We start from the raw sequence: 115,343 nt of genomic DNA, 5'->3' as shown, positions 1-115,343 counted from the left end.
CTCCAGAGGAAGGTGGATTGTTTTAGCACCTTTATAAATCATTTTTAATTTATATTTCATTTTTAATAACATCCTTATTCATTATGATTTTCTGTAGGTCTATTATTAACAACTGAAAGGATTTTGATTATGATCGAAGTATATATTGATGGGGCTAGTGCTGGCAATCCTGGATTAAGCGGTGCCGGTATTTTTATAAAAAGCCATCATAATACAGATAATTATTCTATCCCTCTAGGTATGATGAGTAATCATGAAGCGGAATTTTCAGCTTTAGTAAAGAGTCTTGAAATATGCCTAGAATCTAAATTTCAAATCGTTTCTGTAAGATCCGATTCCTCACTTGTAGTGGAAGCGATCGAAAAAAGATTTGTCAAAAATGATATTTATCGACCATTTTTAGATCAAGCACTAATGTTAATTTCGAATTTTGACCTGTTCTTTATTAAATGGATCTCGTCAAAAGAAAATAAGCAGGCTGATCAGCTTGCTAGAAGAGCTATTCGTTTAAATAACTCCAGATCCCAATGATTAAAAGACCCTCACCAGAAGCTTTAGAATTATAGAAAAAGCTTAGGAAGGGTCTTTTACTACCGATTGTTCATCTAGATTTTACATTAAATAGCTGATAGTGCTATTGAACGCCATATTCTGTACTATAAGAAAAACTCTAATGATTGAAGTTTTACTTTATCCTTTAGCCCCTAAAAAGCCTAATTGTTCCGCAAGCTCATACGCCCGTTTTCTTGTCTGAACATCGTGGGTTTTCATTGTTTCTAATAAGGATAGATAAAAACTCGCATCAAAGGATTTTTGAAATTTTAAAGTTAATTCGATACAAACTGTAACAATGTGATCAGAAGATTTTGTGAATTGTTTCCCAAAGTAAATAAATGAAATAGCATCCTCTCCGAACTTGAACCCTTTCTCTTCAAGTTGCAGAAGATAATTCCCCAAATTATATGTCTCTCTTTCAGTCAATTATACTTACCCCTTTTTAACCGCAATAACTGGCCGGGCCCTTATTTACGAATACGAACCAAAAATGATCTAAAAAAAGGTCTAATTATCAGTTAAGGTACTATGTTGTGACTTAAATCGCCTTGTCCTGTAGCAGGTATCCCACTATTATATTCTCGAATTCCTACATCATTATAGTAGTTTCATTTTAGGCATTTATACTAAGTGTATCAGCTTCGCCTAATTTAACTGTTTGAATTAGTAAATTCCGTACACTTTTCAACTCATAACGGTCGATTACCAACATAGCTTCGGTTAATTCAACCTTCCAAACTGAATCATTTAATAAAAAAGTGAGCGGTACTTCACAATGTATTGCCGCTAGTTTTCTAGACAAATGTAGGAAATCAAGATCATTTTCAATTTTCTTTTTTACAGATGGAGCCAATTTGTGCAGATTATCTAATATTTCTTCTATGGAATGGTGCTCTTTTATTAATTTTAATGCTGTTTTTTCTCCAATGCCTTTAACGCCTGGATAGCCATCGCTTGGATCTCCCATTAAAGCTTTAACATCGATAAATTCCTTTGGAAGAATCTCGAACTCATCTTTAAACTCGTCTTTAGAATATTGCTTATAATTTCCTATTCCCTTTTGCATAATTAAAACATCGACATGATCATCTACTATTTGTAACAAATCACGGTCACCAGTAAGAACTGTTACTTTAAACTTTGGATTGGAATATTGTTTACAAATAGTACCGATACAGTCATCAGCCTCATAGCCCTTTATTCCGATATTTGGAATTCCTAACTCCGTAGTCACTTGCTGAGCAAGATCAAACTGTGGAATCATTTCCACTGGAGGAGCTTCTCTATTAGCTTTATACCCAGAAAAGAGATCATTTCTAAAAGTGACACTGCCCATATCCCAACAAACAGCGAGATGAGTAGGTTCAATCGTCCCGGCTGCGGTTAGCAAATGTTTCAGATACCCTTGTACGGCATTTGTTGGAATGCCGCTCGAATTAACCATAAAGTTTTTTCGAATAGCTGTGGCGTAAAAGGCACGAAACAATAAAGCCATCCCATCGACCAATAATAAATGTTGTTTCAAATAATTCCACCTCAATATAAATTAATAACTAAATTATAGCACATAAAGAAACAGAGCCGGTGATTGCTCTGTTTCCAATTTTTCTTAAAATGTACGAAGAATAGATTGAAGCTGAATCCATTCGGGTAATTTATGATCATCTGATAAGGATGAAATCCAGGCATCATATTGTTCTTCCAAGTCTTTTTCAATCTGATCTTTCATTCTTTCGAATTCTGTCTCTAACATCTCTTGATAGTATTTACTCACCTTTGAATGTTCTGCCATTAAGTATTCGTCTACTAATGGAGAGAGTAAATTTCTGTATGCTTCTTCCATCTTCTTCTTTTCGTCTAGTTCAAAAAATGCTCGTGGATTTCTAAAATATTTAAATTGGTTTTCAAATGGTTTCCGATTTATTTTTTCAAAAGCTTTAGAAATAGTTGGTACTTGAAAAGAAGAATTTTCAAAATGCGAAAACTTGATTTCCGCCTTCATTCTTTGCATGTCTTTTTCTATTTGTGAATGATAGCTAATTAACTGTTTTCTACTATATTTTTCTAACCTAAGTGATGTGGCTCTCAATTCTTGTCCCAAGTCATAGCTTAGTGCATCTATTAATTCTGTTAGACAAGCTTTTAACTGTTCCCGATGATTCCCTTTTAAAACAGCTGGATTAAAGGATTCCTTAAAAAAATCTGAGAAGCGATAAAATACACGTTGTTTAACATAAAATGTTAGTTCCTCTGCCTCCTGGACTAGCTGTTTCACTAATAGATCTGGGACTATTTTAGAAAGTGATTTTATTACAATATCTTTCGATTCTACCAAAATTCCTCTACGATTAGCCCTGAGTTCCTTATCACCACTTGCCGATTCAATCAACTGCTCTAACATTAAGAGAGCTCGATCATATTCTGCTTCGACAGCTTGAATTGTAAGCTTTGAGAGATCAAATCTCAGGAATTGTTGGAATTCATTATGGAATTGCCCAATTTTTGAACTATCTTGTTGATTTTTTGTTAAGGCAAGTTTACTAGATAAACCAAACAATTTTGGTTTTGTAATCCCGTTTTTACCGAGTTCTTCCTCTACATAATCAAGTACTTCCGTTATTTCATTTTCAGAACTGGCTAAATCGATTGCATTTACTATAAAAAACATTTTATCCAACTCAAATGTGTCTTTCACACGCCCTAACTGAATGAGAAATTCTCTATCCGCTCGAGAAAATGCATGATTATAGTAAGTGACAAAAATAATTGCATCCGCATTTTTAATGTAATCAAATGCCACCCCTGTGTGACGAGCGTTAATGGAATCCGCGCCTGGAGTATCAACTAGGGTAATTCCTTGTCTTGTTAAGGAGCAGTCATAATAAAGATCAATGGACTCCACAAAACAAGATTGCACTTCATCTCCAACATATTGTTTAAAGCCTTCTAAAGTAGTATTTATCGACTGTCCTACCAACGTTTTAAGGTTCGGATACCCCTTTGAAAAAGCGTTTAAAAACGATAATTGAACCTTTTCTCTCTCTTTCCCCTTCTCGCTTGTCAAAAGACTAGGGATTTGTCGGAAGCCATCCTCCAGTGATAAACATTTTCGATCGAAAGCGAGTAAAGCATTATTTAGATCAGACAGCATTTCTTTTTCGCCTTTAAAATGAATAACTGCAGATCCGTGTGGGTTTACTTCAGAAATTGGACATATTCGATTAATTGCAGCTGTTGTCGGATTAGGTGAAACGGGTAAGACGCCTTGCCCTAGCAAGGCATTAGCAAACGATGATTTGCCTGCACTAAATGCACCGAATAAAGCAATTGTATAATGGCGATTTTTTAATCGAGCTACTTTTTCTTCCAATTGCAATGTTAAGCGCTTAAAATGTTTATCTTTTTGTAGATAAAAAATCGCCTTCTCCACTTTATCAATAACACCGTCTATTTCCGTCTCCACTCGTTTTTCAATAGATGAGTGTTGCAGAGGTTTATCTACAATTACTTTTTCTTTTTGTACTTCACATATTAAGTCACTACTGATCTCCAGTAGTTCCGATTGTTCCCATTCTAAAAGTAAGGAAGATAAAATTGCCTCTTCGCCCCCTGTTGGCAATAATAGCTCTTCCCGTCTTTTATCATATTGCTGCTGTATGCAATCAAGATTTTCCATCGCTTCCACTGCTTCAGATATTTGCAAAATTTGAGCATTGAAATCGGCTATTTCTAGCGCTATGCTTTTTTCCATTTGAGCTATTATTTGTTCTTTGAATGGCGATAATGTTGAACGAGCTATTTTTTTAATTTCTCTCGAGACATCTTCACAGTAGTTTAATACTGATTGCCCGTTTACGCCAGCCCCTCTTTTTACCGTGTCTAACAATAAATCGGCTTCAATATGAATGTCTACATTCTGCGCTTGCAGCTGCAGATTTTCGTCCATTGTGTCTAGGTCGGATAATAAAGAACTAAGCCACTGCCTAATATGCCAGTTTAATTGAGATTCTACTTGTTTTTTTACATTATCTAAAAACGCATTAAGTCGATTTTGCCTTTCTTCCTCTGTTTTTTGTTTACTGAAAAAAATCCCAACTTTAAATTCTGGTTGGATACTTTGTAGGAATAATTCTGCTAATTCTCTAGTTTCATAGGGCATTAAATAAGCATTTTTGAGAAGTCTCTCACATTCATTTTCAAAATGTCGTCCCCACTCCTCGCTTTTGTCGCAGAGATTGTTTTTGTCTATCTTTAATGACTCTTCTCGCTTAACTAAATTAAGTATTTCAGCCTCTGAATAGTCACTTAATACCTCTTTATAGGGGATTGATTCTCTCTCAACTTGTTCCTTTAACCAATGGTCATGTTCTTCACTCAACTGGTAAAAGGCGGATTCTATCGAAGGCTCTATCCATTGATTTTGATGAGAAAAAACATCTTTGATTAACATTTTTACTGTTTCCAATTCGTTTTCGATATGATCTGAATTCCTTAACGTAGTAAAAAAAATACCTGCAGGTTCAACTCCCCATGACGCAAACGATCCAGCTACAGACTCTTTAAACGCATGAAAAGATAGCTCTGATTCATTATGCTTATCAATTTGGTTAATAATTAAGTACAGTTTCACTCCATGTTCCAGCATATTTTTAGTGTACGTGAAATTCAGTTCGGATTGAACATGATTGTAATCCATAACATAAAAAACAAGATCAGCTAAATGCAAGGCAGATTCAGTAGAAAGACGATGAGCATCATCAGTAGAATCAATACCTGGTGTATCCATAATCCAGACATTTTCTGGGAGTTCCAGATCCTCACGACCGATTTCAACTTCCAAAACCTCTTCCTGTTTACATAATTCTTTAATCACGTTGAAATCATATGATGCGTTCAAAAGTAGCGGTTTTTTGGAATTTTGATAAATTTTGGCGTAATCCTGATTTGCACTTCTAATTCTTACTAGATTGGCACTTGTTGGAATCGGGCTAGTCGGCAAAATTGTATCACCAATTAATGTATTTATCATTGTAGATTTTCCTGCAGAAAAATGACCGCTAAAAGCGATAATACAGTCATTATTATATATTTTCTTTATTAATTTTTTTGATTTATTAACTCGAACATTATCCTGATGTTGTTGGAAACGCTCTAATAAAGTAAGTGCTTTGAAAAGATATTGTTCTTTTATGGAAGATAATACAACTTGATCCATTCTGCTAGTAAACTCCTCTTTTACTTATTTGCGAAAAGGTTCAAAAAAGATTGATAAAAGTTTTATTTATTTTACACTAAAATCTTTAAATAATAAATAAGACAAAAAAGTGGTCAGACACATTATAAACATTAGCGCCTGACCTTTGCCTCTAAATATTTTGTGTAATCTGTGTTTTCTTTAAGTGCTTTTTCTTCAAGAGGAATTCTTATCGAGAGAATCCATTGATTCAAAAAGAAAAATACAATTGCTGTTATATAGGCGTTAAACATAAGTGGAAGAATCAATAACTCCAAAGTAACGATTATGTAGTTAGGGTGCTTAAGGAAACGAAAGGGACCTTTCGAAACAATAGCGGCTCCTGGGAGAACTATAATTTTCGTGTTCCAATATTTCCCTAGAGTGAAAATGACCCAAATTCTGGCAATTTGAAGCAATGCAAATAAGGATAAGAGCAATGGCCAGAGTTCGCTTAAAATTCGCTCGAAGACAATAACCTCCAGCAATAGAGAAAGAAAAAATAATATATGGATGAAAACCATAATTTTATAATGGTTTTGTCCGTACTCTACTCCCCCATTACGGAGTATCCATTTTTCATTTTTCTTGGCAATCCAAAGTTCAATCATTCTTTGGATGATTATGAAGGTGAACATTATAATAAAGAGCATTTATATCCACCTTACAAGAGCCAATTCAGAGCTAAAACCTGGCCCCAATGCCACCATGATCCCATATTCTCCGGGATTTATGTTTTGACCCAGAAATTTTTCCAGAACAAAAAATATAGTGACAGATGACATATTTCCATATTCCTTAAGAATTTCGAGGGAATTAGCTGTTTTTTCTTTATCGAGTTTCCAAGCGTTTTCAAAAGCTTTTATCACCTTTTTACCACCAGGATGGGCAATAAAATGATCGATTTCACGTAGAGATAACCCATTATTATTAAGAAATTGTCCAACAACAGGTTCTAACCAATCTTGAACCAATGACGGTATTTCTTTTGAAAATATGACATATAGCCCATTATCTCTTATATCCCATCCCATAACATCAAGGGAGTCTTGCATTAAAGTAGATTGAGTAGTGACTATTGATGGCACACTTCCAGTTATGTATTCCTGATAATTGACATCATCTCCAACGACTAAAACGGTTGCAGCACCATCTGCGAATAGAGATGTACCTACTATATTACTTTTTCGGAAATCCTCTTTTTGAAAAGTTAGACTACACAACTCAACAGCTACTACAAGAACTTTTGCGTTTGGATAGGCTAGACAGTACTCGTAAGCACGTGAAAGGCCAGCGACTCCCCCACCACAGCCTAATCCCCAAATGGGAACTCTTTTTAGATGGGAAGAGAAGGGAAGTCTGTTCATAATTCGAGCATCCAGACTTGGAGTAGTAAGCCCAGTTGAATTAATTAAAAAAATGGCATCAATGTCACTATACTGTATTTCTTTCCTTATTTTTGCAGCATGTAAACAGCTTTGTATTGAAGCAATACAAAGCTTTACACCTTCCTCAAGAAAAACATTGTTTTTTTCCGAAAAAGAATGATTCTCAAGATACCATTCAATTTCTTTCGCAAAATAACGTTGCTTGATTTCACCATTAAGAAAGACTTTAAGTAAGTGATCCAGATCATTTACTACTCCTGAGAATAGCTGTTTCGCTATTTCCATTGTTTTGTCCTGAGTTACCTCGAATTGTGGAACTGCTGTTCCGACCGAAAGAATTTGTGGCATGGATTTGCTCCTCTCTGCTTCTATTTACAATTTGGGATACAGATTTTACGGAGCCAATCCATGTTTGCTTATTGTTTTAGACTTTCTAATTGTTCGAGAAAACCGGGATATGAAATAGTAATAGCTTGATTATTTTTAATCTCAGTTTTACCTTCAGCAATGCAACTAGCGATTGCGAGCATCATACCAATTCGATGATCCCCGTGACTATTAACGACCGCTCCTTTAAGAGACGATTTACCATGTATGATCATTCCGTCATCAGTCGCTTCAATGTTAGCACCCAACTGTTTGAGTTCATGAACAACAGTATCAATACGATTGGTTTCTTTTACTTTTAATTCAGCCGCGTCTTTAATAACTGTATCGCCCTCAGCTTGGGTTGCTGCTAAGGCAAGTATTGGAATTTCGTCGATTAATCTCGGTATAATATCACCAGCAATTTCTACCCCTTTCAAGGTAGAGGCTCTGACAGTAATATCTGCATATGGCTCCATAACATCGTTTTGTAGATTTTGAATGGTAATATCTGCACCCATTGCTTTTAGTATGTCCAATATTCCAGTTCTAGTAGGATTTAATCCGACATTTTTTATCGTAATTTCACTGTTAGGCACTATTGATCCAGCAACTAGAAAAAATGCCGCTGATGAAATATCTCCTGGAACATTTATAGTTGCCCCCGTAAGCTTTTGTTCTCCTGGAACCGAGATTTTCAATCCATCTACAGTAACTTTCCCGCCAAATGCTTGAATCATTCGTTCCGTATGATCTCGGGAAGATTCTGGTTCAATCACTGTCGTTTCCTTATTTGCGAAAAGACCAGCTAGTAAAATAGCGGACTTGACTTGGGCACTAGCAACAGGTGACTGATATTTGATCCCATTTAGCCCTCCACCATGAACAGCGAGTGGTGTGAATTTTCCATTTTCTCGACCTTGAATACTTGCTTTCATTTGTTTCAGTGGAATGGTTACCCTATCCATTGGTCTCTTCGCAATGGAGTCGTCTCCGATAATAACGGTATGAAAGGGTAAGCTTGCTAAAATACCTAACATTAACCGAATCGTCGTTCCGGAATTACCAACATCTAAAACTTCAGAAGGCTCTATTAAACCAGTAAGACCCTTTCCTTCTATCTCAACATAATCTCCATTACGGTCGATATTAACCCCTAGTTTTTTGAAACATTCAATTGTATTCAAGCAATCCTCGCCCGTTAATAGTCCATTGATCTTCGTTTTCCCATGGGCGATGGATCCAAGCATAATGGCACGATGAGAAATGGACTTATCCCCAGGAATTTTCATTGTTCCTTTGAGTGGAACGATATGTTTAGTTAGTTCACTCATATGTTTCACCCCTACATACTGATATATGTGTTATAGTCATTCTGTTCTAGAAATGTTCTAGCAGCTTCCATATCCATTTCTGTTTGAAAACTTAATCTTAACACCCCATACATATCTTCACGTGCCTCAATAATTCTAATATTTGTTATACTGATATTTTCTTTTGCTAATAGTGTAGTAATATCAGAAATGACTCCCGGTTTATCGAGTACATCAACAAACAAATCGTAAAAAGCAGTTATGGCTCCTTTTGCACGGACTGGTAGAGAATCACGATACTTCTTTGCACCGTAAAAATAATCAAAAATGGAATGGCTGTCGCCTTCAACAAGTAATTCTTTAACATAATTCATTTCAACAAGCCACTCATCAAGTAATGAGATAAGAATGTTCTGATTATGTCTTACAATATCGCGCCACATTTCGGGACTGCTAGAAGCAATTCGGGTAATATCTCGAAAACCGCCTGCAGCTAGAAATTGTATATGGTCATTTTCCTCCGCATAGCCTTCAACATGGCGAACTAAGCTTGCAGCAACAATATGGGGAAAATGGCTAACAACCCCAGTTACATGATCATGCTCATCAGGATTCATTATAATGAAATGGGCATTTGTACCGTGAAGCCAATTTTTTAGCTCCTCAACCTTTCCGTTTGTACCTTCGGCAGGCGTTAAAACATAAAACGCATTTTCAAATAAATGGGATTTTGCACTGCCCGGCCCACCTTTATGGGAACCGGCCATCGGATGTCCTCCGATAAAAGTAGTCACTTTTGGATCAAAAAGGAGTTCAGCCTTTTTCATGATCCTGCTTTTCGTACTCCCTACATCAGTAATAATGACATTATTTTTAAGAGGTAGTTCCGCTAATAATTCAAGGAAATCCTCAGCTCTTTCTACCGGGCAGGCAAGTATAATAAGATCTGCTTTCATAGCTTCTTCTTCAAACTTTTCCGTATAATCGTCAATTATTTTTAGTTTTTTGGCTAATCGACAATTATCTAATTTTATATCAAAAGCAACAACTGAAACATCGTGTTCTTTTTTGATCGCTAGAGCTACAGACCCACCAATTAACCCGACACCGATTAAAAACACCCTTTTTTTCTCTGTTGTCATCTCTACACAGCCTTATCCAATCTATTGTTTAATCGGAATTATTTCTTTTAATTCCTTCATTAAATTTTCATTATCTTGTTCTTTTCCAATGGTAATCCTAATGCCGTTCGGAAATGCACGGACAATCCAGCCTTTTTCGAGTAAACGTTGGAAAATTTCTTGAGTTTCAGTTCCATGTACGTTAATAAATACAAAATTTGCTTGAGATCGATAATAAGGAATATGTTGTTGATCGAAGAACTCATAGTATTTCTCCAACCCATTAGTATTCCGTATTATGCATTCTTCAATAAATTCAGGATCATCTAGTGCAGCAATTGCAGCTGTTTGAGCTAATGCTGATGTGTTAAATGGAAGACGAACGACATCCAGTAATTTGATTAGCTCTGGTGATCCAATACCGTATCCAACTCGAAAAGCTGCTAAACCATATGCTTTAGAAAAAGTCCTCATTATAAGGATATTTTCAAACTGTTCAAGCAAAGTGATTGTTTGTGGATAATCGTTTGCAGTTACATATTCATAATAGGCTTCGTCTATAACAATCAATACATCACTCGGGACTTTTTGTAAAAATGACAACAGTTCATCTTTCGCTATATAAGTACCTGTTGGATTATTGGGATTGCAGATCCAGACAACTTTTGTATTACCATCAATCGCTTCAGCCATGCCTTTTAAGTCATGACAGCCTTCGATTAACGGAATTTCTCGCACTTCCGCATTCTCAATAATCGCATGATGCCGATACTGCGAGAATGTCTCGTTTGCCATTACGGTATTAGATCCTTCTGAAAGCATTGCTCTTGCTACAATCTGAATTAACTCATCTAAGCCGCTAGAAAAGATTAGTTGTTCTTCTTTAACACCAAGATGTTCTGCCACAGCATCTTTAAGTTGAATGGCAGCACCGTCAGGATAAACGGCAAAACTAGGAGACTTTGTAATAGCCTCAAGCACACGTGGTGAACAACCATATGGATTTTCATTCGATGCTAATTTGACAATCTTATCTAAATTATAGGCTTTTTTTACCTCATCGATTGTTTTACCTGGTGTATAGGCTTTTAGAGAAAAAAGCTGTTCCTTCACATTCATTTTTCTTCCCGTCCTTTATTAGAAATTCTTAGAGTATTCCCGGTGCTTTTCAATATTTTCTTTGATGGTATCCATCCGATCGTGACCGAACTGCTCAACAATAGCGGCTGCCAATTCCCAAGCAACGACTGCTTCAGCTACGACGCTTGCTGCAGGTACTGCACAACTGTCGGAGCGCTCGATACTTGCTTTAAACGGTTCTTTCGTATCGATATCAACACTTTCAAGTGGTTTATACAAAGTCGGAATAGGTTTCATAACACCTCTTATGACAATAGGCATCCCTGTTGTCATTCCACCTTCAAATCCACCTGCATTATTTGTTCTCCTTGTATAACCATTGTCTTTATCCCAAGCAATTTCATCATGTACTTGACTTCCTGGAAGATGAGCTGCTTCAAAACCAATACCAATTTCCACACCTTTAAATGCATTGATACTCATAACAGCAGCTGCAAGTTTTGCTTCCAATTTGCGATCGTATTGAACATGACTTCCGACCCCTATCGGCATACCTTCGACGATAACTTCAACAATGCCTCCAATAGAATCTCCTTGCTTTTTAGCATCATCAATTGCTCTCATCATTTTCTCAGCAGCTTCTGGATCGAGGCAGCGTACTGGAGAATCTTCACTAATAGTTTGCAATTCTTCAATAGAATTGTACTGTATGTTTTCAGCACGGATGCCACCAATTTCCAAAACATGACCGCCGACTTTAATGCCAACTTCGGAAAGAATGGACTTGGCTACAGCTCCTGCTGCCACTCTAACTGTCGTTTCTCTTGCCGAAGATCTTTCTAAAACATTTCTAATGTCCCGATGTCCATATTTTATCGCACCATTTAAATCAGCGTGACCAGGACGAGGTCGCGTAATTTTTCTTTTTACATCTTCTTGTTCTTCTGCACTGATCGGTTCAGCACCCATAATTTTTCTCCAATGTTTAAAATCATTATTTTCAACTACTAGCGCTATAGGTGCCCCAATCGTGTAACCGTGACGAACACCACTCGTGATTAGAGCCTGGTCTTTCTCAATTTGCATTCTTCGGCCACGGCCGTATCCTTTCTGCCTTCTTCCAAGTTCAGTGTTGATTGTTTCGGCTGTTAATTCTAGCCCAGAAGGCACTCCTTCAATAATGGTTGTTAATTGTGGACCATGTGATTCACCAGCTGTTAAATATCTCAATCTCAATACCCCCATTTTTTGTTAAAAAATACAAAATCGTCCCTGCATATAGCAGGGACGATTGATTATCGCGGTACCACCCTAATTGCGGAAAAATCCGCCTCTCAGTAAGTTAACGGCTATTACCGTCCTTTTTTACTAATTTGAGAAGTCAAATGTTCAGAAAGGAAGCTCAAGGGAGTAATTCACATTCATGATTGTGCTAATTTTCACCAACCATTAGCTCTCTAACACTACAGTATCATGAAGCTACTTTGCCCCATCAAAGCATTTGTTTTATTAAATTCAATTTTTATCACATTGTTGCGAACTTGTAAAGCAAAATTTTGATATTTTCTAAAATAAAAAAATGGTAGCGCTTACTATAAAAAAAGCTAATTTTTGTCTACGTTTCCATTTGTCAATTTTCTATTTATGACATACAATTGTAATCAATCAAATAGCGAAAAATCTTTTTGTTTTTTCTATTGACAATTTTATCAATCCAGTCTATGGTATTGAGCTATCAACAAAATAAATTCATACACGCTTCACAGCGTTGAAGCAATGAAGAAAATGTGTTATTATATTTAAAGACATATAGGGAGGGTTTACATTGTCAGAACTCGAAATTTTACGTTCAAAAATCGAAAAGAAGACCCTGCAAATTTTGGAATTATTAAATGAGCGGGCGGAAATTGCGCAAGAAATTGGCAAATTAAAAGAAATGCAAGGTGTTAACCGCTTTGATCCTGTCCAAGAGAGAAAAATCCTTGACATGGTTGCTGATCATAACAAAGGACCTTTTGAAACATCCACACTTCAACATATTTTCAAGCAAATTCTTAAGGCAAGTTTAGAATTGCAAAAAGATGATAATCGAAAAGCATTGCTTGTTTCTAGGAAGAAAAAACCGGAAAATACGGTTGTCACGATCAATGATACGAAAATTGGAGATGGGACCCAGCATTTCATTATGGGACCATGTGCAGTAGAAAGCTATGATCAAGTAAAACTTGTTGCTCAGGCAATGAAAAAACAAGGATTAAACCTAATGCGTGGCGGAGCATTTAAACCACGTTCATCACCATATGATTTCCAAGGTCTTGGACTCGAAGGATTAAAAATCCTTAGACGCGTTGCTGATGAGGAAGGTTTATCGATAATTAGTGAAATATTAGATACTAGAGATGTTGAAGCTGCTTTGGATTATGTCGATGTTATCCAAATTGGTGCCCGTAATATGCAGAACTTTGAATTGTTGAAATTAGTAGGTTCTGTTCAAAAGCCAGTACTATTAAAACGTGGATTAGCAGCAACAATTGAGGAATTTATGTACGCTGCTGAATATATTATTTCACAAGGCAATAGTCAAATTATCCTTTGTGAAAGAGGAATTAGAACTTATGAGCGGGCGACGAGAAATACTTTAGATATTTCTGCTGTTCCTATTCTGAAAAAAGAAACTCACTTACCTGTAGTAGTCGATGTCACCCACTCTACTGGTAGAAAAGACTTACTTCTACCGACAGCTAAAGCAGCTTTAGCTATTGGGGCCGATGCGATTATGGCAGAAGTTCATCCTGATCCTGCTGTTGCACTCTCTGACTCTGCACAGCAAATGGATATTGAAGAATTCAACAAATTTATGGCAGAAGTAAAAGCTTTTGCAAGTGTAGTCCAAAAAGCTCCTGTAGGATGATTAAAAGCTGAAGCGCATTGTTTAATGAAGACTAAAAAACAGTCCATTTTATAGTGGACTGTTTTTTTGGTTATAACCAAATCCTATGTACTTATATAGTTACCTCATAAAACCAGCATTTCCATTTTGCGACAAAGAATGTTCTATCGCTTTATTTAAAGATTCCTCAGCTTCCCTTAGGCTTTCAACAGCCATCATTGAATACTGTTCTTCTTCCTTAAGCTTATTGTATGTTGATTGAATAGCCCTTGAAATTGTTTCAAACTCATCCAATTTTACAGCCATCGATCTCACCCCTATCTTTTTCTATACGTAAAGTATATTCAAGACACAGGGAATTTATTCTTCTTGAAGTTTTTATTAATAAACTAAAAAAGACTATTCAGAAGTTAATTTCTGAGTAGTCCGCTTGTTTTAGACTGAAAACCTACCATAACATTCTGTAAGCCATGTTCTGTTCCATCGTACTACAAATGGCTCAGGTTAAGCCTCGTACTCCGGTGGTAATCATCTATCTGCATATCTTTGCAAACATGCCTCTTTCTCCGTTCATTTTCTTCAAAAGAGTGCCCCTACCAAAATTTGGGTTTCTCGCTCACGGGGTTTACCTCGTTCCACCTCTGCTGTTTCCAGCAAAGCTTCGTCACTGTGGCACTTTAAAGGTATTCAAGCCATATCTTATACAAGACTTAGGCATTTTCCCTGCCGTCAATTCAGTATTAACCGAACTGCCCTGGCTTATCTTTTCGCCAGGCGTGATCACTACGTGCATCTCAGCACCGTGCGAGCATGGACTTTCCTCTGCTATTTAGAATAGCAGCGATTACCCGAATGTTATGGGTCATGACAAGATACAATTGTATTATTATTTTTACTGGATTGCAAGTGGGAAATATTAGTACTGCATATTTATTCGTCTAATTTGCTTCCGAAAACATGCTTTTCTAAATTAGAAAGTCGTTTTAAAATATCAAAATTCGTTGTACCAGCCGGTTGAACTGACTGACGTCTTGATTGATCTTCCACTTGTTTTTTTAATCTTGCATTTTCTTGTTGTAAGTCATCTACTATTTGTTTAATTGATTCATAATCTTTAATGATCAAATCTAGGAATTGATCCACTTCATCTTGTTTATACCCACGAAATTTTGTTTTAAATTCCTTTTCCAAAATTTCTTTAGCTGTTAAATTCAATTTGTTCACTCTAAACACCACCTTCAAATTCCACTACATTACCATTATTCTTTCAAAATACAGCCATTTTGTCAATTTCCAATAGCACTAAATTATTTGCTCGCAATCTTTACAAATATCTCATACTACTATAAAGAAAAGTGAGGTTTCTTTCATCCCCGATTTATTAATAGTTAAATGAAAACTAAGTTCGCACCATCCTATCGTAACGCCTTTGTGACCCCTATTCTATAGCTCATTTTCCTCTAACTATATTCTACGCATAGTTTTTTGGATACTTTGCATTAGGTATTAATACCCTGTTTCAAAAGATTAAAATTGTCACAAATTATTGAAGTCGTTTTTTACTGTTTTTTCTATGTATAGAAGGTGAGCAGAAATAGGCACTGACAATGTCAGTGCCTTGAGTAATATTTATCCCTTATCAGAAATTAGAAAGGAAAATTGGGTCTTGGGCCAAATCCTGGTCGTGGTCCTGGTCCAAAACCTGGTCCGAATCCTTGCCCCGGAACAGGTCCTGGTCCTGGCATAACGACCTGCTGATTGGTTACCTCGTTCACAACCGATTGCGTATGTGGGAAATAATGTTGATGTACAAAATTTTGATGATTGACCGTTGTTGTGTGAGAAGGATGAATTTCTGGGACGATAAAATTCTGTTGGGTATGATTAACACAGCATTTGGTCGGATGAACAACAGCTGGAAGTACCTTTGTGCAGTTATTAAACATAAAAAAGCTCCTTTCTTGTCATTAATCTCTTTTCATTTATAGACTATGACACTTCACCAATACATGTACTAATCATAATACCCATATTTCCTAACGATCTCATAATTATTCGAGTCACTTCACTGTCAAAAGTCGTCTAATTTCCCCATTATAATTCCTAATAAATTGAAAATTCTAATATAACAAGTCGAAAACTGCGCTTGCCCGGGAAATTTTACGTGTTTAATTTCCTAAACAAACGATATAACCTTTTTTTTGCCTGCACAGCAAAAGTGTCTCCTTGATCGCTCCTATTCGAATCTGTGTGAACAGCTAGTGCCTTTTCTGTAAAAAAAACAGCTTGACTATAATCTTTGTATTGGTGTTCCATTAACTTCGCAAGCTCAATACAGGCTTCTTTTTGAATAGTTAGTATTGGTTGTCCAGATACTTCCATCCACAAATTCTTTGCTTCATCAAATTTCTTTTCACGTTTCCGATGGAATGCAAGATAGTGTTTGGCAACAACATCCCCTTCCTTCGCAGCAGATATAAAAGAAGTGGCCGCTACTTCTTTTTCACCTAAATATTGAAACCATTTCCCAACTAACGTTTTTTCTGTTGCCGATTGTTGTGGATCCTCAGAAAGTATTTGAATAGTTAAATGAATAAATAGAGTGATCAACGATAAAATATCAACTTCATTATGTTGCAGAACTTTTAAAATGGCCTCCGGATCTTTTCGTTCGACAAAATCAAAGTAAATCATTGGCGCTAAAAAACCGGGGATGTCGTTTTCTCTCTTGATGCCCAATATTTCTGCTTCGACATTCACAAGCTTGACGGATTCTATTCTCTCTTTCCAAAGTCTTCTTGAAGCATGATAGAGATCAAAATGACCGAATGCTGGTAGTTTTGGGACATGCTCTTTAACAAGAGTATGCTGTGTTTGAACTTGTGGCCAATCAAATGCCTTTCCATTGTATGTAACAAGGGTTGTATAATCGACCGATTCTAAAAAACTTTTATAAAGAGCAACTTCAAATCCTGGTTCTGGCAAGAAGTGTTGCTTAAGGACAATTTCATCATCCACCAGTTGAGCATGGCCAAGTAAAAATATCGTGTTCCCAGCGCCACCATTTAGTCCCGTTGTTTCCGTGTCGAAGAAGAATAAATTTGTTGGACTTAATCCCTTGGCCGATAAAGGATGATTACCAGAAAATGATTGCCACAGTTCTACAGCTCTCAACAAGTCACTAAACGGATAATGGCCATGTAAATGACTTAACGGGTAACGGACTTCTCTAACGAGGCAAAACTGTTCTTCAAAATAATAAGGTTTTGCCCCTGCCCTTTCCCAATCTTGTAAAAATGGAATACTTTGTGTTGCACTTAATGCTGTTTTTACGTCGGGTTTAGGCAGTTCTAGTTCTTCTTTACGAACTACATGTTTCTTCAAACGGTTTAATTTCCCTTTTATCGATATTGTCATCTCCCCCCTTCTACAACAATGTCAAGATATTGACTTCTTTTTTTCTTAGTAAACCGCATCGATAAATTCAGTTAATAAGTCAATCGTTATTTTTTTTGATTTTCCAAATTCGGTTTCAATTCCTATACATGAAGGGCAGCCGGACCTGCAAGCACAATTTTCTACAAGTGATTTAGCTTCTAATAAAACATCAATCATTTGCTGAAAGATCTTCTCGCTAATTCCAATCCCACCTGGATAACGATCATAAATAAAAATAGTAGGCTTCTCATTATGGGCTGCTTTTATTTGCGGAATAACTTGGAAATCACTCGGATCACACATCGCAAATAGCGGGATAATTGCTTTCAGTGTGTGTGATAAGCCAATTAATCCAAATTCTAAATCTTTTAGTTCCAGTTCTCTTAATTCTTGGTTAAAGGAAAACCAAGTAGCATTTGTGTGTAACTCCATTTCTGGGAGATGAATCGGCCCAGATCCAATGTTTTCATGTGTTTCAAACTTAATTTTTTTAAAGATTGTTGCCATTGCATTCACCGTTACATCCCCATAGGCTATTTCCGCACATGCTTTTTCAACCCTTTGATCCTCTTCTAATACTTTTAACTGAACTGCGAGATTGGCATCCGTGTAATAATCCACCTCTACTTCAGAGATATAGGATTTTTTCTCTTCCCAATCAAGATGTTCAACTTGGTATTGAATCCCTTGATGCAAATAAATCGCCTCATCATGTAAAAGTGTCATAGCACTAAAAATATCCATCTCGCCTATCACTTTTACGTTTGCACGATCTGTTTGATCAATAATCACAACATTTTCCTGAGAAGCTGAGCGGAGACTGATATTATGAGCTGGAAAAGAATCGTTCATCCAATACCACTTCTTACCGTTTTTATGGAGGATCCTCTCTTCTGCCAAAAATTCTAATATATCTTGAATTTCTACCTCTCCAAATAACTCATTCTCTCCAAAAGGAAGCTCATATGCTGCACATTTAATATGATCAGATAAGATAATTAAGTTGTCCGGATTCAAACGAGCTGTTTCTGGATTCTGTTCAAAAAAGTACTCGGGATGTTCTATAATATATTGATCCAAAGGAGAAGAACTAGCTACCATGATGACGAGAGATTCTTTCATTCTTCTACCTGCCCTACCCGCTTGTTGCCAAGTGCTGGCAATCGTTCCCGGATAGCCTGTCATAATACAAACTTCAAGTTGACCAATATCTACACCTAATTCCAAAGCATTTGTACTAACGACACCATAAATCGTTCCATTGCGAAGTCCTTGTTCAATCTCACGACGCTGTGATGGCAAGTAACCGCCACGATATCCTCTAATTGCTTTAGACCCAATCTTTTTGCTAATGAGTTCATGTAAATAAGTTAAAATAATTTCAACACGAACACGACTGCGGGCAAACACTATCGTTTGAATTTTATTTTTCAAAAATTCGCTTGCGAGGCGTCGAACTTCAAGTGTTGCACTTCTGCGTATATTTAACTGCTGATTAATGACTGGTGGATTATAAAAAATAAAATGTTTCTTCCCACGTGGCGCTCCATTTTGATCTATAAGAGTCATTGTCTCCCCAGTTAACGTCTCCCCTAGCTCTTTTGGATTTGCAATCGTTGCTGACGTGCAAATAAACAGAGGATCAGAACCGTAATATTGGCAAATTCTCTTTAATCTTCTTAAAACATTTGCGACATGACTCCCAAATACACCTCGATAAATATGTAATTCATCTAGAACAACGAACTTCAAATTCTCAAAAAAAGCTACCCATTTTGTATGGTGGGGTAAAATCGCTGAATGAAGCATATCGGGATTTGACATAACAATGTTGCCAGCTTTACGCACTTTTTGTCGAATATTAGCAGGAGTGTCACCATCATAAGTATAGTGATTAATTGGTAGATGGACTGCATCAATAAGTTCATTAAGTTCACTCTTTTGATCTTGAGCTAAAGCCTTAGTAGGAAATATATATAAGGCTCGGCTTGTTCTATCCTCCAAAATTGTTTGGAGAATGGGCAAGTTATAACAAAGCGTTTTTCCAGAAGCAGTTGGAGTAATAGCTGTTATACTTTCACCTGACATGACAGCATCATATGCTTGTTTCTGGTGTATATATAATTCATTAATTCCCCGAGATTTTATAGCCTTAAGCAGATCATTGTTTAAATTACTTGGGAAAGGCAAAGTTTTAGCTGATTCTTCCTCTAAAGTAAACCATGTAACAATTTGATCTTTATATAAAGGATTATTTTTTAAATTGTTCAGTATATCTTCAAAACTATTCATCCATTTCAACTAAATCACCTCTATCTCTTATTCTAGTGAATAAGTGTTCGTTTTCCTAGTATATTGATGAAGTATCACTTAAAAAAAAGAACTCTTTTAATAAAAACAACATAATATACATTGACTTGAAAAGGAGGTGTAAACATGGAGGAAAAGCGACCTCTCAATAGTAATAACAGGCAACTCGAGGATTCCTTTCGCCATTTTATGAGTACAATGGATCGGCTATTTGCTGAGCCTCCAAATAGGGGATTATTGCAAAGTATGGATGATTTCTTTACTCAGTCCAAGCCATTTGGAGGTTTTCCTGTTAACTTAAAAGAACAAGATAACGAATACATCGTTCAAGCAGAGCTTCCTGGTGTGAAAAAAGAACAAATTGCAATCGAAGTATTACCCCAATATGTCTCCATTTCTGTAAAACAAGAAGAATCAATTAGGAAAGAAGATCATCACAACTCTATTTTTCATCAAAAGGGATTATCGAGGAAAATGTCAAGAACCATTCCGCTTTCCAAACCAGTGATACACAATCGAGCAAATGCTCATTATGAAAATGGGATGCTTACGATTAAAATTCCTAAAGAAAAAGGAAGGAAAATTAATATCGATTAAACGCAAACACATAATAAAGATCATACAAACTTGATAGCTTCTATGAACTTAGATCTGTTCAACTTTATAAATTCCTATGAAAAAAAGGAATCGAAAAAAATCGATTCCTTTTAAAGTTTAAATAAGCCACCAATACCTTTAGCCATACCAGAAACCTGGTTAAAAGCATTGACTAATTGACCTGCCGTGTTAATCATTTTGTTGAAATCAAGAGAACCATCCTGTGATTTAAATGAGTTCATGACTGAACCAATAGGGGATGGCTTTGGGATATATGACATTTTTTGCTGATCTTGCTGATACGTTTTTTTGGGATAGCTTTCATACATATATCCCTCTTCTGGTTGTAGTGGATTTTGAAATAAGTAACCTGTTTTTTTCTGCTGTCCTTTTTGTGACGGAACTGAATGATATTGATACGGACTATACTCGTTATAAGGAAATGGTCCGTATGGTGAGTAAGCATTATACCCGTTCATATGTCCCATTTGGTTGAAGTAAGGAGCATATGGCTGTTGTTGAGGTGGCGGTATCTGAAATTGATATGGTTGTGATTGGATATTTCTATATGGGCGTAACATCATACAATCCCCCTGGATTATTTTCTATTACACCATATGCCCACAGAAGTAAAATGTCACAATCCATTTCTTTTTTCTAACTCCTCCATCATTCTTTGCAAAATAAAATCAATAGACTGAATATGACTGTTGAATCGTTTTAAACTTGTTTTCGGAAAAAAGGCACGAATAGAGACCATTTGAATATTTTCTGCTGTATTCCGAACTTGCATAGGATGAAGATTTTTTGGTTTTTCTGTTAAAACCCAATTGACTGCCGCTGGTTCCCATTCGTCAGCACATTCTTTTACCTTGTCCGCAAAAGGTTTAACTTCTTGAAAAAAATCACCTTCTTGACCACTATCACGACATTTTAAGAAGCTTTCATTTGCTTTTTGATTATATTCATACAAGCGAGTTGTTAATTCCATTAGTCTTACTTGATCCAAACTTCTCATCTCCAAAGAAAAAAGTAGCTTTTTATGGCTACTTTTTTCCACATCTTACTATGTTTAAATCAATTTATCAAGTTATCCTTAACGTGCTATTGCAAAGCTTTGCTGCAACTTTGTTTTCTTAAATTCGTATTCTCTTTCCAACTTTGAAAGGGAATGCTTCATCTTTCGTTCTTTCGCCTTCATTATGTTATTCAAAGCAATCTGATTTTGGATCGATTTTTCCGCAATCATTTGTTCTAACTCATCCATTTGACAACTTATCGCCTCTAGTCTCATCAATAGTTCAGTTTTAGTCATACGGCAACCTCCATCTACACCTTTTGCTACACTAATTCTCTATTTTTTTTATGTTCCCTGCATGGTTGACAAAACTAGAAGTGATTCGTCAAACAAAGTGGTTTTCGTACGAATAAATTATCATTTCGACATATGCATCTGTTTTTACGTAGAAGGTCGATTTGGTCCAGTAAGCTTCGGATTGCCTTCCCCGGCTTTTCTAGGTTGGTTTTCCTTTTTCTCTTGTTTTCTGTTTCGATTTTTGGCCATTTAACAAACCTCCTTGAAAATAATTATGTCACCTATAACATATCCATTTTTATTATGATCATGCATAGCTTGTCATCCTATTGAAAAATTGTTCAGGAATATATATCCTTTCTGTATGATTGGCTGTGGTATAATTGGCAAGTGAGGTGAAGCTAATATGGAGGTTCATTATCCGAATGGCAGGAAATATCAGGATCCCGTTATTTCCAAAGTAGCACAAAACAATGCAAAAAAGAGTTCTTATAGTAACCGGGGCATGACTCTTGAAGAAGATTTAAATGAAACCAATTCATATTACCTTTCCAATGGTATAGCCGTGATTCATAAAAAACCAACTCCCGTTCAAATTGTTAATGTTGATTACAAGTCAAGGAGTAAAGCTGTCATTAAGGAGGCTTATTTTCGTCAAGCTTCTACGACAGATTATAATGGAGTGTGCAATGGTAAATACATTGATTTTGAAGCAAAAGAAACACGAAGTGTAACATCCTTCCCATTAAAAAACTTTCACGAACACCAAATTGAACATATGAAAAACGTTGATAAATTAGGTGGAATAGTTTTTGTTATTTTACGCTTTGCTTCAGTCGATGAACTTTACCTATTAGAAGGTAAAGATCTATTCCGCTATTGGGAACGCATGTTAACTGGAGGCAGAAAATCGATAAAAAAAGAAGAAGTTGAAAAAATTGGGCACCGGGTCCAGTATGGATGGCATCCAAGAATTGATTACTTAAAAACCCTAATGTCTTTAAATCTTCTGTAATTTGTTGAAAGTGAGGAATACTGCGTATGGCAGAAAAATATAAAACGAGAACTGAACGAATGAAGCAACAAACGAAAACGAAAGCGAAACAAAAGCCGAAAAGTAAAGCACGAAAAATAATTAAAACGATATTTTTGACTTTCCTTATTATCGGTCTTGTAGGGATGATAACTGGTGTAACAACTTTTGCCATTTATGCGAAAGATGCGCCACCATTGGATGACGTTCTATTAATCGACCCAGTCGCGTCCCAGCTATTTGATATGAACGGGGATGTTTATGCTATACTAGGTGAAGAAAAACGCGAATATGTAGAATACGATAAAATTCCAGAAGAAGTTGTTGACGCTGTTCTTGCGACAGAAGATGTACGCTTTTTCAAACATAGTGGCATTGATTTAAGAAGACTTGCGGGAGCTGTTTTAGCAAACGTTACTCGTGGCTTTGGTTCAGAAGGAGCCTCTACCCTTACACAGCAAGTCGTTAAATTATCGTATCTCTCAAAAGAAAAAACATTAAAGAGAAAAGCACAAGAAGCATGGTTAGCAATGAAACTCGAGCAAGAATATACAAAGAAACAGATTTTTGAAATTTATATTAACAAAATCTATTATGGCAATGGAATTCATGGAATTGAAACGGCATCCAAATTTTACTTTGACAAAAATTTGGATGAACTTGAACTTCAAGAAAGAGCTTTTTTAGCAGGAATGCCCCAATCTCCAAATAACTATGACCCATATAAATATCTTGATAAAGCAGATAAACGAAAAAATATTGTACTATCCCTAATGTACCAGCATGGTAAAATTAGCAAAGAGGAAATGGAAAGTGCAAAAGAGATCTCTGTATCTGAAACGTTAATTCCAGAAGAAGAAAATAACAAAAGTTCCTATAAATATGACTCTTTCGTTGATCAGGTTATTCGTGAAGTAGAGTCAATGGGAGAAGAATACAATGTATATACGGATGGATTAAAAATTTATACAACCTTAGATCCGAATGCGCAGGAATATACAGAAAAAATGTTTTTTACAGATGAAATAGTACAATTTCCAAATGATGAAATGCAAGCCGGGCTAGTACTTACGGATACTAAAACTGGTGAAATACGTGCCATTGGCGGAAATCGCTATAAAGATATTAAGCGCGGCAGAAACTTCGCAACCCAGTTATCTGATAGACAGCCAGGTTCAACAGTGAAACCAATCTTTGACTACGGTCCTGCCATTGAATATTTAAACTGGTCAACCTATGAACAAGTTGTCGATGAGCCGTATAAATATAATACAGGACAATCGATTAATAACTTTGATCAAGGCTATCTAGGGCAAATGTCAATTCGCGAAGCCCTTTATCGGTCAAGAAATATACCAGCATTAAAAGCCTACCAAGCTGCCGGAAAAGACAAAGTACGTGAGTTTGCTGCGAAGCTTGGTATAGATCATGATCAAGTGGAAAATGAAGCAGCCTCTATCGGCGGTTTGGAAAATATCTCTCCACTAAAATTAGCTGGTGCTTACGCAACATTTGGAAATAACGGCATTTACAATAAACCACACACTGTTAAAAAGATTATTTTACGCGATGAGGAAACAGAAATCGTTAATAAAATTTCTCCTGAAATCGCAATGAAAGAATCAACAGCCTATATGGTTACGGATATGTTAAAAGATGTATTATCCAATAAAGCTGGAGCAACAGGTAGAACTGCTATTATTCCTGGATTGCCTGCTGCAGCCAAAACGGGAACAACAAACTACACACCGAAAGATATGCAAGACTATGGTGTAAGTAAGAACGACGTCCCTGATGCTTGGTTTGCTGGATATACAACGAACTATACGATTGCCGTTTGGACGGGATACGAAAAACGGAGCATTCCATTAAGAGCTGGAACAAATGATCAGCAAATCGCTAAAGAATTATATAAAAATCTTATGGCTCACGTTTCGGAGGGCATTGAAACACCAGATTTTCAGATGCCTAAAAGTGTAGTTCGAGCAGAAGTTGAAAAAGGATCGAATCCTGCTAAAAAGCCAAGTAAATACACTCCTGACAGTCACATTGTCCGAGAGTTGTTCGTAGTTGGGACAGAACCAAAAGAGGTTTCCACAAACTATGATAAATTAGAAGCACCATCAGTAAATGGTGAATACAAAGAAGCGGAAAATCAAATCCAATTTTCTTGGGAGCACCCTGAATTGGATGAAAAAGAACTTAAATTTGATGTAACTATTAAGATGAGTAACGGCAAGAACGAAGCATTAGGTCAAGTAAATGAGTTAAGTTATACACTTCAAAATGTTGAGCCTGAAATTACGTATACGATTGAAGTAGTTGCGGTTTCAGGGAATCAAAAGAGCTCAGCCGGTACAGCAAGCGTAACAGTTCCTAAAAAAGAAGAAGCTGAAGAGGAAAAGCCTGATCCAGGTGATGAGAATAATAAAGAACCAGATAAGGATCAAAACCAAGATGGTCAAGATCAACATAATAATGATAATGGCGGCCAGAATAATAATAAACCGAAACCCGATAACGGAAACAATCCTGGGCAACCAAATCCACCAGGTGAAAATGCGAATAGACCTGAGGACAATGAGGATTCCGGTGAGGCTGACCAAAATGAAGAAGATAACACCGACGAAACAAGCACTGATCAATCACCGAATGATGATCAAAGTGAGTAATATTGACAAACTGTGAATTACGCTTAAAGAAAAAGCAAGTGGAGACAATCTCCACTTGCTTTTTCTCAATCATTTTTAATAACTTCCATTTTTTTCAATCGCTTTTTGCCTTCCCGGCAGATTTCATTAAGTGGACAATCAGGGCATTGTGGATTTTGAGCTTTACAGTGGTATCGTCCAAAAAATATCATTCGATGGTGTGTAACAGACCATTCATCTTCAGGAATTTTACGCATTAATGTTTTTTCTACTTCAAGCACACTATCTTTCCATTTGCAGAAGGCTAGACGCTTACTAACTCTTTCTACATGAGTATCAACTGCTATAGCAGGTACCCCGTATGCAACTGACATGACTACATTAGCTGTTTTTCTCCCCACTCCCGGAAGCTTAACTAATTCATCACGTGTTCGGGGAACTATCCCATCATACTCGTCAAGTAACATTCTACATAACTTTTGGATATTTTTCGCTTTGTTTCTGTACAAACCAATCGATCGTATATCTAATTGCAATTCTTCTAAAGGTACAGATAAATAATCTTCAGGGGTTTTATATTTTTCAAATAAACTGGCTGTTACTTTATTGACAAGAACATCTGTACATTGGGCCGATAAAGCTACTGCAATAACAAGTTCAAATGGATTGGAGTGAACTAATTCGCAATGAGCATCAGGAAACATTTTTCCCATCTCATCAAGACAAAATCGTATTTGTTTTTTATTTAACACATTATCACCTTCAAGGCTTGATTTTATTGTTCAAGCCAGTTATAAAACGGCACTGGATTAGCTTTTTGTTGGGGTGAATAAGTTTGCTTTGTAGTTCTTTTCCGAAATCGTTGACTATGTTCCTTAGCTTGATCTACTGTTTGGATGCCATTTTTCTTCCATTCAAATAATATGCGGTCAATATAACGAAAATTTAATGTTCCAGAAATAACGGCTTCTCTTAATGCAGCCTTAATAAGTGAAGGATCTAGAGCGTCTTGATCGATCCACATTGCCATTGACTCGCATTCCATTGGAGAAAGTGGTCGTCCAAATTCGTTTTCGAAAATAGTATATAGATCTTTACTTTCAGTAAAAACCTTTTCTACATTAACCTGATTTTTTTCCTTCATGAGTTCATTTGCAAGCTTGTACCATAAAGGTGTCAGGGAATATTTCTCGAACCGAACTTCCTCAACCTTCCTATCTTCAATTTTTATAAACTCATGCTGTACAAGTTTTCGTAATATCGAAGAACATTCATCATTTGTAATTGACATTCTTTGCGCTATTTGTTCAGGAGTTGGAAATTCATTCCCTTTTTCAGCAAACGAAAGAATGTGTTGAATTAAGACTAACTCTTTTTCATCGAGCCCTAATAATCGATATTTCTCCATTAACAGATAAGGAATCTGGATAGAGCCGGCTTCAAGCCATGATACCATTAAGTCTTCGTTCCCACTCACCGTCTTACACCTCCTTTAAAAACCCGAACTGATAGAAAAGAGACTGACCATAAATAAAGTGTTTATCCCTTCTCGTTTCATTCGAAAGTTTGAAGGGCTCTACCCTCTATTTTGGGCCAGTCTCGAGATCCTATGGATAAATACGATTGAGTAACCGTGGGAATGGAATGGTTTCTCTAACATGCTCTACACCTGATATCCAAGCTACAGTTCGTTCCAACCCTAGACCAAAACCGGAGTGAGGGACAGAACCATATCTAGAAATATCCAAGTACCATTCATAGGCATCAAGCGGCAACTGGTGTTCCACTATTCGTTTTTTCATTAACTCAAAATCATGAATTCTTTCAGATCCACCAATAATTTCACCATAACCTTCAGGTGCAATCAAATCTGCGCAAAGGACTACGTCATCTCTATCTGGATGAGGCTGCATATAAAATGGTTTTATTTTGGTTGGATAATGAGTAATAAAAACAGGCTTATCATAATGATCCGCAATGGCTGTCTCATGCGGTGCACCAAAATCCTCACCCCATTGAATATCATCAAATCCTTTTTCATGCAGTAGTTTAATCGCATCATCATATGTGATTCTAGGAAATGGAGCAACAATTTTTTCTAGTTTTGATGTATCTCTCTCTAGTCTATTTAATTCAAGTGAACAATTTTTTAACACTGATTGAACGATGTATGCAACATATTGTTCCTGAACCTCAAGGCTATCTTCATGTTCATAAAAAGCCATTTCAGGTTCAATCATCCAAAATTCAATAAGATGTCTTCTTGTTTTAGATTTTTCAGCCCTAAATGTGGGACCAAATGAAAAGACTTTACCGAGTGCCATTGCTGCAGCTTCCATGTACAACTGCCCACTTTGGGAAAGATAAGCATCTTCATCAAAATATTTCGTGTGAAAAAGTTCAGTTGTTCCTTCTGGTGCACTTCCTGTTAAGATTGGAGGATCAACTTTGACAAAACCATTTTTATTGAAAAACTCATAGGTGGCTCTAATAATTTCATTCCTGATTTTCATTACGGCATGTTGACGACGTGAACGCAACCATAAATGACGATGATCCATTAAAAATTCAGTACCATGATTTTTAGGAGTAATCGGATAATCAACGGATTCATGGATAATTTTTATACTTGTAACTAAAAGTTCATATCCAAACGGTGAACGACTATCTTCCTGAACTTCCCCTGTTACAAATAGCGATGTTTCTTGTGTAATAGACTTGGCTGTTTGGAAAACATCTTCTGCTACATCGCTTTTTACAACAACGGCTTGAATAAACCCTGTACCATCACGAAGTTGAAGAAAAGCAATTTTTCCACTAGAACGTTTATTAGCAAGCCATGCACCGATTGTAATTTCTTTCCCGACATGTTGATTTACTTCTGAGATTGTAACTTTCAAATTTAAGCATTCCCTTCAATTAAAACTAAAAAGTCGATTTAAGCTTTGTTTGTTTTTTTATTTACAAATGAATGAATTCGTTTAACAGCCTCTTCCAAGTTATTTAGGGAAGTTGCGTAGGACAATCGAATATTGTCTGGTGAACCAAAACCAGACCCTGGAACAACAGCTACTAAAGCTTCTTCAAGAAGAGCCTCGACAAAATGGTCAACAGATTCGTATCCAGATAAAGCAGCTGTTTCCTTTACATTTGGAAACAGATAAAATGCCCCCTGTGGCTTTTTACACTTTAATCCTGGAATTTGTACTAATTGATTATAAATAATATTTAATCGTTCTTCAAATGCATTTCGCATTTTTTCAACGGCATCTTGAGGACCATTATAAGCTTCAATAGCACCATATTGAGAAGTTGTTGTCGGATTAGAAGTAGAATGACTAGCTAAATCCGTCATCGCAGCGATTAATGATCTATTTCCCGCTGCATACCCAATTCTCCATCCAGTCATTGAGTGAGATTTGGAAACACCATTGATTAAAATAGTTAATTTTTTCAACTCTGGTGAAATTTGTGCAATAGATACATGCTCGTTTGAGCCATAAACTAACTTTTCATAAATTTCATCGGAAATGATCAGAATATTATGTTGCAAGCAAATATTACCAATTTCAGTTAGTTCCTCTTTTGTATAGATCATACCTGTTGGATTACTCGGCGAATTGATAATAAGTGCTTTTGTTTTAGACGTTATAGCTAACACTAATTGTTCAGGTGTGATTTTGAAATCTTGTTCCTCTTTTCCTTCAACATAAATCGGTTCTCCACCAGCTAGTTTAACTTGTTCTGGATAGCTGACCCAATAAGGAGTAGGAATGATTACTTCGTCTCCTTCATTCAATAACACTTGAAAAAGTGTATATAAAACGTGTTTTGCTCCGCTTCCAACAATAATTTCGGTGTTTTCATACTCAAGGTTTTGATCCTGGCGAAACTTCTCAATAATCGCCTTTTTTAATTCAGGCAATCCCCCAGCTGGCGTGTATTTAGTAAACCCGCCTTTTAAAGATAAATAAGCAGCTTCAATAATATTTTCAGGTGTGTTAAAATCAGGTTCCCCTGCCCCAAGACCGATTACATCGAGTCCTTGGGCCTTTAATTCTTTAGCTTTAGCTGTAATTGCCAAGGTGGTTGATGGGGTAAGTGATTGTACTCGATTTGCCAACTTAATCTCCATTGATATCGTTTCCTCTTTCTCTATAAATTTTCAATTTTTCTCCACCATTTTCCAGAATCAAAGTGAATATAATAATAATTTAAATTAGAATTGTCATCAAGATAAGACAATTCCCAAACTGCCAAATCTTTTTCTTTTCCAAGGCGCACACCGAGGAGCTTTTGCGGATTTTCTTCTTCATATAATTTTGAAATAGCAGCCTCTTTTGATATACCATCAGAAAGTTTTTTTATTTCTACCTTTTGATCTTCTTTTTCAGAAATCCAGACGACGATTTTAGTACCATCACTATCATCCCCAACAACTACATAATACGTTTCGGAGCCATTATAAAGGTAAATGTCATCAACTTTTTCAATTTTCGCTTCTTTCCTTGCCCTATTCTCAGCATACTTTTCTATATCGACCAAAGGACCTCTTGCCGTCCCGTATATATAGATAAAGGCTGTTAACGATAATGAAACAACAAACAATAATGATAAGATGATCCACTTTTTCATCAGGTCACTCTCACTATAATAAATTTACTGCAAGTCAAGCTTGATCTTCCCCTTATTTAAGATTGTTTCCTTCTTAGGCTGTCAAACTTTGTCACAAATATGAATTTTGATATTGGCCATAATATGTATTAACAGCGCGGGTGACATCATCATTTATTATAGCAGGTTTTGAAGAAAGATGATGTATTTTGCGTTTTTAAAATATTTTAGCCCACACCCAAGGGGCAGTGGCCTATAATGGCCACGCCCTTCTAAAGCCAGTCTTCAATATCATTTATAATTTCATTTAGCGAACCTCTTTTTACCGATATATTTGGTAGAGATTCAAGAAAAACATTCCCGTAACTAGTTGTATCTAATCTTCTATCAAAGACAATAACTACTCCCCGATCAGATTCTCCCCTTATTAAACGTCCGAACCCCTGTTTAAAACGAAGGACTGCCTCAGGAAGAGCGGATTCTGTAAATGGGTTCAATCCTTGTCTCTTTACTTCCTCATATTTGGCCTCTGTTACAGGTTCTTTTGGTGGAGAAAACGGGAGTCTCACAATAATGAGGCATGACAAATCCTTCCCAGGAATATCGACGCCTTCCCAAAAACTGCTTGTTCCGAAGAGAATCGCCTTATTAAATTGCTGAAAGCTTTTAGTCAATCGTGTTCTACTTCCAACCGTTATTCCTTGAGCAAGAATAACAAAGTCCTCCAAACTCCCCGATTCTTTTATTAAATGATAAGTCTTTGTCAACATATCGTATGACGTAAAGAGTGTTAATAATCGCCCATTTGTTGCTTCAGAAATAGCAATAATATGACCTGCAATAGCTTCAATATAATCATCTGTAACCTTCCCGCGAATATCCGGAATGTCTGTAGGTATCATTAATTTAGCCATTTTTTTATACTCGAACGGAGATTTATATATTTTTTGTACAACATTATTTTCAGGAATGCCCATTTCATTTAAAAAATATCGAAAGGAATGGTTAACAGTTAGAGTAGCCGAAGTCATAATGACTGTTTTCTTATTATAGAGGTGTTCAAATAATAATGATCCAATATGACGAGGTTCTTGTTTAATAGTTAAACCATTAGGAAGAATTCTAATATCGCCCTCTAGCCAAATAATATCTGTTTCAGATGGTCTTATAAGTAAATCTTTAACATTAGTTCCTATTGAAGTCCAGTCTAAAATAAAGCTGTTCGCTTCTTCTAAAAATGCTTGTTCTTCCGTAGAAAGCTCACTTGCTTTTTGCTTCAGTAACGAAAGACGTTCTTCTATTCCACGCTTTATTAATTGATGAAAGTCATACACACGCTCAGCACAAACTATGATCGATAACCAATTACTTTTAGCAGTAACAGCTTCTGTAATTCGCATTGTTTCTCTTTTCATTTTTTCTAATTTGTCTTTCGTTGATATAAGAAGTTGTCTACTTAGTTGTGTATATAAATCATCGATTTCGTCGTCTAAATTTATAATAGCCTGTTCTATCTTTTCAGAAAGAATAGCTGGTACAAGTTTTTTCTTATTTATTAGAAATTCCAGTTTAGAAAAAAGCAGCCCTTTTTCTAAAGAACCTACTCTACCTAACCAATATTTCATCAAGGTATACTCTAATTTTTTTCCGAAACTTTTTCTAGCTGCCCTTTCTAAGTGGTGTGCCTCATCCACAATAATATAGTGATACTCAGGTAATATCTCCATATTTTTCTCCGTATCGGCCAGTAACATCGAGTGGTTTGTAATAATTAGATCTGAACAAGCCGCAAGTTTACGGGCAAATAAATAAAAATCCCTTGATAGCCACGGGTCTTTTTCCTTATTTATAAACCAGCCATCATGTTTAATCCGCTGTTTAAACAATAGACCGCCACCAGAAAAATTTAGTTCATCAAGATCACCTGTATCAGTATAAACAAGCCAGACGAGGAGCTGCATTTTTGTTAATACGGTATCATAATGATTTTCCTGTTCTTTTAAAGTCTGTTCAAATTTAAACAAATTAATGTAGTGATTTCTTCCCTTTAAAATAGTTGCTTGTATGGGAAAGGAGATAAGTTTGGATAGCTTATTCAATTCATTATTTAATATCTGTTCTTGCATTTGATTTGTATATGTACTAATAACGACAGGATTATGATGTCCTAAAGCAAAATAAGCAGCAGGGAGTAAATACGCAATCGATTTTCCAGTTCCAGTTCCCGCTTCGATGACAGCATGCTTCTTTTCTATTAAAGAATGATAGATCGTGTCCATCATATCGAACTGACTCTCTCTCTTTTTAAAGCCTTTTAACAATTGAGACTTCTGCTCTGGTGTTTTTGGAAAATCATAGTCAATAACATATTTATCTTTTTCTTTTATTACTTTTCTCTTAATAGCGATACCTCTAAAAACTTCAAGGTGGCTAGGGAGATTCCCTAACTTTTTTTGTTGTTCCGCTAAAACAGTTTGAAACAATGTTCCAATATCACTTTTCAAGAAAAAAGCCAGCTCCACCAACTTTTCCAACGTTACGATTGGTAATTGCTTGGTTTTGTCGATAAGCATTAAAAGTAATTCAGCAGTTGCTAAAGCATCACTATCGGCTTGATGTGGATGGTCATGCTCAAAATCCAACTGACCCGACAGTTCGGATAATTTATAACTTGGTGCTTCCGGCATCAAGATTTTTGCAAGTTCAACTGTATCAACTGTTTCCGAAAATACATGATCAAATCCTGATTCTTGAAATTCTTTTTGCAAAAATTTAAGATCAAACGAGACATTATGCGCAACGAACACAGAATTTGAGAGAAAATTATGAATATCATGTGCAATTTCAGCAAACAATGGTGCATTTTTCACCATATCATCATTAATTCCAGTTAATTCTTCAATAAAAGGAGGTATAGGAACTTCCGGATTTATAAATGATGTATATTGGTCAATAATTTTTAAGTTTTCTATCACAACAGCAGAAATTTGTATAATACGATCTCCCTGTCCTTGAGTATTACCGGTTGTCTCTAAATCAACCACAACATATTTTTGTAACATGTCATTCTCACCTTTAATTAAGAAAAGCGCAAGCGCCCCTTACTGATTAATTACTTGACGCACTGTCAACGAAGGCTAGATCAAACACTAGGGAATATATTACGCTTTCTTTTCTTTTTAAAAAACTAAAATAATACTTCAATCATTGTATCATAAGTTCTATTACCATGAAAAACCAGCCTCTTATATTTCTAAGAAGCTGGTTAAATTTGTATAATTAAAGTATCGTTGTTTCGGGTTCATAATGAATGATCTCTTTAATATGATTTTCTGAAGACATTATCGCTACTTTTGGTTGGTGGGTTTTCACTTTTTCTTCGGGCACTAGCGCATAGGAAATAATTATCACGATATCGCCTGGTTGAACTAACCTGGCAGCTGCTCCATTAATACAGATCACTCCAGTTCCCTTTTCACCTTCGATTATATAAGTCTCAAAGCGAGCACCATTGTTATTGTTAACGATTTGGACCTTTTCATTTGCTACCATGCCAACTGCCTCGAGGATTTCGCTATCAATCGTAATGCTCCCTACATAATTAAGATTGGCCTCTGTAACAGTAGCTCTATGAATTTTTCCATTCATCAAAGTACGAAACATACTTTTCCCCCCTATTTCTCTACCTCAATCAGGATGTTATCTATCAAACGAGCTTTGGAAAACTTGACAGCGAGGGCCAGAATAATTCGCCTTTCGATCGATTTCAATACTGTGAGATCAGGAAAACTGAAAATTTCAACATAATCGATTGTACCAGTGATATTCTTTTTAATATATTCACTGACTTTCGCAATAATTATTTGTGGATTTCGCTCGCCATTTTGAATTAACGTTTCTCCCAATTTTAAAGCTTGATAAAGTTGTCGGGCTTCTTTCCTTTCCTCATCTGAGAGATATACATTCCGTGAGCTCCGTGCCAACCCATCTGTTTCGCGCACTGTTTCTACAGTGATTAACTCAATTGGGAAATCAAAGTAATGGATTAAAGAATCAACAACAGCTACTTGTTGAGCATCTTTTAACCCCATATAGACTTTATCAGGAATAATAATGTTAAATAGTTTTATTAGAATTGTTGAAACACCATCAAAATGACCAGGTCTGCTTTTTCCACAAAGCACATCTGTCCTTTTGTTTACTTTTATTTCAAATGAAGCTTCCTGATTGTAAATGTTAGAGTGATCAGGCATAAAAAGTATATCAACACCTGCATTCTCCGCAAGTAGCTGATCTCTTTCAGAATCTCGCGGATACGCTTCAAAATCTTCTTCAGGACCAAATTGTAAAGGGTTTACAAATATACTCATGACGGTTATTTCGTTTTCTTGTATAGAACGATGGGCTAATTGCAAATGACCTTCGTGTAAAAATCCCATAGTTGGAACAAATCCGACTGAATTTCCAGATTTACGAAGTTCTTTTGCTCGTTTTTGCATCTCAGCCTTTGTTTTAATAATTTCCATCCTATTTTCCCCCATACAACAGCTTGAGTTCATCTTCTTTCATAGTGAAAGCGTGATGATTATCAGGAAACATCCCGTCTCTTACTTCTTTTACATACTGTTCAATACTATTTTTGATTACTTGATTTACATCGCCATATTGTTTCACAAATTTAGGTACACGATTCACTCCAAAGGTGACCATATCGTGGAAAACTAATACTTGCCCATCGGTTTCAATTCCCGCACCGATACCAATTGTCGGAATGTTAATGCTTTCCGTTACAAGCTGTGCCAATTGCTTTGGAATACACTCTAAAACAAGAGCAAATGCACCAGCTTCTTCACATTTTTTAGCTTCCTCTACAAGTAAAGCAGCTGCTTCCGCTGTCTTTCCTTGCACTTTATATCCACCTAATACACCAGCAGACTGCGGGGTTAAACCTAGATGAGCCATTACCGGTACACCAGCAGCAGTCAAGGCCATGATCGTGTCGATTACATCGCCTCCACCTTCAACCTTAACAGCATGTGCTCCACCTTCTTGCATTAGTCTAGCCGCAGATCTTAATGCTTCCACTTTACTAATATGAAAAGTCATAAAAGGTAAATCGGCAACTATAAATGTATCTTTTGCCCCTCTTCGAACAGCTTTTGTATGGTGGATCATATCATCCAATGTAACTGGAACTGTAGAATCATAACCAAGTACCACCATACCTAAAGAATCCCCAACAAGTATAATGTCTACTTCGGCCTGCTCAGCTAATTTTGCCTGTGGATAATCGTACGCTGTGACCATGGCAATTTTCTCTCTGCCATTTTTCATTTGTTTAAAATCTGTCGTTTGTTTCATTCTTTTTCCTCCTCTTATTGTTCAGAGGATACTAACTGCTTAAGTGAACAAAAAAAGTCCTTCCCAAATAGGCAGAAGGACTTCATCTTCCATTTCACTCGTGCATCCAAGTCCTCTGTCCCAGTCCTTCATGGATCAAGGCAGATCAAAAATATAAAATAAAGTGTTATATTGGTGCAGTTCAGAGTGATACTGCCCAGGTAAATTATAACAAAGTTTCATTTGTATTACTATGGTTGAATTCTATGTCAGCTGAGTAAATATGGTGTTTTTTACCCATGTGATCTTGAATGATGAGTACGCCTTCATCAGTAATTCCTAGAGCAATTCCTACTACATCACCATTGATTGTTCTAGCTGTGACTATTTCTCCAATTCGATCAGCGTATGATTCCCAAATTATCTTTAATGGAACAAAGCCTTTCTCTAAATAAAGTGTATAATATTTCTCGAAAAACTTTAGAATCGATTGTACAAGTTTTTTCCTGGAGATGAGCTCTCCCTTTTCAATCAACAAAGATGTAGCTGTATCCCTAAGTTGATCAGGAAAATCCGTCCTAGTCTGATTAACGTTAACTCCAACACCAATGACTAAATAATTTATTTGGTCTGCCTCTCCTTGTACCTCAGTTAAAATACCAGTTACTTTTCGCCCCTTATGCAAAATATCATTTGGCCATTTAATCTTCACATCGAGTTTTGTTACTTCCTCAATCGCGCGTGCTACTGCAATAGCAGCTATTAGTGTAAATTGAGGCGCTTTTTCTAATGGTAATAGTGGTCTAACAATTAGACTCATCCAAATACCTTTTTGTTTTGGTGAATACCACGGGCGTGCCATTCTACCTCTACCACCAGTTTGTTCTTCAGCAATAATAACTGTACCATCTGGAGTACCTTCTACAGCAAGTTGATGGGCGATCTGTTGCGTCGATTCAACGCTATCAAAATGGACCACTTTATGACCGATTGTTTTTGTTTCGAGCCCAAGTAAAATTTGACCTTCAATAAGAACATCAGGCATTTTAATCAGTCTATAGCCTTTTTTTCTTACTGCCTCGATTTCAACACCTGATTTTCTTAAATCTTCAATATGCTTCCAAATTGCAGTTCTTGAACAACCGATTACATCAGCAAGAGCTTGTCCAGAAATAAATGTTCCATCTGCTCTAGAGAGGGCTTCAATCATTTGTTTTCTAATAGTCCTTGACAATTTCAACCCACCTTCTAATTGCATTCCGCTCATTAGGAATATCCTGATTAATGACGGCCTTTTCTAAGTTGTCAAATAGCTCTTTCATCCATGGCCCAGCTGGCTTATTTGTCCATTCTAGAAGATCTTTCCCTGAAACCGCTAATTGTGAACGAGATGTAATCGGGATTTTATTATACTGTTCATGAATGTTTGTCGTTAATTGTTCATTTTTTTCAATTACACGATAGACCTTTTCTACGAGATCCGCTGTTTCGATCCCAGCTCGATAAAGCTGAAAAGCTGTCCATTGATTCTTAATTCGCCAGTCTAACAATTCATATGAACGAACAATAGACTTTATCTTTTTCGCTGGAAGCTTCCATTTTCGCAACTCACTAGTAGGGTTAGAAGGTCTCGAAAAATATAATCCCAACACCCACATCTCAAATTCATTTAATTTCTCAATAGATAATTTAACGCAGGAAAGAATCACTTCAGCTTGATTAAAGATTCCCGGCATAAAGTTATACAACTTCGTATTGAGTGTCATAATAAGCGCCTGTTCTTTGAAGTTTCCGTCCAGTAGTTTTGTCATTTCTGCTGATACTCTTTCAACAGCAATATGAGCCAGGATCGAAGCATGATGAGCCAATTCTCTTTCCGTATTGTTGTCTAATCGAAAACCAAGCTGGCTGACAAAGCGTATTGCCCTCATTAGCCTTAGTCCATCTTCCATAAAACGGTCTGCAGGGTTACCTACTGTTTCGATAACCTTATTTGCAATAGCTTCTTGCCCTTGAAATGGGTCGATTATTTCTCCATCAGCGTTCATTGCAATGGCATTTATAGTAAAATCCCTGCGCTGTAAATCCTCCCTGAGAGACCTAATAAAAGTGACCGTTTCAGGTCTGCGAAAGTCTATGTAATCAGATTCTGATCGGAATGTGGTAACTTCATAACCTTGACCATTTTCGATAACTAAAATCGTCCCGTGCTCAATGCCTACATCTACCGTTGTAGAGAAAATGGCTTTCAGTTCTTTTGGTGTGGCCGAAGTAGCAATATCAATATCATGAATTTCTCTACCAAGCAAAAAATCCCTTACAGCTCCGCCTACAAAATATGCTTCGAATCCAGCTTCTTCGATTTTACGGATAATTGGAAGCGCAGAAAGAAAGATCGGATTCATGGCCATCACCCTTGCTCAACTTTATCTAATAAAGAGTTATATAAGTTCTCATATTTCTCTACTATTAACTTCGATTGAAAATACTTATTGGGAGTCTCAAGTGCATGAAGCGAAAACTCGTTATGCTTCTCTTTATTTGTTAAAAGAAGAAGAGCTTTACGACTAATTTCATCAAGATCACCCAAATTGCAAAGAAAGCCGTTTTGACCATCTATAATTACTTCAGGAATACCACCTATATTAGTTCCGATACAAGGGACGCCGCAGGCCATTGCTTCTAGTGCAACAAGCCCAAAGCTTTCTTTTTCAGACAATAGTAACATGAGGTCGCTTATAGAATATAACTCCTCTAAATGATCTTGTTTACCAAGAAATAATACTCTTTCTTCAATCCCTAGTTTTTTTACTAAATCACATAAACGCGTTCTTTCAGGGCCATCGCCTACTAAAAGAAGCTTAGCATCGATTTGCTGAGTAATTTTCGAAAAAGCCCTAATAACATCATTTACTCTTTTTACTTTACGGAAATTAGAAACGTGTATAAGTACTTTCTCATCTTGGTCAATTCCATACGCAGCTTTTAAATTACGTGCATCTACTTTTCGATAAATTCTCTCATCTATGAAATTATGGATAACATTAATCTCTTTATCAGGTGCCAAAACGTTAACTGTTTGCTCCTTTAATGCGTAAGAAACTGCCGAGACAGCATCAGATTTCTCAATACCGAACTTAATTGCCTCAGCCAATGTAGGGTCATAGCCTAATACGGAAATATCGGTACCGTGTAAAGTCGTAACGATTTTGACGTTAGTATCTGCCATTTGCTTAGCAAGAATGGCGCATACAGCATGAGGTATTGCATAATGTACATGTAATATATCTAACTTTTCTCTTCGAATAACCTCTGCCATCTTACTTGCCAATGCAATATCATAAGGTGGATATTGAAAAACAGAATATTGGTTAACGGAAACTTGATGAAAAAAAATGTTATGGTGTAAAACATTCAATCTGAATGGCACATTAGACGTAATGAAATGAATTTGATGTCCCTTTTCTGCGAGTAACTGGCCTAATTCTGTGGCTATTACGCCTGATCCTCCGACAGTTGGGTAACAAGTTATACCGATTTTCAAGTTCATACCACTTCACCAAATAAATCATGATTAATCAATAATGGTTTTCCCGATATAAAACCTTCCGCATAGGCCACATCTACTTCTTTACCAAAAAGTTTCTCTCTCGCTACTACAGTTTCTATATAACCTTCAGTTAGTGGAGTAGAAATTCCTTCTTTTCCCGAATAAAACTGTGATTGATAGGCTTCCAGAGCCTTAATTTTATAATCAATATAATTGGATATATCGACCATAAAATTTGGGTTCGTAAACCCATTAATGAGGTAATGGTAAAAGCCTTTTGCTTTGTGTGCCGGAAATTCTTCAATCCCTTTATATTTTCTTATGCCTGCTGAAAAGAAGGCCTCTCTTACAAGTTCTGAACAATTCCCATGATCAGGGTGACGATCTTTTTGATAAGGAGCAAAAATCACAGTCGGCTGATATTTTCGAATAATATTAACAATTTTACGTATATTATCGTCTGACTTAAACAATCCTCTGTCGGGTATATTTAAATTAACGCGTTCAGCAATGCCTAGTATTTCTGCCGAAGCATTAGATTCTCTTCTTCTAGTTTCTACATCACCATTTGATGATAATTCTGCTTCTGTTAAATCACAAATTACTATTTGTTTTCCAGCAGTAGCCCATTTCGCTAGAGAACCAGCCATCCCGATTTCAACATCATCAGGATGGGCTCCAAATGCGAGAATATCTATTCCATGTCCCATTGCAATTTCCCCTTTATTGTTGGTAAACGTCTGAGTCATTCGCTCACCCACTTTTCGTTCAATTCGTTCTATTCTAAAATATGCTCAAGCCCATAGACAAGAGTACTTAATGACATAACTGTTTCAACAGATAATTTTACTCCTGACATAAAAGAAGCTCGATTATAAGAATCATGACGAATCGTTAAAGTTTGTCCCTCGGAACCGAATAATACTTGTTGGTGAGCCACTAGTCCTGGCAGCCTTACACTATGAATGTGCATTCCATCGTAATCTGCACCTCTTGCCCCTTGTATTATTTCTTTTTCATCCGGATGACCTTGGCTTTGCTTTCTTCTATTTTCTGCAATCATTTCGGCTGTTTTAACTGCCGTACCAGAAGGAGCATCAAGTTTTTGATCATGATGCATTTCAATAATTTCTACATTTGCAAAATATTTCGCAGCCTGTTGTGAAAATTTCATCATTAGAATTGCACCGATAGCAAAATTAGGTGCAATAATACAGCCAATTTCTTTTTCTTCTGCTAATCCTTTTAGCTCTTCTAGTTGTTCCTTCGTAAATCCTGTAGTTCCAACAACTGGGCGTACTCCATATGTTAACGCAGTTTTTGTATGTATATAACCTGTTTCAGGCGTTGTCAAATCGATTAATACATCCGGATTTTCCTTCTGGAAACATTCCTCCATGTTTGTGTAAATATGGACAGAGTCGCGAACTAAGCTAGCAATTTCAGATAGCACCTGATCATCCTGTTTTCTGTCAACAACTCCAACCAGTTGAAATTCCGCTGTATGATCAACTAACTTAACAGCTTCTCGTCCCATTCTTCCACGTGGTCCAGCAATTACTATTTTAATTGGATTTTTCATAACGATCTCCTCACTTTTTTGTCCATCTGTCCTTATCTCTTGTGGTAAATTTATTCATTACTCGATCATGAGCAGTTTGTAGATCAATATTTAAAGAATTTGCTAAACAAATAACAACAAATAACAGATCGCCGAGTTCTTCTTCTACCGTCTTTTCTTCTTCTGTATCTTTTTTCGGCTTTTCCCCATAATAATGATTGACTTCTCTTGCTAGTTCTCCTAATTCTTCTGTTAGTCTTGCAACCATAGCCAAAGGACTAAAATATCCTTCTTTAAACTGGCTTATGTAATTATCGACTTCTTCTTGTATTTCTGGAATTGTTTTATGTATACTCATATCGACCAGCCTTTCACACATATGTTATCTAATTCTTTTTTTGAATACAAATATTACCTCTCGAAATATTGTGGTAATAGGAATGGAGGGGGAAAATGGTTTATGGGATAAAAGTCAAAAATGTGTTATTTATTTTATTGGGCGCAGCCATTTTTTCGTTCGGACTAGTTTATTTTAACATGCAAAATAATTTGGCAGAAGGTGGATTTACAGGAATAACATTATTATTTTATTTTGTTTTTAGTATTGATCCATCCATTTCCAATCTTGCTTTAAACATTCCTATCTTTTTTATTGGATGGAAACTATTAGGAAAAAGGACTTTCATTTATACGATTATCGGAACAGTGGCTGTTTCACTTTTCCTATTCATTTTTCAAAAAATCAATTTCAATATTCCGCTGAATAATGATCTTTTTTTGGCTGCTTTATTCGCTGGTGTTTTTATTGGAGTAGGCCTTGGTATTACGTTTCGGTTTGGGGGCACTACAGGAGGATCTGATATTATTGCAAGGCTTCTACTAAAATACAAAGGAATTAGTATGGGTAAAACCATGTTTATCTTCGATGCTGTTGTTATTACTATTTCATTTCTAACTTATCTGGATCATATTCAGGCGATGTACACACTTGTGGCTGTCTTCGTAGCTGCGAGAGTGATCGACTTTATTCAAGAGGGATCTTATGCAGCTAGAGGAGCAATGATCATATCAGAAGCTCATCATGATGAAATTGCCAATGGCATATTGTTGCGAATGGGCCGGGGTGTTACAGTGTTGAGAGGCTATGGCTCATTCACTAAACAGAACAAAGAAATCCTTTATTGTGTTGTTGCCCGTAATGAAATTGTCCATTTAAAAAAGATTGTCGAGTCGATCGATCCTCAAGCTTTTGTTTCTGTGACAGTTGTTCATGATGTAATGGGCGAAGGTTTTACTTTAGATGAAAATAAACGACCAATCGATATTTAAAATAATAATAAAAGCCTTTCTCCATAAATAAACTGGAAAAGGCTTTTTCAAATTTTATTTTAAGAAAAGATAACCGTTTTATTACCAGTGATAATCACTCGGTCTTGTAAATGCCACTTAACTGCTCTAGATAAAACGCTCCGCTCAATTTTTCGGCCGATTTTTTTCATTTCAGCAACATTATCTCGATGATCTACGCGCTCAACACCTTGCTCAATGATCGGTCCCTCATCCAAGTCATCTGTCACATAATGTGATGTCGCGCCTATTAATTTTACTCCACGAGCATATGCTCTTTCATAAGGTCTAGCCCCTATGAATGCTGGTAAAAAAGAATGATGAATATTAATGATTTGCTCTGGATAATTAGAGACGAAATCAGGAGTTAAGATTTGCATGTATCTAGCAAGAATAATCAATTCTATTCCATGCTGTTTTAAAATCTTAAGTTGTTGCTCCTCAGCATCTTTACGTATATCCTTGTTAGCTGGTATATGATAGAACGGAATGCCAAATGACTCAACTAAATCTCTCGAATCATCATAATTACTTATGACGCATTCAATATCCATAATTAAGTCCCCATTTTTCCATTCCCATAGAAGTTCCATTAAACAATGAGTTTCTTTAGATACAAAAATAGCCGTCTTTTTCAATGAGCTGACATATCGAAATTCATGATGCATATGAAACTTAGTGGAAATTTCTGAAAAAGAAGTCTCTATTTTTTCTCGTTTTTCCATTAAACCTGGACATTCAAATTCCATCCTAATAAAAAATTGTCCACCTTCAGGATTTTGTGAATATTGATTGGAGTCAATAATATTTGCACCATTTTCTTGTAAAAACCCCGAAACTGCTGCTACAATCCCTGGTTGATCAGGACATTGAATTAAAAGTCGTGCCCGATCTTTATTTTCTGTTCTAAATTCTTCTGAAAAAGTTAAATGATCATTCAACATCAAGAGGCTCCCCTATTTTATTTATTTGCCATTTTAGCATATTACAGAAAAAATAAAAACCCGGATATCCCGGGTTAAAATCAATCATCTCTATTCATACCAGTGTAAATTAAGACAAGTCTTAATAATTCAAGCACCGCCACAGCAGCTGCAGCAACATAAGTCATAGCGGCTGCATTTAATACTTTTTTGGCGTCCCTCTCCTCTTCATTACTAATTATTCCGAGGGTGACTACTTGATCCATTGCTCTAGATGAAGCATTGAATTCAACTGGTAAAGTGACGATTTGAAATAATACACCAACTGCCATTAGAACAATGCCAACAAGCATAAGTGTTCCAAGTCTCGTGGTTGAAAAAAACATCCCAATTAAGATAAATACCCATGCCATATTAGAACTTATATTAGCTACTGGAACAAGCGCGTGACGAAACCTTAAAGCTGCATAGCCTTGTTGGTCTTGGATAGCATGTCCAACTTCATGTGCCGCTACAGCTGCACCAGCGATAGAATGTTCGTGATAGTTAGTAGATGAGAGGTGCACTGTTTTTGTCATAGGATTGTAATGATCACTTAATACTCCCCTAGTTTCTACAACAGCAACATTCGATAACCCATTTTCATCTAAAATTCTTCTAGCTACAGCCGCACCACTCATTCCAGCAGAAGTCGGTATTTTGGAATATTTTGCATATGCGCTTTTCACTTTAAATTGTGCCCAGATTGGAATGAGTATAATAATACCCAAGTAAATTAAATACCCGCCCATTTAAATCCTCCATTATCATTATGTCTAATTATATTGTATTTCATAGGACAAAAATGGTCAATCATTTAAATCCTTTCGTTTCTTTTGTAACTTTTGCCCTTTGTATTTTCTCCAACTAACATAAGATAATGTTGTAATAATGATTCCACCTGTCATCATGATCACCCACCAAATTGACGGATCTGTGTCATCTTTTTGAACGTTTGTAAACATATTTTTCAGATCAACTTCAAGTTGTTCAAGTTCCTTTAACCATTTCTCTTCGGCAAAGCTAGAACGATTTCGGTCAATATAGGTCATTTTAGAATCTAGTTTTTGGACTTCTTCTACAGGTAAATCGATCTTAATGCTAGGTTGAATAATCGAGTAAATACTAAGAAATTTATTTACTTCTCGATTGTATAATTCTGAATCTCCTTCAAGTGCTGCATTTTTTACATTCTGAAGTGCATCTAATACAGAACTTTCCATCCCAGACCATAATGGCTGATGCTTTGATATAACAGCATCTGTTGCGAGGCGAAATGCTGTTACTTTGTTTATTCTTTCTTGCTGACTAAGAGTTACACTATTAAGTGCTTTCAAAGCTTCGTGATAAGCAGTCGTTAAAACTCTCATTTCATCGATCGTAAGTGACTTTGATACAATCCCATTTTCAGAGAACTTTTCTCCGTATTGCACCATATAGTTTTTTGCATCTTCGAAACGGCCAAACTTTGTTAATTGCAATGCTTCATCAGCAAGCTTGTTCAATTCAGTCATAGATGTTTGTGATTTCGCCAAAATTGTCTGTCCCATAAGGAATAATGAAACGAACAGAAGGATTATGACCTTAGATTTCATACTTGTCCCTCCTCATACTACTGATAAACTGTATGAGAAAAAGGACAAGAATAGACCTTCGAAATCAATTAATTGAAAGAGAGTTTCCGTTTTTAAAGCGAGTAGTATAAAACGCTGCTATTCCTATGCAAACAATACTAAGCCAAAAAGTAAAATAGCCAATTTCGTTTACATAAGTTTCCAAGCCTGGATATTTAGGGTATTGCATGAATACATAATCAATAACATCATTATGTAATGTCCAAATGGCTGCTATTATAACATGCTTCCACTGCATCTTGTAAAACACCGCATATAGGACACCTTGAAGAGCCATCGCCCCGTGTGAACCAATTAGCATATAACCTTGCCAAGAAAGATCACCAGTAACTTTTAAAGTTAATACATTCATGACAACTGCCCAAACTCCATACTTGACCAATGTTATTATCGCAAGCGCTTCAAATATTGGCCAATTCTTTTTTAGGATAAAGGCTAATAGAACAAATGAAAAAAATAGGCTGGCAGTTGGACTATCTGGAACAAAGGGGATGAAAATAGTAGGTGTTACTGTCAACTGACTCTCATACCAAATATATCCATAAACTGTGCCCGCGACGTTTATAATGAAAAGTAACCATAATATCATACGGTTTGCTAAAATTGTGTAAAGGAAATTCATTAGAGCATTTTTCCTCCTAAAACTAATAAATAGATGAAAATTTGCAAAACAAGAGCCGGTTATTTCACCGGCTCTTTCATTATAGTTTAGCGACCGCCATCTAATCGTGCTAGCAAAAAATTATGCTTCACGATATTTATAAGTGGCTTTTACAGTTTATTTATTCTTCACTTTTCAAACCCGCAATAAATTCAGCAAGTTTTTCTAAATCTTCGTCCGATCCGGTATATTGATTAGCTGGCATAGATTTATAACCATTATGAGCTATATCAATAATTTCTTCTGGTGTGTGATCAAGGTTAACTAATGGTGGTGCGGCTGGTCCGCCCTCCAAATTATCTCCATGGCAGGTGATACAGCTTTGGCTTGCATAAACTTTGTATCCTTCTGCCTCTTTATCAACTTCAACATCAACTTTCTCCTGAATAGCTCCTTGAGCTTTTGCTGCTTCCCAGTCATGATGGTGTGCTGCTTCCCAAGTAAGGAAAAATACACCTGCAAACGCTAGCAACATAAAACCTGTTGCAAACGGACGCTTAGACGGACGACGTTCAGGCCCTCTATCAATAAACGGAGCAAGCATAAGAGCACCAAAAGCAAGTCCTGGGATTACTAACGTACCGATTACATTATAAGGCCCGGAAGCATAAGTATATTTAATTAATTGGTACAGAAATAAGAAGTACCAGTCCGGCATTGGAATATATCCTGTATCCGTGGGATCAGCTATTCTTTCAAGAGGACTCGGATGAGCCACTGTTAAACATAAAAACCCAACCAGAAAAACTGCTCCAACCAGCCATTCTTTTAGAAGAAAATCTGGCCAGAATGCTTCAGTTTTACCTGGATATTCAGAATAATCTTTCGGAACATTGGATTTTCGTTCAGCGGATATTCGCGAGTCGCCAACAAACTTCATTCCTTTTCCACGATGCATCGTGTCCCCTCCTTTATCCAAGTTTAAAACGATTCATTTCATTTTATAGTGGACCTGAAATACCTTGTCTTCGAATCATAATAAAGTGAGCTGCAAGTAAACCAATTAACGCTGCAGGTAAGAAGAAAACATGAATAGCAAAGAAACGAGTTAATGTTTGTGCTCCCACAATTGTCGGATCACCCGCAATTAATGTTTTCAACTGCACCCCAACAAGCGGAACAGACTCAACAATATCAAGTGTAACTTTTGTTGCGAATAAAGCTTTCATATCCCATGGAAGTAGATAACCTGTCAAACCGAGCGCTAACATAACAAAAAAGATAAGTACTCCGACAACCCAGTTGAGCTCACGAGGTTTTTTATAGGCTCCTTGGAAGAAAACACGCAACGTATGTAAGAACATCATTACGATTACGAGACTAGCACCCCAGTGGTGCATCCCACGGACAATTTGACCGAATGCCACTTGATTTTGCAAATAATAAACGGATTCCCAAGCGTTTTTAATATCGGGTACATAGTACATTGTTAAGAACATACCCGAAAGAATTTGTATTACGGTTATAAAGAATGTCAGTCCGCCAAAACAGTAAACAAATGCAGAGAAATGATGTGCCGGGTTTACGTGTTCAGGCACTTCATGATCTGCGATGTCTCTCCATATCGGCGTAATATCCATACGCTCGTCAATCCAGTCGTACACTTTGTTCAGCAAGACTCTAGCCTCCTTTACTATTTTCTGACGAATGGATTCTCAACTGGTGAACCCAGCATTAAAAAGCCATCTTTTTCTTGTGTTGGATAAGCATCCAGCGGACCTCTTGGTGGAGTCCCTGGAACGTTTTTTCCACTTTTCTCATACAGACCGCCATGGCAAGGGCAATAAAACATATCGGGATGGTCTTTACTTCCTTCCCAGTTAACTGTACAGCCCAAATGCTTACAAACTGGCGATAGTGCAACGATTTTACCTTCTTCATTCTTATAGACCCAAGCTGAATTCGTAACTTTAGATTCATACCATGCATCTACTTGGTCGTATTGAAAGTCAACCCGTACTGGTACATCTGTAATATCAGCAATTTTTTTATCGGTCATTTTGAAATCTCCAGAAGCCTTAGCCTGTAAAACAGGATCAATTGCAAATCGCAACATTGGCATTAACATTCCAGCTGCCATAAATCCACCTACTCCAGTAAGTGTATAACTTAAAAATTGGCGTCTTGTAACAGGATTCTTGCTCATCCTTTTCCCCCCTCTGTCAGTAAGGTAAGTCCAACGGACATAATATGCACATGATTCAAACTAGGACAACATTATGATATATCAATAAAAGCAAGAGGTCAATCATATAGGAAGGTAAACATTGTCAACAATGTGGCAAATTCGGGAATCTTTTTAATTTATTGCCACCCTTTAATCAGTTTTGGAATAAACGTTTTCAATTGTTCTTCCATAACAGAATGTTTATATTGTTCTTCCAAATGTTCTAACGGGACCGAAGGTATAAAATATAATCCCTCCAATTTTTCAGTGATTGCCTGCCAATGATTGTCCGAAGTTAAACAAAAAACATGTGAGAAACCGCCATTCAAAGCTTTTTCGATCCAACTTTCTAATCGTTCTACTTCGTCTTCCGGCATATTTACATACGTAAACGATGGTAAGACGACAACTCGACCTTTAAATTGCTTTTCAACATGCATGGAGAAAAGATTAATAAATTCCCCTTGCTCTGCTGCACGTTTCATATTTGTGTCAAATGTGACAGGCATTAATGATATTATCGCTGTATCAATGTACTCTTTTTCTTTTAAAAACATTTCAATATCTTTAGCATTCCAATTCACGAAAAAGAACCTCTTTTCTAATATGGTCTATAGATTATCTTATCATTCATCTTTCTTGTATGCACTTATTACAACAATCTCTATATAAGTAAAAATACAATATCCCTCAATTGCAATGCAGTTTTCTTTTAAGAAGCATACAACTAATTATCAAAAGAAAAAACCCTTTCCCTAAACATGGGATGGGTCTATCCTTTCCGAATCTTATTTAATTGGGAAACGAGCTCATTAAAGCGATTTTCGTCTTGATGATCGAGAGCTTCATCAATTGCATTTAACACTTTTTCCTCTTGATAGTTTTTTAAACTATACTCTAGAAATTGTTCTGCGTAACTTTTATCTTTTTCTGTTAGCAGTAGTTTATGTTTTACATACGGATTATCTTCCAACACTGCGGCATACTGATGGGATAGGTGGGAAGAACGGAAATTAATTTGGATATAAATCTCTTCATCACGATTTAGTCTAATATCGTGAAATGATTTCTCAGCGTCTGTCGTCATAATGTTTTCCTTGTAAAATCTGAATGGAACATCCCTCGTACAATGCGTAGACATAATTAGACCTCTTGGACAGAACTGAGCATCCTCGACAAAATGGACTCTCTCCAGCAATTTATCATGACTCATCAAGTAATTAAGAATCCAGACTGACTCTCTCCTCTTTAATTGATAGCGGTTAAGGAACCATCGGATGAATTCTTTTTTCTCGTTGACAGATACAGGGGTTTCCATATGTTTTCCCTCCTCTGCAGTTTAGCTATTCGTCTAATAGCCTATCTAAAACAGAAATCCATTCTTCGTTGTTAGGGTTTAATTGCACTAACCCCTTAAAAATTTGGATTGCTTCTTCTCTTCTTCCTTCTTCCAATAAAAAGTATCCGTAATCAACTAAAAAATCTTGGTTATTTTTAAAATCATTATATGCAAGTTGATATTGTTTTAATGCCTCTTCAAAATTTTCCATTTTCTCGAGACTTATAGCAGAGTCCCAATAAAATTGGGGATCGGGGGCACCTTGGATAAATGGCTGCGATATATCTATCACATCTTCATACTTTTCTTGATGAAGAAACAATTTATTTAATGTCAAGGCTGCTTCTACATATTCTGGATCTAAGGCGAGAGCTTGTCGAAAGAAAAGTTCTGCCTTCTCTTCATCGCCTAATTTCAGTGCCAATTTTCCGCCATAAAACTGCAACTCTTTATTAAAATCATCTAACGTCATACCAGCAGTCACTGCTTCTAACGCTTCGGCAAGTTTTTCTTCATGTTCATAACTTTTAGCTAAATATAAGTAAAGTGAGTGATAGTCAGGATCCATTTCTCTTAATTGTTTAAAAGCCTGGATCGATTTTTGATATTGTCCCGCTTGGTAAGAAGTTAAACCAAATCCAAACAGAGTGTTTGAGTCAAGTTTGTTTTTCAATGACTTTTCATAATAAGGAAGAGCCTCTTCAAAAGCTCCACCTGCACTAAGAGCTTCTGCCATCCGACTATTAATATCTATATTTGCTAATTCATTTTTATTTGCATGAAGTAAGGAACTAAAGCATCTCGTTGCTTCTAAAAAACGACCTTGAGTCATATACAATTCCCCAAGCGCAAAGTCAACAATTGGTTCGTCAGGTACAATTTCTTTTGCATGTAATAGCTTGTTCTCACTTACTTCATATAGTCCCTGCATCTCATACAAATCTGCTTCTAGCAAGAGAGCAGCTGGGTAATTTGGGTCATCAGGTGTAATCGATTGTAAGTATGGATATGCTTGATCATCAAGATCCATTTCGATTAAAAGTTCTGCAAGTCCAAGTTTTAATTCTCCTTCATCGGGATAACTTTCTAATAATATTTCGTACAGACTTTTCGCTTCTTCCAAATAACCATATCTTGCAAGTTCTTCAGCAAGGAAAAATCTTTCTTCATCAGATCCACTTGCTATAACTTTATTAAATTGTATTTTTGCTTCCGAAAATTTTTGTTCTTCGATAAGCTTTATCATTATCTCAGCTGCATTCAAAGTATTTAATTCCTTTCTATTTCGCATAAAAGCTCCTACCTAAAAAGAGCTGTTTGACGAATCATTAGTTCTTCCCCAAATCCAGGCCGAAAAATGGGCTGCCTATTTATATTACTAAATTTCCCCTTATTTACGGAAATGTCTGGCTCGATGTTTTTTTGAAAAGGAGTTCCGGATAATTGCTTATTTAAAAAGAGGTTATAATTTATTTCGCCACCTTGTTTCAAAACTCCTTTTTTCGGATATAACCCGATTTTTTTAATCACATCCAATTTCAAAGGTTCGTTAACAGGTAAAGGCTGCGGAAGATGATGAATTTTTTCATTCCGTAAAAGTTCTGTCCACTTTTTCAAAAGTCTTCTTTGCTGCAACGGACGAATATTTTTCTCGAAATAAGGAACGAGAATTGGATTTTGAGGAAAAGAAGCTGTTTTAATCCATCCCCAGGGAATTGAGTTTAATTCATTAAACATAGAAAATTCAACAAAAATAATTGGGATTCCAGCAGAATTACATTTTGTTATTATAGATGGGGTTAGTTTGAGCGCATGAATTTTCAAACCTAGAATAAAATCAATCGGGCTATTTATAAAGCCCAATCTTTTTTTACTAACAGATTCATCAAATTCAGAATGATAATCGATTGAAAAAAATGAAATGAACGTTCCGCAACCTTTTAATAAAAACTGTTGTGATAAAAAAGATTTAAATTGATCAAAAGAAAAGCAAGGAATATTGGGCGAGAAAAAGACGAATGAAGGCGTAAGTGTATAAGCTTGTACTTCTATTTTCATGACGTTTAGTCTTGGCAAGGGAGATCCGAGATAATGAATTTTTCCTTTTTTGACAAGAACAGATACTTTTTTCTTTACTCCATCTTCCAACAGGATAATATTTTCCATTAAATACCGCATATATTCCTCCCTCTTTCCTCTCTTTCGGATAGATATAAAATAAAAACCTTATCCAAAATTATGCTTACGAGGAAGGAAACATGCGTCATTTTATTCAAGATCTTCTTGGTAATCTAGTAGACGAAATGAATTTATTATAAACTTGTTTTAATAAATCTTCATTTAGCGTCTCTATTACTGGCTTTCCAAACTGTTGAAGTAAGACAAACCTTAAATGATTCCCGACTGACTTTTTATCTCTTTTCATAGTCAGTAGTGCCTCATTGAAATCAAATGAATTGGGGATTTCAAAGAAATACCCTAGATCTTTAACCCATTTTTCAAATAATGTTATATCATCACTTAGCCCTACAGATTCCTTGCTTAAATTAAGTGCATAAAGCATTCCAGTCATAACAGCTTCTCCATGCGTCACCTTACCATATCCTAATGAGGCTTCAATTGTATGACCAAGTGTATGACCAAAATTCAAAATAGCCCGAATTCCTGATTCGCGTTCATCTTTCGCAACGACAGATGCTTTTATTTCAATGCCCCTTTTTAAAATATAGTCCAAACTTTCTTTTGGTATTGACTCTAAATTTGTTATATTCTTTTGAAGATACTGAAGAAGCTTAGGATCTGCTATTAAGGCATGCTTGGCAACCTCAGCAAATCCAGAACGAATTTCTGATATAGGCAAGGTTCTTAAAAAGTCGGTATAGTAAAAAACTGCATCCGGTTGATGGAAGGCCCCTACAAGATTCTTACCTAATGGATGATTTATCCCTGTTTTCCCGCCGACAGCACTATCATGAGCTAATATAGTTGTTGGTACTTGTAAAAAGCTAATTCCACGCATAAAAGTAGCAGCAACAAAGCCAGCAAGATCTCCAACGGCTCCTCCGCCAAATGCTATAATACACGATTTTCTATCTAGTCTATTTTCTAAAGCAAAAGTTAATGTTGATTCATAGACAGAAAATTGTTTTGCATTTTCACCGAAGGGTACTTCAAGTACAAAGTTTTGAATTGTGGCAGGGAGAATGGCTTTCAATTCTTTTAAATGATGTTTTGCAACTATTTCATCCGTTATGATAAGGATTTTTGTATAGTCACTCGTCTGTACAAATTCCGATAGTTGTACTAATGCTTCTTCACCTATAAATACTGGATAACTTTTTGAAGTAGTTTGAACGTTTACTTGCATATTTTTCCCCTCTTTCAGTTTTCTCCTCATTAACTATCATCTCTTTTTTCGATAAAAGAAAGTATCTTCAACTTCTAAATCATATTGATGGGGATTGAAAATTTGTTCCGTACTGCCTACAAATAGAACTCCGCCCGGTGCCAATGCTTGGGAAAACTTTTTATATAATTGCTCTTTAGCCTCTTCAGTAAAGTAAATTAATACATTGCGACAAACGATTAGATGAAACCCTGATCTAAACGGGTCTAAAAGTAAGTTTTGTTTTCGAAATTCAACTGTTTTTTGAAGTTCTTTATTTATACTGTAAACAGATCCATCTTTTTGAAAAAACTTAGTAATCATCTCACTTGGCATCTCTGCAAAGGAGCGTTCTGTATAAAGACCGCGTCTTGCTGTTTCGAGGGCTTTTTCATCTATATCAGTTGCTAGGATGGAAATTTGATTAAGAGGAATAAACTGAGATAAGATCATTGCGATGGTATAGGGTTCCTCTCCTGTAGAAGAAGCTGCACTCCATGTCTTCAATGTTTGATTTTCCGATAAAAGGCGAGGTACAATTTTATTTTCCAATACTTCCCATCTGCTTTTATTTCGATAAAACTCAGTTACATTAATCGTCATTTTATCTAAAAACTCGTCTAATAAAGCCTTGTCATCCTTTATAACTGAAAAATACTCGAGGAAAGATTGAAACCCTCTTTTTTGATATAGAGAAGTTAGTCTTCTCTTCATCTGTGCTTCTTTATATAATGACAAATCAATCCCTGTTTTTTGCTTAAGTAGATTAACAAATTGCAAATAATCGGCACTCATCTTAATACTCCTAACGATTGAATAATTTCGGCATTGTAACCAAAAAGCCACCTGTTCTATGCAGGCGGCATTGTTGTATCAATATATCCAATTATTGATCAACTTGGAATATTCAACAAGTTCTTCTTCTTGAAAGAAAAGTTTAATTTCTCTTTCAGCACTTTGTGCGGAATCTGATCCGTGAATGATATTTTTCCCCACATTTAATCCGTAATCCCCACGAATCGTTCCAGGGTTGGCCTCTGCGGGATTTGTTGTTCCCATCATTTGTCTTGCAGTATGTATTACATTTTCTCCTTGCCATACCATAGCAAACACAGGGCTGGATGTAATAAATTCAACAAGTTCACCAAAAAAAGGACGATCTTTGTGTTCTCCGTAATGTTCTTCTGCTTTTTCCTTTGAAATCGCCATCAATTTTGCTCCGACTAGTTGGAAACCCTTTTTTTCAAAACGGGAGACAATATCACCAACTAGACCTCTTTGTACACCATCGGGCTTCACCATTAGAAAAGTCTTTTCCATTCCCCACACTCCTGCAAAATATATCAGATTAACATGTTAAATACATGAAAATAATAGCATTGTTTCTAAATTATGGCAAATATGTATATGTAATACTCTCTTTTTTTAGAATTTAATATTTTCTCTTTCCAATATACTTTGCGATATCTTGCAACATTTTTCTTGCAGGTATAGAAGGCAATTCAGTTAGAATGGAAGTGGCTTTATCCAAATACTTTTGACTTAATTTGTAGGATCTTTCTATGGCACCTGATTGCGTAATTGCTGAAATAAGTTTCTGCATGTCTTCCTTACTAGTCCGTTCATCTACTTCAATAATTTTTGATTTAAGGTGTTGGTCCTTCATCGCAAATAAAGCAGGCAATGTAATGTTACCTTGACGTAAATCTTCTCCTGCAGGTTTACCAAGCGATTCTTCCGTACCGGTGAAATCTAAAATATCATCTGTAATTTGATAGGACATTCCAATATAGTAACCAAATCTGTACAACTTACGGTATATCTTTTCATCTACACCAGCGGAAACAGCTCCAAGTTCACAACTTACAGCAATTAATAAAGCCGTTTTTCTTTTAATTCTTCTTAAATAATTTCTTAAATTTTGGTCAAAACGATATTTATCTTTAATTTGCTCTATTTCCCCCTGACAAACTTCGATAATTGCTTTTGCAAGAATACGATGAGCAACTGGAGTTTGGATGTTTGTCATATAATCTAAAGATCTTGCTAAAATGTAATCGCCTGTATACATAGCAATCCGGTCATCCCATTTATAATTGATCGTTGGTTTACCTCTTCTTAAGTCAGCATTATCAATTACGTCATCATGGACAAGCGAAGCCATATGGATAAGCTCCAAAGCAATAGCCGTATTTTTTATAAAATGGATATCATATGTACCGAACTTTGCACAAACAAGCACAAAAGCAGGCCGGATTCTCTTTCCGCCAGCTTTTAGGAGTTGAATTGAAGCTTCTTGCAGCAATCCCATCTCTGACTGAATGGATTTTTCAAGTTCTCTTTCAATTAATTCTAAATCAGCTTTTAAGGGTGAATTTCGTAGATTAAGTTTCATTTTTTCCACCTAGACTTTATTTCTCTTTAATTCCAATATGTGCTGCTGCGACTCCACCACTAAAGGGTTTGTATATAACGTTCACAAATCCTACTTGCCAAAACATTTGGGCTAACTTTTCCATTCCCGGAAAATCTCGGGCAGATTCTTGAAGCCATGAATATTCCTTGAAGCTCTTAGCAAAATACTTCCCCATAAGTGGCATCATATAGCGGAAATAAAAATAATAAAGCTCTCGGTATATTGGAATAACTGGCTGCGAAGTTTCAAGACAGACCGCCATTCCACCTGGTTTCAAAACACGCTGCATTTCTTTTAAAACTTGTAAATAATCAGGTACATTACGTAACCCAAATCCAATCGTTACATAGTCAAATTGATCATCTTCAAAAGGTAATTCCATTGCATTTCCTTGAATAAGCTCAACATTTGACAATTGTTCTTGTGCTATTTTTTCTTTGGCGACTTTTAACATGTTTTGGCTAAAATCAAGGCCAACCACGCGCCCAGTCTCTCCAACAGTTTGAGCTAGAGAAATTGTCCAGTCGCCAGTCCCACAACAAAGGTCTAAAGCACTTTGTCCTAGTCGAACATCCATTTTTTTCATTGTTTCTCTACGCCACTTTTTATGTTGTTGGAAACTAATAATGGAATTCATTTTATCATAGTTTTGATATATATTTTCAAATACTCCATGAACTCGTTCTTCTTTGGATTGCATATTTACAATTCCTCCACCTATCAGCTTGACATTTATTTAAAATGATTGGTCAGGTTATTCAAACGCACCTTGACGATTGAAGGCAAGGAAGATAAGGACATCATCATTTCATCAAGCTTTGTTTTTGATTGATTCAAATATTTATGACACTCATCGTAAAGTTCGGAGTTTTCCAATGAGGTACATTGTCGAATGTTATGTGTAAAAATAGTTTGCTTCCCTATGAGCAAATTCTCCATTTCAAAGACAAGTTTTTTTACAAACAAAAATTCCTCTATAAATTCACTGTATAGCGATGATTGAGTAAAAAATAGACTGAAATTTGCTAAAAGAGAGGCCTCTACCTCTTTAACACTACTCATGAAGGAATCAATATTTTTTTCTTTATTCTCATATAGATAGATTTTCTGCTCATTTATTGACTTTATTGCTTCTGCAAGTACTTTAATTAGTTCAATATTTTTGTAACCGGCTAGCAATTTGTAATACTGCCCACTATAATAGTCACCCGCCAAAATCCCGAGCTGTTTTTCTTTTAACGTCGTATCACTCATCGTTACACTTTCATGCATATCCAATGCAAAATGAGCGAGCATAGCAGCCGAAATATATGTTTCATATTCATCCTTTGGCAGACTGGCATCGTGAAGTGTATAGGCTAAAAGCAGTATTCTATCTTCATCAATAACTGGCGGTTTTAGATATTGACTAAAATACGGGTGAAAACTGCTTTTTTTTAATATATTTTTCAGATAATCTAGTTGTTGCTCATATATACAAACCGCCATAACAGAAATCCTCATTTCTTTCACAATTAATGAAATCGGTGCTGTACGCACAAAATTTATTATAACACAATGTTTTACATAATAGTGATTGATGATAAGAAAACGCAAAGAGGTTGCTCAGTAGCTATTAACTAATGTTTCAAATCTAGGGAGAGACTAAGTCTTTTAAGTAAAAGATCAAACATTATACGCCTGTAACTAGTAGAATTAGGGTCAATTAGTGACCTACGTAGGAAAAGCCTAAAAATGTGCTAGTTGTTAATTATTGCATCTAGCAAATATATTCGGCGTCCTATTTGTTAGTGTTATCCCCATGTACCAGGTCATTTTGTTTTTTCGCTTTCAATCTCACCAAAAGAGGTCATGATCTTAGCGTTACCTCTAACTTTAATAGCAGAAGTATGTTCTGTAAACTGTGCAATCATGACCTCTCCTTCATCAAGTTTTTCTGAATGGTGAAATCTTGTATCTGATCCTCTTGTTAAACCAATCACGTTCACTCCATCTTGCTGTGCCTTAATAATAATAAAGTCAGATTGTGTATTCCCATTATTCATTATTTTCCCCTCATTCATTTAGATGATTGACGAAAAACTTTTCTTGATAACTAATCAACATACTAGACTGATGATGTATAGAATTCTTATCTGTTTATAGTAACATAATTTGAATTTTAAATAAAAAGGAACTGTCTAATAGACAGTTCCTTTTCCATACTTTCAAATGAATGTATGTAATTATTTGACAGCGTCTTTAAGCGCTTTTCCTGGTTTGAATGCCGGAACTTTGCTTGCCGCAATTTCTATTTCTTCACCCGTTTGTGGATTGCGTCCTTTACGAGCAGCACGTTCACGCACTTCAAAGTTTCCAAAACCAATCAAAGCTACTTTATCACCATTCGCTAGTGTATCTTGAATAGCTTGAAATACAGCATCAACTGCTTTAGTTGCATCTTTTTTGGAAAGCTCAGCCGCTTCAGCAACAGAATTAATAAGTTCAGTTTTGTTCATACCATTCACCTCCTCCGAAAATAGAGAGATCTTGTTCCGCAACTGTGCTATTACATTTGTGAACAAAATTTAGGATTTCTAAACATACATTGAAAGAAATCCTGTAAATCACTGATGTGTAAGGGATAAATCAGCAATTCTGCTTAAAAGATTAACATATTAATTTTATCTTAGCAAGAATTATTAAGGAGAAAAATGGAAAGGATGCCGAATTTCGTCAATTCAGCATCCTTTACGGTTAAATCTTATAATATTATGGCTATTAAGCCGCCAGATCCTTCATTGATGATTCTTTCAAGAGTTTCTTTTAATTTATATCGGGCATTTTCAGGCATCATAGCAATTTTACCTTGAATACCTTCCCTAACTAAAGAACTTAGACTTCTACCAAAAATATCGGAATTCCAAATTGATAATGGGTCATCCTCAAAATCTTGCATTAAATATCGTACAAGCTCTTCGCTTTGTTTTTCGGTTCCTATAATCGGAGAAAATTCAGACTCTACATCTACCTTGATCATATGAATAGAAGGTGCCACAGCCTTTAATCGAACGCCAAATCTTGATCCCTGTCTAATTATTTCTGGTTCATCTAAACTCATATCAGATAATGTTGGGGCAGCAATACCATATCCGGTTTGCTTAACCATCGTTAAGGCATCAGAAACTTGATCATATTCTCTCTTAGCGTCTGCAAAATCCTGCATTAACTCTAGTAAATGATCTTTCCCCCGCACCTCAACTCCAACAATTTCTTTTAAAACATTGTCATAAAGTTCATCTGGAGCAAACAAATCTATCTCTGCTACACCTTGCCCCATATCAACTCCTGCAAGTCCCGCATTATCAATAAAATCATATTCATAGAATTGTTGAACTACCCTGTCAACGTCACGCAGACGTTTAATATCTTTCACCGTTTCTTTCACAGCTTCTTGATAATTTGTACGTAGCCAATGCTCATCTCGAAGGACCATCACCCAACTAGGTAAATTAACGTTGACTTCAAGAACGGGGAATTCATATAAAGCTTCTCGAAGTACACTCATAACATCTGTTTCTCTCATACTTTCCACAGACATAGCAAGGACTGGGATGTCATATTTTCCTTCAAGCTCTTTACGTAATGCTTCTGTATCAGCATGATGTGGCCTCGAAGAGTTAATAACCATAATAAAAGGTTTACCAACTTCTTTTAATTCGTCAATGACACGTTCTTCAGCTTCAATATAATCGGAACGAGGAATTTCACCAATTGTTCCATCTGTCGTAATAACAACGCCTAAAACAGAATGCTCTTGAATAACCTTTCTTGTTCCTATTTCAGCTGCTTCGTGGAATGAGATTGGTTCTTCGTACCAAGGTGTGTGAATCATTCTTGGTCCGTTTTCATCTTCGTATCCTTTTGCTCCAGGCACTGTATAGCCTACACAATCAACCAACCTTACATTGACCTCCAGGCCCTCTTCAACTTGAACAGTCACTGCTTGGTTAGGTACAAATTTTGGCTCAGTTGTCATAATGGTCCGTCCTGCAGCACTCTGAGGTAGTTCATCTTGAGCCCGCATCCGGTCTGCCTCGTTTTTAATATGGGGCAAGACAGCAAGTTCCATAAACTTTTTGATAAATGTGGATTTACCAGTACGAACGGCTCCAACTACTCCCAAATAAATATCTCCGCCCGTTCTTTCAGCAATGTCTTTAAAAATATCCACCTTTTCCAAGAGGTTCCCTCCTATCATTAGGTTCCAAGGGACAAACTAAAGAATTCGAGTCTGTCCGATTCTAATAGACGATAATAAAATACAAATTAAAAATCCTTCTTCCACATTATATTGAGCGAAAGAAGGATTATTCCTAATTATTCATATAAATCGGTTCATTGTTTTCATCGATCGTATAAGGCATAGAATAAGCAGGAACGATCGGAGAATTTTCTTCAAGAATACTAATTATATTTTCTCCTTGTTTAAATGAATGCTTGCTCTCTTTTAGTTTAAGATATAAATCACTAATATAGTCCACATAGATCTCACCTTTACCATCTATGATAAAGTACAACTTATTATGTGTATACGGTGATGTGATATAAGGCTCACTTTTATATCCAAGCTTTGAAAAATCCAATTCGAAGACATTGTCAGCAATCGATCCTTTAAAAGGCGGGTAACCTTGGGAACGTATTCTTATTTTTATCTCCCTTATTTTTTCAGCAATACGTAGATCAACTAGTTTTACAGTAGGATTCTCCTCAACATCAATAAGTACGTATTGGAAAATACCTCCATTTTCAAAAGAGTTTCCCGGAGCTGAAGCTAAGTATCCAGGGACTAAGCTTGAAAAGTCAATTGGATATTTTATGTATATCGGTGTGTCTTGATCCCGAGTTTTAATAGGCAAAATCCCACCTTGTGCCTCTTGAAAGCGGTTAACAGCATTTTGCACAGACTCAAGTTGTTCTTCGTAAGGAATTTGGTTTTCTACTTTTCTTTCCTGAGGATACATACAACCAGTAAGTAGAAAAACAACTACGAAGCAGAGCGAAAAAATTGATTTAATCTTCACTAATCGTTTCATCCTTTCAAACTAACCCATAATCAATAGGTGGGGCCTGCTAACACAATATAAAGCATGATTATTCCACCTACAATCAAACTTAGCCACGCTACTATAGATGTTACAATCTTTAAAAATTTATTTTTAAGTTTGTAACGTGTTATATAAATAGCAAACATGGCAACTAAGAATAAACCCATGCCGATTATAGATATCCACATTTTTTGCATTGAAACTGACATTTATTTTCCTCCATTGCATGCTCAAATTCATTTAAATGATATTATACCATCTAACAAATGACAAATTACAAGAAAATCCCTTTGAAAAGTTGCAGTTTTTCGAAAATCAAAATTTAAAATGTCGTTTTTAAAGAAAAAAACCATAATGCAATAAAAATCATTGCATTATGGTCGACAATAAACCATACCCACACCACAAGCTAAAGCTATTACTTCAAAGCATTATATGCATTTAAAATGATATCGCATCCTCGATGGCCTATCGTTGCTCCATTTGTTCGCTTAAAATATCGACAAGATCTTCCATCTCATTTGTTTTTAATCTGCCCATTAAGGTTTCAACAGCATCTTTTGCATGAATGCCTTCGAATAAAGTTTTATAAAGAGCTTCGGTTATCGGCATTTTACAGTTGTATTTTTGTGCTAATTGATGAGCGGCTTTAGTTGTTCTAACACCTTCTACAACCATTCCCATATTCTCCAAAACATCCTCTAATTTCTGCCCTTTACCTAGCATATTACCTGCTCGCCAATTTCGTGAATGGACGCTTGTACAAGTAACAATCAGATCACCAATGCCAGTAAGTCCGGAAAAAGTTAAAGGATTTGCACCCATTTTTGTTCCCAAACGAGATATTTCCGCGAGTCCTCTTGTTATTAAGGCAGCTTTCGCATTATCACCAAACCCAAGCCCATCAGAAATCCCCGCAGCAAGTGCAATAATGTTTTTTAATGCCCCACCGATTTCAACACCGATTATATCGGGATTTGTGTAAACTCGGAAGTAAAGATTCATAAATAAGTCCTGAATCCTTTCAGCCGCCTTTATATTTTTAGAAGAAACTGTTACAGTTGTAGGATGTCGTAAAATAACCTCTTCGGCATGACTAGGACCTGATAATACAACAAGATCCTCAAGAAGTTTTTCGGGTATCTCCTGTTCAATCATTTCAGAAATTCGAAGCAATGTATCTGGCTCAATTCCTTTAGAAACATGGACAAAAGTTAGTGGACTTTCTTGAAACTTCACTATATCTTTAAGAACTTCCCTAACTGCTTTCGTAGGAACAGCTATGACAACAGTACGAATCTCCTCAAGAGCCTGCTGAAGTGAAGAGTAAGCGATAATATTCTCCGATAAATTTGTACCAGGTAGATACTTTTGGTTTGTGTGTTCAGAGTTTATTTCGTTTTTCTGTTCTTCATTACGAGTCCAAAGATGAACAGTATGTTCATTATCTGCCAATACTGAGGCAAGTGCGGTTCCCCAACTTCCTGCCCCAATAATTGCAATTGTTTCTTTCTTGTTTTGCAATTTCTTCCCTACTTTCTCTCTCTTGAAATAATTTTAATCGGTGTTCCTTCAAACCCAAAAGCATCTCGGATTCGGTTTTCTAAAAATCTTTCATAGGAGAAATGCATGATTTCAGGATCATTCACAAATATAACGAATGTAGGAGGCTTTACACCAACCTGTGTTGTGTATAAGATCTTTAATCGACGCCCTTTATCGGAAGGTGCTGGATTCATAGCGATAGCGTCCGCAATCACCTCATTCAGGACGCTCGATTGCACACGCAGTGAATGGTTTTCACTAACCATCTTAATTACAGGAGGAAGAGTGGTTAGTCTTTGACGAGTTTTAGCCGAAACAAAAACGATCGGTGCATAATCTAGAAATTGGAAGTGAGCTCTGATTTTCTCCTCAAACTTCTTCATCGTCTTGTCATCTTTTTCAATGGCATCCCATTTATTAACAACGATGACAATCCCTCTACCAGCTTCATGTGCATAACCTGCAATTTTCTTATCTTGTTCTTGTATACCTTCTTCACCGTTTAAAACGACAAGAACAACATCAGAACGATCAATCGCTTTTAACGCCCTTAACACACTATACTTTTCGGTTTTTTCATATACCTTTCCTCTTTTGCGCATCCCTGCTGTATCGATAATCATAAACTTTTGGTCTTCATATTCATAAAAGGAATCAATGGCATCCCTAGTAGTCCCGGCAATGTCACTAACGATCACTCTTTCCTCACCAAGAAGAGAGTTAACAAGTGAAGATTTCCCAACATTTGGCCTGCCAATTAAACTAAATTTGATAGTATCAGCATCCTCATTTTCTTCAACATCTTTCGGAAAATGCTTAACTACTTCATCCAATAAATCTCCTAGTCCAAGGCCATGTGAACCAGAAATGGGAAATGGCTCTCCAAATCCTAATGAATAAAATTCATAAATATCCGATCTCATTTCTGGATTATCAACTTTATTAACAGCTAATACAACTGGTTTTTTAGAGCGAAATAATATTTTCCCGACTTCTTCATCAGCTGATGTTACTCCTTCTCGGCTGCTGGCAATAAAGATAATTACATCGGACTCTGTAATAGCTAATTCTGCTTGCTCACGGATTTCTTCTAAAAATGGCGCATCACCAATCTCAATACCGCCCGTATCAATTACATGAAATTCATGAGTCAGCCAATCTCCTGTTCCATATATTCGATCACGCGTTACTCCTGGCGTGTCCTCAACAATTGATATGCGCTCTCCGATAATTCGATTAAAAATTGTTGATTTCCCAACATTCGGGCGCCCTACAATAGCAACTGTCGGTTTACTCATTTTTCATCACTCACTTTACTAACTAAATTCTACTGATTTTACTTACGGAAGATATTTCAATTTTTCTTAAGTAAAGCTTGGTGTCAATTCACAGAGATGGATTCAATACTAGCTAAATTTCATACCTTCTTCTGTAAGAAATCGTAACATACTATTCCAGAAAAAGGTATGTTAGATTAGAAGGGTTAATATAATGCCTTTTTCCCCTTCTGTAATTTAATATGTGATTGGAAACTTGCAAAAAACTGTTGAACTATATTTGAAAAAGTTACTATGGCAAGGAAATCAAAGGATTCGAGAGCTCCAATTATATAAGATATTTGCCATTTAGACAAAATAATAGCAAAAACGATCTCTCCTTGTATAACCCCAAGAAGGATAAAAAGTAATCGCAAGCGGATAGAGGTGGGATATATAAAATAGCCGACCACAAATAATACAAATGATAATATTATTCTTCTGTCTATTATCACCCAAATAGGATCATATAGTTCCATTAGTAAAAAACCAGTATACCCGAGCATTAGCGCGATCACTGAAAAAAGTAAATATATTTGTTTCTTCAAAGTAAATTTTGCTGCCATATAATAACAAGCAAAAAGCAAAAATAAAGCAGGGCCACTTAAAGTTAATGGTCCAACATCCATTTTAACAGGCACAAAAATTATTATTATAAGAATAGATGCTGCTGCCTTCCATCGAATGTTATTATTTTTATTCATCATAAAAGTAAAATAAATCCATAGACACCACATAAATAAAAAGAATAAATTCCCAGCCATAGAATCACCTCTCTTTCATTATGGGGAATGAGCGAGAGATTTAATCAAAAATGCCTTCCGAAATATATATCGGAAGGCATTTATTTTACTTATTGAAATCTTTTAATTTATCACCAATCATATCACTGAGCTGGAAACCTTTAGATTCCTCAGGTAAGTCATAATCTTTCGGTTGGTTAAACTGTTCCTCAAGTTCCTTAATACTAAGTGATAAGCGTTGATCACTTTCATTGACATCAAGTACTTTAACCTTAACCTTTTCACCCTCTTCTAAAACTTCGTGAGGGGTACCAATATGTTTATGGGAAATTTGAGAGATATGAACAAGCCCTTCTACACCAGGGAAAACTTCAACAAACGCACCGAAAGATACAAGACGCTTAACAATCCCTTCTAATACAGAGCCCACTGGAGCCTTTTCAGAAATATTTTGCCATGGCCCTGGTAACGTCTCCTTAATAGAAAGCGATATGCGTTCATTATCTCGATCGACAGAAAGGATCTTCACCTGAACTTTATCCCCTTCACTTACAACTTCTGCTGGCTTATCGACATGTTGATGTGACAATTGGGAGATATGAACAAGTCCATCAACCCCACCAATATCAACAAAAGCACCAAAATCGGTTAATCTTTGAACTGTACCTTCTATAACTTGTCCTGCTTCCAGTTTGTCTAGAGCAGCTTTTTTCTCGTTTTCTTTTTCTTCTTCCACGACAATTCGATGTGATAAAATTAGTCGATTTTTTTCTTTATCTAGTTCAACAATTTTAAAAGAAAGCGTTTTTCCTTGATATTCAGAAAAATCTTCAACATAATGATCTTCAACCATCGATGCTGGGACAAACCCGCGAACACCTAAATCGACAACGAGACCACCTTTTACAATTTCATTCACTTCAGCGTCAAATACTTCATTGTTTTGGAACCGTTGTTCTAATGTTGCCCACGCATTCTCAGCGTCTACTCTACGTTTAGAAAGAACAAGTAGCTCCTCTTCCACTTTCGTTACAATTAGATCAAGGATATCTCCCTCGTTGACAACATCAGATGCCTTTTCTATATGAAGGCTAGAAAGCTCACTAATAGGAATTATTCCATCCAATTTGCTTCCTTCGATATCGACAAGGACTTGTTTTTCTTCAATTTTAGTGACGGTTCCTTTCACTTGATCTCCCTCAGAGAAATTCTTCACTTCAATATCATTCATATCCTCGGGCATATGTACTCCTCCTATCCAACTTTAAAAAATACAAGGATTAAAAAATGAAATCCCTTCCTTACTAAAAATTACAAATTGTCCTGTTACTAACTTCTTATAAATGAATTCTTTTGTCAAGTAATTCCTACTGCATAATTTCCAAATATTCAATTAATCTTGTGACCATCTATAAGTTTTTGGATTTCTAGCATAATAAGTTCAGTTGCTACATCCGCAGATACCTTATTTTGACGCTGTTCAGTAAAATCTATCGGTTCTCCGAAAATGACAACTTGCTTTTTAAAAGGTTTATAAGGGCCGATAATAGCACAAGGTACAATGTGTGCCGTCGATCTCAAAGCAAAAAAGCCCGCTCCAGCTAAACCCTTTCCTAGTTCTCCCGTCTTACTTCTAGTCCCTTCAGGAAAAAGACCGACAACATTATCCTCTTTTAACAATTTTAAACCTGTTCTCAATGCTTCACGATCACTCATTCCCCTTTTAACGGGAAAAGCATTAATCGCCTCCATTAGTTTTCTGCTTCCAGCATTTTGAAATAGTTCTGCTTTTGCCATAAAATGTACAGGTCTAGGTGCACAACTGCCAACGACAGGCGGATCTAAGTTACTAATATGATTGGAGCAAAGTAACACGCCGCCTTCTTTAGGGAACTTTTCACGACCCTTAATTTCAATTCTATAAAGCGGTTTTAAAATTCCTTTTACAACCGCCCTAGCAAATCCGTAAAAACTCACTGTTCTTCCATCCTTTCACAAGCAAGGTCGTATATCCGTTCAGCAACCTCACCAATTGAAAGTGCAGAAGTATCAATTTCAACTGCATCTTCCGCTTTTCTTAATGGAGAAATTTTACGTTCTGAATCTTGCTGATCACGTAATTTAATTTCGCTCTTTAACTTTTCTAAGTTCGAAGGAAATCCTTTTTGTTTGTTTTCCAAATGTCTTCTTTCTGCTCTAATTTCCACGCTCGCAACTAAAAATATTTTCAATTCTGCATGGGGCAATACTTCGGTCCCAATATCGCGACCATCCATAATGATGCCACCATTCTCGCCCATTTTTTTCTGACGGGATACCATGTTTTCCCTAATTTGACCATGTGCAGCAACTGTAGAAACTTTGGTTGTTACAGCTTCTGTGCGAATTTCATTAGATACATCTAACCCATCTACAAAAACAAGTTGACCATTTTCTGATGGTTTCAATTCAATCGCTGTCTCAGCTAACAGTTCTGATAATTCTTGCTCATTAGTAACATTAATATTACTTTGAACCGCTTTGTATGTTAGTGCTCTATACATCGCTCCTGTGTCAACATATATATATCCTAATTTTTCTGCAACAATTTTTGCGACTGTACTTTTCCCTGCTCCTGCAGGTCCATCAATAGCGATGCTTATCTTTTTATCTTCCAAATCCCTCACCTGCTTAAATTGTAAATTAATTGTTGTTCTTATTTTACCATAGAACAAGTCGTAATCCTTAAAAAATAAATTTGAATAGGATATAAAAATTAGAAGAATTGAAAAAGCTACCCTTAAAATAAAGAGTAGCCTTTTCATTCATTCTCCTTCATTCGAAAGACATCTTGCTTTGGTTGTTCCTCAATCCCTGAAACACCTTCATATTGGATTAATTTATTCGTATATTCAAACAAACTCACATGATGGAAAGAGAGTTGAACAACGATAAGGAAGACTAGGTGCACGAGAACGAGTTTTAATAATATCCGGTCTAAAGTTCTCATATTGTTAACTCCGTTTTTCCTTATCATTTGTAATTTTCCCCAATTTTATTCAACTAATATTCCTTTTTTTCGATATTGTAATTGTTTATCGAATGTGTAGCGAATTAACTGTTGCTGCTCTGTATTCGTCAAATTTAAAAACTGAACTGATAATAAATGAATTTTATTTCTTTCGAATCGTCTAGTAATTCTACAATCCAAATTTAAATATTTGTAATGATGATCTTGAAACGGCAAAACAATGCAAGCCCTTCCAAAATCTCCCCTCACTATAGGGGAATGTTCTGGAATTACGACCGCACACCCGCCACCACTTAAATCGTCTGTAATTGTAGGTAATTGAGTGTTACGCTCGGGAAAATCAAGAGAAATATCAATCGCCGTTTTTACTCTTACAAATTGCCTGCGCTGAATTTTCATTAAATCCTGCTCATTTGGTAGGGCAAGTGCGAGCATTGGAATTTGTTTATTGAATCGATTTATTATTTTCGTTTTAAATAAATAGGTAGCCCCTGTGTTCTTATCCGAAAAACTTGCAAATAAGTGTTCACCGTTAGGTAAATATACGATTCGATTCGATTCGATACTCACTGGATAAGAAATTAATAACATATTATCTGTAAAGTCTGATACCTTCGACCGAAGTTGCTCCGTTTGGTCATTATGACTTAACTCAAGTATTAGCTCCATTCCTACTTTAAACATAATGTCACACCTTATTACTTTTTGACTGATTATTTAGTATTATCTCATGAAAAACATCACTTTGCTAGTAAATTTTATATTAAAAAAAATCAACTTACAGTGACTCATATCGTTTCACTGTAAGTTGATTTAACTTATAAAACATCGTTATACATCGGTTCCGCATTTTGCAGTTTCTCAACCTTTTCTTCCATACCATTTCCAGCATTAATATAAATTCGATATGTGTCCTGATCCAATGTACCTAAAAATTCATAACATAGAACTTCTTGTCCTAGTTCGTTAACAATGACGGCCAAATTATTTTCCATCAATTTAACATTTTTATTTATATGTTCTTGTGCTTCTTTTTCTGTTATTTTTGGACTTTGAATTTTACGTTCATGGTGGCCTTTTAAATAATCAGTTGCAGCAAAACCAATGATTTTCCCGTTATCGAGCGCTACTTTGACCTTGATTGACTCAGGATAAATTCTCACACCATCTTGCACAGTTGTAAATGTAAATAACCCCTGGGTATCATATTGAACGCTTTCGGCTAGTTTAAGATCTTTATATCCGTGTTTCTGAAGATAATCATTAGCCTTATTTGCGGCATCATTTAAGCTGACTTTTTGTTCCCCAATTTCACGGTGATTCATTAGCCAAACTGGATAACCACCTTTTTTAGTAATATCAATGCTTGCCCCATCTCCATTTCCATTATCGAGATTCACGCTGAAGAAGTCGAAGGCAGCCCCCTTACCATTATCTACAACTTTAACTTCATTAACATTTTTAATACCAGAATACTTTTTAGCAAGTTCGACCGCTTCCTCTTTTGAAATCGACTTACCTTTTAAATGTGCAAAATTTTCATCTTTCTTTTGAAATGTTACCATTGTTGAATCTTGTAAATGCTCTTCTCCAAATCCTTTCGCTTGCTTTTCTACTGTTTTAAATCCGTCGATGATCGTATTATCCGCTGCTTCTTTTCCAGAAGCTAGCGCCATCTCAACGTCCATCCACCTTAAATTATTCTTTAATACTAAATGTTGGACTTGCCTCAGTTCGGAACGAATATCATCACTTTGATTGTAAAGTTTTTTTAATGTGGCATATTCTTCTTCTGTAAGTGGTGATTTATCTAAATCCCGCACCGCAGTACGATAACTAAAGTTACCGATATTCGCCAAAAATTCCTCCGTTTTATTAAACGGCAAAAGTGTTAAAGGTAACTGACCAACACGAGTACGGGCTTCAGAAGTAATTCGCCATACATCTGCAAGTGCCGGTGAAAGCGAGTTCTTTGTGTTCATAGCAAGAGTTGTGCCTATCTTGTCATGCAGCACATCCATTTGATAACTTAAATCGTGAAAAGCACTTTGATAATTATTTTCAGCATTAATCAGTATCGCATTTTTTTCTTGATGCTCCTGATAACCCCAATAGGCTGTTCCAGCAACCCCTATCGCTAAAACTGCAATTAAAATTGATCGAATCATTAGAAACCACCTCTATTCAAATTATCTTCAAGCTTCGAACAATAATCATTCGGATTCCCTTAGTTTCATGTCGAACTACATACAAAAGATATGTTTACCTATCCGCTTAATTTGTGGCCTCGTCCAAATCCATGCGCTCGTTGCTGTATCTGGATTAAAGTAATATAAAGCACTATTCGTAGGATCCCACCCATTAATTGCATCTAACACAGCTCTTTTCGATGTCTCGTTTGGTGTTAACCATATTTGTCCATCTGCTACAGCTGTGAAAGCTCCAGGTTCAAATATGACTCCTGACACAGTGTTCGGAAAGGATGCACTATTTACCCGATTTAAGATAACAGCCGCTACTGCAACTTGACCTTCATAGGGCTCTCCCCGTGCTTCCCCATGGACTGCATTAGCCATTAATTGGATATCGTTTTGTGAGAATCCTGCAGGGGTGTTTGCTGCAGTTGGTTTGGGAGCTGGGTTGCCGCCTTGATTGCCTGTATTACCCGAAGTATTATTATTAGAAGTTGATTGTTTGCCTAAATCAGTACCGCCATAATGAGTAAATTTATTCCCTTTATTGATTTGTTCCTTAACATATTGCTCGTTATATTTAGATGCATTAACCAACTTGGCCTTCGTCTTTTCTCCTGCGAGACCATCAATAGGGAGCCCAAATTCATATTGAAAATTTCTAAGTGCCCAATACGTCCCCCAGCCAAAGACTCCGTCAATTTTCCCGTTGTAGAAGCCTAAATATTGGAGTCTGGCCTGCAATTCAATAACATCATCTCCGACTGCCCCTTGTTGAATCACCTGATTCGTAAAGGCTCTTGTTTTGTCCATTGGTGAAGTCGTAACCATCAAACTACACAATAATAAAACGGATATTAGCTTTGCAGTTTTGCTAAATCTCATTTTCTTAGCCTCCAAAAAAAGTTTTCCTACATAGTATTGTCCTAGAAGAATTGGTTTTTTATGCATGAAAAAAAACACTGCATTTTTTAAACTCAAAATGCAGTGCCTTCTTCATTGTGTTTTCTAGTTAAAATATGTGCATGTTTTACCTTTCTAAGACTGATATACCAAAGGCATAACATAAAGGGAACCATATAAAATAACCATCTTTTTCCGAGTACAAGAATGGAATCATAAAACCCATGCAAAATAAAGGGGACGAAAAAGGAAGAAACGAGCCAAATTATATTTTTACCTCCAATATTAAATTTTGCTTTTCCTAAATAATATCCCATTAGGACTCCAAATAAGGCATGGCTGGACACAGGAAGTAATGCACGCCCAAAAGCAAATTTAATACCATATGAGACTAAGTATAATATATTTTCCATTGTCGCAAACCCTAACGAAATAGCCGCTCCGTATACTATACCATCATAAGGTTCATCAAAATCGGCATGCTTGTATATAGCTAAAAACAAAATAAACCATTTGAAAAACTCTTCTAAAAATGCTGCTGAGATAAATGAATTTAGAAATCCATTATTTATAAAATCTTCCTCAATAATCACATATTGCATAAACATTACTGGAAATGTTAAAATAGCGCCAAACATGAACACCTTAAAAACATTAAGAATAGGTTCTTGTTGATATTGATCCCGTAAATAAAAATAGCTAATCAATGCTAGACCGGGAGCGATCCCAGCAGATAATATGCCAAACATAAAACAGCACTCTTTTCTTTCTATTTCTTTTATCCTATCATGGAACAGAATGATTGAAAATGATCTTTAAGTAATATTAAAGCAAAAGGCGGAAATAAATGAAGAATATTCTTGTTTTACATACCGGTGGTACTATTTCAATGCAGGAGAATGAACAAACAGGTTCTGTTTCTCCAACTATCGAAAATCCATTATTAAGTTATGCTAGGCAGCTTGACAAATTGGCAAATTTAATTACTAAACAACCTTTTCATCTTCCCTCACCACATATTACTGTTTCAAATATGTTGGAATTAAAAATATTAATTGAACAAGAGACTCGCAAAAAGTCTATAGATGGTGTCGTAATTACTCATGGAACAGATACATTGGAGGAAACAGCATATTTTCTAGATTTAACATTACAAACAGATATTCCAATCATTGTTACGGGTGCAATGCGATCTATTAATGAAGTTGGCTCTGACGGACTTTACAATTTTATTTCATCTGTACGTGTTGCTTGTACGCAAGAGGCTAGAGGAAAAGGTGTGCTTGTCGTTTTGAATGACGAAATCCATACAGCTGCGAATGTAACGAAGACACATACTAGCAATGTCTCGACTTTTCAAAGCCCGCAATATGGACCTATTGGGATTGTGACAAAGAGAGAAATCGTCTTTCACCATAAGTCACTATTCTCTGAAAAATACACACTGAATAACATTACAAAAAGAGTGACTTTAGTAAAAACATATGCTGGAATGGAGGCAGATTTATTTGATGCCATCCACGATTTACAATATGACGGGGTTGTCATTGAAGCGCTTGGTCAAGGAAATCTTCCGCCTTATTGTATGAGTGGAATCAAAAAGATAATAAGTTCCAACATACCAATCGTTCTCGTCTCCCGATGTTTTAATGGAATTGCTCAAGATGTTTATGATTATGATGGTGGAGGTAGGCAACTGAAAGAAATGGGTGTTATTTTTTGCAATGGATTAAATGGACAAAAAGCAAGGATTAAATTACTTGTTGCCTTAACCCATACGAATGATTTTAAACAACTCAATGATATTTTTTCTATAGCTTAAAGAACAAAAGCGCCGGCGTATTGGAAACCTTCTATATTAAAGATGAACGCCCCGTCCTGTCCTGTCCTTTGGAGCTAGACGTATAGGTAAAAGCATCCCATATTGAAGGATGCTTTTATTTTATATTTTTTCTTCTTTTTGAATATAGGCAGCAATTAGGTCTCCATGGAAACGTCCGTTCTCAATAAAAATCTCATTTGCATCATTTCCGGCTGCAATAACACCTGCAATAAATAGATTCTCAACGTTTGTTTCCATTGTTTCATGATTAAAAGTAGGTCTGCCTGTTTCCTTATCAATATTTACACCCATCTTGCCAATAAAAACATGATCCGGGTGATAACCCACCATAGCAAAAACAAAGTCATTTGGAATTTCTGAAACTTGTCCTCCGACTTCATATTTCAAACTTTGCGGAGTAATTTCCATGATATTCGCATTAAACTCCATCTTTATTTCTTCGCTTCTTACGAGAGCTTGAAATTCTGGCAAAATCCAAGGTTTAACACTTGCAGAATAATCACTGCCTCGGTAAAGGCAAGTGACACGAGCTCCAGCTTTATGCAGCTCAAGGGCTGCGTCTACCGCCGAGTTTTTGCCACCAATTACGGCTACTTCTGTATCAAAGTAAGGATGGCCTTCTTTAAAATAATGAAAAACCTTGTCTAAATTTTCGCCAGGAATTCCCATATAATTCGGATGATCATAATACCCTGTTGCGATAATAACATATCGTGCTTCATATTTTCCTTTACTCGTTTCAATATAAAACAAAGAGTCTTCCTTGCGTACACTAATAACCGTTTCAAACCGATTAATTCTTAATTCTTTTTCTTTAACAACTTCTCGATAATATGTAAGTGCTTGGTTTCTTTTTGGCTTACGTTCCACGGTGATAAATGGCACACCGCCAATAGCTAATTTTTCACTTGAACTGAAAAAAGTTTGATGAGTTGGATAATGATATAACGCATTGGCGATATTCCCCTTTTCAATAATCAAGGGGTTTTTACCAATTTCTTTCAAAGCAATCGCAGCTGACAAACCACATGGTCCGCCACCAACAATAATACATTCTTCCTTTTGCATTAAATTACTCTCCTATCTAAAAATCTCCCATCTATATATGATAGGAGATTCTAAAAATGAGTGCAATGAATATGTTTAAAAGAACGAGTGAAAAGTTTGTATAGCTGTTTTATCAATAAGTCGTTTTCCATATTCTTCTAAATATATTAAGGATATACTGGATAATCTTCCATATTCTTCACTCAAAGCGAGTAGCGTTTCCTGCTTGAACCCGTCTTGTGCAATTACAAAATAATAATGTGAATTGAATGAGTAAAGTGAACTAATCGAATGAAAACGATTAACGGTATTCAACTTTTTTGCAAAAGAAATACAATCATCAATATTTTCAAATACTACTATTATAAAATTATTATCGATTAAGGAAGGTGGCCTTTCCATTGCCGAATCATTAAAATCGTCTTCATCCAAAGTTAAAATGAGAACCAATTCTTTAGATGTCATAGAATAAATCTCAATTGCCACGGCCTCACAAGGTTCCAATGCATATACACGACTTGCCTCATCCAACATTTCATCGAATAAATCATCCCATATTTCTGATTCCTTTAGCATTTCATCCTCAGTAAACCCTTTGAAAGTCAATTCTTCAAACGAAATGGAGTATTTTATTTTATTTGAAGATAATCGCTCAAGCTCCATGAAACCGCCCCCTGAAGTTCTCCTTACCTCCCATACTATGTAAGTTCTAAAGGATGGTTCATATTGCCAGTTTGTTTCATTAACTCCTTTTTCTTTTTAAAGTGATTAAATGCGTCTCGGCTTTCGCTCCTAATCTTAGTGGTAATAAAGAGGTTCCATAACCATTACTAATAAGGTGTGTTATACCATTTTCCTTTTTTATTTGTCCAATTTCATATGGACCGAAACCGAATATACGTATTTGTCCTCCATGAGTATGACCGCTTAAGATTAGTGAAATTCGATTATTTTCGGGTAGCCTATTGTTAATATCCGGATTGTGGCTTAACAAAATTCGAAAAATGTTTTCGCCAGCAATATCAAAAACTAACTCTAAGGGGGGCAATTCTTGTGTAAGATCATCGACACCGATCAAGGCAATATGATCATTTTCCATAAAATAAACATCGTTTTTTAACTCCGTGATACCGTATTTTGAAAAAACGTCCTGTAAGTGTTGTAAATCAACCTCATAATCATTATTTCCCCAGATAAAAAATACAGGAGCAATGGTAGTTAATTTTTCTAAGTTTTCGCTAATCCTTGCAAATGGAACATCTTTTTCTGCTAAATCTCCACCAATCACAACAATATCAGCTTTATTCTTAATGTTATTTATAATTGCATCGGTAATAGTTCGACGATGGATATCGGAAATAAAAAAAATTGTAAATGAATCTAACTCCAACGGGAAGTTCGAAAACTGTAACTCTTCCTCCTTAACCAAGTTACCGAATGCATTACTAATCATATAAAAAAGCAACGCTAGTATACATAATATAATTATCGTTAATATAAACATCATTAAAACACTCGCCTTCACTGGAGGATAAAGTGAAACTTCAATCTTTTTTTCATCTTCACTGATTGTTAGATGATAGAACCCGTCTATTACGCCTTGAGTGTGGAATAAACAAATCATAACATTTTTTTTATCTCTTTTAACAGGAAAAGAGATAGCAATAAGAGCTATCTCCTTATTACAGGAATATAACGCCGGACCTTAGACCAATGGTATTTCTTGCTGAGGGCTTATCTTAGTGTCATCACGCATCCCACTGTTCAACTCCCCCATTTTTATGCTTATGTTTAAATTCGACATTCAGAACTTTTCAAAAGCAAAATTTCATCGTAACCGCTACTTTAAATCTCTCATAGAATATACAACTAATGATTTCGGGAAAGGAGTTCATCGCTTTGTATTATTGTCTTCAACAGAATCACCATACATGTTCTTGTTATAATCGACACAAGAACTTATTCATACCGTGGTACTCCCCCTATCAGCTTTATTCGCTTCCACATTTCAATCGTGAGTCTAAACCTATATATCCGGCCGTTAAAACAAATACCCTTTTTCAATCAGCTGAAAACTTCCAATTGCTTATGAATCAAGCCCATTTGTTAATTAATAAAGTGAAAACATCACCTAAATTTGCTCGTGATTTGATGGAAGCAGCCCAAAGTTCGAATAAAAAGAGAGTGGAAGAATTAATCCGATCTACTGGAATTACGATTAATGTCCAAACAAGTTTTAATCCTGATGGTATTAAAATTAGCTTAAGTAATGCTGAGAAAGATGTAGGATGTTGCACATTAAACATGGGGTTAAAATGGTAGCCCATTTTTGAATAAGCAGGTTGTATTTGGATCAATTTGTAAGTGGAAAGCCAGTTAATGAGGAATATGTCACATCTCATCGTCGTAAAACTATGTTGAAATCATCAATCACCCTTCAAATAGTTTCCATGAAAACCTGGTTGCCACATAGCTACCAGTAATCATAATGGGGAGATTGTGTAAAAACTTCTGCTGCATTTGATGTGTCAGATACACTGTGGAAGGAAAACTCCCCCTCAACCTTTTGCAAAGATACATCCTTTTGTTAAAGGAAAAAAGCCTCCAAAAAGGCATTATATTAAACTTTTTGGATAGCTTATTTAAACGTTATCCTATTTTTTACCATTTTATTACTTTTGTTAGAACAGAAGTTTCCTTATTTTGTAAAGTTTCATAAGCATCTGGGGCATCCTCGAAATATACTTCTTCTAATAAATATTTATTTACTTTAATTCTATTTTCACTAACTAATCTTAAATATTCATCCATATTTCGACCTTCAGTCCAACGGATGAATCCATAATGATAATCAATTGCATCCCTTTCAAAGATTGGATCGTATCGCCCTGGCCCACCTGCTCGGGAAATCAGAATACTTGCCTCCTTACCAAACATTTTGTCCCTTGGGAAATCAGGCTCTATATCCCCAACAATGACAACTTTTCCTTTATCTCTAATCCAATTTAAGCTTTGTGCTGTTAATGGAGATTTTTTACCCCCAGCGCATAGTAATACAGCATCTGCCCCTTTATACCTATCCCCCGAAATTATTTTCTCTTCTAAATTTTCTTGGTCAGTAAATAGTTTAATATTTTTGTTCCAACTCAAAAGCGTCGTTCGCTGTGCAGATAGATCATATGCATATACTTGATAAGCTGAGGCATCAGCAATTTGAGTGATTAATTGGCCGATAATTCCTAAACCTGCCACAATAATCTTTTCACCAAAATTGAGATTTGCAATTCGCAAACCATGAATTGCAATTGCACCTATTCCAGCTAATGCTGCTTCTTTCGGACTTACATTATCCGGCACTAGACTACACAATGTTTTTGGAACAAGTAAATACTGAGAATGTTTCACATACGGTGCACCATATACCGCAACAATATCCCCATCTTTAAACTCTTCCGTATTATCACCACAACGAACAATAACACCAGCAGCACTATAGCCAATATTAATTTGTCTGCCTTCACTATTATTAATCATTGACGTTTCTGTCCCGGGACTGATCACAGAATATAAGGTTTTAACTAGTAGGTAAGAATCTTTAAGTTCTGGAATTTCTTCTGTTATTATTTCTACCCTCTTATCATTGGCAACTATTGATTTCAAAAGTTTCACTCTCCCCGACAGTTAATTTCTTTTCGATTTAATAAAATATTTTGGTTAAATAAATTCAATAAAACAAATCCTGGATCATATCTGGGTCATATACCTACTATACGAAAGCGATTTCAAAATGTCAATAATTTTGCTAGACGACATGCGCCCGCTTCCTTAAGAGGAGATGTCCTGTCAGTCGGAGCTGAACAACGTAAACAACACACCGACATAACTTATCCATACCGACCGATTTTATAGTTTCATAAAAAACAAAAAACAAGTGGTCAACGCTCACTTGCTCTGATGGTAAAGGTTTATATTATATTTCTTTTTCATATACTCAAATATTTTATGTCTCTCGTTCCATAGATTTCCAGGTAATAAGTCTCCGCATTTATCAATAACTTCACATCTAAGATCATTATATTCTTTCTCACTTTTTTCCTTTTTTTCAAAAAAAATTTTCACCGAGCCGAGTAACGTAAAACCTATAAAAATAAGTAATAAAAAATAACTTTTCCCGGTAAAGACTGAAACCATATCGAGTACCGAATAATTATAGGGTTCTATTGCTGTTTTATATATAAAATAAAAAGAAAGAAAGCAAAAAAGTATTGCTATCGTTAAAAATGTAAAGTGCATATTTTTATATCTGTTATACTTTAATTTTCTATTTATTAGATTTTGTAATACTTGCTTTGTCGTCTGGTCCATATCTTCTCCAAATGCAACTAGAAACGGCTCCATGCAATCAACTCCCAGTAGTTTCATTATTCACTACATTTTTATGTTACATGGAGCCGCACTATGTCCTTATGGTAAAGGTATTTTTAATTTTTGACCGACACTAATATCATTACCTACTAATCCATTAGCACTTTGGATTCTTTCTATTCCTTCCTGACTTTTATAATAATGCATTGAAATACGATAAAGAGTCTCCCCTTTTTGAACAGTATGATAAATTGTTTCCCCGTTTTCATTTTGCGGAGTAGGTTTTGTTTCCTCTTTTGTTTTTTCAGTCGTGTCCTCTTTATTTGTTACCTGTTGATTATTCTTTGTTGTGGAATTCTCTTTTGGATTTTCTTCACGATCTGCTTTATTCTCTTCTTCTTTTACAGCATCTTTGTTTTCTTCTTTCTTTTCGATATTCTTCGGAGTATCCTTTATTTCATCTTCCTCCTGTTTTTTAGAGTCATCTGGAAGTTCGTGATCGTCAAATGAGATCACTTCTCCCGCACTGCTTCCTGCTGATTTAACAGTTGGCAAATTGTCTTTATTTAAATAAATAATGACAGATAGTGGGAGTAGCAACATAATTACTAACAAAATAAGTGGAATGGAAAGTTTGAATTTCTTTTCCTCCTTCTTTGAATTTTTCTTTTCTTTCTTTTTATTTTTTTCCTTTCCATGCAATTCCGCTCTTGATGGCAATTTTTCATGATTTGATGAATTTTTTGGATCCAGCATTTCAGACATTTTTATCCCCCTCCTTTAAGCTTGGGATTTGGCTTGATCTCTTTATATATAGTCCTAATAAAAAATCAATAATAAAGTGCATTACGATTACAGGTAATAGTTGTTGCCCTGATAATTCAAATATAATACCAAACAAAAAACTTAGAATTACTACATTTATGATTAAGTACCAATGTGCCCAATAGCGAAAATGAACGAGGGCAAAGATGATACAAGATGGGATTAACCCTAGTTTTACTTGTACGACGCCTCGAAAGAGCCACTCCTCTACAATCGCAATGACTAACACTAAAATAGTAATCTGAAATATTGATAAATTAGAAAACAACTTTTCATTGATTCCACCATCACTGTAAAAGTGATTCGGTAACAGCTTCATCAAAAGTACATCAAGGCTTACAACGAGGACACCACAAATAATTGCAACAAAAAGCCACTTAGGGTCCCAGCGAAACAGTGAAAAAAATGATTGTAAATGACGGTAAACTACAAAGCTTAATATAACAGCTAGGATTAATAAAACTGCCTGTGTCAAAAAAACACTTAATAGTAATTCCTTTCCTGTTAACTGCTTTGCTAACTCCGCTTGTCTATTTAATTTCATAATGGATTCACTTCTTGTTTTAATAATTGCTGAAGTCGTTTCACCCAAGAATTGGACGATAAGTTTTCTATATGTGTTAATTCTTCGTAGTAGTTACTTAAATCAAACGTGCAAATGTCACAACAATCAGCTGGTTTTGAATAGTCGTTTTCTCCAAAAATAGTTATAATTTGCTTTCTGCGACAATCTGTCGATTGAATCCAACGATACATTTGCCATACTTTGTTTACTTTATAATTTAAACGTTTCATTCTAATCGTCTTTACTTTATTAATTTGCTGCTCAATATCTTGAGAGTTTAGAAGATAGTAATGTTTAAGAAAACGTAATTGAGTTTCTGACAACCGTAATTCTGCAACGAGATCAGTTTCATTTTTTAATTGACAAGTGTTGAAATAAGCATCAATTTGCCATTTTTCCGGAAGTTCATACTCGCTCAGTCTCAATGGTAATTCCTCATCGCCAGGGCTATACATTAAAATTGCGACACTTTCTTGCCCATCCCTTCCAGCCCTGCCGATTTCTTGCAAATATGACTCTACTTGACCTGGCATGTGAAAATGAATAACAAATCGAATATTATTTTTATTGACTCCCATGCCAAATGCACTCGTTGCACAGATTACATTTAGCTGATCGTTTAGAAATTGCTGTTGAATCAATATGCGTTGTTCTTGATCCATTCCTCCGTGATATGCAGCTACCGCTTTGACTCCATTTAATTTAAGATGCTCAACCATTTCCTCTGCAACACGTTTACTAGAAAAATATATAATTCCAGGTTTTTTTAATTGTCGTACCAGTTCCAACAGTCTTTGTTTTTTTTCGTTTGCAGTTTGTACTCTTTCAATCATAATCGCTATATTGGGCCGATCCACTGAATAGATAAATTCATTAGGGTTCTTAAGCTTTAGATAATGCTTAATATCATCTCGTACCTCTTTTTGAGCTGTCGCCGTAAGAGCTAGTGCTGGAGGTGCCCCCAAACATTCTCTTATCTCCCCTAAACTCAAATAATCTGGTCGAAAATCATGTCCCCATTGTGAAATACAATGCGCCTCATCAATAACAAATAATGATATTGAAACATTTTTAAGTCTATCGATCATACCTTCCATTCGTAACATTTCTGGCGAGATATAGATAAATCGATATTGATTCAAATTTTGTAATGCCTTTGCTCTCGCTCGGGAATTCAAAAAGGAATTTAACGCAATTGCTTTGCGTTCACCTATTAAAGCTAGCTGCTCAACTTGATCCTGCATTAATGAAATCAATGGTGATATGATTAAAACCGTTCCTTTAATAAGATAGCCTGGTAACTGATAACAGAGTGATTTTCCCGTTCCTGTTGGAAGCATAGCTAGTACATCTTGTTGCTTTAAAACTGCATCGATAATTGCTTCTTGGCCATTTCTAAAGGAAGAATAACCGAATCTTTCTTGCAAAACTTGGAATTTCATCATTTTTTCACTCCCAATCTGGACAATACAAGCCGGATTTGGAAATAAGAAATATCACTTAGTTTTTCTTTAATAGGTTTGAGTTTTCTTACACCTAAGGAATTCGCAATTGTACTTATTTTTTCGATCGATTCTTGATCCACATAAGGTGTAATCGAAAATTGTTTATTATTTAATGCTATTTCGATAATATGGTCTTCTACCGTACTAGCTTTTAAATTTCGCAATTTAGCAATTTCTTCTATAGTTAAGTTTTGCTTAAGTAACTTATATGTACGAAGAGCTGTCTTTGTATACGGTACTTTTTGGTAAATGTCTTTTAATAGACTAGACAAAATATTATATTTATGATGATCTTTAATTAACACTTGGATCATATAATGCTGTGCATTCATAAAGCGAAAGTGAGATTCCGACAATTCTATCTCTAGAAATTCAGCTATTTGAGTCGCTGTCATGCCAATCGACTGAAATCCACTTAGACGCATAACAACTATATCTGGATTTTCAGGGAATGGCGAATTCAATATTGAGTATAGTTCATCAAATAAACAGGATGCTAAATTTGAACGACTATTCGGATATTGAATAATGGTATTTTTAACCCAATCCCGTATATCCGGATCCCTAACTATGGGAATATAACGATTTTGCCCGTGGCTTAAGTAGGATATAGCTTGTACAAGTAAAGTCAATCTTTTCCACATCAATATCGATACATCCTGATACTTTAAACCATGGATATATTTCGGGAAAGCATTCTCCTTAAAAAAATCAGTATAAGCTGTAATGCCTTGATCCGTTACGGTCCATTTTGAATCTTCATTTAAAGAAACGATTAGGTCTTTTTGAGATAATTCATTTATATTTTGTTCAAATTGTTGACGTGACCATCCTGGCAGAGTTTTAAATAAATTTGAAAGGCGATAAAGATGGGCATCTTGGATAGTTTGCGATGATTTCTTACCTGAAAGTAAATGATAAACGGAATAGATAGTTCTCTCTCCATTAATTGTATGCAGACATTTCAATATTAGCGCATGCAATAATGTCACCAGCATCATCCCTTATGTTTTACTTCTTTCATTTTACCATGAAAACATCGTTTCGACTATTCTATCTATATTTAGATTAAAATCGACAACTCCTACCTAAGAGCAGCCATTATGATTGAAAAGCACTGAACAATAAAATATAATTATAGTATGATTTTAAAATATAACTTTTGCTTTCTTGGTTAGTAATTGGAGGTTTTTTACCTATGCCAAAGTATACTATCGTAGATCAAGACACATGTATTGCTTGTGGTGCATGCGGTGCATCCGCACCTGATATATATGATTATGATGATGAAGGGTTAGCTTATGTCATCTTAGATGATAATAACGGTACTGCAGAAGTTCTAGAAATTTTAGAGGATGATTTGATGGATGCGTTTGAAGGCTGTCCGACAGATTCCATTAAAATTGCGGACGAACCATTTGATGGTGACCCATTTAAATACGAATAAAAAATGGAGATGTCTTTTACGACATCTCCATTTTTTACGAATTTTTATATGTGATCTGTTTATTCAACCAGTGTTGCAGACGGCTGTACAACAGGACAAAAACAACAGTAACGATTAAACCTTTTACAATATTGAAGGGCAAGATTCCCCCTACGACCATTACACGCAGTTCTGAAGTACTCATGGCTGGCCAGTTAAGTAATTTAATATAAGCTGGTAAAATAGCGAAATAATTTAAAAGGCTCATAATAATCGACATAAACAATGTAGCGGAAATAAGTGAAACAACTAGGCCCCATTTGGCTTTAAAGCGATTAAATATCCAATACGTAGGTAGAACAAATAATATACCAGAAGCAAAATTAGATAAGTGCCCAATCGGAATTCCAGTTTCACTGCTTGATGCGATATAGTCTAACACGTTTTTAAATAATTCCACTAGAATCGCGGCTACTGGACCAAGTGTGAATGCAGCAATAAGTGCTGGAATATCGCTAAAGTCAACCTTTAAAAATGATGGGAAAATGGGGATTGGAAATTTAATCATCATTAAAATAAAAGATAAACTGCTTAACATTCCAATCAGTACAAAAGATCTGACACTAAAATTTTTCATAATCCTCTCTCCTTAGAGATTCACCTCTAGACCGAAGAAAGGTAAGCCGAACAGATCACATCCAAATAAAAACCCTCAAAGAAATTTCTTTGAGGGAGAATATCAGGCATGCTTCAAATAGTACTCAATATTAAAAATTGAATACTTGGCTACCTTCATCTTCTCCCATCCAGACTATACTGTCGGCTTTGGAATCACACCAAATCCTGCTTCAATAGAAGCTCGCGGGCTTAGAAGCATTACTGCTTCATCACCGCCGGTCGGGAATTTCACCGCGCCCCGAAGATGAATCATATTATATTTTCAAATTTATTATACACTATTTTAGACAAAATGGAAAGGATATGCTTTTTAATTTAATACATTAGGAGCAATAGGAACTTTAATCGGTTGGCTGAAATTAAAGCCTTGCCATTCCTCTTGCGAAAGATTTTCAAATTGGACGAACTCAAAGCCAAATTCTTTTGCAGTTAAAAGAAGTCCTTCAATCATTCGCATATTTTCTTCTTGGTCGCCTTCCAATAATTCAAATGAATTTTTAAAACGAATCGTAGCTACTTTACTTTCTCCTGTTTGAACTTCTAGTTGAACATTTTCAGGAATTAGCGGCAATAAATAATCACTTTGTGCCTCATCCATTTTTTCAATGGCGTCTTGCAAGGTGTTTACATCTGAGTTATCGGGAACAATGTAAGAAATCTCAGCGTCTCCTTTATAAAGGAAATAAGCTTTTTGTGATGTCTCGGAAATAGCTTCATCTGGAATTTCCCCATAATGTCCATCTTCTACCTTATTGCCATCTTCATCTGTAAAATGAACAGTTTTGATATTTGTGTTTTTAAATGTGTATTGAACTAACTTTTTTAATACATTTCCATTATCTAGAAGATATCTGTTCGATGAATCAATTATAATCCGAGCAGTCGCAGGATCGTCAATTCTTATAGAGTTGATAAAAGGATCCATATTTTGCAACCCGTAACGAGGGTCATCTAACGTCTTAGAAACATCCTTCATTCGTGTTAACCAGTCTTCATTAGAGACAGGATCGATTACGCTGACAGGAATGGCCTCCGCATAATCAGCTGTTAAAACACCGTAAGTATAGACTTTAAATCCATCTTCCTCATATGCCGCTGTCTTTAGGTCAGCTACATCGAAATTCTGTGCCGCGTTCATTTTCTCTTCTTCATTTTCCATATCCGTCTTTGCTCTTTCTTTTGCTGAGTAGAGACTAATATTGGCATCATGAGATTCGGCTGATTCCTTTATCTCCTTTTTCATTAGCAAATCAGTAGGAGATTTTTGAAATATAACAGGAAATAACAAAAGAACAACTAATAAGCCAGCAAATGTTGATATTGCAGGAATGAAAATAGTTCTTTTCGGCTTTGTCTTACTCATTTGCTTTTTAATATTCCTATATATTTCTTCTTTCGGCCGTTGATCTGTCACTTTTGGAAGCTGATTTAGTAGCTGTATTATTTTTTCATCGTTTTGTTCAGATTGTGCCATGGTTATCCTCCTTCCCTTTATAAGCTTCCATTTTCTCCTTTAATGATTTTAACGCTCGGTGTTGAGTTGTCTTCACTTTACTTTCAGACCATTTTAAAGTTGCTGCTGTTTCAGCAATTGAAAATTCGTTCAAATATCGCATAATCAAAACCATTCGATGATTCGTATTACAAGTAGTAAGACATTGTAGTAAGTGATGGAGATCTTCCTTGTTAATTGCCATTTCTTCCGGTAAAGGAGTATCGTCTTTTATTTGCCAATGATCCCAATCAAATTTATCGTATAGACGTTCTTTCCAGCCTCGCTGTTTTCTAAAATGATCGATCGCTACATTTTTTGCGATCGAGAATAGCCATGTCTTTTCCGAACTTTGCCCTTTAAAACGATCGTATGATTTCATAACCCTTATATAAACTTCCTGAACCATATCTTCTGCTTCCTCGCGATTTCTAACCATGTAGAACAAAAATTGAAAAAGGTCTTGGTGGTATTTGTTATATAATTCATCGAACACGGAGTCCATTTATTCCCCTCCCCCGTTATATAGTTAGTCGTAAATTCGAGAAAAATGTTACACTTATAGCTTTTTTATTATAAAAAAACGGATTGAACAACCCATTTCAGTTATTCAATCCGTCTGTCTGGTTTTCAATGGAATGTTTCTGTTTCCCATGGAACAAGATTAATTGGCAGTTTTCAACATATTTCTGGCAAAAAGATAGTAAAGGTCGTTCCAACTCCTAATTTACTTTGAACCGTAATATAACCGTTATGAGCATCGATAATATTTTTGGCAATAGCTAGCCCCAATCCAGTACCAGAACTTCCTCTTGTTCTCGCTTTATCTGCTTTATAAAAACGCTCGAATACAAAAGGCAAATCTTCTTCAGGAATACCTGATCCAGTGTCTTTTACTGAAATAGTTATTCCTTTACTATTTCTCGTCTGAGTGATCATAATAGTCCCATTTTCACTCATATGCCTAATCGCATTATCAATTAGATTTGTTAATACTTGTTCCATCCGATCTTCATCCATAAAAAAAGTTTGCTCGCTTGTTTGCAACTGACTCTCAATATTCACATTGTTTTCCTTCGCTACACCGCCAAACTTATTCATAATCCGTTTTATAAAGGAACCTATATGGACATCATCATAGTTAAGTGAAATGTGGCCCGCTTCCATTCTAGCGATATCTAATAACTCATTAACTAAACGGCCAATCCTTAGCGATTCATCATAAATGATTTTTGCCAGCTCTTTCTTTTCCTCTTCAGATTCAGCAATATCATCAATAATCGCTTCACTGTAGCCTTGAAGCATGGAAATCGGTGTTCTTAATTCATGTGAAACATTGGATACAAAATCTGTGCGCAATTTGTCAAGGCGACGCTCCTCTGTCATATCACGAATAACCGCAACAACTCCCCTAACACTTTCCTGATTTTGCGTGTATAAAGGACTTACGATCACAACGTAATAGCGGCCTTGTAACTTCAATTCACCTGTTTGCTCGGTTTCCGTTGAAATAGCTTGTTCTAAAAGTTCAGCAAGCTCTGGTGGAATGTTTGAGCTGTTTTCGGATTCATAATGCCATTGTTGCAAGAAATGTTCCGCGGGTGGATTCGTAATTAAAATAGACCCACCTTTACTAAATGTCATAACACCGTCAGCCATGCTACTTAAAATACTTTTTAGCTGCTCTTTTTCCTGACTTAAGACATTCATATTAATTTTTAACCTTTTGGCCATTTGGTTAAAAGCAATCGCCAATTCTCCAATTTCATCGTGGCTTAAAAAGGGTACTTTCGTATCAAATTCTCCTTTTGATACTTGAAAAGCAGCTTCCTTCATTTTCCTCAAAGGTGAGGTAATGCGTGTAGATAAGAAAAAAGCAAAAAATGTTGTTAATACAATCGCAATTCCAGCAGCCAGCAATATGAGTCTCGTTGTTTGCTCTGTTGTATCCTTCATAACTGCAAGAGATTGATAAATGAATATAGCTCCATCCTGATTATCGATTGTAAATGGAACAGCAGCAACAACTAAATTATCATATCTGTTCCCTTTTTTATCCATATCAGATAAAGACAGCTCTTTTGTCACTTTCTTTTTTTCCGCGAACACTTTAGATAGATCAGGGTCTTCTAATAACATTTCATCTGGGATTAAGCCCTTATCGGATCGATTCGGCGAAAATAGAATATCATTTTTATTATATGCGATAACGAGCTCAACTGGATCATCGATTATTTCAAAAGCAATTTCTTCACCAAGATTATCATCTGCATGAGCTTCAATAATCCTTGATATTTTGTTTGCCTGATCCTGCAATCCCTGTTCAATTTGACCGACATGATATTTTTCAAAAAATTCAAGCTGTAACATTGTTAATAAAATCAAAACAAAAGAAACGAGTAGGAGGATTGTACCCCAAAGCTTTCCTACTACACTACGCCATAGTCTCATTCATTACCTGCCTCAAATTTGTAACCGACTCCCCAAACAGTCACAATCATTCCAGCTGCTTTTTCGGATACTCGATTTAATTTTTCACGTAATCTCTTAACATGTGTATCTACAGTTCTCAAATCTCCAAAAAATTCGTACTGCCAGACTTCTTTCAATAGTTGTTCGCGATCAAATACTTTATCAGGTGATTTTGCAAGGAAATGTAACAACTCATATTCCTTTGGTGTTAAATTTACTTCTTGACCATTAGCTGTCACCCGATGGGCATCGTGGTCTATTGAGAGATGTGGATAAACGATAATATCCCTTGCCGATGTTCCGGGTCGAGGAAAGTCTGATTGTGATGAGCGTCGAAGTAACGCTTTTACCCTTAACACCACTTCTCGCGGGCTAAATGGCTTGACAATATAATCATCTGTTCCCACTTCAAATCCTTGAACTCTATTTGATTCTTCACCTTTAGCTGTTAGCATAATGACAGGGGTATTTTTATGCTCCCGTAACTCATTACATACTTCTATCCCATCTTTACCAGGCATCATTAAATCAAGCAAAATGCAATTATAATCATTATTCAAGGCCATTTCCAAAGCTTCTACTCCATTTTCAGCTTCGTCTATTACATAATTCTCACGTTCTAAATACATTCTAAGTAATCTTCTAATACGGTCTTCATCATCTACAATGAGAATGTTAACTTGTTGTTCCATTTTCCTGCCTCCTAGATTCATAATTAAAATACTTTTATCCATATAAACGAGCAGTATTCGCCGTCAAGCTGCGTAAGCTTTTGATTGAAAGCTAGGCTTTTATAGGAAAAAGGCTCGCACCTTTAAGTGTGAGCACTTTGTTTAACTATAATTTTAAGGTTTAAAAAGGAAAGCCGCAAGATTTTCGTTTACTAATTATTTATGAAGCTGCGTAAGAGTGTAATCCTGCGAGAATTAAGTTTACAGCTATAAGGTTAAATAGTATAATCGCAAATCCTATCACCGCAAGCCAAGCTGATTTTTCACCATGCCATCCTCTTGAAAGGCGTAAATGAAGGAAAGCTGCATAAAATAAGAATGTAATTAATGCCCATACTTCCTTCGGATCCCATCCCCAGAAACGAGTCCAGGCAATCTGTGCCCAAATCATGGCAAAGACTAACCCCCCAAGACTGAATACTGGGAAACCAATTAATACAGAGCGATAACCAACTTCATCTACTAAATCAAGATTTGCTTTTTTTACTAATGGTTTTAATAAAGTGCTAATTCGTTTTCTTACAATTAGCCTAACTAGTAAATATAAAACAGTGCCTACTAATAGACTCCAAATAACTGTGTTTAGTTTTTGCGCATTCACAATAGCAGGCATAGATACTAGTGGCTCAAATCCAGTCTCAGAGATTTTCACACCTTCATGTGGTCCAACAATTGCTGGCAAATGATAGGTTGCAACACTCTCTTTACCTTCTTTATTAACCCAGCTAAATTGTGTTTCATAGTCAGCAAGCGCAAAAGAGGTTGTAATAATTATAAATCCTAAAGTTACAACTAAAAAATACATAATCGCTTCTAATGAAAAAGAACTTAAACTAGTTTTCTTTGTATCGACCACTTTTAATAAGTAAACTAAACCTGCTACAAAACTAATAGCTAAAATAGCCTGTCCAGCTGCTGCTGTAGAAACATGTATAATTAGCCATTTACTTTGCAAAGCAGGAATAAGCGGGCTAATATCTGACGGAAACATGCTTGCATACGCGATCAAAAGCATCGCAACTGGAAGGGCAAACAACCCTATTACATTTAGTTTATATATAAAATAAATAAGGATAAATGCACCTACCAGCATCATGCCGAAGAATGTCGTGAATTCAAACATATTACTGAGTGGAATATGCCCACCTGCTAGCCAGCGTGTAATAAAATAACCAATTTGAGCGATAAATCCGGCGATTGTAAGCGTGATACCTATTTTAGACCAGCGATTTGTGCCGATTTGTTTTTCCCGGCCTCTCTTATCACGGATCGCACCACCGAAGAAAAAGACTCCAATTAAATATAGAATAAAGGCGGCAAATAAGAGATTACCGCTCGTCTGGACTAGAGTCGCCATTCGTATTCCCACTTTCTTTCAAATTATTCTTATCTTCTTGTTGATCAATTGGTTCCGGGATTGATGTACCATCTACGATAGCTGCAATTTCCCGCTTTAAACCGTACCAGTTTTTATTTGTGTGTCCTGCTATTAAAATATCCCCATTTAATCGTTGTAACCAAATGCGTCGGTGATTCCAATATGACCCTTGAATAACTCCAATCATGAAAATAGCTCCACCAAGAGCCAATATCCACAATGTCAAATCTTTTCTAACGGTAAGCACTGTAGTGTTCCGCGTAGAGATCTCTTTAAAAGCCATTTTATAATCTGTTTCACCAAGCGGTTCAACCGTTTGTTTAATCGCAGTAAAACTGACTTCTCCATCAGGATGTTCAGGAGAAATTAAATTAAACAAAAATGCTGGATTATTCGGAAGAGCTGAATCTGTCTGGGGTTCTCCATCATCTGCAAAACCAGAAAAGTCCGGATAATAGCCGATCAATTCTACTTTATAACCATCCCCGATTTCATATTCTTTCTCGGGATTATTTAAATCAATCGTTATTTCTCCTTTGATCCCTTCTGTTTCTTTATCAATAAAGTTAAAAGTCATTGTTGCTAATTCATTTAATTTGTAATCTGTTTGATAAAGCGCGTAATGATCAAACTTCAGAGGTTTGTTTACACGGATTTCCGTTTCAGCCTCTTTTATTAAATTTTGATCATCACCAATAATACTGTCGGGATCTCTTTTATATAAAATAACATCTGATTGGAAATTTTTAACAACATTTCCAGCCCTTTCAAGAGCTGCACTATATACTTCTTTGTCTGTATCTTTATCATATAGTTCTAGTGTGAATTTCTTATTTTCTAAGACATACTCGTTATGGGTACCAGGGATAATCATCTTTTCCCCTTCACGTAACCATAAAAGCTCGTCTACATACATGCCAGGAACGAATCTAAGCATCCCACCAATTAAGAATATTATTAGACCTATATGATTCACATATGGACCCCACCGGGAAAAACGTCCTTTCTCAGCTAATATATTTCCATTCTCGATCCGCAGCTTGTATCTTTTTTCACTCATTTTCTTTTTAATTAATTCAAAGTCTTGATCTGTACTACTAGTAGTTTCTTTCCGATTATATAGTCTTTGTCTTTTTAAAAAACTTTCATGACGACTTACACGTTGATTTTTCAAAGCTCTATATAACGGTACTACTCTATCGATACTACAAATTACGAGTGATACACCAATCGATGCAATCAGCAATAAATACCACCATGAGCTATATAAATCATAAAGTCCAAATATATAATATAGAGTACCAAAAATGCCATATTTTTCGGTGTAATATGTTCCTGGGTCTACATTTTTCGGTATGTACATCACTTGCGGTAAAAAGGTACCAAGCGAAGATACAATAAGTGTAATAACGATGAGCCATACACCGACTTTTACAGATGAGAAAAAGTTCCAAACTTTATCTATGATTTTTCTATTATAGGTTTGTGATCTGCGTGCGCTTCCTTCATAGCGCATATCATGCAATTTTTCTTTCTTTGCTTTCTCCGTCAGAGCACGTCCGCATGACTCACATAATACCGTACCAATCGGGTTAACATGACCGCATTCACATTTTATTTCTTTCATACGATAAACTCCCTTATTACGGTTTAATCCGTTCCATCATATTTTTAATTCTTCCCTCTGGTAATTGCCCTTCAATAATCTCGACAATCTCTCCTTCGGGATTAATTAAAATTGTTGCTGGTAAATTATATATATCATAAGAAGTTCTCGAAACATCCTTACTTTTATCCTGCAATATAGGAAAATCTAACTGATGCTTTTTCAAAAAATTGCTTATCATTAATTGAGGTTCCCCGATATTAACTGCTAGAACAACTACACCTTGATCCTTATATATATTATACTGGCTGTTAATATCAGGCATTTCCTTTTCACACGGGCCACAGTACGTTGCCCAAAAATTAATGAAAACACCTTTACCTTTATAGTCTGACAGTTGATGTTTATTGCCTTCCATATCTGTTAACACGAAATCAGGCGCTTTTTCCCCCACAGCGATTTTTGCCTTATCTTTCGTCAAGCTAGCATATAATGTATAAACAACCGCAGCCAAGAGAACAGACAAAATGACGGTTCGCATCAAAAGACGCTTATTTTTCTTGTTTGACATGCCACCTCTTACCCCCCAGCCATTTAATAATTCTCATTATTATACCATTATGTTCCTGTTGATTTTTTTTCGGGTTTGAAGGTTGTGTGAATCTTACTCAGCCTTTTTCCCCCGTTTGTGCCGATGTGCGTAACTGTTTTACCTCATGCGGTGTCAATTCCCTGAATTGACCGGCATTAAGTCCAAGCAAGCTCAAAGAACCGTATTGTTCTCTTTTAAGCTTTTGCACAGGATGGCCGATCGCCTCCATCATTCTTCTCACTTGCCTATTTCTTCCTTCGTGAATTGTTATCTCTACAATACCAGTTTGCTTGCGTTTATCCATGGATTTTAATTTCACTTTAGCAGGTGCTGTTTTTCCATCTTCTAATTGGATTCCACGCTCTAGTTTTCTTAAAGCTTCTTTAGTAGGAATCCCTTTTACTTTCGCTATGTATGTTTTTTGAATTTCATATTTAGGATGCGTAAGTAAATTGGCAAATTCTCCATCATTGGTAATAATTAACAATCCAGAAGTATCATAATCAAGGCGTCCAACTGGATAGATTCGCTCTTCCACAAAATTAAAGAAGTCTGTTACGACTTTACGTCCCTTATCATCTTTTACAGCCGAGATCACACCTCGAGGCTTATAGAATAAATAATATCTTTTTTCTTCTTGTACGATAGGAATCTGATTCACTTCGATTTTATCTGTAGAAGAAACCTTTGTTCCAAGTTCCTTTACAATTTTGCCATTTACCGTTACCTTACCTTCTAAAATCAATTCTTCAGCTTTTCTTCTGGATGCAATCCCAGCATGTGCTATTACCTTTTGCAATCGTTCCATCACTTTCACCTCATTACGGGCTTTTACTGTATGAATTATTACATATATAGCGCGAAAATCAAAGAAAGATACCTATTACTGTCAATAAAAAAAGAAAAATCATGTCCAGTTTATGAACATGATCGAAAAGTCGAGCTTTGTTTCGCGGCATATGTCTTTCGAAAAGGTAGTTCGCCAGTTGCAACAGGCATATGCTAATACTTTGATTAACTAAACATAATAGTAGTGATAATAATAGCAGCTGATATTCCTACTAGATCCGCTAGCAAACCTACCTTAAGAGCATCTCCCATTTTTTTGATTCCTACTGCTCCAAAATAGACTGTTAACACATAGAAAGTAGTATCTGTACTACCTTGTATAACTGAAGCCATTCTACCGATAAAAGAATCTGGTCCGTGAACAGAAATTATATCACTCATAAGCCCTAACGCAGCATTTCCTGAGATAGGTCTAATAAAGGCTAGTGGTACTATCTCCGCAGGAACTCCTAAAGCATTAAGCACTGGTCTGATTAGTTGAATAACAAAATCTAGGGCACCTGATGCACGAAAGATTGTTATGGCGACTAACATCCCAATTAAAAACGGAATAATGGAAATAGCAATTTTTATACCTTCTTTTCCACCCTCAACAAAATATTCGTAGGCAGGTTGCCTTTTCCATAAACTATATATGAGTATAATGGCAATGATAACTGGGATAATCCATAAGGAAATGATAGAAATTACTTGCATGATCACTTCACGCCCTTCTTAGTACGGCGTCTATGAAAATATCGATCAATTAAAATAGCTGCAATCGTTGCACAACAAGTAGCTAGTAATGTTGGTCCAACGATCTCCGTTGGCGATAAAGACTTATAGTTCATTCTTATGGAAATGACTGTAGTTGGAATTAGCGTTAATCCTGAAGTATTGATAGCAAGAAATGTTATCATTGATCTGCTTGCGCTTGAGCTCCCACCATTTAGATCTTTCAACTGTTCCATCGCCTTAATTCCAAGGGGTGTTGCTGCATTACCAAGGCCAAGCATGTTGGCAATCATATTAGACAGAATGTAGCCGATTGCCGGATGATCAGCAGGAACTTCTGGAAAAAGCTTTAAGACGATTGGTTTAAAAAGCGCAGATAACTTATTCAATAATCCAGTTTCTTGAGCAATTCTCATCATCCCCAACCAAAATACTAAAACACTAATGAGCCCTATACATATTGTCACGGCTTCATTGGCAGATTGAAAGATGGCTTCATTCACTTCTTTCATTCTGCCATTAATTGCCGCAAATAGTAAACCGATGAGCGTCATAACAATCCAAATATAGTTAATCATGCGGCATCATCACGATTAAATAAAAGATTTTTAATATACTGCCACCAATCTGAATCTTTCTGCTCTTCCACTTCCCTAATATAAATATACTCTTGCTTCACCGGTTCACCTTGAAAGTACAGGATTGCTATGCCTGCTTTACCCTCGTCTAACTTTTTCAATTTTTCTGGCTGTAACAGTTTATATTCCATTCGAATTTCTTCGGATTCATCCTCCGCCAACGGATAAATAATTGGATTTTGTATAAATAATTCTTTTTTTTCAAGACCTTCCGCATCAATCTCTAATCGCCCTTTATTTATAATGGACTGATCGGAATAAGTTTTAAAGCCATACTCATACATGGAAATATGATCATTCCAATCATCAGGAGCATTTAAAGTGACAGCAATAAGATCTTCGTTTTTCTTAGTTGCTGTTGTGATAAGTGTTCTTCCCGCCCGTTTTGTAAAACCTGTTTTCCCGCCTGTCGTATATTTATATTTTTCAGTCAGTAGGCGATTTTTGTTTTTCCAACCTTGTGGACCTGATCCTCTTTCAAATTTATATAATTTCGTACCAGAAATTTCACGAAATTTTTCATTCATCATTGCGTATCGTGTCATCAATGCCATATCATAGGCTGTTGAATAATGTTCTTCATGATCGTCCAACCCATGAGGATTCGAAAATACTGTATCCTTCATACCTATTTCCTCTGCCTTTCGATTCATTAAAAAAACAAAACCTTCCACACTGCCGCCTACATGTTCCGCAATAGCTGTTGCTGCGTCATTCCCAGACCGAAGCATTAAACCATATACGAGATCTTCCAATTTCATTTCTTCCCCTATCTCTAGATAAATGGAAGACCCTTCCGTATATACAGCTCTTTTACTAATCGTGACTTTTTCATCGAGTTTCCCCGATTCAATTGCCACAATAGCAGTCATTACTTTTGTGATTGAAGCAATTCGATGGACCTCATGTGCGTTTTGTTCATAAAGCACCCTGCCAGAGTTTTGTTCCATCAAGATTGCCCCCGAAGCACTCACGGACATAGCTTGAGTACGGTTCGGAAGCATCTGTATACTTATAACTGTTAAAATGATGATCGCGATAATTTTTTCTACTCTCATCCGCTCGCTCCCCATTTGATTTAATACTTGTCTATCTATAATGTTTATACAAGTTTATGCTGGGAGCCCTTTGATATGAATAAAAAAACTCAGTCTTCCTTGTAAAAAAGAAAAAGTGTGTAATGGAATTATTTCCAATTACACACTAAGGACTTAATATATCTAGATTAGCAGTTTTCATTGATTGGAGCGCCACTCAACAACTTGTTTGAATTATTTCTGAGACTTTCCAGCGTTTTTTATACTATCAATCTTCTTTAAAGGACGAGAAAAATAACTCCGCTTCTTCTTCTTGTTCAATATCGTTCATTTGGTTCGGCAAATCTGGAAGATCTTTAAGATCTTTCAGCCCAAAATAATCAAGAAATTCACTTGTTGTACCATATAATTTCGCTCTACCCGATCCTTCCGCTCTTCCGACTTCTTTAATTAACCCTCTGGAAATCAATGTCTGTAAAGGACGCTCTGTTTTGACACCACGAATTTCTTCAATTTCAACTCTCGTGATCGGTTGTTTATAAGCGACGATTGCGAGAGTTTCCAGACTTGCTTGAGAAAGTGTCGAAGCACCTGGACTTTCCACAAGCTTCTTTAAGTAATCTGCATACTCTTTTTTCGTTGCAAATTGGTAAGCCTCTGCAAGAGCAACAACTGTTATACCTCTAGTTGGATCTTGATCAAGTCTTTCTTTAAGATTTTCTATAAGGAGGATTACTTGATCTTCCTCCAGTTCCATCGCTGAACAAATTTGTTTTAAAGATAGACCTTCATCACCTGCTGCAAATAATAAGCATTCTACAATTCCTAATTGTTTACTTTCCAACAACTTCTCTTATCTCCTTTCTTAAAGATAAGAAAATCTCACCAAATATATCGCTTTGTTCCACTACAATTTCATTTCGTTTCATTAATTCCAGCATAGCCAAAAACGTAACAACAATATGTTGCCTATCTGCATGCGGAAAAAACTCAAAAAAACTAAGGCTCGTTTTATTTTCCAAAAGCAAATTTACTATTTCATCCATTCGAACTTCAATCGATACTTCTCGATTTGTAATTTTTGTCACTAATGGCTTTTGTAGTTTTTTCCTTCGTAATAGTTTATGGTAGGCACCTAGCATATCGTGTAAAGAAAATTCCCAACTAGTCTCTCGTGAGTTATCTCCAGTATATGTTGAAAGATCACTTGGAGGTTTTGAATACATTAAACTCCGTTCTGATTCCTTCTCTTTTAACTGAAATGCCGCTTCCTTAAACTTTTTATATTCTATTAATTGTTCAACGAGTTCTTCTCGAGGATCCTCTTCTTCAAAAGTATATTCCTCAGTTTCATCATAAGTGGGTAAAAGCATCTTGCTTTTTATAGCCAGTAATGTAGCTGCCATCACTAAATACTCACTTGCATCATCTAATTCTAGTTCTTGCATTGTGTGTACATATATCAAATACTGCTCCGATATTTCTGCCATTGGAATATCGTATATATCAATTTCTAAATGATTAATTAAATGAAGAAGTAAATCGAGCGGGCCTTCAAAAGCCTCTATTTTGACTTGATATTCCATTTTATCACCAGTTCATGCAATTTTTCTGAGCTCTACTCTTAATCATATAACAAGAAAAATTGAAAATGAAGAAAAAAATAACTAGAAGCCAATAAAAACTATTTACAAATAGTAAAAAGCCCGGTTTATTTACAAATCCGAGCTTTCTCCATTGATAAAGTGAAACTTCAATCAGTGGGGTTTTTCTTCATCCCCCGCTCGAATTCTTAAAGCGGGGTCTTACAGCCAGTTAATGCGGGATAAAACCACATTTTTCAAAAAAACTAACCGTATAGTCTGTTGGAATTATTTTTTTATCTTGGTAGATTTGTTTAAGTGAATTTAACATATTAGTCCCGATTCCCTCATGGCGATGAGATGGATTCACTGATATATGTTGAACTTTGACAATTTCATCTTCTTGAACAATACCGATTAATCCTGTTATATCTTCATCTTTCCATAAATAAAGTTGCCAGTTGTCAGCTGCTTCGTAAGTTTTCATTGTATTTTGGAGTTTCTTTAAATCCTTCTCGTTTGGCATGAAGGAAAGAAGCCCCATTGCAATTTTTTCATAGGCTTTCTTATATCGAATTAACATAATGGATCCCTCGTTTTTCTTATTTCCTAGAGGATGCTATCCTTATTCAGCACCTTATAAAATTCCGGGAAAATCTATACTTCCCATCAATGAATCACTTGGGACGATTAACGATTTGGCGCTATGAATACCCAATACCCTATCCCCCATAATAAGGCTATGAGGATAATCAATACGGATAAAACTATGTTTTTGTTGCGCAAAAAAATGCACACCTTTCAATCCACTCATAAACACTAAAAACATTCGGTTACCTTGCATAGACAATATTGTATCGGGAATTCCTAAAATTAGCAAATAATTCCCTAATTATTAATCAAATTGTCATACTCCGGCACTAAAAGTCGTAATCGCCGTTTATCCTCATTCATATATTTAGACGAAATGCAACAAAAAAAGTTTCACTATGAACTGCAATAAACCCGCAATCGCGGGTTTAAATGTGCGTTTTTTCTATAAACGGTAGGTCGAATCTCAGTAAGTCGTCATATGTTTCACGTTGAACTACTAATTGATCATGCCCATCCTCTACAAAAACAACGGCTGGTCTTGGAATTCGGTTATAATTATTGGACATAGAATATCCATATGCTCCTGTACAAAACACAGCAAGAATATCATTAACTTCAACACGAGGTAATGGTAAATCCCAGATTAGCATATCCCCTGATTCACAACATTTCCCAGCAATCGAAACAACTTCTTCTGGAGTTGCAGTGGCTTGATTGGCTAAAATCGCTTCGTATTTTGCATCATAAAGAGCTGGTCTTAAATTATCGGTCATTCCACCATCAACCGCAACATATTTTCTTATATTGGGCACATCCTTAGTTGAGCCAATCGAATACAGTGTTGTTCCAGCGTCTCCAACAAGTGATCTACCTGGTTCTATCCATATTTCAGGCATTGGTAAATCAAGGCGCTCTGATGCTTTTTTCACCTCATCGATGATTTCCGCTACATACGACTCTGGAGGAAGTGGAGCATCTTCTTCTGTATATCTAATTCCAAACCCGCCTCCCAAATTCAAGACAGTCGGTTGGTAACCATGTAAAGTTTGCCACTCTGCTAATTTTTCAAGTATTTTTTTCGCAGCTAAGATAAAACCAGTAGTTTCAAAAATTTGCGAGCCAATATGACAATGAAGTCCTAAAATATTTAGATAGTCACTTTCAATCGCAAAAGTCAAAGCGGATTCTGCTTGACCGTTCATTAAATCAAAACCAAATTTGGAGTCCTCTTGACCCGTTAATATATAATCATGTGTATGGGCTTCGATACCGGGGGTAACACGAATTAATATATTGATTTTTTGTTCTCTCTTCTTACATAATTCATGAAGCATATATAGTTCGTGAAAATTATCTACAACAATACAGCCGATTTTATTATCTAATGCCATAATTAACTCTGCTTCACTTTTATTATTACCATGGAAATGAATTTTTTCACTTGGAAATTCAGCTTTAATCGCTGTATATAATTCACCACCTGATACAACGTCAAGAGAGAGACCTTCCTTATCGGCAATCTGAAGCATTGCCACTGTTGAAAATGCTTTGCTGGCATACGCTACTTGAGCCTTTACTCCTAGTTCCTCAAAAGTTTTCTTAAAAGCGCGCGCACGTTTTCTAATTAAGGCAATATCGTAAATATATAAAGGGGTACCGTATTTTTCGGCTAATTCTACAGTATCAACTCCCCCAATCTCTAGATGCCCATTTTGATTAATTGTAGCTGTTCCGTGTAGTTGCATCATTACTCTCCCTCACTTTAAAAATCCAACGCCCCTAGGATAGAAATGCGATCTTCGTCCATGCAAATTTTCAATTGGAATATGGCACTTTGAAAGCATTCATGTGTCTTTAGTTCTGTTCTATCCTATTAAGTAGGATAAACTTTAACATAATTCAAATAATTATGCAATGGGAACCAACTATGGTTTTGGAGGTTGGCGAAAACGGTCACGTGGGCGAACAATGCTAGGACGTAATAGTGACCCTGGAACTGGTCTTCTGAATAGAATATGAGTAAGTGCCGCTGGATTAAATGGCAGTAGTGGCCATAGGTACGGTGAATTTAAAGGGCGGCTTTGGGCTAAAAAGATAATGTAAACGGTGCTTCCTATTATAAGGCCTGGACCTTTAAATAAGGCAACGATAAGGAGCAGAAACATCCTGATCATTTTATTTGCAACGCTTAATTCATAACTTGGTGTTGAAAAAGTACCTACTGCTACAATTGAAACATACAGTATTACTTCTGATTGAAATAATCCAACATCCACTGCAATTTGTCCGATTAAAACGGCGGCGATCAATCCCATCGCTGTTGATAAAGGGGTCGGTGTATGAATAGCTGCAATTCTCAAAAACTCCACTCCAAGATCCGCAATTAAAAGTTGGAGAATTAAAGGGATATGGGATTGCTCATTCGGCCCTATAAAAGCTAAGCTATCTGGTAAAAGCGAGGGATTTAATGCAAATAAATACCATAATGGCAAAAGAAAAATAGATGCCCAAATTCCAAGAAATCGAGTCCAACGTACAAAAGTTCCAACGGCCGGTGATTGCCGATATTCCTCTGCATGTTGCACGTGATGAAAAAATGTTGTCGGTGTAATCATAATACTTGGCGAAGTGTCAATGTAAATAAGGACATGTCCCTCGAGTAAATGGATAGACCCCACATCGGCTCGTTCTGTATATCTAACAAGCGGATATGGATTATAGCCCTGTTTCATTAAATATTCTTCTATTGTTTTATCAGCCATCGTAATTCCATCAATATCAATACTTTCTATTTCTTTCCGTATCGTATCAACAAGACGCGGGTTCGCAACACCTTTTATATAACCAATTGCAATATCTGTTTTGGAACGTTCTCCAACTTTGAATATTTCAAATCTCAATCGTTCATCTCGAATTCTTCTCCTTGTCAAGGCAGTATTAATAATTATATTTTCTACATACCCATCTCTTGACCCGCGAACCACCTTTTCCGTATCTGGTTCTTCTGGTTGTCTCCCAGGATAATTTCGGACATCTATGATAAATGCCGAATCAGCACCTTCGACTACTATACCTAATAAACCCGATAAGACTTGGTCAACCAATTCATCCATTGTTTTGACAGTCTCGACAGATTCATGACTAATTCTGTTTTCAATTAAATCATATATTTTTGAAGTTGGTTTTTCTGTATCATTTAATCGTTGTAATTCCTTTAAAATTTCAATGATATACAAAGTATCTGTTAAACCATTAACATAATAAAAATGGATTTTTTTATTTAAGATAACCAACTTTCGGACACCCAGATCAAAACTTGTTCCCAGCCCTACTCTGTCTTCAAGAAACTTATCAACTTGATCTGGATTTCGATAAATTTCCGTCATGTATTCTTTTTTTGGTTTGTTCACAGTATCCCTCCATTCACTACTTAACCAATTACGAAATACAACCATTGAAACAATGAGCCAAGCATTTTCCCAAAAATAATAGCGAGCATAAACAGCATTAGTTTGTCATTCATTCCCACTCGTTTTGTAAGAACCGGGATGACATTTAACACTTCTGTTAATGCAGCAGCTAACATTCCTATAAAAATTCCAGAGAATAGCCCTATGGGAAGGGTTGACCAATCTGAAAAGTTAAATGAATAATCGCGAAGACCGCTCCAACCACTCCATAACGCTCCAAGGATGACAGCTAGTTCATAAGACTTTAGCAACTTACGTGTTTTAGTTAATTGAGTAAGTCTCGGGATTATATTTAGTACAGTTAAAAATGCAACATAACCAGCACCTACCGCAAGGCCCCCTGCTAATCCCAATATAATCAGAATAAAATTTTCAATCACGAGAAGACCTGACATTTTCATTATGTTTCGCTGTCATATAACGATCGATATCTTCTTGATAATTAAACATTTCAATTTCTAATGGACTTGGCTCTTCATTAAATTTCTTCTTGAAAATATGGTTAAAAAACAACACCATTCCAAGTCCGATTCCTAGTGAATAGGGGACCTGTAAAATAAGTGGTTTATCATTTTCTTTACCAGTAACCATCCAATAAAGTCTTTGATGTACAGCCTGCATGCCTGTCTCCTCATGAAAGTTTAATATGGCGAGGCCAGATCCGATGAAGAGTAAAATCCATACTAGAATAAAAAAGGGAATGGAAAATTTTCTTTTTTTTGTAGGTATTTCAATGATTGTTTGTGATGGGCCAATTGTTTGGATATCAGAGTCAGGATAGTATTTACGAATCTGTTTAATTACATTCATCACATCAAGCACAACAATTTGTTGGTCTTCTTCACTGATTTTGTATACTACTATTTCTTTTAACTTTGAAAAATGAAAAGGGTCGCCTACAAATTGTGCAATATGGGCTAATTGAATGACGTTTCCTCGGTTTACCCTTAAGCGAGGATGCATTCTTAAATAAATCGTATTTTCCATTCAATCACTTCCTAAAAACATGGTTGCTATCATTTAGTATGGGAAAAGTTATTCTATTTCATTCAACTGTAAAGGGATCATAATTTTTTGAATACATAATTTGCAACTCTTATTTAACGCAAAGAAAAAGAACACATGTCATATATCCATGTGTTCTTTAATTTGTTCCAATATTTTTTTTTCGAGACGTGAAACCTGCACTTGAGATATTCCTAACCTTACCGCAACTTCCGATTGCGTCTGATCCTTATAGTAACGAAGATAGACAATTAAGCGCTCACGTTCATCCAATTCACGAATGGCTTCCTCGAGTGCAATTTTATCAAACCATCTGTTATCATCTTCATCGGAAATTTGATCGATAAGAATAATAGGATCACCATCATTTTCATAAACTGTTTCATGGATCGAAGCTGGTGATCTACCAGCGTCTTGTGCCATTAAAATCTCTTCCTGAGGGACTTCTAAATACTCAGCTAAATCGGAAATAGTGGGGATTTTTCCGTCCCTTTTAGCAAGTTCATCCCTAGCTCTTCGTATCTTATTGCCCAATTCTTTCAATGATCGACTTACCTTAACAGCACCGTCATCTCGAATGAATCGCTGAATTTCGCCAATAATCATAGGAACAGCATAAGTAGAAAATTTAACATCATATGAAAGATCAAACTTGTCAACGGACTTTAACAATCCTATACTACCAATTTGAAATAAATCATCAGGATCGTAACCACGATTAAGAAAACGTTGGACAACTGACCACACTAGTCGTACATTTTTCTCAACTAATGTATCTCTTGCTTCTTGATCACCAGCTTGACTTCTTCGTATATAATCTTTTACCTCTGAATCGCTCAAAAAGCCCTTTTTCGCCTCTTTTTTCAATTCCACATCCATAGGCACGGCTCCTTAATTGCATAACGCTTTGTTTTTAGTTACATATTTAGTTAAACGTACCGTGGTGCCTGAACCTGGTTGCGATTCTATTTCAATCTTATCCATAAAGTTTTCCATTATCGTAAAACCCATTCCTGATCTTTCTAGTTCTGGTTTTGTTGTAAATAGTGGTTGTCTTGCTTCCTCAATATCCTCTATTCCTATGCCATTATCCCTAATAACAAGATCAATCATATCATCTTCAATTGCAGCGGATATATAAACCACACCTGCTGGATTTTGTTCATAACCATGGATAATAGCATTTGTAACTGCTTCTGAAACAACTGTTTTGATTTCTGTCAGCTCATCTAAAGTAGGATCAAGCTGGGCAATAAAAGCAGCTACTGTTACTCTTGCAAATGATTCGTTTTGACTAAGTGCACTAAACTTAATTTGCATTTCATTTCTCATTGTTTAGGCTACCCCCAATCTTTCGAGAGCCATTTGTTCAGACGTTTCTAAGTTAATAATTTTAAATAGCCCTGACATTTCAAATAGCCTTTTAACAGGGGCAGAAATAGCACAGACTACCATTTCTCCGTTCTTTAATTTAATTTGCTTATACCTACCAAGAATAACTCCTAGACCAGAACTGTCCATAAACGCTAGTTTCTCCAAATTCAGAATAATATGATTGATCTGATCCCTTTCAATCGTTTCGTTCACCATATTTCTTAATTCTTCAGCAGTATGGTGATCTAATTCACCTGAAAGTCGAATACATAATACATCCTGCTTAACATCTAACTCGATCGTTAAACTCACTTCACTATATCCCCCTTGCATTTAGACTATAGTGAGTCAATTCTATTTCGATCCCATCAATTCCTTCTACAAGACAAAACTAGAAGAGATTCGTCATTTTTTTCAATCGGATTTCGTGAACATTCCGAAGGATTTCTTATATAAGTTCCACCACGATGCCTTTTTGACATTTTCTTTAGCTACTAAAGGAACCTTCGCTACTTCTTTTCCATCTTTTTTAATGATTAATTCCCCAATTTCGTTCCCTTTCTTTACAGGAGCTTTAATATCTGTATGTAACTTAACTTCTTCCGTAATGTTATCTGTCTTCTCACCCTTTTTCGTTAAAACAGATACCGTTTCTCCTGTTACAGCCTCAATATGTTTCTTATCTCCCTTGCTAACCTTCACCTTGCCTAAAGATTCTCCTTTTTTATGAAGTGGATGGGTTGTATACTGAGAGAAGGAATAATCAAGCATTTTAGTTATTTGAGCGTTCCTGCTTTTTGGGCTTGGTGCGCCAAAGACAACGGCAATCACCCTCATATCATCTTTTTTCGCGGTAGCTGTTAAACAATACATTGCTTCTCTTGTAAAACCAGTCTTTAACCCATCTACTCCAGGATAGAATTTTACTAATTTATTCGTATTTACAAGCCAAAATTCTTTGTCTGTATCTTCTCTTAAATAGGATTCATACATTTTTGTAAAATCCGTTATTTCCTCATGTTTTAATAATTCTTTAGAGAGCATAGCCATATCGTATGCTGTACTGTAGTGATCTTTGGCGGGGAGACCTGTTGTGTTTTGGAAGTGAGTATTTTTCAAACCTAATTCTTGTGCCCGCTTATTCATCATTTCGATAAAAGCCTCTTCACTGCCCGCAATTTTTTCAGCCAAAGCGACAGACGCATCATTAGCAGAGCCAATCGCTACAGCAAGTAAAAGCTGCTTAACTGTCATCTCTTCCCCTGGCTCTAAAAATATTTGTGAGCCACCCATCGAGGCTGCATGTTCGCTTGTCATTACCTTTTCATCCATAGTAATTTTTCCTGCATCTAATGCTTCCATAATAAGAAGCATCGTCATTATTTTCGTCATAGAGGCAGGTGATAATTTTTCATGCATATTTTTCTCATACAAAATAGTCCCTGTATCTCGTTCAATTAAAATAGCTGATTTCGAATCCTCTGCAAGCTCCACCTTCTTTTCTTCTGCGAAAGCAGCTCCAGAAAATAATGAAAGAATCATCCCAAATGCAAATAATATTATCGCAATCCTTTTCACAGCAATCCCTCCATCTTTGTCGCCATCCTAAACGGAAATGTTTTCCATACCATTCTTTCCCAGTATCAAATTATTTATACAAATGAGGCATAAGAAAAAGCCGAAGAAAAGCTCTCCGACTTTTAAATTCATTAATGTACTTTTAAATTGGCTAAAAAACTAGTTCCTTCTCCATTCCAGTCAACTCCAAAGTTTTCGGCAACCGTTGCTCCAAGATCTGCAAAAGTTTTTCGAAGCGGAAGTTCTCCACCCTCATTAAAGCGATTAGAGTATACTAATAAAGGGACAAACTCTCTAGTATGATCGGTACCATGGTGCACAGGATCATTTCCATGGTCAGCTGTAATTATCAATAAATCATGATCATGCATTTTGTCCATTATTTCAGGAATCCGCGCATCGAATTCCTCCAAAGCTTTTCCATAACCTACTGGGTCTCTCCTATGTCCGTATAATGCATCAAAATCAACTAAATTAACAAAGTTAATTCCTGTAAAGTCCTTGTCCATCATAGTTAGAAATTTATCAACACCATCCATATTCGAAACGGTTCTTACCGCCTCTGTTACCCCTTCTCCATCATATATGTCATTAATTTTACCAATAGCTAGCACATCAAAACCAGCATCCTTTAGCTCATTCATAACCGTTTTACTAAATGGTTTTAAAGCATAATCATGTCTATTTGCTGTCCGTTTAAATTGACCTGGTGTTCCTATAAATGGACGAGCAATTACACGTCCTACTTTAAATTCATCTTCTAAAGTTAACTCTCTGACATCTTTACATATTTGATAAAGTTCTTCCAAAGGTACAATTTCTTCATGTGCTGCAATTTGTAAAACGGAATCTGCCGAAGTATAGACAATAAGAGCACCCGTTTCCATATGCTCTTTCCCTAGACGTTCCATTATTTCCGTACCACTAGCAGGGACATTCCCAATAATACTTCTTCCGGAAAGATGTTCAAGCTTAGCGATCAGTTTTTCTGGGAAACCATTTGGAAAGACTTTAAACGGCTTATTTGTAATAAGACCCATCAGTTCCCAATGCCCTGTCATTGTATCTTTTCCTCGAGAAGCTTCTTGCATTTTTGTATAATAGCCGAGAGGTTTTTTTTCTTCATTTACCCCTTTAATTTTTTTAATATTAGCTATTCCTAATTTCCCTAGATTCGGTAGGTTTAGTCCATTCATCGTTTCGGCTATATGACCAAGAGTGTCCGCTCCTTCATCATCAAACAATTTTGCATCTGGTGCTTCACCTATTCCAACCGAGTCCATAACAATTAAATGTATTCGTTTAAATATTTTATAATCCAATTTTCAGCCCCCTAATAATAATCATATAGGTATCATACCCTCCTATAGCAGGGAAAAAAACCGCTATTTGCGGTTTTTTGAAAAATCTAGATGCTTTTCCCATCAAGCTCTTGGATGATATTTAGTATAGACATCTTTCAATCTTGTTTTAGTAACATGAGTATAAATTTGCGTAGTAGAAATATCTACATGCCCGAGCATTTCCTGAACGGCCCTTAAATCCGCCCCATTTTCCAATAAATGAGTAGCAAATGAGTGTCTCAGTGTATGAGGAGTTAGGTCCCTTTCAATATTGGCCTCGGTCGCCAATTTCTTAATAATCTTCCAAAAACCTTGCCGTGTTAGACGATTTCCGTGATGATTTAGGAACAGCGCGTCCGTTTTGTATTTTGTACTTCTTAACTTTGGCCGGGACTCAAGCAAATAATGTTCTATAGCCTGAGAAGCAATGTTTCCAAGCGGGATTATTCTCTCTTTATTTCCCTTTCCGATACAACGGACAAACCCCATCGTCAAGTGGACACTTTCCATATCCAGATTTACTAATTCACTTACCCGAATACCTGTTGCATATAGCAACTCGAGCATTGCCTTATCTCTAATACCAAATATAGTTGTCTTTTCTGGAGTCTCAAGTAATCTTTCGACCTCTTTAAAACTAAGTACTTTCGGCAGGGTTTTTTCCATTTGTGGTGTTTCTACATGAACAGATGGATCATGATCTGCTACCTTTTCTCGCAAAAGAAATTGATGAAAGGCTCTTATCGAAGCAAGATGGCGTGCAGTAGTTTTCGAAGACTTCCCCTCTTTTTTTAAAAGGGATATAAATTGCAATATATGTATACGGGAAACTTGATGAAAGTCTTCGATTTTTTCATTCTCTTGTAGACATTGAATATAACGTTTTAAATCCCGTTCATAAGAAATAATCGTGTTTTGAGCTAAACCTTTTTCTACTGTCATAAAGTGGATAAAATCTTGCAATTGATCCTGCACTTGGCATTACTCTCCATTCTGATAAAAAAGCATCAGACGTGAAAACCAACTACCTTGTTCATTATTTATAGGCTGGAAAGCTTTCACTGCAGTACCGTCCGGCTCATCGTAGCGCCGATAGTTTTCGTACTCCTGATTTATCCACATAATACCATAATAAAAGAGAATGGTGCACCCCACTAGCAAAATTAACAACCGAATTGTTCCAAAAAATAATTTCAATATATTTTTCATCCTCTTTCCTTCCTTCGCACATATATCTTCCTTTTTCTGTTACAATCTTATGCCAAGCTTGGATACATTTATTCATTTGTTCAGAAAAGAATGGAAAGATTTAGACAAGATATACATAAAATAAAAGAACCTTTTCCAATTTAAAAGGAAAAGGTTCTTTTATTCGTGTTCATGATCCTCTGACTTTTTCTGACAGCGCCAGCACACCCCGTGAAAGATGAGTCGATGATCTTTAATTTTAAACCGCCAATCGCGTTCTACGATTTTTTCAACATCTTCAAGTAAATCATCCTGAATCTCATCAACCGCACCACATTCAAGACAAACTAAATGATGATGAAAATGAGCAGCTCCTTCTTGTCGAAGATCGTAACGAGAAACGCCATCACCAAAATTAATTTTATCAACAACTTTTAATTCCGTTAATAATTCTAATGTTCGATAAACGGTCGCAAGCCCGATTTCAGGCGATTTTTCTTTGACTAGAAGATAAACGTCTTCCGCGCTTAAATGATCTTCTTCATGTTCAAGCAGCACCCGAACCGTGGCTTCACGCTGGGGAGTAAGCTTGTAGCTTGCGGAATGCAATTGTTTCTTTATCCGATTGATCCGACTTTCCATACCCTAAAATCCTCCCTCAGGACTATCCATTTCATTATATCAGATTAACTTCCATATTCAAACTAAAATTATTACAAATAAGAACAAAAGCGGAAGCGCATTGCCCATCGACGTACAAACTTCCTTATAATAAGGATGAACAGCTAAAGACGCGCCGTCCTGGCGCAACGCTGTTCTGACCAACATCCTGTTGGCCTGAGATAAAGGAAACACGGCGAAGAATGAGCCGATGTTGACTTATCGAGGAAGAAGCGTAGAAGTTTGCTAGTCGATATGCGCCGGAGCTGGACTAGAACAAAAAGCGGAAGGCGCCCGCTTATCGGTTCCTGAAGCTGGACCGAACGAATAATAGCAGTGCGATTTCTCACACTGCTATTTGTTGTACCGTCTATGTCCCTCATTGAATAGACCACTAATTAAGGTTTCACATTATTTTCCGATCGATGTAATGACCGCTTTCATGAGTCCAGGGGAAATGTATGCCTCTATACTAGCTGCAATTGTTACGAAGGCTATTACACCGATATACGCCATAGCATATTTAGCAAATACAGGTATAAATTGAAAATGAACAGTTTGCCGAATGAAAATTTTTCTAATTAACTTGATTGAAAAAGCGATCGAACTGACTGACATAAAGATCAGTACAGGAATCATAATCAAATTTTGCGGAAGTAAGGAAACGAAAGATAAAAGCAGCCCGTTCCACCCCATTTGACTAACAAGAAAGCCTATTGAAAAGCCAACAACGATTCCCTTTAAAAAAATTAATAAAAAAACAAGCGGAAATCCAATAATTGAAATACCTAATACCCATATAAGCCCAGCCATTTTCACATTATGAAAAAAGCTTAATTTTAACAATTCTTCGGAGGGGACCATTTCTCCCTCGCCTACTTGTCCAAAAAACTGATTTAAATAATAGAAAAGATCTTCTTTTTGATGTCCTGACAAACTATTCACCATAATTGCCCCGAATATAACCCCCATCAAAAACAAAACAGCCATAAAGGTATAAAGCGATGAATGTTCTTGGAAATGTCTAGTAATTAGATTTGAAGAGAGACGATAGCGCATATAATGTTTCCTCCTGTCCTACGATTGTTACATCATATGATGGACAGGCTTTCGATATGACAGCAATCATGAAGGGACTAGAGCTGACTCATTCACTTTCTTATTTTTTAATTCTACCGTATTTTCCTCCACCGCCTGCTGAAATTGCTAATTTCCCCTCTCGCGCAGCTATAATTAAATCCGCTAGTTGGGGTTTAATAACTTCTTTTAGATTTTGCGCTTTTACGCGATGTAAAATATCCATTTCTGTGCCAAAATGGTCAAGCAAATATTGCATTGTTTTTGGTCCCAATCCCGGAATAAATTCTAAGGGTACTTGATGGACATACTTTGGTCTCATAGGCTTTTCTAGAGCATCAGCCAATTGGTTGATTCGCTCGGATACACCTAAAGTAATTTTACTTGATCCACAGTTCGGACAAGTCGAGGATTGCATAGGCGTAGAACATTCAGAGCATGTTGTTTGATGATACTTTCCTAGTCTTGGATTAAGGCCATAATTGGATAAAATTTTATTGGAACCTTCATTTTTCAGTGCCTTCTCAATAGCTGCAAAAGTCGGAGCTTCTAAAAAAAACTTTTGGTACTCTCTTGCAATCTTTGGTAAGGAATGAGCATCAGAATTTGTTAAAAAAGTATAGGAATGGAGTTCACTAATTTGATCAGCCATCTCAGTATCAGAACTTAAGCCCAATTCTACCGCATCAATAAGGGTTGGATTTAATATTTCCGTTAGTGATTTTTCTACACCTTTACCATATAAACTTTTAAAAGGAGTAAAAATATGGGCAGGAATGAATAAACCTCCTAAAGCTTTGGCCTTTTCTTGTAAAACTACCGCATCCTCATAGATCCGCTGTGTACTAAGTTGGATATTAGTCACTCTTTCCTTTAACCAAATAGAGAATGTTTTTAACGACACTAAATCCGGGAAAAAAACGAGTACATGTATAGGGCCGTGACAGTGTTCGTCATAGACCTCGATTTCTGATCCTGGTATAAGCGTTACCTCATCTTCATACCGAAAACCTCCCTCCTGCATTTCAAGAAGTTTTCCCGACAGGATTAATTGTTCCAATTCTTCGATTACCTCAGGGGATTGGCAATCGATAACACCGACAATATCCAATCCTTTCGGGTATTTTGCTGCTTTTAAAATATTCGTTAACGTGAGATTCCGGCTCGCTGTAATTTTAACTGGTTTTCCTGTATAGGTTCGGCCGATATGAATATGTAAATCTGCGAAAAATTCGTTCATCTCGCTTTCATCATCCTTTTTTAGATTGTAAATACAGCACTGCATAGGCTGTTTTCGCATCATAAATCCATTGATCTTCTACAGCCTTTAAAGCGTCCTCTAATGTTAATTCGTGAAGTTCAACAAATTCATCTTCATCACCAGCAAGTGGATTTTCAACTTTTCTTAAATCAGTCGCTACATACAAATGAATTATTTCATCAGAAAAGCCTGGTGAAGTATAAAAAGAAGTGAGGTGCTCCATATTATCTGCTGCATAGCCTGTTTCTTCCTCTAGTTCTCGAGCAGCTGTAAGTTCTGGAAGTTCACCCAATTCTAATTTTCCAGCCGGTATTTCCAATATAGAACGCTCTAATGGTTTCCGATATTGTTCTACCATCACCACTTTCCCTTCACTTGTTATTGGGATCACTCCAACGGCACCAGGATGTTTGACGATTTCCCTTTTTGCCATTTCTCCGTTTGGCAGTTCAACATCATCTATATGTACTTTGATCACTTTTCCATTAAATAATTCTTTTGTATTAATCGTTTTTTCTTCAAATTTCTTCATAGAAGACTCTCCTTTATATAGTAAAGATTGTGTAAAGTCCATTTGATTTTATTAATAACAACATTAATTTGTCCAACTACAATGGACAGGTCGTCGCTTAATAGGCGCTTCCGCTTTCTTTGTCTAGCTCTAGCGCCCAGCGACTTGCAAACTTTCGGCTTCTTCCATCATAACACAATAAGAAATGGTTCATTAATTTTGTTTTCCTTTCATTATTTCCGTTAAAATGGAATTGAGGAAGGTGGGATAAAATTGGAAAAAAGGCAACTTGGCAATTCTGATTTATTAGTATCTAAAATAGGGCTTGGTTGTATGTCACTAGGTACAGATTTAAATAAGGCAACTAAAATTATTGAAGCGGCATTGGACGGTGGCATTAACTATTTTGATACGGCAGATTTATATGACTACGGTGTTAATGAAAAAATAGTTGGAAAAGTATTATCCTCAAGGCGAGACGAAGTTATTATTGCAACAAAAGTTGGAAACCGCTGGAATGAACAAAAAGATGGGTGGAGATGGGATCCTTCCAAAAAGCATATAAAATCCGCCGTTAAGGAGAGCCTTAGGAGATTAAGAACTGACTATATTGATTTATATCAACTTCATGGCGGCACGATAGAGGATCCCATTGATGAAATAATTGAAGCATTTGAAGAGTTAAAGGCAGAAGGTCTCATTCGGTATTATGGCTTATCCTCTATTCGTCCAAATGTTATTAAAGCATTTGCCGAAAAATCTGCTGTTATAAGCAATATGATGCAATATAGCCTTTTAGATCGCAGACCTGAAGAGTTAATGCCGGTACTTGAAAAACACAATATTAGCATTGTTACAAGAGGATCAGTGGCAAAAGGAATATTGAGCGATAAGTTTCTAAATGAAGGTATTCAAGATGATTACCTCCATTATTCAGCATCTGAGTTAACGGAGCTCATTGAAAACATTAAATCTAAATTACTATATGACAAAAGAACACTGAATGAAGTTGCCTTGCAATTTAATTTGGCTCATAATGCTGTACGTGCTGTTGTTATTGGTTCAAGCTCTGTAGAACAACTTAATGAAAATATCCGTGCCGCTCAAGCGGCGCCTTTTGAAAAAGAAGAATTAGCGTTTTTGAAAATGATCACTAAAGAAAACATATATACTACCCATCGATAATCTTTCATGTTTTTTTGAGGTTTTTTATCAGCATTCTACATTTTATTTTATTAAAACTTAAGTCCATTCGACTTAATCATCACCATATCCCTCTTTTTCGGCATATAGAGAGGAGTTCATCATAATTTTAACTGTTCTAAATATTCATTCGACATCGACATTTTTCTCAAGACTGTCGTGTTAGTGATATATATACTAAGACTATCGAGCTATGTGTATTTTCAGACAAATCGCTTTCTTACAGTTCTTTATTTCAACTGAAACTATAAGGGGTCTAGTATTTCAAGGAGGTTAAAATAATGTTAAATAAAAAACAATGGGATGATGAATGGGCGGATTTAATTCTGAAAGCATTAGAAGCTGGCATGACATTAGAATCAATCAGAGAGTTTTTCAAATCGTACAAAGATGAAGGTTCACTTGAAAATATTCGAAAAAAAAATTAAAATTGTTGTTCTAAATATAAAACGATCCTTCGTTATATGGTATACTATCACTGTAAGGAAGGTGAATACATACGTGATTGGTGAACGCATAAAGGAATACCGCAAGCTAAAGAACATGTCCCTGTCAGAATTAGCTGAAAAAGCCGGGGTAGCTAAATCTTATTTAAGTTCGATTGAACGAAATATCCAATCCAACCCCTCTATTCATTTTTTAGAGAAAATTGCTTCAGTTTTAGATATATCAGTTCATCTACTGTTGCACGGGGAATCGAACCGTTCAGATAATGAGTATCTTGATGAAGACTGGGAAGAACTTGTTCGTGAAGCAATGGCTTCAGGTGTTTCCAAACAAGAATTTCGAGAATTCCTTGAATTTAACAAATGGAAAATCCAGCATAAATAATTAAGTAAAAGTGAGAAACAAAAGTGCAGAGCCGTTGCTCATCGACTTACAACTTTCGTTACTATCAAACAAGTTAAACGTAAACAATGAATCAAAACGTTCAGTGACGCTCGTTACTGAACGTTTTCCATTACTTATTCTTTGTAAGAAAAGCTCTAATCTGCTCTTTTTTCAATCCCATTTTTTTCGCTTCTAGAATAAGCAATTTCCATTCCTGATCCGTTTTCTGTATGATTGATTTGATCTTTCTCCCCCCAGATTCTCCCTATCATCTATTTTTGCCATGTTTTTATCTATGTTGGTTGATCATGTAGTTCTTTATATAGTTCGTTAGTTCTTAATAAAGAACTAAATTGAATATAAGCGAAAATACCTAAATTGAAAAACCTCAAATTTAGTCATTTTCCCTTGAAAAACGCTAATTTTCTCCTATCTCCTTTAGTTATCTTAATATTTCTTATCGTTTTAAAATACCAAAACTTCCCAACCACGGAATAAGAAATAGAACTTATCCAGCTTATTGTCTTCTCACACTTTCAATACGACGCATTTTTCCTTATAATAAAGTCAATGAAACCTTTTAATATGCAAATCGTATTTTATGTATAGGAAAGTATGAATAGGAGTCGATGCGGCCTTGAAACCCATTTTTTCTTTTTTTCTTGGAATGTTCACAGCGGCTGAAACCTTTATGATATGGATTATTTTACTCCTCGGTTTCGATTTACCATTTGGGACTGCCTCACTAAGTTCTCTTGCAGTGGGCGCTTTAACTTTTTTCGGAGTAAAATTCTTTTTCAATCATAAGCTTTTGAAAAAACATAGATTAACTAGAAAAGAGTATGCCTATATTCAAAGAAACTTGAGAGAAGCTAAAGGAAAAATGGCTAGACTACAAAAAGCGTTCTTCTCTGTAAGATCTATGGGGGCTTTTAAGCAATTGTATGAGCTTAATAGACTAGCCAAAAAGATGTACCAAATTGTTGATAAAGACCCTCGACGGTTTTATCAATCCGAACGTTTTTTCTTCTATCATCTAGATTCGGTTGTAGAACTTTCTGAGCGCTATGCTATGCTTGCTTCTCAACCTGTTAAAAGTGAAAAATTATATATTTCGCTTAAAGAAACTCAGAATACTCTTGATGATTTAAGTAAATCTGTAAAAAAGGATATTTATCATGTATTATCGAGTGATATTGATGACCTGAATTTTGAACTGGATGTTGCTAAACATTCGCTAAAAAAACTAGAATATAATCCAGTTGATGTCGATGAAAGGAGTACGAAACAATGAGTGAACAAAAATCTGATACAGCATTACAATTTGATGGTTTGGATGACCTCTTAGCTAATCCATTTGGGGAAGAGGAACTTGTTAGCCCTGTTAAACAATCGGAAGTGCAGGAGGCGAAACCTGTTCGATTAGTCGATAGTCTTCCTGAAGAAAACAGAAAACGAGCACTTGAGCTTGCAAAACAAATTGATCCATCTAATCTTCAAGCCATTATTGCTTATGGTACTCAAGCCCAATCCCAATTGCTAAATTTTTCAAGTTCTATGCTTGATCATGTTCAAAATAAAGATATCGGTCCGATTGGTGATATTTTAGGTGAGTTGATGGGTAAACTTCGTGATATTAATCCTGATGAGCTAACACCGGAAAAGAAAAATTTCCTTTCGAAAATGTTCGGGAAAGTTTCGAATTCTGTACAGGAGGTAATGTCTAAGTATCAAAAAACTGGCGCGCAAATTGATCGTATTACAGTTAAATTAAACCAATCGAAACAAACTTTGGTTGAAGATCTAAAGACGTTGGAACAATTATATGAGAAAAATAAAGATTATTTTCACGCCTTGAATATTTTTATTGCTGCCGGCGAGTTGAAAATTGAAGAGTTACGAACGAAATCAATTCCTGAATTGAAGAAAAAAGCGGAAGCCTCTGGTGACCAAATGACTTATCAAGAAGTAAACGATATGGTGCAGTTTGCTGACCGATTGGAAAAACGGCTTTATGATTTGAAATTGAGCAGACAAATTACAATACAAAGTGCTCCACAAATTCGTATGATTCAAAACACCAATCAAGCTTTAGCTGAAAAAATTCAAACTTCGATTATGACGGCCATCCCACTTTGGAAAAATCAAATTGCGATCGCCCTCACATTGATTCGTCAACGGCAAGCTGTTGAAGCCCAAAAGCAAGTCTCTAAAACAACAAATGAGTTGCTGCTAAAAAATGCAGAAATGTTAAAAACAAATACAATTGAAACAGCTCGTGAAAATGAACGCGGATTAGTTGACATAGAAACTCTGAAAAAGACACAATCCAATTTGATAAGCACTCTCGAAGAAACGATCAAGATTCAACAAGAAGGTCGTGAAAAACGTGCTCAAGCTGAGCAGGAACTAGTTGCAATGGAAAGTGAACTGAAAGAAAAACTACTCAAACTTACTTAATAAAAAACCGGACAAAATTGTCCGGTTTTTAGTTTGCCTTGACTACACAATTCATCCGCCCATTTAATATTTGGCTGGGGCTAGTCAATCGAAAATTTTGATTTTCTTGCAAAAAATCAATTTTCATCTCTTCATCGAAAAATACTGTTTTCGATTTTTCCATGTACACATCCATCGCATTCGTCGGGATTTTCATATCATGAGCTTCGTCAAATTCGTGCGGATTGATTAATTGTAAAATCGGAACCCCACTAACTGCACAACCGCATCCGTCTATTTCATATTTTAGTTTGACTAAAAGGTCTTTTCCTAACGTTCGTCGCCTTAACTGTTCTTCTGCTGCCGGAGTAATAGTTAGCTTCATTATAATCATTCCCCTTCCCTTTTCCCGTTATATTATTTTACCATTTTGGCGCAAATAATTAATCTATTTCGCCTTAGTGTGCATATACCTTGACTTGGTTGCTTTTCTAAAGATTTCCTACTACTATATTAGATAGCGTATATAAAGGGGGATTTTCAGTGGAAAAAGAAAGAGTACAAATTAAAGTGAATGATAATGGCTCCTATCGAGTAACAGGAGACGTAGAATTAATTGATGCTGAAGGCAATGTTTTCGAAACAAAGAAAGTATTTTCGTTATGCCGATGTGGACTATCTAAGCGTAAACCGTTTTGTGATGGCACTCATAAAGGTAACTTCGAGTCCTGTGTCCGTGCTGAAAAGGCATTAGAATAATAAACTAGGCTGCACTGTGATACCCGAAGATTATTGGGAAGGTCTTCGGGTGTTATTCATTTATGATAACTAATATATGAATGCATTAGTGCCGAACCAAAGCCTTAGCAAGGTATTCTAATCTTCGACGATAACTAATTCCTGGATATCCTCAATAAAAATCTTTATTCGCTTTCCTTCACGCTCGACTACTCGAAAATCTTTTTCCAATATATTATAAGAATGAATTTTTCCGATTACCTGTTCAAAACGATGATTACGAAAATAGGTAAACATTACCTCCTTTTCCAATCTCATCGCTTCTATCACAATTTCGTTCAATAATTCAAGTTTTTGTTCATCCAATGGTTTGCGAACCTCTTGCTGGTCCTCGCTAGCCCACTCCCTGAGCATTGCTACATGTTCAGGGAGCATAAGTGAATTCCATTTGATTACACCACGATCCCGAATCATCTCTCTCCCTCCTTTTCTATAAATAGACTCTCGGCATTCACCGAGTAAGATGGTACAAGGTTTTCTTATACCAATTTTTTATTTCTCCTCCTACTATTAATAGGGGGATATTTCATTTTTTTGTTAGTAAAATTGCTCATTCTCTATTGAACGAGATGAATAATCTACATACTACGCGAGAGCTCGCCACCGTTGATTTCCGTTCCAGGCGGACGCTTTCCGGGGGGCGTGCGGTGAGCTTCCTCGTCGCTACGCTCCTGCGGGATCTCACCTGTCACGCTAATCCCCCAGGAGTCGCCGCCTTCCACTTCAATCAACTAAGTTATTCTTTTGCACATATACTTAAGTTTGTCATTCACCAGCAAAACTTAAAATGAAACCAAACGGATATGACAAATCGCAAAATAGGCAAAAATGGCGTTGTCCATTAGCTTGTGGTACAAAAAATACGTGTAAAAGCCCTTGTTCTACAGCCAAATACGGAAGAACATTCCATACTTTTGGGAAAGACAATCTTCGACTTTTTACTAAGACTCCTAGAACATCCGAAAAATGGAAGATCGTTTATAAAAGAAGAACATCGGTAGAACGTTCAAACAAACGAGAAAAAGTCGATTATCACTTAGAATCTGGTCGGCATCGGCCTACAAAGATGTGGTATATACGGACTTACGCCATTATGATGTGTCAACACATTGATGCCTGGTATGCCCATCAAAAAGATGCGCTATCCTTCCTTAACGGTCATATTTTATCTTCAATAGCCAAATCTTTTTAAAGGACCTTATCCAAGGGTTTGTTGATTTTAAAACAAAATCCGTTGAAGGTTGATTGTAGCGAAAGTGCGAGACTCCTGGTCGGCTAAAGACGGCCACGTCCTGTGGCCAACGCCGACACTAGGACGTCCTGTCCGTCGCGGGATCAGCGGGACAGGTGAGACCCCACAGGCGTTTACGCCGAGGAGGCTCACCGCCCGCCCCGCGGAAAGCGAGCAACTGTAGCGGAAATCAACCAAGCACTGTCCTGGTAAGCAACAATGTTTACAAAAACAACCTATTAAAAAAATAAATAAATATGTGACGCTTCTTTGGCATGTCTTTTTTTGAAAAGGTTTTGAAAACAAATACCAAATCTTCAATAATGCTCATTTCCCAGTAATCTTTTGGAAACTCAGCAAATTTACGCCTCT

At 36.2% G+C, this 115,343-nt stretch carries 125 protein-coding genes, 1 other RNA gene, 1 riboswitch and 1 other annotated feature (1 of these 128 cut by a window edge); of the genes, 16 read left to right on the top strand and 110 right to left on the bottom strand.

Annotated elements, in window-relative coordinates; all coding sequences use genetic code 11:
• Window positions 1-60, bottom strand: partial view of a reverse transcriptase-like protein gene (locus BN1243_RS03380; RefSeq protein ID WP_062104850.1) — the 5' portion only. 597 nt of this gene lie to the left of the window's left edge; the window shows 60 of its 657 coding nt (coding positions 1-60); the start codon lies at window positions 58-60; its stop codon lies beyond the left edge, outside the window.
• A 69-nt stretch (window positions 61-129) separates the two neighbouring features.
• Here BN1243_RS03380 and BN1243_RS03375 point away from each other — a divergent pair, with 69 nt between their 5' ends.
• Entirely contained in the window at window positions 130-531 is a 402-nt protein-coding gene (locus BN1243_RS03375; protein ID WP_062104849.1) for a reverse transcriptase-like protein, read from the top strand.
• A gap of 159 nt (window positions 532-690) precedes the next feature.
• Here the strand turns inward: BN1243_RS03375 and BN1243_RS03370 are convergent, their stop codons facing one another.
• From BN1243_RS03370 to aroC, 9 genes are all read right to left on the bottom strand, one after another.
• Complete coding sequence (locus BN1243_RS03370; protein WP_230200092.1) at window positions 691-981, bottom strand: DUF6123 family protein; 291 nt, start codon at window positions 979-981, stop codon at window positions 691-693.
• A 187-nt stretch (window positions 982-1,168) separates the two neighbouring features.
• Window positions 1,169-2,080, bottom strand: a complete 912-nt coding sequence (locus BN1243_RS03365; RefSeq protein ID WP_084781796.1) for a 5'-3' exonuclease — start codon at window positions 2,078-2,080, stop codon at window positions 1,169-1,171.
• 84 nt (window positions 2,081-2,164) lie between these two features.
• On the bottom strand, window positions 2,165-5,770 hold the full coding sequence (locus tag BN1243_RS03360; protein ID WP_062104848.1) for a dynamin family protein: 3,606 nt from the start codon (window positions 5,768-5,770) through the stop codon (window positions 2,165-2,167).
• A 131-nt stretch (window positions 5,771-5,901) separates the two neighbouring features.
• Window positions 5,902-6,441 (bottom strand): isoprenylcysteine carboxyl methyltransferase family protein, encoded by a 540-nt coding sequence (locus tag BN1243_RS03355; RefSeq protein ID WP_062104847.1) that lies wholly within the window; start codon window positions 6,439-6,441, stop codon window positions 5,902-5,904.
• Window positions 6,442-7,548, bottom strand: coding sequence for a type III polyketide synthase (locus BN1243_RS03350; RefSeq protein WP_268258079.1), 1,107 nt, complete (start codon window positions 7,546-7,548; stop codon window positions 6,442-6,444). It abuts the gene before it with no gap.
• A gap of 44 nt (window positions 7,549-7,592) precedes the next feature.
• The gene (gene aroA, locus BN1243_RS03345; RefSeq protein WP_062104845.1) at window positions 7,593-8,876 is read right to left on the bottom strand and encodes a 3-phosphoshikimate 1-carboxyvinyltransferase; all 1,284 of its coding nucleotides are present in this window, start codon (window positions 8,874-8,876) and stop codon (window positions 7,593-7,595) included.
• 11 nt (window positions 8,877-8,887) lie between these two features.
• Entirely contained in the window at window positions 8,888-9,997 is a 1,110-nt protein-coding gene (locus BN1243_RS03340) for a prephenate dehydrogenase (protein ID WP_062104844.1), read from the bottom strand.
• A 21-nt stretch (window positions 9,998-10,018) separates the two neighbouring features.
• A complete protein-coding gene (hisC, locus tag BN1243_RS03335) occupies window positions 10,019-11,095 on the bottom strand; it encodes a histidinol-phosphate transaminase (protein WP_062104843.1) in 1,077 nt (358 codons plus the stop codon).
• Window positions 11,096-11,113: 18 nt separating this feature from the next.
• Window positions 11,114-12,286, bottom strand: a complete 1,173-nt coding sequence (gene aroC, locus BN1243_RS03330) for a chorismate synthase (RefSeq protein WP_062104842.1) — start codon at window positions 12,284-12,286, stop codon at window positions 11,114-11,116.
• Window positions 12,287-12,336: 50 nt separating this feature from the next.
• Window positions 12,337-12,561, bottom strand: a binding site (T-box leader).
• Window positions 12,562-12,881: 320 nt separating this feature from the next.
• Here aroC and BN1243_RS03325 point away from each other — a divergent pair.
• Complete coding sequence (locus tag BN1243_RS03325) at window positions 12,882-13,967, top strand: bifunctional 3-deoxy-7-phosphoheptulonate synthase/chorismate mutase (RefSeq protein ID WP_062104841.1); 1,086 nt, start codon at window positions 12,882-12,884, stop codon at window positions 13,965-13,967.
• 99 nt (window positions 13,968-14,066) lie between these two features.
• On the opposite strand, the gene BN1243_RS03320 is transcribed toward BN1243_RS03325, so the two are convergent.
• From BN1243_RS03320 to BN1243_RS03295, 6 genes are all read right to left on the bottom strand, one after another.
• Entirely contained in the window at window positions 14,067-14,252 is a 186-nt protein-coding gene (locus tag BN1243_RS03320; RefSeq protein ID WP_062104840.1) for a hypothetical protein, read from the bottom strand.
• Between the two features lie 153 nt (window positions 14,253-14,405).
• An RNA gene (rnpB, locus tag BN1243_RS03315) (RNase P RNA component class B) lies at window positions 14,406-14,802 on the bottom strand.
• Window positions 14,803-14,876: 74 nt separating this feature from the next.
• Window positions 14,877-15,170 carry a cell division regulator GpsB gene (gene gpsB, locus BN1243_RS03310; protein WP_062104839.1) on the bottom strand — a complete coding sequence of 98 codons (294 nt, stop codon included), beginning with the start codon at window positions 15,168-15,170 and terminating at the stop codon, window positions 14,877-14,879.
• A 422-nt stretch (window positions 15,171-15,592) separates the two neighbouring features.
• Window positions 15,593-15,892, bottom strand: coding sequence for a CotD family spore coat protein (locus tag BN1243_RS03305; protein ID WP_062104838.1), 300 nt, complete (start codon window positions 15,890-15,892; stop codon window positions 15,593-15,595).
• A gap of 214 nt (window positions 15,893-16,106) precedes the next feature.
• A complete protein-coding gene (locus tag BN1243_RS03300; RefSeq protein WP_084781795.1) occupies window positions 16,107-17,363 on the bottom strand; it encodes a ribonuclease H-like domain-containing protein in 1,257 nt (418 codons plus the stop codon).
• A 45-nt stretch (window positions 17,364-17,408) separates the two neighbouring features.
• Window positions 17,409-19,676, bottom strand: a complete 2,268-nt coding sequence (locus BN1243_RS03295) for a DEAD/DEAH box helicase (RefSeq protein WP_062110361.1) — start codon at window positions 19,674-19,676, stop codon at window positions 17,409-17,411.
• Window positions 19,677-19,820: 144 nt separating this feature from the next.
• Here BN1243_RS03295 and BN1243_RS03290 point away from each other — a divergent pair, with 144 nt between their 5' ends.
• Window positions 19,821-20,291 (top strand): Hsp20/alpha crystallin family protein, encoded by a 471-nt coding sequence (locus tag BN1243_RS03290; RefSeq protein ID WP_062104837.1) that lies wholly within the window; start codon window positions 19,821-19,823, stop codon window positions 20,289-20,291.
• Between the two features lie 110 nt (window positions 20,292-20,401).
• On the opposite strand, the gene BN1243_RS03285 is transcribed toward BN1243_RS03290, so the two are convergent.
• The 3 genes from BN1243_RS03285 to BN1243_RS03275 form a co-directional block, all read right to left on the bottom strand.
• Window positions 20,402-20,872 (bottom strand): YppG family protein, encoded by a 471-nt coding sequence (locus BN1243_RS03285; protein ID WP_062104836.1) that lies wholly within the window; start codon window positions 20,870-20,872, stop codon window positions 20,402-20,404.
• Window positions 20,873-20,928: 56 nt separating this feature from the next.
• A complete protein-coding gene (locus BN1243_RS03280) occupies window positions 20,929-21,309 on the bottom strand; it encodes a YppE family protein (protein WP_062110359.1) in 381 nt (126 codons plus the stop codon).
• A 78-nt stretch (window positions 21,310-21,387) separates the two neighbouring features.
• Window positions 21,388-21,606: a hypothetical protein gene (locus BN1243_RS03275; RefSeq protein ID WP_062104835.1), complete on the bottom strand. Its 219-nt coding sequence runs from the start codon at window positions 21,604-21,606 to the stop codon at window positions 21,388-21,390.
• A gap of 406 nt (window positions 21,607-22,012) precedes the next feature.
• On the opposite strand from BN1243_RS03275, the gene recU reads away from it, so the two are divergent.
• Both recU and BN1243_RS03265 read left to right on the top strand, forming a co-directional pair.
• The gene (recU, locus tag BN1243_RS03270; RefSeq protein WP_062104834.1) at window positions 22,013-22,621 is read left to right on the top strand and encodes a Holliday junction resolvase RecU; all 609 of its coding nucleotides are present in this window, start codon (window positions 22,013-22,015) and stop codon (window positions 22,619-22,621) included.
• 26 nt (window positions 22,622-22,647) lie between these two features.
• Window positions 22,648-25,311: a PBP1A family penicillin-binding protein gene (locus tag BN1243_RS03265; protein ID WP_062104833.1), complete on the top strand. Its 2,664-nt coding sequence runs from the start codon at window positions 22,648-22,650 to the stop codon at window positions 25,309-25,311.
• A 65-nt stretch (window positions 25,312-25,376) separates the two neighbouring features.
• On the opposite strand, the gene nth is transcribed toward BN1243_RS03265, so the two are convergent.
• The 15 genes from nth to BN1243_RS03190 all read right to left on the bottom strand — a co-directional run bounded on the left by nth (window position 25,377) and on the right by BN1243_RS03190 (window position 40,713).
• Window positions 25,377-26,042, bottom strand: a complete 666-nt coding sequence (gene nth, locus BN1243_RS03260; RefSeq protein ID WP_062104832.1) for an endonuclease III — start codon at window positions 26,040-26,042, stop codon at window positions 25,377-25,379.
• Window positions 26,043-26,065: 23 nt separating this feature from the next.
• Entirely contained in the window at window positions 26,066-26,746 is a 681-nt protein-coding gene (locus BN1243_RS03255; RefSeq protein WP_062110357.1) for a DnaD domain-containing protein, read from the bottom strand.
• 151 nt (window positions 26,747-26,897) lie between these two features.
• Window positions 26,898-28,190 (bottom strand): asparagine--tRNA ligase, encoded by a 1,293-nt coding sequence (gene asnS, locus BN1243_RS03250; RefSeq protein WP_062104831.1) that lies wholly within the window; start codon window positions 28,188-28,190, stop codon window positions 26,898-26,900.
• A gap of 38 nt (window positions 28,191-28,228) precedes the next feature.
• A complete protein-coding gene (locus BN1243_RS03245) occupies window positions 28,229-29,419 on the bottom strand; it encodes a pyridoxal phosphate-dependent aminotransferase (protein WP_154669933.1) in 1,191 nt (396 codons plus the stop codon).
• A gap of 26 nt (window positions 29,420-29,445) precedes the next feature.
• Window positions 29,446-29,925 carry a cell wall elongation regulator TseB-like domain-containing protein gene (locus tag BN1243_RS03240; protein WP_062104829.1) on the bottom strand — a complete coding sequence of 160 codons (480 nt, stop codon included), beginning with the start codon at window positions 29,923-29,925 and terminating at the stop codon, window positions 29,446-29,448.
• A gap of 251 nt (window positions 29,926-30,176) precedes the next feature.
• Complete coding sequence (dinG, locus tag BN1243_RS03235) at window positions 30,177-32,966, bottom strand: ATP-dependent DNA helicase DinG (RefSeq protein ID WP_062104828.1); 2,790 nt, start codon at window positions 32,964-32,966, stop codon at window positions 30,177-30,179.
• 217 nt (window positions 32,967-33,183) lie between these two features.
• Window positions 33,184-33,567, bottom strand: coding sequence for an aspartate 1-decarboxylase (panD, locus tag BN1243_RS03230; protein WP_062104827.1), 384 nt, complete (start codon window positions 33,565-33,567; stop codon window positions 33,184-33,186).
• A gap of 11 nt (window positions 33,568-33,578) precedes the next feature.
• A complete protein-coding gene (gene panC / locus BN1243_RS03225) occupies window positions 33,579-34,430 on the bottom strand; it encodes a pantoate--beta-alanine ligase (protein ID WP_062104826.1) in 852 nt (283 codons plus the stop codon).
• Window position 34,431: 1 nt separating this feature from the next.
• Window positions 34,432-35,265, bottom strand: coding sequence for a 3-methyl-2-oxobutanoate hydroxymethyltransferase (gene panB / locus BN1243_RS03220; protein ID WP_062104825.1), 834 nt, complete (start codon window positions 35,263-35,265; stop codon window positions 34,432-34,434).
• Between the two features lie 205 nt (window positions 35,266-35,470).
• Window positions 35,471-36,478, bottom strand: a complete 1,008-nt coding sequence (locus BN1243_RS03215; protein ID WP_154669793.1) for a biotin--[acetyl-CoA-carboxylase] ligase — start codon at window positions 36,476-36,478, stop codon at window positions 35,471-35,473.
• On the bottom strand, window positions 36,462-37,649 hold the full coding sequence (locus BN1243_RS03210; RefSeq protein ID WP_062104824.1) for a CCA tRNA nucleotidyltransferase: 1,188 nt from the start codon (window positions 37,647-37,649) through the stop codon (window positions 36,462-36,464). The genes BN1243_RS03215 and BN1243_RS03210 overlap by 17 nt, the downstream gene beginning before the upstream one ends.
• Before the next feature lie 5 nt (window positions 37,650-37,654).
• Window positions 37,655-38,794: an N-acetyl-alpha-D-glucosaminyl L-malate synthase BshA gene (bshA, locus tag BN1243_RS03205; RefSeq protein WP_062104823.1), complete on the bottom strand. Its 1,140-nt coding sequence runs from the start codon at window positions 38,792-38,794 to the stop codon at window positions 37,655-37,657.
• Window positions 38,791-39,504: a bacillithiol biosynthesis deacetylase BshB1 gene (gene bshB1, locus BN1243_RS03200; RefSeq protein WP_062104822.1), complete on the bottom strand. Its 714-nt coding sequence runs from the start codon at window positions 39,502-39,504 to the stop codon at window positions 38,791-38,793. The genes bshA and bshB1 overlap by 4 nt, the downstream gene beginning before the upstream one ends.
• A 68-nt stretch (window positions 39,505-39,572) precedes the next feature.
• Window positions 39,573-40,376, bottom strand: coding sequence for a 4-hydroxy-tetrahydrodipicolinate reductase (dapB, locus tag BN1243_RS03195; RefSeq protein WP_062104821.1), 804 nt, complete (start codon window positions 40,374-40,376; stop codon window positions 39,573-39,575).
• 10 nt (window positions 40,377-40,386) lie between these two features.
• Window positions 40,387-40,713: a nucleotide pyrophosphohydrolase gene (locus BN1243_RS03190; protein WP_062104820.1), complete on the bottom strand. Its 327-nt coding sequence runs from the start codon at window positions 40,711-40,713 to the stop codon at window positions 40,387-40,389.
• A gap of 95 nt (window positions 40,714-40,808) precedes the next feature.
• Between BN1243_RS03190 and BN1243_RS03185 the strand changes: the two genes are divergently transcribed.
• On the top strand, window positions 40,809-41,684 hold the full coding sequence (locus BN1243_RS03185; RefSeq protein WP_062104819.1) for a YitT family protein: 876 nt from the start codon (window positions 40,809-40,811) through the stop codon (window positions 41,682-41,684).
• A 59-nt stretch (window positions 41,685-41,743) separates the two neighbouring features.
• Here BN1243_RS03185 and purU read toward each other — a convergent pair whose 3' ends face one another.
• From purU to prsW, 33 genes are all read right to left on the bottom strand, one after another.
• On the bottom strand, window positions 41,744-42,646 hold the full coding sequence (purU, locus tag BN1243_RS03180) for a formyltetrahydrofolate deformylase (RefSeq protein ID WP_062104818.1): 903 nt from the start codon (window positions 42,644-42,646) through the stop codon (window positions 41,744-41,746).
• 80 nt (window positions 42,647-42,726) lie between these two features.
• Complete coding sequence (locus BN1243_RS03175) at window positions 42,727-43,416, bottom strand: zinc metallopeptidase (protein WP_062104817.1); 690 nt, start codon at window positions 43,414-43,416, stop codon at window positions 42,727-42,729.
• A gap of 57 nt (window positions 43,417-43,473) precedes the next feature.
• Complete coding sequence (gene ypjB, locus BN1243_RS03170) at window positions 43,474-44,259, bottom strand: sporulation protein YpjB (RefSeq protein ID WP_062104816.1); 786 nt, start codon at window positions 44,257-44,259, stop codon at window positions 43,474-43,476.
• A 64-nt stretch (window positions 44,260-44,323) separates the two neighbouring features.
• Window positions 44,324-44,920, bottom strand: a complete 597-nt coding sequence (lhaT, locus tag BN1243_RS03165) for a lipoprotein heptaprenylglyceryl N-acetyltransferase LhaT (protein ID WP_062104815.1) — start codon at window positions 44,918-44,920, stop codon at window positions 44,324-44,326.
• Window positions 44,921-45,080: 160 nt separating this feature from the next.
• Window positions 45,081-45,857 (bottom strand): menaquinol-cytochrome c reductase cytochrome b/c subunit, encoded by a 777-nt coding sequence (locus BN1243_RS03160; protein ID WP_062104814.1) that lies wholly within the window; start codon window positions 45,855-45,857, stop codon window positions 45,081-45,083.
• A gap of 43 nt (window positions 45,858-45,900) precedes the next feature.
• On the bottom strand, window positions 45,901-46,575 hold the full coding sequence (gene qcrB, locus BN1243_RS03155) for a menaquinol-cytochrome c reductase cytochrome b subunit (protein WP_062104813.1): 675 nt from the start codon (window positions 46,573-46,575) through the stop codon (window positions 45,901-45,903).
• Between the two features lie 17 nt (window positions 46,576-46,592).
• Window positions 46,593-47,105 (bottom strand): QcrA and Rieske domain-containing protein, encoded by a 513-nt coding sequence (locus BN1243_RS03150; RefSeq protein WP_062104812.1) that lies wholly within the window; start codon window positions 47,103-47,105, stop codon window positions 46,593-46,595.
• Between the two features lie 158 nt (window positions 47,106-47,263).
• Window positions 47,264-47,710 (bottom strand): YpiF family protein, encoded by a 447-nt coding sequence (locus BN1243_RS03145; protein WP_062104811.1) that lies wholly within the window; start codon window positions 47,708-47,710, stop codon window positions 47,264-47,266.
• Window positions 47,711-47,898: 188 nt separating this feature from the next.
• Window positions 47,899-48,444 (bottom strand): ReoY family proteolytic degradation factor, encoded by a 546-nt coding sequence (locus tag BN1243_RS03140; protein ID WP_062104810.1) that lies wholly within the window; start codon window positions 48,442-48,444, stop codon window positions 47,899-47,901.
• 25 nt (window positions 48,445-48,469) lie between these two features.
• Window positions 48,470-49,756: a tetratricopeptide repeat protein gene (locus BN1243_RS03135; RefSeq protein WP_230200091.1), complete on the bottom strand. Its 1,287-nt coding sequence runs from the start codon at window positions 49,754-49,756 to the stop codon at window positions 48,470-48,472.
• A gap of 8 nt (window positions 49,757-49,764) precedes the next feature.
• On the bottom strand, window positions 49,765-50,643 hold the full coding sequence (locus tag BN1243_RS03130) for a hypothetical protein (RefSeq protein WP_062104809.1): 879 nt from the start codon (window positions 50,641-50,643) through the stop codon (window positions 49,765-49,767).
• Window positions 50,644-50,737: 94 nt separating this feature from the next.
• Complete coding sequence (aroB, locus tag BN1243_RS03125; protein ID WP_407638837.1) at window positions 50,738-51,862, bottom strand: 3-dehydroquinate synthase; 1,125 nt, start codon at window positions 51,860-51,862, stop codon at window positions 50,738-50,740.
• Between the two features lie 6 nt (window positions 51,863-51,868).
• Complete coding sequence (locus BN1243_RS03120) at window positions 51,869-52,645, bottom strand: CheR family methyltransferase (RefSeq protein ID WP_062104807.1); 777 nt, start codon at window positions 52,643-52,645, stop codon at window positions 51,869-51,871.
• Between the two features lie 78 nt (window positions 52,646-52,723).
• Window positions 52,724-53,170, bottom strand: a complete 447-nt coding sequence (gene ndk, locus BN1243_RS03115; protein ID WP_062104806.1) for a nucleoside-diphosphate kinase — start codon at window positions 53,168-53,170, stop codon at window positions 52,724-52,726.
• Between the two features lie 112 nt (window positions 53,171-53,282).
• On the bottom strand, window positions 53,283-54,245 hold the full coding sequence (gene hepT / locus BN1243_RS03110) for a heptaprenyl diphosphate synthase component II (RefSeq protein WP_062104805.1): 963 nt from the start codon (window positions 54,243-54,245) through the stop codon (window positions 53,283-53,285).
• A gap of 16 nt (window positions 54,246-54,261) precedes the next feature.
• On the bottom strand, window positions 54,262-54,966 hold the full coding sequence (locus tag BN1243_RS03105; protein WP_062104804.1) for a demethylmenaquinone methyltransferase: 705 nt from the start codon (window positions 54,964-54,966) through the stop codon (window positions 54,262-54,264).
• Between the two features lie 32 nt (window positions 54,967-54,998).
• The gene (locus tag BN1243_RS03100) at window positions 54,999-55,805 is read right to left on the bottom strand and encodes a heptaprenyl diphosphate synthase component 1 (RefSeq protein ID WP_230200090.1); all 807 of its coding nucleotides are present in this window, start codon (window positions 55,803-55,805) and stop codon (window positions 54,999-55,001) included.
• Between the two features lie 272 nt (window positions 55,806-56,077).
• Window positions 56,078-56,311: a trp RNA-binding attenuation protein MtrB gene (gene mtrB / locus BN1243_RS03095; RefSeq protein ID WP_062104802.1), complete on the bottom strand. Its 234-nt coding sequence runs from the start codon at window positions 56,309-56,311 to the stop codon at window positions 56,078-56,080.
• A gap of 180 nt (window positions 56,312-56,491) precedes the next feature.
• Window positions 56,492-56,764 carry an HU family DNA-binding protein gene (locus BN1243_RS03090; protein ID WP_062104801.1) on the bottom strand — a complete coding sequence of 91 codons (273 nt, stop codon included), beginning with the start codon at window positions 56,762-56,764 and terminating at the stop codon, window positions 56,492-56,494.
• A 245-nt stretch (window positions 56,765-57,009) separates the two neighbouring features.
• Window positions 57,010-58,488 (bottom strand): stage IV sporulation protein A, encoded by a 1,479-nt coding sequence (gene spoIVA / locus BN1243_RS03085; protein ID WP_062104800.1) that lies wholly within the window; start codon window positions 58,486-58,488, stop codon window positions 57,010-57,012.
• Between the two features lie 133 nt (window positions 58,489-58,621).
• Window positions 58,622-59,341, bottom strand: coding sequence for a hypothetical protein (locus BN1243_RS03080; RefSeq protein ID WP_062104799.1), 720 nt, complete (start codon window positions 59,339-59,341; stop codon window positions 58,622-58,624).
• A gap of 20 nt (window positions 59,342-59,361) precedes the next feature.
• Window positions 59,362-59,562, bottom strand: coding sequence for a DUF2768 domain-containing protein (locus BN1243_RS03075; protein WP_062104798.1), 201 nt, complete (start codon window positions 59,560-59,562; stop codon window positions 59,362-59,364).
• 259 nt (window positions 59,563-59,821) lie between these two features.
• A complete protein-coding gene (locus tag BN1243_RS03070; protein WP_062104797.1) occupies window positions 59,822-60,877 on the bottom strand; it encodes an NAD(P)H-dependent glycerol-3-phosphate dehydrogenase in 1,056 nt (351 codons plus the stop codon).
• Window positions 60,878-60,885: 8 nt separating this feature from the next.
• Entirely contained in the window at window positions 60,886-62,196 is a 1,311-nt protein-coding gene (der, locus tag BN1243_RS03065) for a ribosome biogenesis GTPase Der (RefSeq protein ID WP_062104796.1), read from the bottom strand.
• A gap of 185 nt (window positions 62,197-62,381) precedes the next feature.
• On the bottom strand, window positions 62,382-62,978 hold the full coding sequence (locus tag BN1243_RS03060; RefSeq protein WP_062104795.1) for a YphA family membrane protein: 597 nt from the start codon (window positions 62,976-62,978) through the stop codon (window positions 62,382-62,384).
• Window positions 62,979-63,063: 85 nt separating this feature from the next.
• The gene (gene rpsA / locus BN1243_RS03055; RefSeq protein WP_062104794.1) at window positions 63,064-64,200 is read right to left on the bottom strand and encodes a 30S ribosomal protein S1; all 1,137 of its coding nucleotides are present in this window, start codon (window positions 64,198-64,200) and stop codon (window positions 63,064-63,066) included.
• A gap of 146 nt (window positions 64,201-64,346) precedes the next feature.
• On the bottom strand, window positions 64,347-64,934 hold the full coding sequence (locus BN1243_RS03050; protein WP_062104793.1) for a lysophospholipid acyltransferase family protein: 588 nt from the start codon (window positions 64,932-64,934) through the stop codon (window positions 64,347-64,349).
• A complete protein-coding gene (cmk, locus tag BN1243_RS03045) occupies window positions 64,931-65,761 on the bottom strand; it encodes a (d)CMP kinase (protein WP_084781792.1) in 831 nt (276 codons plus the stop codon). The genes BN1243_RS03050 and cmk overlap by 4 nt, the downstream gene beginning before the upstream one ends.
• On the bottom strand, window positions 65,758-65,973 hold the full coding sequence (locus tag BN1243_RS03040) for a DUF5359 family protein (protein WP_154669791.1): 216 nt from the start codon (window positions 65,971-65,973) through the stop codon (window positions 65,758-65,760). The genes cmk and BN1243_RS03040 overlap by 4 nt, the downstream gene beginning before the upstream one ends.
• A gap of 18 nt (window positions 65,974-65,991) precedes the next feature.
• Window positions 65,992-66,651 (bottom strand): flagellar brake protein, encoded by a 660-nt coding sequence (locus tag BN1243_RS03035; protein WP_062104791.1) that lies wholly within the window; start codon window positions 66,649-66,651, stop codon window positions 65,992-65,994.
• 134 nt (window positions 66,652-66,785) lie between these two features.
• Window positions 66,786-68,135, bottom strand: coding sequence for a germination protein YpeB (gene ypeB, locus BN1243_RS03030; protein ID WP_062104790.1), 1,350 nt, complete (start codon window positions 68,133-68,135; stop codon window positions 66,786-66,788).
• Between the two features lie 75 nt (window positions 68,136-68,210).
• The gene (gene sleB, locus BN1243_RS03025; protein WP_230200293.1) at window positions 68,211-68,990 is read right to left on the bottom strand and encodes a spore cortex-lytic enzyme; all 780 of its coding nucleotides are present in this window, start codon (window positions 68,988-68,990) and stop codon (window positions 68,211-68,213) included.
• A 146-nt stretch (window positions 68,991-69,136) separates the two neighbouring features.
• A complete protein-coding gene (gene prsW, locus BN1243_RS03020) occupies window positions 69,137-69,811 on the bottom strand; it encodes a glutamic-type intramembrane protease PrsW (protein ID WP_062104789.1) in 675 nt (224 codons plus the stop codon).
• 98 nt (window positions 69,812-69,909) lie between these two features.
• On the opposite strand from prsW, the gene BN1243_RS03015 reads away from it, so the two are divergent.
• Window positions 69,910-70,884 (top strand): asparaginase, encoded by a 975-nt coding sequence (locus BN1243_RS03015; protein WP_062104788.1) that lies wholly within the window; start codon window positions 69,910-69,912, stop codon window positions 70,882-70,884.
• Window positions 70,885-71,004: 120 nt separating this feature from the next.
• On the opposite strand, the gene BN1243_RS03010 is transcribed toward BN1243_RS03015, so the two are convergent.
• The 3 genes from BN1243_RS03010 to BN1243_RS03000 all read right to left on the bottom strand — a co-directional run bounded on the left by BN1243_RS03010 (window position 71,005) and on the right by BN1243_RS03000 (window position 73,576).
• Entirely contained in the window at window positions 71,005-71,973 is a 969-nt protein-coding gene (locus BN1243_RS03010; RefSeq protein ID WP_062104787.1) for a YpdA family putative bacillithiol disulfide reductase, read from the bottom strand.
• Window positions 71,974-72,048: 75 nt separating this feature from the next.
• A complete protein-coding gene (locus BN1243_RS03005) occupies window positions 72,049-72,615 on the bottom strand; it encodes an adaptor protein MecA (RefSeq protein ID WP_062104786.1) in 567 nt (188 codons plus the stop codon).
• Window positions 72,616-72,694: 79 nt separating this feature from the next.
• Window positions 72,695-73,576 (bottom strand): metallophosphoesterase, encoded by an 882-nt coding sequence (locus tag BN1243_RS03000; RefSeq protein WP_230200089.1) that lies wholly within the window; start codon window positions 73,574-73,576, stop codon window positions 72,695-72,697.
• A 458-nt stretch (window positions 73,577-74,034) separates the two neighbouring features.
• Between BN1243_RS03000 and BN1243_RS22450 the strand changes: the two genes are divergently transcribed.
• On the top strand, window positions 74,035-74,274 hold the full coding sequence (locus BN1243_RS22450; protein ID WP_230200088.1) for a YuzC family spore coat inner layer protein: 240 nt from the start codon (window positions 74,035-74,037) through the stop codon (window positions 74,272-74,274).
• 339 nt (window positions 74,275-74,613) lie between these two features.
• Here BN1243_RS22450 and BN1243_RS02990 read toward each other — a convergent pair whose 3' ends face one another.
• The 6 genes from BN1243_RS02990 to BN1243_RS02965 all read right to left on the bottom strand — a co-directional run bounded on the left by BN1243_RS02990 (window position 74,614) and on the right by BN1243_RS02965 (window position 80,204).
• Complete coding sequence (locus tag BN1243_RS02990; protein ID WP_062104784.1) at window positions 74,614-75,612, bottom strand: zinc-dependent alcohol dehydrogenase; 999 nt, start codon at window positions 75,610-75,612, stop codon at window positions 74,614-74,616.
• A 282-nt stretch (window positions 75,613-75,894) separates the two neighbouring features.
• Window positions 75,895-76,350, bottom strand: a complete 456-nt coding sequence (locus BN1243_RS02985) for a DUF2663 family protein (RefSeq protein WP_062104783.1) — start codon at window positions 76,348-76,350, stop codon at window positions 75,895-75,897.
• Window positions 76,351-76,416: 66 nt separating this feature from the next.
• Window positions 76,417-77,082, bottom strand: coding sequence for a LysM peptidoglycan-binding domain-containing protein (locus BN1243_RS02980; RefSeq protein ID WP_062104782.1), 666 nt, complete (start codon window positions 77,080-77,082; stop codon window positions 76,417-76,419).
• A complete protein-coding gene (locus BN1243_RS02975) occupies window positions 77,075-77,686 on the bottom strand; it encodes a CPBP family intramembrane glutamic endopeptidase (RefSeq protein WP_062104781.1) in 612 nt (203 codons plus the stop codon). Before BN1243_RS02975 ends, BN1243_RS02980 begins: the two co-directional genes overlap by 8 nt.
• On the bottom strand, window positions 77,683-79,152 hold the full coding sequence (locus BN1243_RS02970) for a RecQ family ATP-dependent DNA helicase (RefSeq protein WP_062104780.1): 1,470 nt from the start codon (window positions 79,150-79,152) through the stop codon (window positions 77,683-77,685). Before BN1243_RS02970 ends, BN1243_RS02975 begins: the two co-directional genes overlap by 4 nt.
• Window positions 79,149-80,204 (bottom strand): YpbB family protein, encoded by a 1,056-nt coding sequence (locus BN1243_RS02965; RefSeq protein ID WP_062104779.1) that lies wholly within the window; start codon window positions 80,202-80,204, stop codon window positions 79,149-79,151. Before BN1243_RS02965 ends, BN1243_RS02970 begins: the two co-directional genes overlap by 4 nt.
• A gap of 206 nt (window positions 80,205-80,410) precedes the next feature.
• Between BN1243_RS02965 and BN1243_RS02960 the strand changes: the two genes are divergently transcribed.
• Complete coding sequence (locus BN1243_RS02960; RefSeq protein WP_062104778.1) at window positions 80,411-80,659, top strand: ferredoxin; 249 nt, start codon at window positions 80,411-80,413, stop codon at window positions 80,657-80,659.
• Window positions 80,660-80,693: 34 nt separating this feature from the next.
• On the opposite strand, the gene BN1243_RS02955 is transcribed toward BN1243_RS02960, so the two are convergent.
• From BN1243_RS02955 to BN1243_RS02805, 31 genes are all read right to left on the bottom strand, one after another.
• Window positions 80,694-81,275, bottom strand: coding sequence for an ECF transporter S component (locus tag BN1243_RS02955; protein ID WP_062104777.1), 582 nt, complete (start codon window positions 81,273-81,275; stop codon window positions 80,694-80,696).
• A gap of 153 nt (window positions 81,276-81,428) precedes the next feature.
• Window positions 81,429-81,566, bottom strand: a riboswitch (FMN riboswitch).
• A gap of 60 nt (window positions 81,567-81,626) precedes the next feature.
• Window positions 81,627-82,790 carry a GerMN domain-containing protein gene (locus tag BN1243_RS02950; RefSeq protein ID WP_062104776.1) on the bottom strand — a complete coding sequence of 388 codons (1,164 nt, stop codon included), beginning with the start codon at window positions 82,788-82,790 and terminating at the stop codon, window positions 81,627-81,629.
• On the bottom strand, window positions 82,777-83,313 hold the full coding sequence (gene sigX / locus BN1243_RS02945) for an RNA polymerase sigma factor SigX (RefSeq protein WP_062104775.1): 537 nt from the start codon (window positions 83,311-83,313) through the stop codon (window positions 82,777-82,779). Before sigX ends, BN1243_RS02950 begins: the two co-directional genes overlap by 14 nt.
• Before the next feature lie 173 nt (window positions 83,314-83,486).
• Window positions 83,487-85,259 (bottom strand): ATP-binding protein, encoded by a 1,773-nt coding sequence (locus BN1243_RS02940; RefSeq protein ID WP_062104774.1) that lies wholly within the window; start codon window positions 85,257-85,259, stop codon window positions 83,487-83,489.
• Window positions 85,256-85,972 (bottom strand): response regulator transcription factor, encoded by a 717-nt coding sequence (locus BN1243_RS02935; RefSeq protein ID WP_062104773.1) that lies wholly within the window; start codon window positions 85,970-85,972, stop codon window positions 85,256-85,258. Before BN1243_RS02935 ends, BN1243_RS02940 begins: the two co-directional genes overlap by 4 nt.
• Window positions 85,973-86,171: 199 nt before the next feature.
• On the bottom strand, window positions 86,172-87,368 hold the full coding sequence (gene ccsB / locus BN1243_RS02930; RefSeq protein WP_062104772.1) for a c-type cytochrome biogenesis protein CcsB: 1,197 nt from the start codon (window positions 87,366-87,368) through the stop codon (window positions 86,172-86,174).
• Window positions 87,340-89,016, bottom strand: a complete 1,677-nt coding sequence (gene resB, locus BN1243_RS02925) for a cytochrome c biogenesis protein ResB (RefSeq protein ID WP_062104771.1) — start codon at window positions 89,014-89,016, stop codon at window positions 87,340-87,342. The genes ccsB and resB overlap by 29 nt, the downstream gene beginning before the upstream one ends.
• Before the next feature lie 16 nt (window positions 89,017-89,032).
• Window positions 89,033-89,566 carry a thiol-disulfide oxidoreductase ResA gene (resA, locus tag BN1243_RS02920; protein WP_062104770.1) on the bottom strand — a complete coding sequence of 178 codons (534 nt, stop codon included), beginning with the start codon at window positions 89,564-89,566 and terminating at the stop codon, window positions 89,033-89,035.
• 97 nt (window positions 89,567-89,663) lie between these two features.
• Complete coding sequence (locus tag BN1243_RS02915; protein WP_062104769.1) at window positions 89,664-90,395, bottom strand: pseudouridine synthase; 732 nt, start codon at window positions 90,393-90,395, stop codon at window positions 89,664-89,666.
• A gap of 206 nt (window positions 90,396-90,601) precedes the next feature.
• The gene (locus BN1243_RS02910; RefSeq protein ID WP_062110343.1) at window positions 90,602-91,132 is read right to left on the bottom strand and encodes a spore maturation protein; all 531 of its coding nucleotides are present in this window, start codon (window positions 91,130-91,132) and stop codon (window positions 90,602-90,604) included.
• Between the two features lie 2 nt (window positions 91,133-91,134).
• On the bottom strand, window positions 91,135-91,728 hold the full coding sequence (locus BN1243_RS02905) for a nucleoside recognition domain-containing protein (RefSeq protein ID WP_062104768.1): 594 nt from the start codon (window positions 91,726-91,728) through the stop codon (window positions 91,135-91,137).
• Window positions 91,725-92,846: a D-alanyl-D-alanine carboxypeptidase family protein gene (locus tag BN1243_RS02900; protein ID WP_062104767.1), complete on the bottom strand. Its 1,122-nt coding sequence runs from the start codon at window positions 92,844-92,846 to the stop codon at window positions 91,725-91,727. Before BN1243_RS02900 ends, BN1243_RS02905 begins: the two co-directional genes overlap by 4 nt.
• A 247-nt stretch (window positions 92,847-93,093) precedes the next feature.
• Window positions 93,094-93,672: an SMC-Scp complex subunit ScpB gene (gene scpB / locus BN1243_RS02895; protein ID WP_062104766.1), complete on the bottom strand. Its 579-nt coding sequence runs from the start codon at window positions 93,670-93,672 to the stop codon at window positions 93,094-93,096.
• Entirely contained in the window at window positions 93,659-94,411 is a 753-nt protein-coding gene (locus tag BN1243_RS02890) for a segregation/condensation protein A (RefSeq protein ID WP_062104765.1), read from the bottom strand. The genes scpB and BN1243_RS02890 overlap by 14 nt, the downstream gene beginning before the upstream one ends.
• 229 nt (window positions 94,412-94,640) lie before the next feature.
• A complete protein-coding gene (locus BN1243_RS02885; RefSeq protein WP_062104764.1) occupies window positions 94,641-94,991 on the bottom strand; it encodes a GNAT family N-acetyltransferase in 351 nt (116 codons plus the stop codon).
• A 54-nt stretch (window positions 94,992-95,045) separates the two neighbouring features.
• Complete coding sequence (locus BN1243_RS22445) at window positions 95,046-95,258, bottom strand: hypothetical protein (RefSeq protein ID WP_230200087.1); 213 nt, start codon at window positions 95,256-95,258, stop codon at window positions 95,046-95,048.
• 169 nt (window positions 95,259-95,427) lie between these two features.
• Window positions 95,428-96,747, bottom strand: a complete 1,320-nt coding sequence (gene lysA / locus BN1243_RS02875) for a diaminopimelate decarboxylase (protein ID WP_062104762.1) — start codon at window positions 96,745-96,747, stop codon at window positions 95,428-95,430.
• A 180-nt stretch (window positions 96,748-96,927) separates the two neighbouring features.
• Window positions 96,928-98,388 (bottom strand): spore germination protein, encoded by a 1,461-nt coding sequence (locus tag BN1243_RS02870; protein WP_062110342.1) that lies wholly within the window; start codon window positions 98,386-98,388, stop codon window positions 96,928-96,930.
• Window positions 98,389-98,432: 44 nt separating this feature from the next.
• Entirely contained in the window at window positions 98,433-98,867 is a 435-nt protein-coding gene (locus tag BN1243_RS02865; RefSeq protein WP_062110339.1) for a stage V sporulation protein AB, read from the bottom strand.
• Window positions 98,845-99,459 carry a stage V sporulation protein AA gene (locus BN1243_RS02860; protein ID WP_062104761.1) on the bottom strand — a complete coding sequence of 205 codons (615 nt, stop codon included), beginning with the start codon at window positions 99,457-99,459 and terminating at the stop codon, window positions 98,845-98,847. The genes BN1243_RS02865 and BN1243_RS02860 overlap by 23 nt, the downstream gene beginning before the upstream one ends.
• A 138-nt stretch (window positions 99,460-99,597) precedes the next feature.
• A complete protein-coding gene (gene sigF / locus BN1243_RS02855) occupies window positions 99,598-100,356 on the bottom strand; it encodes an RNA polymerase sporulation sigma factor SigF (RefSeq protein ID WP_062104760.1) in 759 nt (252 codons plus the stop codon).
• Between the two features lie 12 nt (window positions 100,357-100,368).
• Window positions 100,369-100,809 carry an anti-sigma F factor gene (gene spoIIAB / locus BN1243_RS02850; protein ID WP_062104759.1) on the bottom strand — a complete coding sequence of 147 codons (441 nt, stop codon included), beginning with the start codon at window positions 100,807-100,809 and terminating at the stop codon, window positions 100,369-100,371.
• A gap of 3 nt (window positions 100,810-100,812) precedes the next feature.
• Window positions 100,813-101,163, bottom strand: a complete 351-nt coding sequence (spoIIAA, locus tag BN1243_RS02845) for an anti-sigma F factor antagonist (RefSeq protein WP_062104758.1) — start codon at window positions 101,161-101,163, stop codon at window positions 100,813-100,815.
• Window positions 101,164-101,265: 102 nt separating this feature from the next.
• A complete protein-coding gene (locus tag BN1243_RS02840) occupies window positions 101,266-102,429 on the bottom strand; it encodes a D-alanyl-D-alanine carboxypeptidase family protein (protein ID WP_062104757.1) in 1,164 nt (387 codons plus the stop codon).
• 131 nt (window positions 102,430-102,560) lie between these two features.
• Entirely contained in the window at window positions 102,561-103,751 is a 1,191-nt protein-coding gene (gene deoB / locus BN1243_RS02835) for a phosphopentomutase (RefSeq protein ID WP_084781789.1), read from the bottom strand.
• 102 nt (window positions 103,752-103,853) lie between these two features.
• Window positions 103,854-104,747 (bottom strand): site-specific tyrosine recombinase XerD, encoded by an 894-nt coding sequence (gene xerD, locus BN1243_RS02830; protein WP_062104756.1) that lies wholly within the window; start codon window positions 104,745-104,747, stop codon window positions 103,854-103,856.
• A gap of 6 nt (window positions 104,748-104,753) precedes the next feature.
• Window positions 104,754-104,981, bottom strand: a complete 228-nt coding sequence (locus tag BN1243_RS02825; protein WP_062104755.1) for a YqzK family protein — start codon at window positions 104,979-104,981, stop codon at window positions 104,754-104,756.
• 159 nt (window positions 104,982-105,140) lie between these two features.
• Window positions 105,141-105,602 carry a ferric iron uptake transcriptional regulator gene (gene fur, locus BN1243_RS02820; protein ID WP_062104754.1) on the bottom strand — a complete coding sequence of 154 codons (462 nt, stop codon included), beginning with the start codon at window positions 105,600-105,602 and terminating at the stop codon, window positions 105,141-105,143.
• Window positions 105,603-106,031: 429 nt separating this feature from the next.
• Window positions 106,032-106,679 (bottom strand): stage II sporulation protein M, encoded by a 648-nt coding sequence (gene spoIIM / locus BN1243_RS02815; protein ID WP_062104753.1) that lies wholly within the window; start codon window positions 106,677-106,679, stop codon window positions 106,032-106,034.
• Between the two features lie 100 nt (window positions 106,680-106,779).
• On the bottom strand, window positions 106,780-107,937 hold the full coding sequence (locus BN1243_RS02810; RefSeq protein WP_062104752.1) for an endonuclease Q family protein: 1,158 nt from the start codon (window positions 107,935-107,937) through the stop codon (window positions 106,780-106,782).
• A gap of 10 nt (window positions 107,938-107,947) precedes the next feature.
• Window positions 107,948-108,490, bottom strand: coding sequence for an NUDIX hydrolase (locus tag BN1243_RS02805; protein WP_062104751.1), 543 nt, complete (start codon window positions 108,488-108,490; stop codon window positions 107,948-107,950).
• Window positions 108,491-108,742: 252 nt separating this feature from the next.
• On the opposite strand from BN1243_RS02805, the gene BN1243_RS02800 reads away from it, so the two are divergent.
• From BN1243_RS02800 to BN1243_RS02795, 3 genes are all read left to right on the top strand, one after another.
• A complete protein-coding gene (locus BN1243_RS02800) occupies window positions 108,743-109,654 on the top strand; it encodes an aldo/keto reductase (protein ID WP_062104750.1) in 912 nt (303 codons plus the stop codon).
• A 299-nt stretch (window positions 109,655-109,953) separates the two neighbouring features.
• On the top strand, window positions 109,954-110,100 hold the full coding sequence (gene sinI / locus BN1243_RS21960) for a DNA-binding anti-repressor SinI (RefSeq protein WP_154669790.1): 147 nt from the start codon (window positions 109,954-109,956) through the stop codon (window positions 110,098-110,100).
• A 73-nt stretch (window positions 110,101-110,173) separates the two neighbouring features.
• Entirely contained in the window at window positions 110,174-110,503 is a 330-nt protein-coding gene (locus BN1243_RS02795) for a helix-turn-helix domain-containing protein (protein ID WP_062104749.1), read from the top strand.
• Window positions 110,504-110,633: 130 nt separating this feature from the next.
• Here the strand turns inward: BN1243_RS02795 and sinI (BN1243_RS21510) are convergent, their stop codons facing one another.
• Window positions 110,634-110,708, bottom strand: a complete 75-nt coding sequence (gene sinI, locus BN1243_RS21510) for a DNA-binding anti-repressor SinI (RefSeq protein ID WP_326569861.1) — start codon at window positions 110,706-110,708, stop codon at window positions 110,634-110,636.
• 432 nt (window positions 110,709-111,140) lie between these two features.
• On the opposite strand from sinI (BN1243_RS21510), the gene BN1243_RS02790 reads away from it, so the two are divergent.
• Entirely contained in the window at window positions 111,141-111,797 is a 657-nt protein-coding gene (locus BN1243_RS02790; RefSeq protein ID WP_069201756.1) for a 5-bromo-4-chloroindolyl phosphate hydrolysis family protein, read from the top strand.
• Window positions 111,794-112,963 carry a toxic anion resistance protein gene (locus tag BN1243_RS02785; RefSeq protein WP_062104748.1) on the top strand — a complete coding sequence of 390 codons (1,170 nt, stop codon included), beginning with the start codon at window positions 111,794-111,796 and terminating at the stop codon, window positions 112,961-112,963. Before BN1243_RS02790 ends, BN1243_RS02785 begins: the two co-directional genes overlap by 4 nt.
• 28 nt (window positions 112,964-112,991) lie before the next feature.
• Here BN1243_RS02785 and BN1243_RS02780 read toward each other — a convergent pair whose 3' ends face one another.
• Entirely contained in the window at window positions 112,992-113,327 is a 336-nt protein-coding gene (locus BN1243_RS02780) for an iron-sulfur cluster biosynthesis family protein (RefSeq protein WP_069201755.1), read from the bottom strand.
• A 158-nt stretch (window positions 113,328-113,485) separates the two neighbouring features.
• Between BN1243_RS02780 and BN1243_RS02775 the strand changes: the two genes are divergently transcribed.
• The gene (locus BN1243_RS02775) at window positions 113,486-113,701 is read left to right on the top strand and encodes a CDGSH iron-sulfur domain-containing protein (RefSeq protein WP_062104747.1); all 216 of its coding nucleotides are present in this window, start codon (window positions 113,486-113,488) and stop codon (window positions 113,699-113,701) included.
• 117 nt (window positions 113,702-113,818) lie between these two features.
• Here BN1243_RS02775 and BN1243_RS02770 read toward each other — a convergent pair whose 3' ends face one another.
• Entirely contained in the window at window positions 113,819-114,154 is a 336-nt protein-coding gene (locus tag BN1243_RS02770; protein ID WP_069201754.1) for a YolD-like family protein, read from the bottom strand.
• A gap of 373 nt (window positions 114,155-114,527) precedes the next feature.
• Here BN1243_RS02770 and BN1243_RS21505 point away from each other — a divergent pair, with 373 nt between their 5' ends.
• The gene (locus tag BN1243_RS21505) at window positions 114,528-114,932 is read left to right on the top strand and encodes a hypothetical protein (protein ID WP_084781784.1); all 405 of its coding nucleotides are present in this window, start codon (window positions 114,528-114,530) and stop codon (window positions 114,930-114,932) included.
• Window positions 114,933-115,343: the final 411 nt, after the last annotated feature.

This window comes from Bacillus niameyensis (assembly GCF_001375535.1).
Classification (GTDB): Bacteria; Bacillota; Bacilli; order Bacillales; family Bacillaceae_C; genus Lederbergia; species Lederbergia niameyensis.
Note: the sequence above shows the minus strand (reverse complement) of the source record. Positions and strands in the feature narration are given on the sequence as shown.

What these genes read in the sequence shown, in the direction of transcription:
- panB (WP_062104825.1), bottom strand. Translation starts at nt 35,265, where the DNA reads ATGAAACAAACGACAGATTTTAAACAAATGAAAAATGGCAGAGAGAAA.
- sigF (WP_062104760.1), bottom strand. Translation starts at nt 100,356, where the DNA reads ATGGATGTGGAATTGAAAAAAGAGGCGAAAAAGGGCTTTTTGAGCGAT.
- BN1243_RS03120 (WP_062104807.1), bottom strand. Translation starts at nt 52,645, where the DNA reads ATGAGTGCCGATTATTTGCAATTTGTTAATCTACTTAAGCAAAAAACA.
- BN1243_RS02915 (WP_062104769.1), bottom strand. Translation starts at nt 90,395, where the DNA reads ATGGAACGATTGCAAAAGGTAATAGCACATGCTGGGATTGCATCCAGA.
- BN1243_RS03305 (WP_062104838.1), bottom strand. Translation starts at nt 15,892, where the DNA reads ATGTTTAATAACTGCACAAAGGTACTTCCAGCTGTTGTTCATCCGACC.
- hepT (WP_062104805.1), bottom strand. Translation starts at nt 54,245, where the DNA reads ATGAAACTTAATCTACGAAATTCACCCTTAAAAGCTGATTTAGAATTA.
- BN1243_RS03255 (WP_062110357.1), bottom strand. Translation starts at nt 26,746, where the DNA reads ATGGTATCATGGCTTGAAGCCGGCTCTATCCAGATTCCTTATCTGTTA.
- BN1243_RS02905 (WP_062104768.1), bottom strand. Translation starts at nt 91,728, where the DNA reads ATGATTAACTATATTTGGATTGTTATGACGCTCATCGGTTTACTATTT.
- ndk (WP_062104806.1), bottom strand. Translation starts at nt 53,170, where the DNA reads ATGGAAAAGACTTTTCTAATGGTGAAGCCCGATGGTGTACAAAGAGGT.
- BN1243_RS02910 (WP_062110343.1), bottom strand. Translation starts at nt 91,132, where the DNA reads ATGCAAGTAATTTCTATCATTTCCTTATGGATTATCCCAGTTATCATT.
- resA (WP_062104770.1), bottom strand. Translation starts at nt 89,566, where the DNA reads ATGTCAAACAAGAAAAATAAGCGTCTTTTGATGCGAACCGTCATTTTG.
- BN1243_RS02785 (WP_062104748.1), top strand. Translation starts at nt 111,794, where the DNA reads ATGAGTGAACAAAAATCTGATACAGCATTACAATTTGATGGTTTGGAT.
- BN1243_RS02970 (WP_062104780.1), bottom strand. Translation starts at nt 79,152, where the DNA reads ATGATGAAATTCCAAGTTTTGCAAGAAAGATTCGGTTATTCTTCCTTT.
- BN1243_RS03280 (WP_062110359.1), bottom strand. Translation starts at nt 21,309, where the DNA reads ATGAGAAGTTTGGATCAAGTAAGACTAATGGAATTAACAACTCGCTTG.
- BN1243_RS03210 (WP_062104824.1), bottom strand. Translation starts at nt 37,649, where the DNA reads ATGAATCCGATCTTTCTTTCTGCGCTTCCAATTATCCGTAAAATCGAA.
- ccsB (WP_062104772.1), bottom strand. Translation starts at nt 87,368, where the DNA reads ATGGCGACTCTAGTCCAGACGAGCGGTAATCTCTTATTTGCCGCCTTT.
- sleB (WP_230200293.1), bottom strand. Translation starts at nt 68,990, where the DNA reads ATGGTTACGACTTCACCAATGGACAAAACAAGAGCCTTTACGAATCAG.
- BN1243_RS03320 (WP_062104840.1), bottom strand. Translation starts at nt 14,252, where the DNA reads ATGGCTGTAAAATTGGATGAGTTTGAAACAATTTCAAGGGCTATTCAA.
- BN1243_RS02950 (WP_062104776.1), bottom strand. Translation starts at nt 82,790, where the DNA reads ATGGCACAATCTGAACAAAACGATGAAAAAATAATACAGCTACTAAAT.
- hisC (WP_062104843.1), bottom strand. Translation starts at nt 11,095, where the DNA reads ATGAATGTGAAGGAACAGCTTTTTTCTCTAAAAGCCTATACACCAGGT.
- BN1243_RS03190 (WP_062104820.1), bottom strand. Translation starts at nt 40,713, where the DNA reads ATGAGTATACATAAAACAATTCCAGAAATACAAGAAGAAGTCGATAAT.
- BN1243_RS02900 (WP_062104767.1), bottom strand. Translation starts at nt 92,846, where the DNA reads ATGAGAGTAGAAAAAATTATCGCGATCATCATTTTAACAGTTATAAGT.
- BN1243_RS03060 (WP_062104795.1), bottom strand. Translation starts at nt 62,978, where the DNA reads ATGGCTGGGAATTTATTCTTTTTATTTATGTGGTGTCTATGGATTTAT.
- BN1243_RS02865 (WP_062110339.1), bottom strand. Translation starts at nt 98,867, where the DNA reads ATGTCAGGTCTTCTCGTGATTGAAAATTTTATTCTGATTATATTGGGA.
- sigX (WP_062104775.1), bottom strand. Translation starts at nt 83,313, where the DNA reads ATGGACTCCGTGTTCGATGAATTATATAACAAATACCACCAAGACCTT.
- ypeB (WP_062104790.1), bottom strand. Translation starts at nt 68,135, where the DNA reads ATGATTCGATCAATTTTAATTGCAGTTTTAGCGATAGGGGTTGCTGGA.
- BN1243_RS02805 (WP_062104751.1), bottom strand. Translation starts at nt 108,490, where the DNA reads ATGAAGAAATTTGAAGAAAAAACGATTAATACAAAAGAATTATTTAAT.
- BN1243_RS03355 (WP_062104847.1), bottom strand. Translation starts at nt 6,441, where the DNA reads ATGCTCTTTATTATAATGTTCACCTTCATAATCATCCAAAGAATGATT.
- BN1243_RS02985 (WP_062104783.1), bottom strand. Translation starts at nt 76,350, where the DNA reads ATGGAGCCGTTTCTAGTTGCATTTGGAGAAGATATGGACCAGACGACA.
- BN1243_RS03240 (WP_062104829.1), bottom strand. Translation starts at nt 29,925, where the DNA reads ATGAAAAAGTGGATCATCTTATCATTATTGTTTGTTGTTTCATTATCG.
- recU (WP_062104834.1), top strand. Translation starts at nt 22,013, where the DNA reads ATGGAGGTTCATTATCCGAATGGCAGGAAATATCAGGATCCCGTTATT.
- BN1243_RS02860 (WP_062104761.1), bottom strand. Translation starts at nt 99,459, where the DNA reads ATGGAAAATACGATTTATTTAAGAATGCATCCTCGCTTAAGGGTAAAC.
- bshB1 (WP_062104822.1), bottom strand. Translation starts at nt 39,504, where the DNA reads ATGGGACATGGAATAGATATTCTCGCATTTGGAGCCCATCCTGATGAT.
- sinI (WP_154669790.1), top strand. Translation starts at nt 109,954, where the DNA reads ATGTTAAATAAAAAACAATGGGATGATGAATGGGCGGATTTAATTCTG.
- BN1243_RS03175 (WP_062104817.1), bottom strand. Translation starts at nt 43,416, where the DNA reads ATGGGCGGGTATTTAATTTACTTGGGTATTATTATACTCATTCCAATC.
- lhaT (WP_062104815.1), bottom strand. Translation starts at nt 44,920, where the DNA reads ATGAATTTCCTTTACACAATTTTAGCAAACCGTATGATATTATGGTTA.
- BN1243_RS03360 (WP_062104848.1), bottom strand. Translation starts at nt 5,770, where the DNA reads ATGGATCAAGTTGTATTATCTTCCATAAAAGAACAATATCTTTTCAAA.
- purU (WP_062104818.1), bottom strand. Translation starts at nt 42,646, where the DNA reads ATGTTGAATGATCATTTAACTTTTTCAGAAGAATTTAGAACAGAAAAT.
- panD (WP_062104827.1), bottom strand. Translation starts at nt 33,567, where the DNA reads ATGTTTCGTACTTTGATGAATGGAAAAATTCATAGAGCTACTGTTACA.
- resB (WP_062104771.1), bottom strand. Translation starts at nt 89,016, where the DNA reads ATGAAAGAAATAAAATGTGAATGCGGTCATGTTAACCCGATTGGTACG.
- BN1243_RS03185 (WP_062104819.1), top strand. Translation starts at nt 40,809, where the DNA reads ATGGTTTATGGGATAAAAGTCAAAAATGTGTTATTTATTTTATTGGGC.
- BN1243_RS03000 (WP_230200089.1), bottom strand. Translation starts at nt 73,576, where the DNA reads ATGATTTGTTTATTCCACACTCAAGGCGTAATAGACGGGTTCTATCAT.
- cmk (WP_084781792.1), bottom strand. Translation starts at nt 65,761, where the DNA reads ATGAAAAGGCTACTCTTTATTTTAAGGGTAGCTTTTTCAATTCTTCTA.
- BN1243_RS02935 (WP_062104773.1), bottom strand. Translation starts at nt 85,972, where the DNA reads ATGGAACAACAAGTTAACATTCTCATTGTAGATGATGAAGACCGTATT.
- BN1243_RS02890 (WP_062104765.1), bottom strand. Translation starts at nt 94,411, where the DNA reads ATGGAATATCAAGTCAAAATAGAGGCTTTTGAAGGCCCGCTCGATTTA.
- BN1243_RS03080 (WP_062104799.1), bottom strand. Translation starts at nt 59,341, where the DNA reads ATGAAACGATTAGTGAAGATTAAATCAATTTTTTCGCTCTGCTTCGTA.
- BN1243_RS03075 (WP_062104798.1), bottom strand. Translation starts at nt 59,562, where the DNA reads ATGTCAGTTTCAATGCAAAAAATGTGGATATCTATAATCGGCATGGGT.
- lysA (WP_062104762.1), bottom strand. Translation starts at nt 96,747, where the DNA reads ATGCAACTACACGGAACAGCTACAATTAATCAAAATGGGCATCTAGAG.
- der (WP_062104796.1), bottom strand. Translation starts at nt 62,196, where the DNA reads ATGAGTAAACCGACAGTTGCTATTGTAGGGCGCCCGAATGTTGGGAAA.
- BN1243_RS03160 (WP_062104814.1), bottom strand. Translation starts at nt 45,857, where the DNA reads ATGCATCGTGGAAAAGGAATGAAGTTTGTTGGCGACTCGCGAATATCC.
- BN1243_RS02870 (WP_062110342.1), bottom strand. Translation starts at nt 98,388, where the DNA reads ATGACGGAAATTTATCGAAATCCAGATCAAGTTGATAAGTTTCTTGAA.
- BN1243_RS03135 (WP_230200091.1), bottom strand. Translation starts at nt 49,756, where the DNA reads ATGCGAAATAGAAAGGAATTAAATACTTTGAATGCAGCTGAGATAATG.
- dinG (WP_062104828.1), bottom strand. Translation starts at nt 32,966, where the DNA reads ATGTTACAAAAATATGTTGTGGTTGATTTAGAGACAACCGGTAATACT.
- BN1243_RS03275 (WP_062104835.1), bottom strand. Translation starts at nt 21,606, where the DNA reads ATGACTAAAACTGAACTATTGATGAGACTAGAGGCGATAAGTTGTCAA.
- spoIIM (WP_062104753.1), bottom strand. Translation starts at nt 106,679, where the DNA reads ATGCGCTATCGTCTCTCTTCAAATCTAATTACTAGACATTTCCAAGAA.
- spoIIAB (WP_062104759.1), bottom strand. Translation starts at nt 100,809, where the DNA reads ATGAGAAATGAAATGCAAATTAAGTTTAGTGCACTTAGTCAAAACGAA.
- BN1243_RS03005 (WP_062104786.1), bottom strand. Translation starts at nt 72,615, where the DNA reads ATGGAGCTTGAGCGATTATCTTCAAATAAAATAAAATACTCCATTTCG.
- BN1243_RS02955 (WP_062104777.1), bottom strand. Translation starts at nt 81,275, where the DNA reads ATGAAAAATTTTAGTGTCAGATCTTTTGTACTGATTGGAATGTTAAGC.
- BN1243_RS21505 (WP_084781784.1), top strand. Translation starts at nt 114,528, where the DNA reads ATGAAACCAAACGGATATGACAAATCGCAAAATAGGCAAAAATGGCGT.
- BN1243_RS03090 (WP_062104801.1), bottom strand. Translation starts at nt 56,764, where the DNA reads ATGAACAAAACTGAACTTATTAATTCTGTTGCTGAAGCGGCTGAGCTT.
- BN1243_RS02980 (WP_062104782.1), bottom strand. Translation starts at nt 77,082, where the DNA reads ATGTCTGAAATGCTGGATCCAAAAAATTCATCAAATCATGAAAAATTG.
- aroA (WP_062104845.1), bottom strand. Translation starts at nt 8,876, where the DNA reads ATGAGTGAACTAACTAAACATATCGTTCCACTCAAAGGAACAATGAAA.
- BN1243_RS03375 (WP_062104849.1), top strand. Translation starts at nt 130, where the DNA reads ATGATCGAAGTATATATTGATGGGGCTAGTGCTGGCAATCCTGGATTA.
- panC (WP_062104826.1), bottom strand. Translation starts at nt 34,430, where the DNA reads ATGGAAATTATTAAAACAAAGGCTGAGATGCAAAAACGAGCAAAAGAA.
- BN1243_RS03140 (WP_062104810.1), bottom strand. Translation starts at nt 48,444, where the DNA reads ATGGAAACCCCTGTATCTGTCAACGAGAAAAAAGAATTCATCCGATGG.
- mtrB (WP_062104802.1), bottom strand. Translation starts at nt 56,311, where the DNA reads ATGAATAATGGGAATACACAATCTGACTTTATTATTATTAAGGCACAG.
- BN1243_RS02825 (WP_062104755.1), bottom strand. Translation starts at nt 104,981, where the DNA reads ATGAAAAATATATTGAAATTATTTTTTGGAACAATTCGGTTGTTAATT.
- fur (WP_062104754.1), bottom strand. Translation starts at nt 105,602, where the DNA reads ATGGAAAGTCGGATCAATCGGATAAAGAAACAATTGCATTCCGCAAGC.
- BN1243_RS03295 (WP_062110361.1), bottom strand. Translation starts at nt 19,676, where the DNA reads ATGAATAGTTTTGAAGATATACTGAACAATTTAAAAAATAATCCTTTA.
- BN1243_RS02885 (WP_062104764.1), bottom strand. Translation starts at nt 94,991, where the DNA reads ATGTTAATTCGATATAAGAAAGCCTATGAAAAAATTGCAATGGGGCTT.
- ypjB (WP_062104816.1), bottom strand. Translation starts at nt 44,259, where the DNA reads ATGAAATCTAAGGTCATAATCCTTCTGTTCGTTTCATTATTCCTTATG.
- BN1243_RS02780 (WP_069201755.1), bottom strand. Translation starts at nt 113,327, where the DNA reads ATGAAGCTAACTATTACTCCGGCAGCAGAAGAACAGTTAAGGCGACGA.
- BN1243_RS03340 (WP_062104844.1), bottom strand. Translation starts at nt 9,997, where the DNA reads ATGACAACAGAGAAAAAAAGGGTGTTTTTAATCGGTGTCGGGTTAATT.
- BN1243_RS02960 (WP_062104778.1), top strand. Translation starts at nt 80,411, where the DNA reads ATGCCAAAGTATACTATCGTAGATCAAGACACATGTATTGCTTGTGGT.
- prsW (WP_062104789.1), bottom strand. Translation starts at nt 69,811, where the DNA reads ATGTTTGGCATATTATCTGCTGGGATCGCTCCCGGTCTAGCATTGATT.
- BN1243_RS03265 (WP_062104833.1), top strand. Translation starts at nt 22,648, where the DNA reads ATGGCAGAAAAATATAAAACGAGAACTGAACGAATGAAGCAACAAACG.
- BN1243_RS03285 (WP_062104836.1), bottom strand. Translation starts at nt 20,872, where the DNA reads ATGTTACGCCCATATAGAAATATCCAATCACAACCATATCAATTTCAG.
- BN1243_RS03035 (WP_062104791.1), bottom strand. Translation starts at nt 66,651, where the DNA reads ATGTTTAAAGTAGGAATGGAGCTAATACTTGAGTTAAGTCATAATGAC.
- dapB (WP_062104821.1), bottom strand. Translation starts at nt 40,376, where the DNA reads ATGAAAAATCCAATTAAAATAGTAATTGCTGGACCACGTGGAAGAATG.
- BN1243_RS03040 (WP_154669791.1), bottom strand. Translation starts at nt 65,973, where the DNA reads ATGATAAGGAAAAACGGAGTTAACAATATGAGAACTTTAGACCGGATA.
- BN1243_RS03015 (WP_062104788.1), top strand. Translation starts at nt 69,910, where the DNA reads ATGAAGAATATTCTTGTTTTACATACCGGTGGTACTATTTCAATGCAG.
- BN1243_RS03010 (WP_062104787.1), bottom strand. Translation starts at nt 71,973, where the DNA reads ATGCAAAAGGAAGAATGTATTATTGTTGGTGGCGGACCATGTGGTTTG.
- rpsA (WP_062104794.1), bottom strand. Translation starts at nt 64,200, where the DNA reads ATGCCCGAGGATATGAATGATATTGAAGTGAAGAATTTCTCTGAGGGA.
- BN1243_RS03290 (WP_062104837.1), top strand. Translation starts at nt 19,821, where the DNA reads ATGGAGGAAAAGCGACCTCTCAATAGTAATAACAGGCAACTCGAGGAT.
- aroB (WP_407638837.1), bottom strand. Translation starts at nt 51,862, where the DNA reads ATGAGGAGAAAACTGAAAGAGGGGAAAAATATGCAAGTAAACGTTCAA.
- BN1243_RS03150 (WP_062104812.1), bottom strand. Translation starts at nt 47,105, where the DNA reads ATGAGCAAGAATCCTGTTACAAGACGCCAATTTTTAAGTTATACACTT.
- BN1243_RS02940 (WP_062104774.1), bottom strand. Translation starts at nt 85,259, where the DNA reads ATGAGACTATGGCGTAGTGTAGTAGGAAAGCTTTGGGGTACAATCCTC.
- BN1243_RS02975 (WP_062104781.1), bottom strand. Translation starts at nt 77,686, where the DNA reads ATGAAATTAAATAGACAAGCGGAGTTAGCAAAGCAGTTAACAGGAAAG.
- BN1243_RS03130 (WP_062104809.1), bottom strand. Translation starts at nt 50,643, where the DNA reads ATGCGGTATTTAATGGAAAATATTATCCTGTTGGAAGATGGAGTAAAG.
- BN1243_RS02810 (WP_062104752.1), bottom strand. Translation starts at nt 107,937, where the DNA reads ATGAACGAATTTTTCGCAGATTTACATATTCATATCGGCCGAACCTAT.
- bshA (WP_062104823.1), bottom strand. Translation starts at nt 38,794, where the DNA reads ATGAACTTGAAAATCGGTATAACTTGTTACCCAACTGTCGGAGGATCA.
- BN1243_RS03105 (WP_062104804.1), bottom strand. Translation starts at nt 54,966, where the DNA reads ATGCAATCCAAAGAAGAACGAGTTCATGGAGTATTTGAAAATATATAT.
- BN1243_RS02770 (WP_069201754.1), bottom strand. Translation starts at nt 114,154, where the DNA reads ATGATTCGGGATCGTGGTGTAATCAAATGGAATTCACTTATGCTCCCT.
- BN1243_RS03300 (WP_084781795.1), bottom strand. Translation starts at nt 17,363, where the DNA reads ATGACAATATCGATAAAAGGGAAATTAAACCGTTTGAAGAAACATGTA.